100 protein-coding genes and 2 pseudogenes are annotated in these 113424 nt (G+C 44.6%); 68 read left to right on the forward strand and 34 right to left on the reverse strand.

The window, feature by feature from the left end:
* Positions 1-333, forward strand: a pseudogene (locus ACQEXP_RS13470) (hypothetical protein); the annotation flags it as partial.
* Between the two features lie 121 nt (positions 334-454).
* Here the strand turns inward: ACQEXP_RS13470 and cydC are convergent.
* The 3 genes from cydC to trxB all read right to left on the reverse strand — a co-directional run bounded on the left by cydC (position 455) and on the right by trxB (position 5031).
* Positions 455-2176 carry a heme ABC transporter ATP-binding protein/permease CydC gene (gene cydC, locus ACQEXP_RS13475; RefSeq protein ID WP_269376251.1) on the reverse strand — a complete coding sequence of 574 codons (1722 nt, stop codon included), beginning with the start codon at positions 2174-2176 and terminating at the stop codon, positions 455-457.
* Positions 2169-3956: a heme ABC transporter permease/ATP-binding protein CydD gene (gene cydD / locus ACQEXP_RS13480; protein WP_269376252.1), complete on the reverse strand. Its 1788-nt coding sequence runs from the start codon at positions 3954-3956 to the stop codon at positions 2169-2171. Before cydD ends, cydC begins: the two co-directional genes overlap by 8 nt.
* 112 nt (positions 3957-4068) lie before the next feature.
* Positions 4069-5031, reverse strand: a complete 963-nt coding sequence (trxB, locus tag ACQEXP_RS13485) for a thioredoxin-disulfide reductase (protein WP_426970416.1) — start codon at positions 5029-5031, stop codon at positions 4069-4071.
* A 402-nt stretch (positions 5032-5433) separates the two neighbouring features.
* Between trxB and ACQEXP_RS13490 the strand changes: the two genes are divergently transcribed.
* Together ACQEXP_RS13490 and ACQEXP_RS13495 are read left to right on the forward strand one after the other, a co-directional pair.
* On the forward strand, positions 5434-6090 hold the full coding sequence (locus tag ACQEXP_RS13490; protein ID WP_269376484.1) for a 2OG-Fe dioxygenase family protein: 657 nt from the start codon (positions 5434-5436) through the stop codon (positions 6088-6090).
* Positions 6074-7309, forward strand: a complete 1236-nt coding sequence (locus ACQEXP_RS13495; protein WP_426970418.1) for a cysteine desulfurase-like protein — start codon at positions 6074-6076, stop codon at positions 7307-7309. The genes ACQEXP_RS13490 and ACQEXP_RS13495 overlap by 17 nt, the downstream gene beginning before the upstream one ends.
* 43 nt (positions 7310-7352) lie before the next feature.
* Here the strand turns inward: ACQEXP_RS13495 and ACQEXP_RS13500 are convergent, their stop codons facing one another.
* Positions 7353-8177 (reverse strand): DUF2797 domain-containing protein, encoded by an 825-nt coding sequence (locus ACQEXP_RS13500; protein ID WP_426970420.1) that lies wholly within the window; start codon positions 8175-8177, stop codon positions 7353-7355.
* A gap of 262 nt (positions 8178-8439) precedes the next feature.
* Between ACQEXP_RS13500 and ACQEXP_RS13505 the strand changes: the two genes are divergently transcribed.
* Positions 8440-9741: a GGDEF domain-containing protein gene (locus tag ACQEXP_RS13505; protein WP_269376256.1), complete on the forward strand. Its 1302-nt coding sequence runs from the start codon at positions 8440-8442 to the stop codon at positions 9739-9741.
* Here the strand turns inward: ACQEXP_RS13505 and ACQEXP_RS13510 are convergent.
* The 3 genes from ACQEXP_RS13510 to ACQEXP_RS13520 form a co-directional block, all read right to left on the reverse strand.
* Positions 9731-10486: a SanA/YdcF family protein gene (locus tag ACQEXP_RS13510; protein ID WP_426970422.1), complete on the reverse strand. Its 756-nt coding sequence runs from the start codon at positions 10484-10486 to the stop codon at positions 9731-9733. The genes ACQEXP_RS13505 and ACQEXP_RS13510 overlap by 11 nt on opposite strands.
* Positions 10486-10806: a DUF3392 domain-containing protein gene (locus ACQEXP_RS13515; RefSeq protein ID WP_269376258.1), complete on the reverse strand. Its 321-nt coding sequence runs from the start codon at positions 10804-10806 to the stop codon at positions 10486-10488. Before ACQEXP_RS13515 ends, ACQEXP_RS13510 begins: the two co-directional genes overlap by 1 nt.
* A gap of 134 nt (positions 10807-10940) precedes the next feature.
* Positions 10941-12629, reverse strand: a complete 1689-nt coding sequence (locus ACQEXP_RS13520; protein ID WP_269376259.1) for an NAD-dependent malic enzyme — start codon at positions 12627-12629, stop codon at positions 10941-10943.
* A 158-nt stretch (positions 12630-12787) separates the two neighbouring features.
* Here ACQEXP_RS13520 and ACQEXP_RS13525 point away from each other — a divergent pair, with 158 nt between their 5' ends.
* The 3 genes from ACQEXP_RS13525 (at position 12788) to ACQEXP_RS13535 (ending at position 16634) form a co-directional block, all read left to right on the forward strand.
* Positions 12788-15133, forward strand: coding sequence for a helicase-related protein (locus ACQEXP_RS13525; RefSeq protein ID WP_426970526.1), 2346 nt, complete (start codon positions 12788-12790; stop codon positions 15131-15133).
* A 215-nt stretch (positions 15134-15348) separates the two neighbouring features.
* Positions 15349-15726, forward strand: coding sequence for a transporter (locus ACQEXP_RS13530; protein WP_138971174.1), 378 nt, complete (start codon positions 15349-15351; stop codon positions 15724-15726).
* 254 nt (positions 15727-15980) lie between these two features.
* A complete protein-coding gene (locus ACQEXP_RS13535; protein ID WP_269376260.1) occupies positions 15981-16634 on the forward strand; it encodes an outer membrane beta-barrel protein in 654 nt (217 codons plus the stop codon).
* A 61-nt stretch (positions 16635-16695) separates the two neighbouring features.
* On the opposite strand, the gene ACQEXP_RS13540 is transcribed toward ACQEXP_RS13535, so the two are convergent.
* The 3 genes from ACQEXP_RS13540 to ACQEXP_RS13550 form a co-directional block, all read right to left on the reverse strand.
* Positions 16696-17886: an amino acid aminotransferase gene (locus tag ACQEXP_RS13540; protein WP_269376261.1), complete on the reverse strand. Its 1191-nt coding sequence runs from the start codon at positions 17884-17886 to the stop codon at positions 16696-16698.
* 216 nt (positions 17887-18102) lie between these two features.
* Positions 18103-19593, reverse strand: coding sequence for an HD-GYP domain-containing protein (locus ACQEXP_RS13545; protein ID WP_426970425.1), 1491 nt, complete (start codon positions 19591-19593; stop codon positions 18103-18105).
* Between the two features lie 216 nt (positions 19594-19809).
* A complete protein-coding gene (locus tag ACQEXP_RS13550) occupies positions 19810-20109 on the reverse strand; it encodes a hypothetical protein (RefSeq protein WP_269376263.1) in 300 nt (99 codons plus the stop codon).
* 185 nt (positions 20110-20294) lie between these two features.
* Here ACQEXP_RS13550 and ACQEXP_RS13555 point away from each other — a divergent pair, with 185 nt between their 5' ends.
* Together ACQEXP_RS13555 and ACQEXP_RS13560 are read left to right on the forward strand one after the other, a co-directional pair.
* Entirely contained in the window at positions 20295-21695 is a 1401-nt protein-coding gene (locus ACQEXP_RS13555; RefSeq protein ID WP_426970427.1) for a PLP-dependent aminotransferase family protein, read from the forward strand.
* A gap of 85 nt (positions 21696-21780) precedes the next feature.
* The gene (locus ACQEXP_RS13560; RefSeq protein ID WP_269376265.1) at positions 21781-21984 is read left to right on the forward strand and encodes a hypothetical protein; all 204 of its coding nucleotides are present in this window, start codon (positions 21781-21783) and stop codon (positions 21982-21984) included.
* Positions 21985-22040: 56 nt separating this feature from the next.
* Here the strand turns inward: ACQEXP_RS13560 and ACQEXP_RS13565 are convergent, their stop codons facing one another.
* The 3 genes from ACQEXP_RS13565 to ACQEXP_RS13575 form a co-directional block, all read right to left on the reverse strand.
* Positions 22041-22280 (reverse strand): hypothetical protein, encoded by a 240-nt coding sequence (locus tag ACQEXP_RS13565; RefSeq protein ID WP_269376266.1) that lies wholly within the window; start codon positions 22278-22280, stop codon positions 22041-22043.
* 170 nt (positions 22281-22450) lie between these two features.
* Complete coding sequence (asnS, locus tag ACQEXP_RS13570) at positions 22451-23851, reverse strand: asparagine--tRNA ligase (RefSeq protein WP_426970429.1); 1401 nt, start codon at positions 23849-23851, stop codon at positions 22451-22453.
* Between the two features lie 180 nt (positions 23852-24031).
* The gene (locus tag ACQEXP_RS13575; protein ID WP_426970431.1) at positions 24032-25645 is read right to left on the reverse strand and encodes a methyl-accepting chemotaxis protein; all 1614 of its coding nucleotides are present in this window, start codon (positions 25643-25645) and stop codon (positions 24032-24034) included.
* Between the two features lie 289 nt (positions 25646-25934).
* Here ACQEXP_RS13575 and queD point away from each other — a divergent pair, with 289 nt between their 5' ends.
* From queD to ACQEXP_RS13590, 3 genes are all read left to right on the forward strand, one after another.
* On the forward strand, positions 25935-26297 hold the full coding sequence (gene queD, locus ACQEXP_RS13580) for a 6-carboxytetrahydropterin synthase QueD (RefSeq protein WP_171052143.1): 363 nt from the start codon (positions 25935-25937) through the stop codon (positions 26295-26297).
* Positions 26298-26396: 99 nt separating this feature from the next.
* Positions 26397-27038 (forward strand): hypothetical protein, encoded by a 642-nt coding sequence (locus tag ACQEXP_RS13585; RefSeq protein WP_269376269.1) that lies wholly within the window; start codon positions 26397-26399, stop codon positions 27036-27038.
* 400 nt (positions 27039-27438) lie between these two features.
* Positions 27439-28593: an amino acid permease gene (locus ACQEXP_RS13590; protein WP_426970433.1), complete on the forward strand. Its 1155-nt coding sequence runs from the start codon at positions 27439-27441 to the stop codon at positions 28591-28593.
* Positions 28594-28660: 67 nt separating this feature from the next.
* Here the strand turns inward: ACQEXP_RS13590 and ACQEXP_RS13595 are convergent, their stop codons facing one another.
* From ACQEXP_RS13595 to ACQEXP_RS13605, 3 genes are all read right to left on the reverse strand, one after another.
* Positions 28661-30022: an L-serine ammonia-lyase gene (locus ACQEXP_RS13595; protein WP_138971179.1), complete on the reverse strand. Its 1362-nt coding sequence runs from the start codon at positions 30020-30022 to the stop codon at positions 28661-28663.
* 95 nt (positions 30023-30117) lie between these two features.
* Entirely contained in the window at positions 30118-31371 is a 1254-nt protein-coding gene (locus ACQEXP_RS13600) for an aromatic amino acid transport family protein (protein WP_426970434.1), read from the reverse strand.
* 289 nt (positions 31372-31660) lie between these two features.
* Positions 31661-32269, reverse strand: a complete 609-nt coding sequence (locus tag ACQEXP_RS13605; protein ID WP_426952722.1) for a CoA pyrophosphatase — start codon at positions 32267-32269, stop codon at positions 31661-31663.
* An 84-nt stretch (positions 32270-32353) separates the two neighbouring features.
* Here ACQEXP_RS13605 and ACQEXP_RS13610 point away from each other — a divergent pair, with 84 nt between their 5' ends.
* Together ACQEXP_RS13610 and ACQEXP_RS13615 are read left to right on the forward strand one after the other, a co-directional pair.
* A complete protein-coding gene (locus ACQEXP_RS13610) occupies positions 32354-32902 on the forward strand; it encodes a heme NO-binding domain-containing protein (RefSeq protein ID WP_426970436.1) in 549 nt (182 codons plus the stop codon).
* A complete protein-coding gene (locus ACQEXP_RS13615) occupies positions 32889-34598 on the forward strand; it encodes an ATP-binding protein (protein ID WP_426970437.1) in 1710 nt (569 codons plus the stop codon). Before ACQEXP_RS13610 ends, ACQEXP_RS13615 begins: the two co-directional genes overlap by 14 nt.
* An 11-nt stretch (positions 34599-34609) precedes the next feature.
* On the opposite strand, the gene pabB is transcribed toward ACQEXP_RS13615, so the two are convergent.
* Positions 34610-35977, reverse strand: coding sequence for an aminodeoxychorismate synthase component 1 (gene pabB / locus ACQEXP_RS13620; protein ID WP_426970439.1), 1368 nt, complete (start codon positions 35975-35977; stop codon positions 34610-34612).
* 168 nt (positions 35978-36145) lie between these two features.
* Between pabB and ACQEXP_RS13625 the strand changes: the two genes are divergently transcribed.
* The 18 genes from ACQEXP_RS13625 to ACQEXP_RS13710 all read left to right on the forward strand — a co-directional run bounded on the left by ACQEXP_RS13625 (position 36146) and on the right by ACQEXP_RS13710 (position 54252).
* Entirely contained in the window at positions 36146-37669 is a 1524-nt protein-coding gene (locus tag ACQEXP_RS13625) for a fumarate hydratase (RefSeq protein WP_138971185.1), read from the forward strand.
* 126 nt (positions 37670-37795) lie between these two features.
* Positions 37796-37981 carry a hypothetical protein gene (locus ACQEXP_RS13630; RefSeq protein ID WP_138971186.1) on the forward strand — a complete coding sequence of 62 codons (186 nt, stop codon included), beginning with the start codon at positions 37796-37798 and terminating at the stop codon, positions 37979-37981.
* A 119-nt stretch (positions 37982-38100) separates the two neighbouring features.
* Entirely contained in the window at positions 38101-39477 is a 1377-nt protein-coding gene (locus tag ACQEXP_RS13635; RefSeq protein ID WP_426970441.1) for a YcjX family protein, read from the forward strand.
* The gene (locus ACQEXP_RS13640) at positions 39474-40523 is read left to right on the forward strand and encodes a YcjF family protein (RefSeq protein ID WP_426970443.1); all 1050 of its coding nucleotides are present in this window, start codon (positions 39474-39476) and stop codon (positions 40521-40523) included. The genes ACQEXP_RS13635 and ACQEXP_RS13640 overlap by 4 nt, the downstream gene beginning before the upstream one ends.
* A 100-nt stretch (positions 40524-40623) precedes the next feature.
* Positions 40624-42168, forward strand: coding sequence for a transcriptional regulator TyrR (gene tyrR / locus ACQEXP_RS13645; RefSeq protein WP_426970445.1), 1545 nt, complete (start codon positions 40624-40626; stop codon positions 42166-42168).
* Positions 42169-42747 (forward strand): ribosomal protein S5-alanine N-acetyltransferase, encoded by a 579-nt coding sequence (gene rimJ, locus ACQEXP_RS13650; RefSeq protein WP_426970447.1) that lies wholly within the window; start codon positions 42169-42171, stop codon positions 42745-42747.
* Positions 42744-43337 (forward strand): HD domain-containing protein, encoded by a 594-nt coding sequence (locus ACQEXP_RS13655; RefSeq protein WP_426970449.1) that lies wholly within the window; start codon positions 42744-42746, stop codon positions 43335-43337. Before rimJ ends, ACQEXP_RS13655 begins: the two co-directional genes overlap by 4 nt.
* Positions 43338-43356: 19 nt before the next feature.
* Positions 43357-43830, forward strand: a complete 474-nt coding sequence (locus ACQEXP_RS13660) for a DUF2947 domain-containing protein (protein WP_269376282.1) — start codon at positions 43357-43359, stop codon at positions 43828-43830.
* 102 nt (positions 43831-43932) lie between these two features.
* Positions 43933-44892, forward strand: coding sequence for a GGDEF domain-containing protein (locus tag ACQEXP_RS13665; protein ID WP_426970452.1), 960 nt, complete (start codon positions 43933-43935; stop codon positions 44890-44892).
* Positions 44893-45078: 186 nt separating this feature from the next.
* On the forward strand, positions 45079-45246 hold the full coding sequence (locus ACQEXP_RS13670; RefSeq protein ID WP_171052144.1) for a hypothetical protein: 168 nt from the start codon (positions 45079-45081) through the stop codon (positions 45244-45246).
* A gap of 170 nt (positions 45247-45416) precedes the next feature.
* A complete protein-coding gene (locus ACQEXP_RS13675; RefSeq protein WP_269376285.1) occupies positions 45417-46064 on the forward strand; it encodes a GTP cyclohydrolase II in 648 nt (215 codons plus the stop codon).
* 169 nt (positions 46065-46233) lie between these two features.
* Positions 46234-47496 (forward strand): imelysin family protein, encoded by a 1263-nt coding sequence (locus tag ACQEXP_RS13680; RefSeq protein ID WP_426970454.1) that lies wholly within the window; start codon positions 46234-46236, stop codon positions 47494-47496.
* Positions 47497-47618: 122 nt separating this feature from the next.
* Positions 47619-49013, forward strand: a complete 1395-nt coding sequence (locus ACQEXP_RS13685) for a di-heme oxidoredictase family protein (protein WP_426970455.1) — start codon at positions 47619-47621, stop codon at positions 49011-49013.
* 9 nt (positions 49014-49022) lie between these two features.
* On the forward strand, positions 49023-50054 hold the full coding sequence (locus ACQEXP_RS13690; RefSeq protein WP_426970456.1) for an imelysin family protein: 1032 nt from the start codon (positions 49023-49025) through the stop codon (positions 50052-50054).
* Positions 50044-51123, forward strand: a complete 1080-nt coding sequence (locus ACQEXP_RS13695) for a DUF1513 domain-containing protein (protein ID WP_426970457.1) — start codon at positions 50044-50046, stop codon at positions 51121-51123. Before ACQEXP_RS13690 ends, ACQEXP_RS13695 begins: the two co-directional genes overlap by 11 nt.
* 102 nt (positions 51124-51225) lie before the next feature.
* Entirely contained in the window at positions 51226-52779 is a 1554-nt protein-coding gene (locus tag ACQEXP_RS13700; RefSeq protein WP_426970458.1) for a L,D-transpeptidase family protein, read from the forward strand.
* 184 nt (positions 52780-52963) lie between these two features.
* On the forward strand, positions 52964-53506 hold the full coding sequence (locus ACQEXP_RS13705; protein ID WP_269376291.1) for a DUF882 domain-containing protein: 543 nt from the start codon (positions 52964-52966) through the stop codon (positions 53504-53506).
* A gap of 89 nt (positions 53507-53595) precedes the next feature.
* Entirely contained in the window at positions 53596-54252 is a 657-nt protein-coding gene (locus ACQEXP_RS13710) for an MBL fold metallo-hydrolase (RefSeq protein WP_426970459.1), read from the forward strand.
* 70 nt (positions 54253-54322) lie between these two features.
* Here ACQEXP_RS13710 and ACQEXP_RS13715 read toward each other — a convergent pair whose 3' ends face one another.
* On the reverse strand, positions 54323-54991 hold the full coding sequence (locus ACQEXP_RS13715) for a DUF2982 domain-containing protein (protein WP_426970461.1): 669 nt from the start codon (positions 54989-54991) through the stop codon (positions 54323-54325).
* 219 nt (positions 54992-55210) lie between these two features.
* Between ACQEXP_RS13715 and ACQEXP_RS13720 the strand changes: the two genes are divergently transcribed.
* The 8 genes from ACQEXP_RS13720 (at position 55211) to ACQEXP_RS13755 (ending at position 62230) form a co-directional block, all read left to right on the forward strand.
* Entirely contained in the window at positions 55211-55588 is a 378-nt protein-coding gene (locus ACQEXP_RS13720; RefSeq protein ID WP_138971333.1) for a MarR family transcriptional regulator, read from the forward strand.
* A gap of 397 nt (positions 55589-55985) precedes the next feature.
* Complete coding sequence (locus tag ACQEXP_RS13725) at positions 55986-57074, forward strand: TRAP transporter substrate-binding protein (protein WP_269376295.1); 1089 nt, start codon at positions 55986-55988, stop codon at positions 57072-57074.
* Positions 57075-57189: 115 nt separating this feature from the next.
* Positions 57190-57723: a TRAP transporter small permease subunit gene (locus tag ACQEXP_RS13730; RefSeq protein WP_426970463.1), complete on the forward strand. Its 534-nt coding sequence runs from the start codon at positions 57190-57192 to the stop codon at positions 57721-57723.
* 12 nt (positions 57724-57735) lie between these two features.
* Positions 57736-59019 (forward strand): TRAP transporter large permease, encoded by a 1284-nt coding sequence (locus tag ACQEXP_RS13735; RefSeq protein ID WP_269376297.1) that lies wholly within the window; start codon positions 57736-57738, stop codon positions 59017-59019.
* Between the two features lie 92 nt (positions 59020-59111).
* Entirely contained in the window at positions 59112-60473 is a 1362-nt protein-coding gene (locus tag ACQEXP_RS13740; RefSeq protein ID WP_269376298.1) for a cache domain-containing protein, read from the forward strand.
* Positions 60466-61104 carry a response regulator gene (locus ACQEXP_RS13745; protein WP_269376299.1) on the forward strand — a complete coding sequence of 213 codons (639 nt, stop codon included), beginning with the start codon at positions 60466-60468 and terminating at the stop codon, positions 61102-61104. The genes ACQEXP_RS13740 and ACQEXP_RS13745 overlap by 8 nt, the downstream gene beginning before the upstream one ends.
* A gap of 81 nt (positions 61105-61185) precedes the next feature.
* Positions 61186-61536, forward strand: coding sequence for a DOPA 4,5-dioxygenase family protein (locus ACQEXP_RS13750; protein WP_426970466.1), 351 nt, complete (start codon positions 61186-61188; stop codon positions 61534-61536).
* 91 nt (positions 61537-61627) lie between these two features.
* A complete protein-coding gene (locus tag ACQEXP_RS13755; protein WP_426970468.1) occupies positions 61628-62230 on the forward strand; it encodes a 2OG-Fe(II) oxygenase in 603 nt (200 codons plus the stop codon).
* 4 nt (positions 62231-62234) lie between these two features.
* Here the strand turns inward: ACQEXP_RS13755 and ACQEXP_RS13760 are convergent, their stop codons facing one another.
* Positions 62235-63101, reverse strand: coding sequence for a patatin-like phospholipase family protein (locus ACQEXP_RS13760; protein ID WP_426970469.1), 867 nt, complete (start codon positions 63099-63101; stop codon positions 62235-62237).
* A gap of 219 nt (positions 63102-63320) precedes the next feature.
* Between ACQEXP_RS13760 and ACQEXP_RS13765 the strand changes: the two genes are divergently transcribed.
* Complete coding sequence (locus tag ACQEXP_RS13765) at positions 63321-63545, forward strand: hypothetical protein (RefSeq protein ID WP_426970471.1); 225 nt, start codon at positions 63321-63323, stop codon at positions 63543-63545.
* A 472-nt stretch (positions 63546-64017) separates the two neighbouring features.
* Positions 64018-65436 (forward strand): basic amino acid/polyamine antiporter, encoded by a 1419-nt coding sequence (locus ACQEXP_RS13770; protein ID WP_269376304.1) that lies wholly within the window; start codon positions 64018-64020, stop codon positions 65434-65436.
* Positions 65437-65467: 31 nt separating this feature from the next.
* On the opposite strand, the gene rarD is transcribed toward ACQEXP_RS13770, so the two are convergent.
* The gene (gene rarD, locus ACQEXP_RS13775) at positions 65468-66358 is read right to left on the reverse strand and encodes an EamA family transporter RarD (RefSeq protein WP_426970473.1); all 891 of its coding nucleotides are present in this window, start codon (positions 66356-66358) and stop codon (positions 65468-65470) included.
* Positions 66359-66704: 346 nt separating this feature from the next.
* Here rarD and ACQEXP_RS13780 point away from each other — a divergent pair, with 346 nt between their 5' ends.
* Positions 66705-67061 (forward strand): PilZ domain-containing protein, encoded by a 357-nt coding sequence (locus ACQEXP_RS13780; RefSeq protein WP_269376306.1) that lies wholly within the window; start codon positions 66705-66707, stop codon positions 67059-67061.
* A gap of 136 nt (positions 67062-67197) precedes the next feature.
* On the opposite strand, the gene ACQEXP_RS13785 is transcribed toward ACQEXP_RS13780, so the two are convergent.
* On the reverse strand, positions 67198-67404 hold the full coding sequence (locus ACQEXP_RS13785) for a helix-turn-helix domain-containing protein (RefSeq protein WP_419723645.1): 207 nt from the start codon (positions 67402-67404) through the stop codon (positions 67198-67200).
* A 625-nt stretch (positions 67405-68029) separates the two neighbouring features.
* Between ACQEXP_RS13785 and ACQEXP_RS13790 the strand changes: the two genes are divergently transcribed.
* The 6 genes from ACQEXP_RS13790 to ACQEXP_RS13815 all read left to right on the forward strand — a co-directional run bounded on the left by ACQEXP_RS13790 (position 68030) and on the right by ACQEXP_RS13815 (position 76485).
* Positions 68030-69544 carry a methyl-accepting chemotaxis protein gene (locus tag ACQEXP_RS13790; RefSeq protein ID WP_426970476.1) on the forward strand — a complete coding sequence of 505 codons (1515 nt, stop codon included), beginning with the start codon at positions 68030-68032 and terminating at the stop codon, positions 69542-69544.
* Between the two features lie 343 nt (positions 69545-69887).
* Positions 69888-70583, forward strand: a complete 696-nt coding sequence (locus ACQEXP_RS13795) for a response regulator transcription factor (protein ID WP_426970478.1) — start codon at positions 69888-69890, stop codon at positions 70581-70583.
* 16 nt (positions 70584-70599) lie between these two features.
* Positions 70600-70953 carry a hypothetical protein gene (locus tag ACQEXP_RS13800; RefSeq protein ID WP_426970480.1) on the forward strand — a complete coding sequence of 118 codons (354 nt, stop codon included), beginning with the start codon at positions 70600-70602 and terminating at the stop codon, positions 70951-70953.
* 18 nt (positions 70954-70971) lie between these two features.
* Entirely contained in the window at positions 70972-71340 is a 369-nt protein-coding gene (locus ACQEXP_RS13805; protein WP_426970482.1) for a response regulator, read from the forward strand.
* A gap of 265 nt (positions 71341-71605) precedes the next feature.
* Positions 71606-75337: an ATP-binding protein gene (locus ACQEXP_RS13810; protein ID WP_426970484.1), complete on the forward strand. Its 3732-nt coding sequence runs from the start codon at positions 71606-71608 to the stop codon at positions 75335-75337.
* Positions 75334-76485: an EAL domain-containing response regulator gene (locus tag ACQEXP_RS13815; RefSeq protein ID WP_426970486.1), complete on the forward strand. Its 1152-nt coding sequence runs from the start codon at positions 75334-75336 to the stop codon at positions 76483-76485. Before ACQEXP_RS13810 ends, ACQEXP_RS13815 begins: the two co-directional genes overlap by 4 nt.
* Before the next feature lie 154 nt (positions 76486-76639).
* Here ACQEXP_RS13815 and ACQEXP_RS13820 read toward each other — a convergent pair whose 3' ends face one another.
* Positions 76640-77230 (reverse strand): LuxR C-terminal-related transcriptional regulator, encoded by a 591-nt coding sequence (locus tag ACQEXP_RS13820; RefSeq protein ID WP_426970488.1) that lies wholly within the window; start codon positions 77228-77230, stop codon positions 76640-76642.
* A gap of 297 nt (positions 77231-77527) precedes the next feature.
* On the opposite strand from ACQEXP_RS13820, the gene ACQEXP_RS13825 reads away from it, so the two are divergent.
* The gene (locus tag ACQEXP_RS13825) at positions 77528-78298 is read left to right on the forward strand and encodes a PhzF family phenazine biosynthesis protein (RefSeq protein ID WP_426970490.1); all 771 of its coding nucleotides are present in this window, start codon (positions 77528-77530) and stop codon (positions 78296-78298) included.
* Between the two features lie 65 nt (positions 78299-78363).
* On the opposite strand, the gene ACQEXP_RS13830 is transcribed toward ACQEXP_RS13825, so the two are convergent.
* Together ACQEXP_RS13830 and ACQEXP_RS13835 are read right to left on the reverse strand one after the other, a co-directional pair.
* Positions 78364-79239, reverse strand: coding sequence for an EAL domain-containing protein (locus tag ACQEXP_RS13830; RefSeq protein ID WP_426970491.1), 876 nt, complete (start codon positions 79237-79239; stop codon positions 78364-78366).
* 532 nt (positions 79240-79771) lie between these two features.
* Positions 79772-80734, reverse strand: coding sequence for a transposase (locus ACQEXP_RS13835; protein ID WP_426970493.1), 963 nt, complete (start codon positions 80732-80734; stop codon positions 79772-79774).
* A gap of 292 nt (positions 80735-81026) precedes the next feature.
* Here ACQEXP_RS13835 and ACQEXP_RS13840 point away from each other — a divergent pair, with 292 nt between their 5' ends.
* Positions 81027-82277, forward strand: coding sequence for a DEAD/DEAH box helicase (locus ACQEXP_RS13840; protein ID WP_426970495.1), 1251 nt, complete (start codon positions 81027-81029; stop codon positions 82275-82277).
* A gap of 109 nt (positions 82278-82386) precedes the next feature.
* Here the strand turns inward: ACQEXP_RS13840 and ACQEXP_RS13845 are convergent, their stop codons facing one another.
* On the reverse strand, positions 82387-82800 hold the full coding sequence (locus ACQEXP_RS13845; RefSeq protein WP_171052154.1) for a VF530 family DNA-binding protein: 414 nt from the start codon (positions 82798-82800) through the stop codon (positions 82387-82389).
* Between the two features lie 155 nt (positions 82801-82955).
* Between ACQEXP_RS13845 and ACQEXP_RS13850 the strand changes: the two are divergent.
* Positions 82956-83111, forward strand: a pseudogene (locus tag ACQEXP_RS13850) (integrase); the annotation flags it as partial.
* 121 nt (positions 83112-83232) lie between these two features.
* Here ACQEXP_RS13850 and ACQEXP_RS13855 read toward each other — a convergent pair.
* Together ACQEXP_RS13855 and rplY are read right to left on the reverse strand one after the other, a co-directional pair.
* Positions 83233-85056, reverse strand: a complete 1824-nt coding sequence (locus ACQEXP_RS13855) for a hypothetical protein (protein WP_426970497.1) — start codon at positions 85054-85056, stop codon at positions 83233-83235.
* A gap of 439 nt (positions 85057-85495) precedes the next feature.
* Positions 85496-85774, reverse strand: a complete 279-nt coding sequence (gene rplY, locus ACQEXP_RS13860) for a 50S ribosomal protein L25 (RefSeq protein WP_138973354.1) — start codon at positions 85772-85774, stop codon at positions 85496-85498.
* A 346-nt stretch (positions 85775-86120) separates the two neighbouring features.
* Between rplY and ACQEXP_RS13865 the strand changes: the two genes are divergently transcribed.
* The 7 genes from ACQEXP_RS13865 (at position 86121) to ACQEXP_RS13895 (ending at position 93668) form a co-directional block, all read left to right on the forward strand.
* Positions 86121-86849, forward strand: coding sequence for a glycosyltransferase family 2 protein (locus ACQEXP_RS13865; RefSeq protein ID WP_426970498.1), 729 nt, complete (start codon positions 86121-86123; stop codon positions 86847-86849).
* A gap of 16 nt (positions 86850-86865) precedes the next feature.
* Positions 86866-88194 (forward strand): LssY C-terminal domain-containing protein, encoded by a 1329-nt coding sequence (locus tag ACQEXP_RS13870; protein ID WP_426970500.1) that lies wholly within the window; start codon positions 86866-86868, stop codon positions 88192-88194.
* A gap of 339 nt (positions 88195-88533) precedes the next feature.
* The gene (locus tag ACQEXP_RS13875; RefSeq protein ID WP_426970502.1) at positions 88534-89313 is read left to right on the forward strand and encodes a DUF4123 domain-containing protein; all 780 of its coding nucleotides are present in this window, start codon (positions 88534-88536) and stop codon (positions 89311-89313) included.
* Positions 89310-91391 (forward strand): T6SS phospholipase effector Tle1-like catalytic domain-containing protein, encoded by a 2082-nt coding sequence (locus tag ACQEXP_RS13880; protein WP_426970504.1) that lies wholly within the window; start codon positions 89310-89312, stop codon positions 91389-91391. The genes ACQEXP_RS13875 and ACQEXP_RS13880 overlap by 4 nt, the downstream gene beginning before the upstream one ends.
* Position 91392: 1 nt before the next feature.
* Entirely contained in the window at positions 91393-92127 is a 735-nt protein-coding gene (locus ACQEXP_RS13885; protein ID WP_426970505.1) for a DUF2931 family protein, read from the forward strand.
* Positions 92128-92164: 37 nt separating this feature from the next.
* Positions 92165-92899, forward strand: coding sequence for a DUF2931 family protein (locus ACQEXP_RS13890; RefSeq protein ID WP_426970507.1), 735 nt, complete (start codon positions 92165-92167; stop codon positions 92897-92899).
* A 37-nt stretch (positions 92900-92936) separates the two neighbouring features.
* Positions 92937-93668: a DUF2931 family protein gene (locus ACQEXP_RS13895; RefSeq protein ID WP_426970508.1), complete on the forward strand. Its 732-nt coding sequence runs from the start codon at positions 92937-92939 to the stop codon at positions 93666-93668.
* Between the two features lie 80 nt (positions 93669-93748).
* On the opposite strand, the gene ACQEXP_RS13900 is transcribed toward ACQEXP_RS13895, so the two are convergent.
* From ACQEXP_RS13900 to ACQEXP_RS13915, 4 genes are all read right to left on the reverse strand, one after another.
* On the reverse strand, positions 93749-95086 hold the full coding sequence (locus ACQEXP_RS13900; RefSeq protein WP_269376330.1) for an ATP-binding protein: 1338 nt from the start codon (positions 95084-95086) through the stop codon (positions 93749-93751).
* A complete protein-coding gene (locus tag ACQEXP_RS13905; protein WP_138972005.1) occupies positions 95076-95735 on the reverse strand; it encodes a response regulator transcription factor in 660 nt (219 codons plus the stop codon). The genes ACQEXP_RS13900 and ACQEXP_RS13905 overlap by 11 nt, the downstream gene beginning before the upstream one ends.
* A gap of 12 nt (positions 95736-95747) precedes the next feature.
* Positions 95748-96146, reverse strand: a complete 399-nt coding sequence (locus ACQEXP_RS13910; protein WP_269376332.1) for a PepSY domain-containing protein — start codon at positions 96144-96146, stop codon at positions 95748-95750.
* Positions 96147-96215: 69 nt separating this feature from the next.
* Positions 96216-97955, reverse strand: a complete 1740-nt coding sequence (locus ACQEXP_RS13915; protein WP_426970510.1) for a DEAD/DEAH box helicase — start codon at positions 97953-97955, stop codon at positions 96216-96218.
* Between the two features lie 73 nt (positions 97956-98028).
* Here ACQEXP_RS13915 and rsuA point away from each other — a divergent pair, with 73 nt between their 5' ends.
* The 3 genes from rsuA to ACQEXP_RS13930 all read left to right on the forward strand — a co-directional run bounded on the left by rsuA (position 98029) and on the right by ACQEXP_RS13930 (position 100751).
* Positions 98029-98730, forward strand: a complete 702-nt coding sequence (gene rsuA / locus ACQEXP_RS13920; RefSeq protein WP_426970512.1) for a 16S rRNA pseudouridine(516) synthase RsuA — start codon at positions 98029-98031, stop codon at positions 98728-98730.
* A gap of 156 nt (positions 98731-98886) precedes the next feature.
* Positions 98887-100092 carry a Bcr/CflA family multidrug efflux MFS transporter gene (locus ACQEXP_RS13925; protein WP_426953219.1) on the forward strand — a complete coding sequence of 402 codons (1206 nt, stop codon included), beginning with the start codon at positions 98887-98889 and terminating at the stop codon, positions 100090-100092.
* The gene (locus ACQEXP_RS13930; protein WP_269376336.1) at positions 100092-100751 is read left to right on the forward strand and encodes a DUF2913 family protein; all 660 of its coding nucleotides are present in this window, start codon (positions 100092-100094) and stop codon (positions 100749-100751) included. The genes ACQEXP_RS13925 and ACQEXP_RS13930 overlap by 1 nt, the downstream gene beginning before the upstream one ends.
* Positions 100752-100778: 27 nt before the next feature.
* On the opposite strand, the gene ACQEXP_RS13935 is transcribed toward ACQEXP_RS13930, so the two are convergent.
* Positions 100779-102218, reverse strand: coding sequence for a DUF2867 domain-containing protein (locus tag ACQEXP_RS13935; RefSeq protein ID WP_426970514.1), 1440 nt, complete (start codon positions 102216-102218; stop codon positions 100779-100781).
* Positions 102219-102320: 102 nt separating this feature from the next.
* Here ACQEXP_RS13935 and ACQEXP_RS13940 point away from each other — a divergent pair, with 102 nt between their 5' ends.
* The 5 genes from ACQEXP_RS13940 to nhaA all read left to right on the forward strand — a co-directional run bounded on the left by ACQEXP_RS13940 (position 102321) and on the right by nhaA (position 109503).
* Entirely contained in the window at positions 102321-103697 is a 1377-nt protein-coding gene (locus ACQEXP_RS13940) for an MATE family efflux transporter (RefSeq protein ID WP_426970515.1), read from the forward strand.
* Between the two features lie 123 nt (positions 103698-103820).
* Complete coding sequence (locus ACQEXP_RS13945; RefSeq protein WP_269376340.1) at positions 103821-104492, forward strand: ABC transporter ATP-binding protein; 672 nt, start codon at positions 103821-103823, stop codon at positions 104490-104492.
* Positions 104473-106926, forward strand: a complete 2454-nt coding sequence (locus tag ACQEXP_RS13950; protein ID WP_426970516.1) for an ABC transporter permease — start codon at positions 104473-104475, stop codon at positions 106924-106926. The genes ACQEXP_RS13945 and ACQEXP_RS13950 overlap by 20 nt, the downstream gene beginning before the upstream one ends.
* Complete coding sequence (locus tag ACQEXP_RS13955) at positions 106927-108045, forward strand: lipocalin-like domain-containing protein (protein WP_426970518.1); 1119 nt, start codon at positions 106927-106929, stop codon at positions 108043-108045.
* Positions 108046-108318: 273 nt separating this feature from the next.
* Entirely contained in the window at positions 108319-109503 is a 1185-nt protein-coding gene (gene nhaA / locus ACQEXP_RS13960; protein ID WP_426970520.1) for a Na+/H+ antiporter NhaA, read from the forward strand.
* A gap of 74 nt (positions 109504-109577) precedes the next feature.
* Here nhaA and ACQEXP_RS13965 read toward each other — a convergent pair whose 3' ends face one another.
* Complete coding sequence (locus tag ACQEXP_RS13965; RefSeq protein WP_426970522.1) at positions 109578-110192, reverse strand: OmpA family protein; 615 nt, start codon at positions 110190-110192, stop codon at positions 109578-109580.
* Between the two features lie 2 nt (positions 110193-110194).
* Entirely contained in the window at positions 110195-111508 is a 1314-nt protein-coding gene (locus ACQEXP_RS13970; protein WP_269376345.1) for a TolC family outer membrane protein, read from the reverse strand.
* Positions 111509-111796: 288 nt separating this feature from the next.
* Between ACQEXP_RS13970 and ACQEXP_RS13975 the strand changes: the two genes are divergently transcribed.
* Positions 111797-113424: cadherin domain-containing protein (locus ACQEXP_RS13975; RefSeq protein WP_426970525.1), on the forward strand; the 1628-nt coding region annotated here is incomplete at its 3' end.

Here is a 113424-nt window from a genome sequence, read left to right on the forward strand (position 1 = left end):
ACTGGTCAACGCCATCAATGTCTCAGCCTGCTGCACAATATGGGCAGTCACGCCCCTATGTATGGTTATTGGGAGTACGTTCGCCGTTATATGGCAGACGAACAGCCACTATGGTACCAAATCAGTAAAGAACCACGTGTTCCGGGCATCAACACAGACAAAGCTAGAGAGCAAGGATACAGCAATTTTGTCGCATTGATTCGCTTTATCTTGGCTTTGCCAATTTTGTTTCTACTTCGTCCTGCCCTTTTCTCGCTCTGGTGTAACCCCCTAAGACATAAATGGCCGGAACAGGTCCATGAGTGGACCGGTAAACGATGCAATTGGCATTAAGCCCATTGGAAAAACCTATCATGGGCTAACACCGAACAGTTAAGAAAATGATTCGCTGACGAGTTTGTGGTTGGTGGAAAATACCGTCAAACATTGATGTTTGACGGTATAGGGTATGCGACTACAGAGTTTGACTGAGTTGATAATAGCGGCCTTGTTGTTCGAGGAGTTCCCTGTGGCTACCATGTTCAACAATTTCACCTTGTTCAATCAGACAAATACTGTCCATCTTGTCTAAATCAACTAAGCGGTGAGTAATAAATACGACTGTTTTATCAACGAAGTGTTGCTCAAAGAGCTGCATGATCTGCTGCTCGGTTTGCTTATCCAAACCTTCAGTTGGTTCGTCAAGCAGTAAAATAGGGGCGTTATGTAGTAATGCGCGAGCAATACCCACTCGACGTTTTTCTCCACCCGATAACTGACGACCGCCATCACCAAGCCAAGTATCTAACCCGGTATCATTGAGCAGCTTGGCTAATCCGACCTGAGTTAATGCTTGTGCCAGTTCATCATCATTCGCTTGTGGTTTAGCCATGATGAGGTTATCTCGTAAAGAGCCGTTAAGGATGTCGACCCGCTGGCTGACCACACTGATTGCCTGACGAAGGTCGCTTTCGCTCCACTTCTGAATTGGCATTCCTGCGATTTTAATCTCACCCTGCTGTACATCCCAATAACGGTTTAGCAATTGAAGCAGAGTAGACTTGCCCGAACCCGTCTGACCAACGACAGCAATACGATGTTTGGGCGGTATGTTAAGGCTAATCTTTTTAAGCACTTCGCTTTCAGTATCTGGGTAGCTGAATGAGACACTCTGATACTCAATGGAAAAGGCTTGGTTATGACTATCGCTATGCTCAGGGAATTGGACATCTGGTTCAGAGAGAATGATGTCGTTCAATCTTCGAGCAGAGGTAAGAGTCTGACCTAAATGCTGGAATGCGCCAGCGATAGGCATGAGTAACTCGACACTAGCCATTGTTGCGAAGGCAACTAAGGCGATCATTGGATCGGGTGTATTTCCGCCGACGCCATCAGCAGCGAGCCAAAGCATCAAGACAATTGTCCAACCATTAGCAAGTAGCAGTAGAGCCTGTGCAAGGCCAGAGAAATGGGCGTTAAAGAACTGATTCTTCAACAGCTTTTCTTGAGTGTTTAAGATAGCCTCACGGTAACGTTGCTCTGCACCGAATAGGGTTAGCTCACTGTAACCTTGAAGCCAGTCTAAGGTCGCAATACGAAGCGCAGCTTTATTGTGCGTTAGCTCGCTACCATTACGTTTGCCCAACTTATAAAAAAGTACCGGCCAAGTAAGTAGTAGGGCAAAAAGAATCGCCCCTAATGTCATACCAAGTTCGGCGTCAAACCAACTTACTAGCGCGGTAAGGCCCAATATACCAAGCGTGCCGACAATCATTGGACTAACCAGTCTCAGGTAGACATGGTCCATTGCGTCGATGTCGGCAACCAAACGGTTAAGTAGGTCAGCGTCACGTAGGTTTGATACGCGGCCCGGAATGAGTGGAGCAAGTTTGGAAAAGAAGAAAATACGTAAGTCGGTCAGGAGCTTAAAGGTCGCGTTGTGACTCACTACACGTTCACCCCAGCGTCCTGCGGTTCTGCCCATAGCAAAACCACGAACGAAGGCGCCCGGCAACATGTAGTTGAAGGTCTCGCGTGCAATCGTTAATCCCGCGATTGCGGCGGCGGATAAAAACCAACCAGACAAGGTCAATAAGCCGATAGAAGCAGCAAGCGTTAGGAACGCAAGCAACATCCCAAGTGATAGACCGAACCAATGCTTCTTATACAGTTTTAGGTAGGGAAGGAGTTCACGCATCTAGATTCCCCTTATTCGCTTGGTTAAGTGCCTGATTAGCACTTAGCATTTCTTGGAAAAGCCCTTGTTCTTGAGCCAACTGAGCAAAGCTACCGCTTTGAACAATTAGACCATCACGCATCACAAGGATTTGTTCTACATTCTGAAGTGGCGTCAGTTGATGTGTCACCATTAGAGCTGTTTTGTTTTCTATTTGGTTTTGTAAACCTTGCATGACTAAACGTTCACTTCTTGCATCTAAGCTCGCTGTAGGCTCATCAAGTAACCAAAACTGACCGTTTTGAATCATGGCACGTGCAAGTGCTAGGCGTTGAGCCTGACCGACTGACAAGCCGCCTGAACGATCGGAAACCGCATAATCTAAACCGTGTTGGTTAACAAATTCAGCCGAGAAGGACTCTTCCAGTGCACTCTGAACGCTTTCTTCACTGACATTGGATTTGCCCAACGTGATGTTGTCACGAATGGTACCGTGCAATAATAGTGGGTTTTGTCCGACCCAACTGATGTTTTGACGCCAGTTAGCGAGATCAATCTCGGTACGTTCAATGTTATTGATGGTCAACGAACCACTGTAAGGCAAGAAGCCTAAGATAGCGTTGATTAGCGACGTTTTACCTGCACCGCTAGGCCCAACTAACGCCGTCGTTTGACATGCCGTGAGTTCAAAGCTGACAGGACCTAATAGTTTCGTCCCTTCAGGAGAGAAGACTTCAAGATCTGTTGCGCGAATAGTGATAGCGTCATTTTCACAGAGCGTCTGACTACCAGAACGGACAGTCTCTACGTCAGTTTCAATAAATTCAACAATGCTCTCTGCAGCGCCTACTGCTTGCTGTTTAGCGTGGTAGAAAGTGCCTAGATCACGAAGAGGCTGATAAAACTCAGGTGCGAGGATCAGAATAAATAGTCCAGCAAACAGAGTGACACCCGTGCCGTAATCGCCAAAGTTCAACTCACCGATAAAGGCGAAGCCAAAGTAAACGGCTGTCAGTGCGATTGAGATCGAGGTGAAAAACTCAAGCACAGCAGATGAGAGAAAGGCAATTCTGAGTACGTCCATGGTTCGGGTACGAAACACTTCTGACGCACCGCGCATCACTTCTGTTTCTGCCTTAGTTCTATCAAATAAACGGATGGTCGTCATTGATTGAAGACGGTCGTAAAAGTGCCCAGATAAACGTTGCAATGCTTTAAAGTTTTTACGGTTTGCGTCAGCGGCTTTCATACCGACCAAAGCCATAAACAATGGTACTAGCGGTGCGGTAATTAGAAAAATGAGTCCGGCAGCCCAGTTAACGGGGAAGACGACGATCAAAATGACGAACGGAATCAAGACTGACAACGACATCTGCGGTAAATAGCGCGCAAAGAAGTCATGCATATCTTCTACTTGTTCTAAGAGTAGCGTTGCCCATGCGCCCGCTGGTTTACCTTTGATATAAGCTGGCCCCAGCTCGCGTAATTTGTCTAAGATGAGTTGGCGAATATAGATACGAATTTGTTCACCACAACGGTATCCCGCAATCTCACGTCCCCATGAGCAGAGGGCACGTATGGCTACGATAGCGGCGAGACCGAAAAAGTGAGGCACTAACGTGTACTTATCGACATGCTCGATAATCAACTGATGCAGTATGGTTGCAAGCAGGGCGGCTTGAGCCAATAGAAAAATGCTTGAAAGAACGCCAAGACCCACAGCGACCATAAGCCAGCGTTTGGCGAGCTTACTTTGCTGCTTGAGCCATTGATTCAAGCTGCGTTGTTTCTTTTTATCCATTGTGAAGGCTTAATGAGAATTATTATTAGCAATTAGAACTGCGCATTATACAAAAGAAAGCCCCGCGGTAACACCGCAGGGCTTTAAGGATTTGAGCCAAAAGTGAAAAATATTATTTACTATCTGCCAACGCATCCAAATAGCGTTCTGCATCAAGAGCGGCCATACAACCCGTACCCGCAGAGGTGATGGCTTGACGATAGTTGTGATCCATTACATCTCCAGCGGCAAAAACGCCGGCAATGCTGGTTTGTGTTGCATTGCCTTCCAAACCAGACTGAACAACAATATAGCCGTCTTTCATCTCAAGTTGGCCTTCAAAAATGGCTGTGTTTGGCTGGTGGCCGATCGCAATGAAGGCACCCATTACGTCGATCTGCTCAACAGACTCTGACTGAGTATCTTTGATACGTACACCCGTTACGCCCATGTCATCACCAACCACTTCTTCTAGAGTTCGATCAGTGTGTAAAACGATGTTGCCGTTTGCGACTTTATCCATCAGACGATTGATCAGAATCTTTTCTGCTCTGAAAGTATCACGGCGATGAATCAGGTGAACCGCTGAAGCGATATTTGATAGGTAGAGCGCTTCTTCAACAGCGGTGTTACCACCACCAACCACTGCCACTTTCTGGTTGCGATAGAAGAACCCATCGCAGGTCGCACAAGCGGAAACCCCACGTCCTTTAAATGCTTCTTCTGACTCTAGGCCAAGATATTTAGCCGAAGCACCGGTGGAAATGATCAGAGCGTCACAAGTGTATTCACCGTTGTCGCCGATAAGACGGAAAGGGCGTTGGCTGAGATCAACTTGATTAATGTGGTCAAACAAAATCTCGGTTTCAAAACGCTCTGCGTGTTCTTTCATGCGTTCCATAAGGTTTGGCCCAGTCAGCCCCTCAGGATCACCAGGCCAGTTTTCTACCTCAGTGGTTGTGGTTAACTGACCACCTTGCTGCATGCCGGTAATCAAAACTGGTTTTAGGTTTGCACGCGCAGCATAAACGGCTGCAGTGTAGCCAGCAGGACCAGAGCCAAGAATAAGAAGATTGCTATGTTTGACGTCGCTCATTTGTGCTCCATTAGCGGTGACGCTTTCTATGTAGTTTGTCTCGATTGTATGGAATATATGGGGTCTTTGAAAGAGTTAGCAAGCGTGAAAACAGGAATAATTGGTTATAGGTTAGAACGCAATCGTTACATTTTGTGTGGCGAGTGGTTGATATAACCTGTTGAAGTTTAAAAGGTATTCCTAGTGTGATAGTGAAGTCGTCTAATATTTTCAATTCTTGCTTTTTAAATCTGGTTTGATTATCTAATATTTTTAACTTTTATGGACTAAAGTTCTTTATATGCATTTATGTTGGATTGAAATGCTAAAAAAAGTTGATCTCACAATACAAGTGCGCAAATAATAAATGTGAACAAGATGTTAATCATATTATAGGTATGTACATTCATTAAGGAGATGATGATGTTACATCAGCGTGAAACTACCCTTCAACTCACCAAACTTAGCGATACGGCGATTGCTCAGCTTGCACCATCGTTTACTCAGCTTCCGCACACAGAACATGCCGATGGTAAATTCCGCTTAAGACGTTATTCCGTTGTCTCTTTTAGAGATGGCGAAGTAGTCGATTTGGGCAAAAATGAATTTATGCAAACGGACGACATCAACCGTTTCCAAGGCAACGTTGTCAGACAGTTTGAACCTATTGAAGAGAGCACTCTAAACAGTGATGGTATGCGCGAGATGTGTCAGCTCTTTGTCTCTTCAAACAATCTGACTAACGGGCATGAGATTGAAATTCATCAGATCCGTATTTCAGCTATTTACGATGAGACACAAGTCGCTCCTGAAGGTGTTCACCAAGATGGATTTGAGCATATCGCGCTTATTGGCATGGGGCGTCACAATATCGAAGGTGGCGATATCATGCTTTACAACAGCTTCAATGAAGCGCCATTTTTCCGCAAGGTTTTACAAAGTGGTGAAGTAGCAATGCTCGCTGACGACAAGTTATGGCATAACGCTCAGCCAATCCGCTCCGTAATCGAAGGCCAAGAAGGCTATATGGATGTATTTGTTCTAACCGCGAAGGATGCAGTGAATGAGCTTCACTCCTAATTTAGTAAGAGCGCAGTTTAGCGCTCTTAATCAAACTCATAATGACTTACCAGTACTATTTCTTGATGGCCCAGGTGGCTCTCAAGTACCTCAATCAGTACTGGATGCGATGACTGCTTATCTTGGATTCTTCAATTCCAACTTGGGTGGACACTATTTCTCTAGCCGCAATACTACCGACTTAATGAAGCAAGCTCGCGAGCATGCTCAGGCTTTGGTCAATGCTGAATCGAGCGATAATATTGTCTTTGGTGCCAATATGACGTCACTCACGTTCCAATTGAGTCGTGCTATAAGCCGCGATTGGAAGGCCGGGGATGAAGTGGTTGTTACCGCATTAGATCATTACTCGAATGTATCCAGCTGGCAGCAAGCAGCAGAAGACAAAGGGGTTGTTGTTCGACAAGCTCGTGTTGAAGAGTCGGACGGTAGCCTAGATATCGATCATCTTATCTCTCTTATTAATGATAAGACGACCTTGGTAGCTTTAACTTTCGCGTCAAATACGACGGGTTCAATCGTCGATATGCAGCGTGTCATTGAAGCGGCACATGCTGTGGATGCGATGGTCTATGTTGATGCGGTACATTATGCACCCCATCATTTGGTTGATGTCCAACAACTTGGTTGTGATTTTCTTGCTTGCTCAGCGTACAAGTTTTTTGGGCCGCACGTTGGGATTGCCTATGTCGCGCCTAAATGGCTACATACGTTGAAACCATACAAAGTTGAACCAGCAACGAATGTGGGTCCAGGTCGTTTTGAGACAGGTACGCAAAGTTTTGAAGGTCTAGCCGGAGTGGTTGCGGCGGTGAGATACCTAGCCCAATGGGGTAAGGACGGCGACTCGCTGAGAAATCGCTTGATTGACTCCTACAAGCAGTACAATCAACACGAGTCTGCTATCAACGAACGGGTTCTGGCTAGGTTGTCAGAATTAGATGGCGTCACCTTGCTAGGGCGCAATGAGGCAGATAGCCAAAAGAGAACACCGACTTTCGCGTTGACCTTCGATCAACATACGCCTGAAGAGGTAGCGAAGAAGCTTGGTGAGCGTAACATTTGTGTCTGGAATGGGCATTTCTACGCACTCGGATTAGTTAGGCAGTTAGGTCTCGAGTCGACAGGTGGGGTAGTACGAATTGGCTTTATGCACTACAACACATTAGAAGAAGTAGACATTCTGTTTGATGAACTGAAAGCAATTCTTACGCACTAATCGACCCAAATTAAAAAGACCTCCGGTTGGAGGTCTTTTCTGTTTAAGCCGTAACTTCAACTTCGTATGAGGTGAATTTACGAATGTTAATCACGCCAGTATCGAAAATCATATATTGGCCTTTGATCCCTTGTAAAACGCCGCTGACTTCGGGGTTTTTATCAAAGTTATGCGAAGTTATCTTGCTGGGGTGTTTCTCCACTGGATAGCTAATAGTGGTGATATCACTGCTAAGCACTTCAATAGCGTCGTCACCAAACTGTTGTTTTATCTCAGTAATCTTATCCTCGGCCAGAGGCAACAGCTCTAAAAAACGTTGCTCTAGGGCCATAGGTTCGCCATCACCCTTTAGCAGAGTTCGCCAGTTGGTTTTATCGGCGATGTGCTTCGCCAACTCTACCTCGATCAGTCCCGAAATATGGCGTGTTTTCACTTTAAAGATAGGTAGGCCCTGAGTCGCACCTTGGTCAATCCAACGAGTTGGAATTTGAGTATGGCGCGTAATACCGACTTTCAGACTTGATGTGTTTGACAAGTAAACATAGTGGTCGACCATACAGTTCTCTTCACCCCACTGAGGTTCACGACATGTGCCTTGGTCGTAGTGGCAGGTTTCTGGCTTCATGATGCACATATCGCAGCTTGCGAGTTTCTTCATACATACAAAGCAGTGACCTTGTGAGTAGCTCTTCTTGGTCTTCTTACCGCAAGAACAGCAGAAGATGTTTCCTGTGTGCGTCAGGGTCAGTGTTTGGCCGATAAAAGGCGTTAAGTCGACGAGCTCTTCGCCGACAGGCAGTCGATAACTAACGGTATTTTCTAGAGAGGCACGCATTTTACTCAGCGTACCTTTGGCGATTAAAGACATGACAGTGCTCTTCATTATTCGAGGTTGAATCCTCGTTGTTTTTAGCGTTTGAGTGTAACACTTTTTTAGCCAAATGACTTCGGTTCAAACGTCGGACGATGTTTAGAAATTGGGGCTGTGACGCGATCACTTTAAGAGGCATATCTAATATTTTGCCGCTAAGTGACATTTAAAATGAGGTAAAATGGAAGCAAGATCTTATTATTAATTGAGTGTTGTGTCATTTAATGGGTCGAGTTAACTGCCAAAACGGATTGTTCTATTGAAAGTAATACATAAAGCTATCTTCACCTTGGTTGCTATAACCTTACTTGTCGTTCAATTATTTTGGATGCATGGTGATGGGCGCGTCGTTAAGATAACTCCCGCACAGTTTACCTTCGCTGCAACCAACGACCAGCTACAGGGTGGGGTATCGACCTCTTCACTCAACATTGAGAATGAGAAAGCCTTGCTAGAGTGCCATTTGGAAAAAGGCGATTTATATCCTTGGCCCTATTGTGGCATATCGATTACCGTTGGTGACTCCATAGCCAGTGGTATGGACTTAGAAGGCTTCCATACCATAAAACTTGATGTTGATTTCGAGCAACTTGATGCTGACAAGTCCCCATCGCTACGGATCTACCTCAGAAACTACAATCCCGCTTATTCGACAGCAGACAATGAGTATTCATTCAAATACAACGGGCTGGAATACACTCCAGGAATCAAGGGCGGCCCGATAGAGATTCCAATTGCCAACTTACAGGTTTTAACGTGGTGGTTGAGTGACAATCAAATTCCAATCGCGCATTCAGCTCCTGAATTCTCAAATGTGGTCAAAGTGGAGTTTGCTACTGGCTCTGGACACTCTCAAGGTGATTACAGGCTACAGGTTAATAGTATTGAGTTTGTCGGTAACTACATTGCTGGCGAAGAATTGTTGCTTGGATTGCTGGTCTTTTGGGTTGCGCTGGCATTGGTTTATAGCATGCTTGAAATCAAACGTGGCCGCCAGATCATCCAGCAATCCCAGTATCGCCAAGAGCACCTTCGCAAGTTAAACCGCCACCTAAAGGAGCAGAATGTTCACTTTGCTGAGTTAGCTAACCGTGATGCTCTGACTGGAGCAATGAATAGACATTCGATTCGTGACTGGTTAGAAAGCAACTATGTAAAGAATCGTGTCGATGGAAAACGCCTTTCTGCGCTTTATTTGGATATAGACCACTTCAAAGCGGTGAATGATAAGTACGGACACGCAATGGGCGACGATATATTAAGAGAGTTCACCATGGTCGTTCTTAGCGCATTGAGCGCAAGTGAAAGGTTAGTGCGTTGGGGCGGGGAAGAATTTGTGGTTTTTTGCCCAGGGCTTTGTTCAAAAGAGGCCACTGAATTGGCTGAGAAGATACGCCATAGAGTCGAGTCGCATCTTTGGGTGCATGGCGATCCCTTGACCGCCAGTATTGGCGTCGCTTCGCTTGGTGATGAACGACCAAATGAAATGTTAACGCGAGCCGATGAAGCCCTTTATATGGCGAAACGACAAGGTCGAAACAAGGTGGTTTTTAATCAGTAAGCTGTTGGTTTGTATCCTGTCCATCGATCATTTCGTTCTCATCTAGGTCTGCTTGAGTCGATTTTATAATCGGCTCTTTAGGGCCTAAAAATTTAGGTTGAGCGTGAATGATGTAGATGTCCAAAAATGCTTTTGTTCGGGCAAAGACTTCTCGCACTCGCACCTGAAATCCCGAATGTCGAGACGGCCCAGCGACAGCAAAACATTTCGCATTAATATCGTGAGAGTTAGCGATAAACAAGGCGCGTTCACAGTGGAACTTCTGCGAGATAATCAGAAAATTATCCGTGTCAAAAATCTCTTTGGCGCGCACTACTGAGTCTAGTGTTCGAAAACCGGCATAATCTAAAAAGATCCGATCCTCAGGGATGCCCGCTCTGAGCAAATCGCGTTTCATCGTCCATGGTTCATTGTATGAGCGATGCGCATTGTCACCACTTAGTAAAAAGTGGCTAACTTTTCCTTGTTGATACAACTCAATCGCCGCGTTGATACGGTTGGTGTAATACTCATTAAGCACCTTACCCAAATACTTGCTGGTGCCTAGAACCACCGCGACATCAAACTGTTCGATTTGCTGTGGTTGAGTAAAGACTTGGTGTCTCGCCTGATATGACACCCATCGGTCGACCACAAACAGCGCCGCAGACACGGCGACAAAAACGACCGGAAGCCAAGCGATGAGTTTGAGAATTCGACTTAACCAAGTTTTAGCTGGCTTGTCACGATGGAAGAGTTTACGCACTAAATTTGTCGGTTCCTTTGCGCCCATAGACCAATAATTGTGAAGCAAAACAAAACGATGGTAAACATGATGCCAGCATCGAGCCCACGTAATGTCCGAGAGAGGTAAGGGGTTGCCTTAACAATGATTAAGCCGTAACCAAATGCGTTAATCAAGACAAAAGCGACCGTTCTCAGCGCGAAGTTGTAGTTTCTTAATAGACGTCTCAACAGTGCATTAATCTCGCCACCTGCCATAACCAAAGTACAGGCGATGAGCGCCGTTGAAATTTCGCTGAGGTAGGGGCTAAGGTACCCCCCAAACATATTCAAGTATTCCATTTAAGTACGTTAGATAATAGTGATTTAGCGAGAATAGCACGAAGTAATGTGAGGATGTCCAGCGTGGTTGAGCTGAGAGTTCACTTTTGTGGCAGGAATAAAAAAACCCAGCGTAGCTGGGCTTTTAAATTCGTTTAGAACGCAGTGCGTTTGTAGCGACGGTAAACGGGCTGCCAGAAAGAGGCGTCGATCGCTTCTTCTAGTGCTTCGTCTGGGATCTCTAATGCAACGCCTTGCTCGATGGCTTTCTTTGCCACCGCAAAAGCAATCTTCTTCGATACCGAGTGAATCGCTTCAAGAGGTGGTAAAAGTGCACCTTGGCCGTTAATCGCGAGAGGTGAACAGGTCGCAAGCGCACGGCTTGATTCCATAAGCATCTCATCAGTGACACGCTTAGCTTGTACCGCTAACACACCTAAACCGATACCAGGGAAGATGTAGCTATTGTTACACTGAGCAATCGGGTAAGTTTTACCTTCATGAACCACAGGATCAAATGGGCTACCTGTTGCGACTAGCGCTTCACCGTTCGTCCAGCGAATAATGTCACTAGGAGTGGCTTCCACTCGACTTGTCGGGTTTGAAAGTGGGAAGACGATAGGACGAGCACAGTGTTTGTGCATCTCTTTAATCACTTCTTCACTAAATAGACCAGGCGCACCTGAAACACCAACAAGAACTGTTGGCTTAGCATTACGCATAACGTCCAACAAAGAATATCCGTTGCTGTCAGTTTGCCAATCAGCCGTGTTGACGTGCTTTTGAACAAGACGTTGCTGGAAGTCGAGTAGATTTGGCATGCCTTCTTGTAGCAGACCCCAACGGTCGACCATAAATACTTGTGAACGAGCTTGCTCGTCGCTGATCCCTTCAGAAACCATCTGCGCGATGATAGCTTCAGCGATACCACAACCTGCTGAACCCGCACCTAAGAAGGTAATGCGCTGTTCTGAAAGCTGACTTCCCGCCGCTTTACAAGCTGCCAGTAGCGAACCGACAGTAACCGCTGCGGTGCCTTGAATATCGTCATTGAAGCAGCAAACGCGATTTTTGTAGCGCTCCAAAAGCGGCATGGCATTTTTTTGTGCGAAGTCTTCAAACTGGATTAGTGCTTCTGGCCAACGGCGTTGGACGGCTTGCATGAACTCTTCAACAAATGCATCATATTCAGCCCCAGTAATACGAGGATGACGCCAGCCCATGTACATTGGATCGGCAAGTCTTTGCGGGTTGTTAGTGCCCACATCGAGTACGATTGGAAGCGTGTAAGCAGGGCTGATACCACCACACGCGGTATATAGAGCCAGCTTACCAATTGGAATCCCCATACCACCGATACCTTGGTCACCTAGACCAAGAATACGTTCTCCATCAGTCACAACGATAACCTTAACATTGTGGTTAGAAGCGTTGTTAAGGATGTCGTCAATGCGATCGCGGTTTGCGTAAGACACAAACAGACCACGTCCACGGCGATAGATATTTGAGAAGTTTTCACACGCAGCACCAACGGTTGGTGTGTAGATGATCGGCATCATCTCTGTAATGTGATTTTGAACCAGTCGGTAGAAAAGAGTTTCGTTCGTGTCTTGAATGTTACGCAGGTAGATGTGCTTATCCATATCGCTTTCAAAGCTGCAATATTGTTGATACGCACGCTCTACTTGTTCTTGAATCGTTTCAGTATTTTCAGGCAATAAACCTTCAAGGTTAAAAGATCTTCTTTCCTGTGCGCTAAAAGCACTGCCTTTGTTTAGCAACGGTGTACTAAGCAGAGCAGGGCCAGCATAAGGAATGTATAAAGGGCGTTTATCGTTATTCATCACTTGCCTTAAGTAGGGTGGAGGGGTCTCTAGACCTTTGGAACTCGGAACCTAAAAATGATAGGGATTCGTTGTCTTATTGTAAACTGAATATTCCTGCATTCTGGTAAAGTTTGCGTATATAATTTTGGGTTTTAATGCCAAATGTTCAGCGAAGTATGTTCAGCTTACCGATAGATACCCTTAAATCCGAATTCTTAGAAGAGATATCGGCACATCATCTGATTGTAGAGGCTGAAACTGGCTCAGGAAAATCGACTCGTTTGCCCTTGTGGGCGGCTGAAAATGGACGAGTATTGGTGATTGAACCACGTAGAATTGCCTGTACCTCGTTAGCTCAGTTTCTTGCTGAACAAAAGCAACAGCCGATTGGTCAGTCTGTAGGATACGCGATCAAGTTGGAGACGCGTTGTGACGACGAGACTCAAATTGTATTTGTTACTCCAGGTGTCGCACTGCGTTGGTATAGTGAGAATCAACTGGCAGGCTTTACCACTATTATTGTCGATGAATTTCATGAGCGGCGATGGGATACCGATTTACTGGTTGCTCTACTCAGAGAGGCACAACGTCATCGTTTAGTGATCACGTCAGCGACTATTGAAGGCGAAAAACTGGCGCGTTATGTCGGAGCAAAGCGACTGCAAGCGAAAGGTCGTAACTTTGATGTTGCCATCGGTCATCGTGCTGGCGACTCTCGCCAGTTGCCTGACGCTCGTCAATTGGATGAAAGAGTCAAACAAGAAGTGATGGCACTTCTGGATGTGGATGGGGACATTCTGGTTTTTTTACCCGGTCGTAAAGAGATTACTCAATGTCAAAGTAAGTTATCCTCCATTGAAGGGGTTGTTGCGCTCCCTTTGCACGCTTCGGTGACTGACCAGCAAAGAGATCTCGCACTCAATCCTCAGTCTTACAAAAAGGTCGTACTGGCGACCAATGTGGCCGAAACGTCTCTGACCATTCCAAACATTGCTGCGGTGATAGACTCGGGTCTGGAAAGACGAACCGAACAGCGTAATGGTCGTACCGCATTAAGCTTAAAACACATTTCTAAAGCGAGTGCCAAACAGCGTAGTGGTCGAGCAGGTCGTGTTATGGATGGTCTCTGTATTCGCTTATATGGTGAACATGCCGCATTAGCAGAAGTGACGCCACCAGAAATGCATCGAGAATCTTTGACCGAAGCTATGCTGGCCTCCGCAAGTTGTGGTCGAGCATTAACGGCACTGACATTTATTGAACCTCTACCCGAGAAGTCCGTTGCGCAGGCACACTCAACCCTAGAACAAATGGGAGCGATAGACAGCCAAGGTCTGGCGACTGATCACGGCCAACGTATCTATCCTCTTCCTATTGATGCTTTGTACGCAGATCTTGTTACCCGCATGCCGACTAGAGCCTTGCAAGAAGCGATGGTTGACTTGACTTCAGTCGTCGCTACCCCCGCGACGTTATACCGTTTATCAAACGATGAAGAACAACTTGAGCAACTTCTTCAACAAGAGCCTCTAGGGTGTGATGCTCAGCTGGCGATTGGTTTGCTGAGAGGCAATCGCTACCCAGCCATTAAGGTTGATCAAGATGTAATCAAAGAGGCGGTTATGTTGTCAGAGCAGATGCGAGCTGCATTTGAATTACCGCAACTTGACGTCGCATCACGCTATTCTCATCAGGATTTGGTCGAAGCGATTGCGCGATTGCATCCCGAGTTGGTGTTTGTGCGTCGAATGAAAAGAACAGAAGCGCTAGGAAATGGCTCAATGGAAGTGATTCTTGGACGAGAAAGCCGTTTTCAAGATAAACACCAAGCCGCGTTGGTGCTGGATACCCACAGCTTGCCGGGAAGAGGGGTAAAACAGACGCTCAATTTAGCGACCTTTACTATGCCGATAGCGTTAAAGACTCTGGAATCGATGGATTTAGGAGATTGGCAGCAAGGAGAAGTCACCGAGCTAAGCGACGCACCAATGATTGAGATGCAACTTGTCTATGCAGGGCGAGTGATCGCAACCCGCTATGAGCCTGCGACGGGAGAGTTTGCCATTAAGCCAATGTTGCAAGCCGTGAAAAGTGACCAATACTTGGTAGGTTTGGCAAAACAGCGGCACAAAGAGATAGAACATTGGAAATTGTATGTTTCGCTCGGCTTATCGGAGCAAAAGGTGGATATAAGTGCGCTGGACTTCGACCACTGGTTTACTGAGCAACTGACTCTACTAGAGCTTTCTGACATTTCTGAGTTGGAGTTATTTACTGCGGAGGATTTTGTCTTTGAAGGCATTCCTTACTGGGAATATCAGGATTTCGCTGATGCCTATCCGTTTGAGTTGTCGTTGGGTGATTTAAACCTAGATGTTGAATATCTGGTCGACAAAAAGCTGGTTTACGTGATTTACCGTGATGGGCTACGCAAAGGGTATCCAAAGCGTTGGGAACTGCCGAAATGGAAGGGCTGGAGAATCCAGTACAAAAAGGCGAGTAAGATAGTGGACGTCAAATAGTGCTGAAACCACAGGATATTATTTGGTATCCGAAATATTAAGCAACCGGTCCCTTATATCTCTGGATTGTACACATTTTGTTACCGTATTGGTTTTTATATAGCTTTTTCAAACAAATTTAGGGCATAAAAGACTATTGTTTTATATCCTATTGCTATATAAGGAGCGATCTAGGATATTTAGTACACTGTGTTGCCGATATTACGGGGGATGATATGGAACATCTGGGCAAGACAAGTGTTGTATTCGACTATACCTCTTTTCTCGGTGCTTCGTGCAGTAAAAAATGGACCTTTCTCGAAGCGATGAGCACGTTTGCTCCGATATTCAGCCTAGCGTGGAAGGATACGATTAAAGAGACGTTATCGGTCGAAGATCGCTTGTGGGATCAAGCCATGAAGTCGCTGTCTGCTAACCGCAGTGACGAGTCAAATATTATCACTTTGCTCAAACTGGCTAAACTTGAGGGAGTCGAAGAACTCAAGCTCGTTATGCCATATGAGCTCGATAATGAACAAATCGAACGGCTACGCGTTAAGTCTCACGCTGAAATCGTCAGTTTGTCACAAGATGAATTAATGGTTAAGTTTTAAACAAAAAAGATCTCACATGAGATCTTTTTTACTATCTGCTCAATAATGCGCGTGACGGATCATAATTCTCACAATTCATTCAGTAACTTGCCAGTGAACTGTTCTATATTTTACTTACAATATTTGCCAACAACCATTGTAAGGCAATCGCCCAATATCTCCATTTTTGTTCAGTCAGTGCAGACCTTAGACTTAGCGATTCGGTCTCCCTGAACGATTGAATGTGAGTTGTAAATGGACTTAAAGAGGTCGTAATGGAAGTAAAGTACAGTTGGATACTCGCTCCTTTGCTGCTTGCCACATCGGCACATGTATCAGCAAATGACAGCACGAATCAGATTAACTACGACTATGCGTATGCTGATCTTAGTGCCGGTTCTTTGAATGAAAATCTAGGCGTCAACAATAACGTCACTGCTTTAGCCGTAGGCGGGAATTATTTATGGACGGAGAACATTCTGTTCACCCTAGACTACACGGCACGTTTTATTCACCCAGAAGATTTTACTACGGAGTTATACACTCTATTACCGGGTGTCGCTTATCGCTACCCAGTTCTCGACAAGTTAGACTTAGTTGCTAAAGCTAAAATCGGTTATTTGTGGGCAAAGCAATCGCAAGATTCCACCAATGCTAAGTTGTTTAGCGATAGTGATTTGGTATTAGGTGCTGGAGTTGAGTTGAAGTATGCACTGACTGATGATTGGGAATTGGCCGCAGGGGCTGAGTTCAATTACACCGACTTCCTTGAAGAAGAGATTTATCAACTGCGAGCGGATTATCGTATTTCACCGCGAATTACCTTAGGTGGATTTTATACTCACCGCAGTGGTGATTTCGAAACCGTTAAGATCAGCGGTAGCGCGACGACGAACGAGGGCGGGATCTCTTTGCGTTTCTTGTTCTAACGGTTTAACCATCAATAAAAAAGCCAGCGATATGCTGGCTTTTTTAGTTGTTTGACAGCGATTAAAGAACCGCAGCGATACCTTTACAAAGAGGTAACATGTTTGAACGAGTCATACCTGCAACACTGATGCGGCCAGAACCTACGATGTAGATAGCGAACTCATCTTTTAGGCGGTCAACTTGCTCTTTGCTCAAGCCAGAGAAGGAGAACATGCCGTTTTGACGTTCGATAAAGCTAAAGTCTGCATCCACACCTTGCTCTTTGAGTGTTGCAACGAATAGTTCACGCATTTGTTGAATACGGTCACGCATCTCTTTCACTTCTTGCTCCCATTCCGCACGAAGTTCTGGGTTGTTCAGAATGTGAGTAACAACCGCACTGCCGTGTGCTGGTGGGTTTGAGTAGATAGAGCGGATAATCGCTTTAACTTGTGAGAATGCTGTTGTCGCGACTTCTTCAGATGCCGCTACGATTGTGAATGCACCGACACGCTCGTTGTACAGACCAAAGTTTTTAGAGAACGAGCTAGCAACCAGAATCTCTTGGTTGTACTGAGCAAAAATACGTAGGCCTTGAGCGTCTTCTTCTACGCCTTTTGCAAAACCTTGGTAAGCGAAGTCGAACAGAGGTAGAAGCTTTTTATCCGCAACCAATTTCGCCAGTTCTTCCCACTCTGCTTCCGTTGGATCGATACCCGTTGGGTTGTGACAGCAGCCGTGCAGTAGAACAACATCGCCTTCAGCCGCTTTTTCTAGGTCGGCTAGCATTGCTGCAAAGTCTTTGTCTTTCGTTTCTGCGTTGTAGTAGCTGTATTGAGCTGTTTCAAGACCAGCAGCAGTGAATACACCGTTGTGGTTCGCCCAAGTTGGGTTACTGATCCAGATTTTAGCGCCGTCTAGTTGGCGTTTAATAAACTCACCTGCAACGCGAAGTGCACCTGTACCACCTGGTGCTTGCGCCGTTTTTGCCAGTTTGTTAGCAACAATCGCAGAATCAGCACCGAAAAGAAGTTTTTGAACTGCCAGTGCGTACTCAGCCGTGCCTTCGATAGTTAAGTACGATTTGGTTTTCTCTGTCTCGACAAGCGCTTTTTCCGCTTTCTTAACAGTTGCAAGAACAGGGGTTTCACCTTGTTCAGTCTTGTAGATACCAACGCCAAGGTTAATCTTTTCAGCACGGGGATCTTTTTTAAATTCTTCAGTAAGGCCAAGAATAGGGTCTGCGGGAGCAGCAACTACTTTTTCAAACATAATCATCGTCCATGTTTATCGAAGGGAGGATATAAGTAACTCGGTTATTTATACCTTTCAAAACGGAGTGAGACAACAACCAATGTAAATAAAATTTCAAAAACAATGCGATTTTGTTGTATTGGCTAATCAAATATATATTTCTATATAAAAAGTCCCTTTAATCAAACGATAAAAGGGACATAAGTCTAGCAAAATAGAACCACTATCAGGGGATTAGGCGTGCATCAGTTTTTCGAGTTCGTTTTCCTTTGCTTCCATACTGCGATACTTATCTGCTATCGCAACGAATTCGTCTTCAATCGCAAGAAAAGCCTCAACAATCTCGGGATCAAAATGAGAGCCATTTCCTTCAAGGATAATCGATTTTGCTTTTTCATGGCTGAAGGCTTTTTTGTATACACGTTCAGAGATAAGTGCGTCATAAACGTCCGCTAGTGCCATTAATCGACCTGAAATAGGGATTTCTTGCTCTTTAAGCCCATTTGGATAGCCGCTACCGTTCCACTTTTCGTGGTGAGTGAGCGAAATTTCTTTAGCCAGTTTTAGAAACGAATTACTGCCGAGTTGCTTTTCTGCCATTGATAACGCTTTAGCGCCAATCTCTGGGTGGCCCTTCATGACCTCGAACTCTTCATCGGTCAGTTTTCCGGGTTTGAGCAGGATGTTATCTGGGATACCCACTTTACCCACATCATGGAGCGGTGCGGATTTATAAAGCAGTTCAATATAGTTATCGGTCAACAGCGCTTGATGGTGTTCAAACTGTGCCAGATGGTTAGCCAGCGCTCGAACATATTCCTGAGTTCTTAGAATATGTGCGCCTGTTTCGTTGTCACGCGATTCTGCCAAAGCTGACAAACTGACAATCGCGACATCACGAGTGGTTTTCACTTCATCTTGAGAGGACTCTAAACTATCAAGCATTTGGTTGGTCAGTGAGGCCATAGAACCAAGCTCATCATGCTCGAAGATAGGAACGCGGGCAGAAGTGTTGCCTTCAGTCACCGCCAGCAATGAGCATTCCTGAGCACTGAGTACACGACGCATTAACTTACTCCACTGCACCATGATGGCAATGGTGTAGGCACCCAATACCACAGAGATATAGATAAATTCCTTAATTACGCTGATTTTGCCTGTGCCATCCAACACACGTTGTGGGTTATGTTCAAGCCAGAAAATATCTTTAACAGCGACCATTGCCAGCATGGTTGTCAAAGTGAAGATGAGTAAGCTGATAAGGCCAATCATTTGTTTGACGATCGATTGTCTCTTACCGCTCAATTCAAAATCGAATCGTTCAGTTCGGTTTAACATGTCTAAGCTGGTGATTTTCGCATCGAGTTGCAGCAACAATCCGGTGAAAAAGCCAAACAAGGTCATCCCAAACAGAACTTTCAAATTACTGTCGATAGTGAAGTCGTAGTAAGTGTTATAGAAGGTAGCGAGAATAAGGCTGCCAATTAGCATTAAAGTGCTATCGAGTTGCGCGAATCGCTGCTCTTTAACCATCGGGTGATTTTGCAGCAGAAAATGTCGCACTAAATAGACGCTACCAAAAGTGATAGAGACATGTAAGAACAGTTCACCAAAGGTTAGTGTTTCCAACATTGGGCAGACTCGTCCACCATAAAGTCCGAAGACGACAGCAGCAAGCACGTAGAGCTTTAGGGTTAAAGGGGCGTTGTAATGTGAGTTAACCATGTTAAGCCTTAATTACGTTATCAATGTGACTAAAACTAGTCGAACAACAGCAAGTTGACTAAAGTATGCATTTGCCTAGTCAATAAAAGACCGAGCATATTATCGATTTGTTTCGATTATTGATACAGTTTTACAACTTTAGCATCAGATTGAGTGAAAGGCTGAGAGCGGTGGGAAAGTAAAACGCACCCATCTGGGTGCGTTAAAAGGAGAGAGTTACTTTTTAAGGTTTAGCTGCGACTCAACCGCGTTAGCCTCGATGTCTGGGCTTTTGCTGAGTTTGTCAGCCGCCCATTTATTGAGATGGGATAGAATTGCTTTGACGGCATGCTGCTGCGTGGCTTCTTCTCCTTTTGGTAACTCAAGGTCTTGTTTAGGGTGTGAGCCAGTCGCATCTTCAGCAATGTGGAGCCAATCTGGGTGCCAGTAATATGGCTGACCACTTGGTGTTATCCAGCTATGAACGCCATTGCTTTCGCCTTTGTATTCAATGTGTGAAGAATTGTACTTTGTCATTATTATCATCCCTTGTAAGGTTATTTGGATCACTTTAACCTGATAAATGTAACAGACTTATTGATATTTAATGTGATGAATCTCTACAAACAGAATGCGCTAAAACGAATCTTTGTTAGTGAGATGTGGGTAAGCTCATCGATAGAGCTGCTGTGGTATCTTTGCCGCTCACATAAGAGGGTAATATGCATCGCTATCAACAATTAGCAAGTCAACTCAAGCAACAAATTGAAGCGAATACATGGCGTTCGGGAGAGAAAATTCCATCATTAAGAGCGACGAGTAAAAGTTTTTCGGTCAGTTCTGCAACGGTTCTTCAGGCTTATCAAATCCTCGAATCTGAAGGATGGATTAAGGCTCGCCCCCAATCTGGTTATTATGTTACTTCACGCCTTGGTATAGAGACTCCCCAACGTGAAGAGGCATCGATTCGCCCTGAATACCACGATGAGTTGTATGCGTTTTTAAAAAATAATACACAGGCAGAAACGGCTTTAGGGTCTGCGTTTCCCTCACCGAATCTGTTTCCTATTGCTGATCTTAATCGTCATTTAGCCGCTGCCGGTCGTAAGTTGCCTGCTGAAGCTATTATTCACAATATGCCTCCAGGTAATGAAGCTCTGCGTCGCTTGATTGCCCAGCGGTACATTACCGAAGGGATCGATGTATCGCACCAAGACATAGTGTTGACGTCCGGGGCAATGGAAGCTCTGAACTTGAGTCTCGAAGCGGTGTGTGAACCGGGTGATACGGTAATCATTGAGTCGCCAGCTTTTTATGGTGCACTCCAAGCTATTGAGCGTCTAAAACTGAAAGCGATTGAAGTGGTCGTCGATCCCGAAACTGGGCTTTGTATTGAATCTCTGGAGAAAGCATTAGTCGAGAATGATGTGAAGGCTTGCTGGCTGATGGCAAACTTTCAGAATCCAACCGGAGTCTCTCTTTGTGACGAGAAAAAGCGCAAAGTCGTAGAGTTGGCTGAACAGCACCACGTCTATATCGTAGAAGACGATGTCTATTCAGAGCTTTACTTTGGTGACGACAAACCTTCACCGATTAAACTGTGGGATCGCAATGATAACGTCTTGCTATGTGGTTCATTTTCTAAGTCTCTCTGTCCCGGATATCGCATAGGTTGGGTCGTGAATAGGGCACTCAATGAAAAGCTGCAAAAGCAACAGATGATTTCCACGCTAGCGGGTAGCGCACCGATTCAGCAGGGGGTTGCTCACTATCTCCAATATGAAAGTTACGACAACCATTTACGTAAACTGCGTAAGCAGCTCAGCCATCGACTGGCGACTTTCATCACGTCAATTCAGCAAGAATTCCCAGCGGATACGGTGATTTATGAACCTAAAGGTGGGTATTTTGTGTGGTTACAGTTTGCTCAGCATATTGATACCCATAAAATTTACCAGCAGTTATGTCAGTCAGGTATCTCTATCGGTTACGGTCAGTTGTTCAGTTCAAAACAGCAGTATCAAAACTGTATGCGCCTAAACATTTCATTTAAGCACAGCGAGACGTTGTCGCAGGCGATAAGGCAGCTTGGCAAACTGTTAGTGGAGCAGAGCAACAACTGATAGGGTGTTTTTGTTTGAAACTGTAGTGCTGCCAAAAAGTGAAGATGTGTTGCAATTGTCCCAATCGTCAAACAAGGGATAAGTTATGGAAAAACAACACTATCGGCATGAGTCTCGGCTACTTATCGTCGCTGTAGTATGCGCGGCGCTGCTCGTATTTGGGCATGTTATTCTGGCCAAGTCTTTTGCGCAGTTGGCGTGGACAGAATACACCGCGGCGGCGATTCCGTTTGTTATGCTGGGGTTGTGTCTGTTTGGCATCTACTACGCCGCTAAAGCTCGCGATTGAATATACAGCCAAAGAGACATCTTAGGCCGCCCGCAAAATGGGGGGCCTAACTTAACTTAGTCGTTATTCTTTTTATTGAGGTGATCGACAATTGCTTGTTTGGCATGTTGCTCGTTCGCCGTTTCCCCGTCTTTCAAATCTAACGGCTGTCTACCGTGTAACCCAGTAATGTCTTCGGCAACGTGTAACCAATCTGGGTGCCAGTAGTAGGGTTGCTCGCCCTGTGGATGGTCCCAGCTATGAACGCCTTCTTTTACGCCATTGTAAGAGAGGTCTTCAATTTTAAATAGTTTCATAATCATCACTCTACTGCGTTGAAGATACTTTTACATTAGCTCGTTTGGTGGTGCTTTTCTAATACCAGCTATGATAAGTAAGTGTTCAAATTTCTATACTTGAATTGTAACTGGCATAAAAAAACCTCCGCGTTGGCGGAGGTTTTTATAGATTGAGTTAACTTCGATGATTAGAAGTTTGCAGAGCGTGGTGTACGTGGGAATGGGATCACGTCACGAACGTTGCCCATACCTGTTACGTAAGACACAAGACGCTCAAAACCTAGACCAAAACCAGCGTGCGGCACAGTGCCGTAGCGACGTAGGTCACGGTACCAGCTCATGTGCTCAGGATCGATTCCCATTTCACGCATACGTGCATCTAGAACATCTAGACGCTCTTCACGCTGAGAGCCACCAATGATTTCACCGATACCCGGAGCTAGGACATCCATCGCTGCAACTGTTTTGCCGTCGTTGTTAAGACGCATGTAGAACGCTTTAATGTCTTTCGGGTAGTTCTTAACGATTACTGGCGCTTTGAAGTGTTCTTCTGCTAGGTAACGCTCATGCTCAGAAGACATGTCGATACCCCATTCAACAGGGAACTCAAACTCGCGACCAGAATCCAGAAGGATTTGAATTGCGTCAGTGTAGTCTACCTGTGCGAAGTCTGAAGATACAAACTGCTCAAGGCGAGTAATAGCTTGTTTGTCGATACGTTGTGCAAAGAACTCTAGGTCATCACGGCGCTCTTCTAGTACCGCTTTGAATACGTACTTCAGCATGTCTTCAGCAAGCTTCGCTACGTCGTCTAGTTCTGCAAATGCCACTTCAGGCTCTACCATCCAGAACTCCGCTAGGTGGCGGCTGGTGTTAGAGTTTTCAGCGCGGAACGTTGGGCCGAAAGTGTAAACTTTGCTTAGTGCACAAGCGTAAGCTTCTGCGTTTAGCTGACCTGATACAGTCAGGAAAGTCTCTTTACCGAAGAAGTCTTCGTTGTAGTCAACTTTACCTGCGTCAGTGCGAGGTAGGTTTTCCATGTCTAGCGTAGATACGCGGAACATTTCACCTGCGCCTTCAGCATCTGAAGCCGTGATCAGTGGTGCTGATACCCAGAAGTAACCTTGTTCGTGGTAGAAACGGTGGATCGCTTGAGAAAGACAGTTACGAACACGTGCAACTGCACCGATTACGTTAGTGCGAGGGCGTAGATGCGCTACTTCGCGTAAGTATTCGATAGAGTGACGAGTTTTTGCCATTGGGTAAGTTTCAGCATCTTCAACCCAACCAACGACTTTAACAGCAGTCGCTGCAAGCTCAAAGTCTTGACCACTTGCTGGAGATTCAACAATCTTACCTGTTACTTCGACAGAGCAGCCTGTTGTTAGCTTTAGTACTTCGTCGTTGTAATTATTAAGATTATTAGGGACCACGGCCTGAATCGGGTCGAAACAAGAGCCGTCATAAATGGCAAGGAAAGAGATTCCAGCTTTGGAATCACGACGTGAACGGATCCAGCCACGAACAGTCACTTCACTGTCTACTGCTAGCTGACCTTTCAAAACGTCTGATACAGGCGCGTAAGTCATGTTTGAAATATTCTCCATTGAGGTAAAAATTCAACCCAATGCGTGATACTCAGTAGAATAAATAATGAGCAAACATTGGGTTGGATAGAATTCTATAGATTCAATGGAACATATTACCTTTCAAATATTATGCTTCAACCTTTATTGTCACTTAGTCGAACAAAAAATCCCATAATTCGCCTATTTCTTGCCAGAAAGTGTGAATTGATCGAGTAGAGTCTCAAGATGTTCAGAAAGTTGCTCAAGATTCATACTGATATCATGGGTCTTAGCCGCTGACTCTGATGTCTGATTGGCATGTCGGGTAATGACTTGTACTTTGTTTTGGACTTGGTGGCTCAGTTCGGCCGTATTGCTGGATTGTTGCTGGATGCTATTGGCATGAGCGAGAGCTTGTTTCATCTCTTGAACGACTTCAGACATCGCATGGGATAATGCTTCGATCTCTGTTGAACGTTCGTGAGCGGTTCCACAGACCGTGTCGACGGAAGCCAGCGAAGCCTCACTGTCTTGCTGGAACTGAGAAATAATTGCTTCGATACTGCCGGTAGCTTCAGCGGTGCGGCTTGCTAGATTACGAACTTCCTCGGCAACCACAGCAAAACCACGACCTTGTTCGCCCGCTCGAGCGGCCTCGATAGCGGCATTAAGCGCCAACAAATTGGTTTGTTCCGCGACACCTTTAATGACTTCGAGAATGCTAGAGACTTCCGCAGTCTGATTATTGAGTTCGACAATGCTATCTTTGACTTGTTCTATATCAGTCACTAGCCCCTTGATCTCATGGCTGGCACCATGTGCTTTCTCAGCACTTTGCTCCGCGACACGCGTTGTGTGCTTGATCAACGATGAGGCGTCTTCGGTCGCTTGTTCAACCTGAACCTGCTGAGACTGCATCTGTTCAATGTTGTATTGCACCTCAGCGGTTTCTGTTTGCTGATTGGTCGCCGCACTGTCTGTCACTTGGGCAACTTGGGTCAGTTCAGATGCGCTGCTTGCGACTTTATGCGATGTGGATTGAACCTGAACTAGGCTATCGTTGACTGTGTCCATAAACGAGTTAATCGCACCAGATAGCTGGCCGATCTCGTCATTTTGCTGACTATCAAGACGCTGAGAGAGATCTTTGGTTTCGCTGAGGCTTTGCATAAAGCCTGAGGTTTTCTGAATCGGTCTAACGATGATTTTACGGATGAGCCCAAGAGTGATCAGAAAGCCGACAAAACCGAACGCTGACATGATGGCTAGAGCGATCAGCGCGCGGTCTTTAATGAGGTCGTTAACATGAGAGAGATTGTATTCAAGACGAATTGCACCTAGAACTTCACCTTCTGGTGCCATATGACAGGCAACACAGTTGGTGCCGCGATAGTTTTCGCTTGCTTTCATTGGTAAGGCAACAACGATGCCTTTGCCCCAATCAGCAGAGAAAGGTTCTATAACCAACTCACCGTTAAGAGCACGCTGGTCGATATCATCGACAGGTTTCTGATTCTCTTGACCAGGGCCGTATAACTTACTGACGGCTTCACCACGCAAAACCTTAACTTGCTCAATACCGTCTTGCGCTAATGCTTTTTGTCGTAAAGTCTCTTTTTGCGCCATTGTGCCCGTCAACATCATCATGTTCAGGCTGTCGAAATAGTTGCTTGCTTTGTCGTGTAGTTGTTCACTCAACACCGAGTTTATTAACTCTCGCTGCTGTAAATATTGGTAGGTGGTAGATGCAACAAGTACTAAGCCGAAGACCGTAACCAGTGTGATGAGCAATTTATTTGTTATGGATATGCGCATTATCAGAAATAGTATTAATAATTGGAATGGACATCAAAAAGTTTCCCTTATCTATCGACGGAAGGGAAGACGGTAAATTTTATACTGTGACCTTACTCTCTGTGAGGCTTTTGTAAATGTGATGTAAGGGGGCTGTAAACAAATAATTGACGTGCGACGTTATTTCGACGTGCTAGAGGTGTTTTTCTGCGGGCAAGCGATTTCCTTATTGCAATCTGACCTGCAAAGCTTGTCACTACTATACTTATTCCTTAGTATTGCGTCTCTTTCGAAAAGCCTGAGAATCAAAATGAAAACTGAATTATACAAAGAGTTTATGTTTGAAGCGGCACACCACCTTCCACACGTTCCAGAAGGTCATAAGTGTGGGCGCTTGCACGGTCACTCTTTCTTAGTTCGCCTCTATGTTGAAGGTGAAGTTGACCCACATACAGGCTGGGTTGTCGACTTCGCTGAAATCAAAGCTGCGTTTAAGCCTATTTACGATCGACTAGACCACTACTATCTAAATGATATCGAAGGGTTAGAGAACCCGACCAGTGAAGTGCTGGCAAAGTGGATCTGGAACGAGCTTAAGCCGAGTCTTCCGCTTCTCAGCAAAGTAGAAATCAAAGAAACCTGTACCGCGGGATGTATTTACAAGGGTGAATAATCCCCTGATGTAGAGTGAAAAAAGCGAAGTTATCTTCGCTTTTTTTGTGCCTGATTTGGGCTATGATTGGCAATGTTCAGTGACCTGTAAGGGATATATATGGCAGCGAAAATTGGTTCGGCAATTCAATTGCTCCTCGCTATCTCGATTTTTTATCTGGGATATTCCATCCATGCAATGACGACAAAAATCACGCATGTTGTTGATACTTATCCTAAGATGCTTGAAGACGTGAAGGGATTGTCTGAGAGCTTACAAGTCGCAGAGTGGTTAGAGATGGCTGATACCTTAGAGTCGTTAATGCCAAGCGTGATAAAAAGCGTGGATGGAGTGACGGCTGCGGTGATCGAGACCAATAAGACGGCAGCGTCTGTTGATCAGAAAATCCCAAGCATTCTCGAAGAGCTTAGCCAATATCGCCACAACGTCGTTCCTCCCTTAGTGGGTGAGGTTGAACGCTACCGTACCGATGTTCTACCCAAGGTGCTGATTGAAAGTCAGGGATACCGTCAAACAACCGTTCCACAGTTGATCAATGAGTCACAAGCATTGCGTCAAGATATCCCACCCATTTTGGTTAAGGCGGATGCGCTGGCAGTGAAAACCGAACAAATCATGGATAAGAGTCAAGAGATCGCCAAGCAGGCGACACAGGGAGCGGTGAAAGGGGTCATCCTCTCTCCGATAGATCTAATAAGAGAAGCGGGCAATGAGATCAAAGGGCGAGTAGTGAGCGAATAGTAACGCTGTCACTTTGAATTGCTGGTGGTTCTTTGACCACTTGGTAGTTAGGCCATTGCAATTGACGTCTTAGTCTATAAGATGGATTTATCTCACTTTGAGATAACGTAACTCAGGAAGGGTTACGCGTTTCCAATGGATTGTCTGTTGTATTAGGACATCTAAATGATTTTCAAGATTACTACACCTATTTTGGAGCCCACTGAAGGGTCGCCCCATAAAGCGGTATCGTCGCGCATCTCTCTCTCTTCTTTTTTTGCTTTTCCCCCTCTTAGCAATTCCTTATTGCAGCCATATTCGTTTTCTCGATTTTATTTTTCGTATTGATTCCTGATTAGGGCCATTACGTCTGTGCATCTGCACGTCTCAATAAATTTAAATAATTACGGTTTTACAGAAAATGAATACAAAACTTATCGGCAGCGCTTTAATTATCGCTGGCACAGCGCTTGGCGCCGGCATGCTTGCAATTCCAATGGTACTTGCTCAATTTGGTCTACTTTACGGCACTGTGTTGATGGTGCTTATCTGGTTTGGAACCACATACTCCGCCTTACTATTACTAGAAGCAACCATCAAATCAGGTGGCGGATTGGGGCTAAACTCAATTGCACGTAAGACGCTAGGAAAGGGGGGACAACTGTTAACGAATGCTTTGCTATACGCACTGCTTATCTGTCTGTTGATGGCCTATATTCTTGGCGCCGCAGATCTGCTCGTTCAGGCGATGAAAGCGGTTGGCGTTGAGCTCAGTTTTATGCATAGCCAAATCGTTTTCACTCTTACGACAGGCTTAATTGTTGCTTGCGGTACAGGCGTGATAGACAAGCTAAACCGTCTGCTATTCCTTGTGATGGTTGCCAGTCTATTGATGACATTAGCCATATTACTTCCTGAGTTTTCATTTGCCAATTTGAGCCAAGTGAACAATCAAGATCATCTGGGCTTAATTCAAACTAGCGCAGTACTGTTTACGAGCTTCGGCTTTATGGTGGTGATTCCGAGTCTGGTGTCCTACAACAATGAAGCAACAGATAAACAGTTACGCAATATGGTGATAATCGGTTCGGTCATTCCATTGGTGTGTTACTTGTGTTGGTTGTTTGCGGTGGTTGGTAATTTGCCGTCAGACCAATTAAAACAGTTTGCGAGTGTTTCTGAATTGATGGCTGGATTTGAGCATCAGGCTCCGTGGGTGGGTGGATTCCTTTCTGTGTTCACTGGTTTGGCGTTATTGACCTCATTCTTTGGCGTGGCGATGTCGCTATTCCATCAAAACAGCGATACGTTCAACCAGAATAGAGTGGTGACTTACGTTTTGACTTTTGTATTGCCATTAGTTGGTGCCGTATGGGCTGCTGACCAGTTCTTATCTGTATTGGCTTACGCGGGTATTATCCTCGTATTCCTTGCGGTATTTGTTCCGCTGGCGATGGTTTACAAACTACGTTTAGCTAAGACGTTAGATGAGAGATACACGGCTGAAGGTGGAGATATGATGATGATCTTTGGTTTGGTCTTTGGTGGTTTCTTACTGGTATCGCAAGTTATCTAAGGGTACTTAACGTCGAGATAATAAAAAGCCCGAGCAAAGATGCTCGGGCTTTTTTAATCGGTACAGTTTAGCAAATAACTTTAATTGCTAGGCCACCTTGAGATGTTTCACGGTACTTAGCGTTCATGTCTTTACCTGTCTCTAGCATGGTTTCGATAACTTTATCTAGAGAAACGGTTGGAGCCGACGAGCGACGCAGCGCCATACGCGTAGAGTTAATGGCTTTAACCGCAGCGATGCCGTTACGTTCAATACATGGTACCTGAACCTGACCTGCTACTGGGTCACACGTTAGGCCTAGGTTATGTTCCATCGCAATTTCAGCTGCCATACAAACTTGTTCTGGGCTACCACCCATCAGTTCGGCTAGACCAGCTGCTGCCATTGAACAGGCAACACCGACTTCGCCTTGACAACCTACTTCAGCGCCTGAGATTGAAGCGTTACGCTTATAAAGACCGCCGATTGCGCCAGAAGCAGCGAAATAACGGATGTAGTCTTTTTCAGTTACAGTCTGAATGAACTTATCGTAGTAAGCCAATACCGCAGGAATGATGCCACAAGCACCGTTAGTTGGGGCTGTTACAACACGACCACCCGCTGCGTTTTCTTCGTTAACGGCAAACGCAAACATGTTTACCCAGTCAACAACAGACATTGGGTCGTTAGTGGTTTTTTCAGAAGTCAGCAATTGTTGACGTAGTGCCGCTGCACGACGTGGCACACGTAGTGGACCAGGTAGGATACCTTCTGTATTCATACCGCGATCCATACAGTCACGCATTGTCTTCCAAATATTGGCGAAGTAAGTACGTGACTCTTCATCTGAGTGCAGAACTGCTTGGTTTTTCATCACTAGTGTACTGATAGATAAACCGTGTTCTTTACACTGATTCACAAGCTCTTCAGCGGTTGTGAATTCGTAAGGTGTTTTAATCGGGTTTTCTTCTTCTTTGCCGAAGTTTTCTTCATCAACAATGAAGCCACCACCGATAGAGTAGTAAGTCTTCGAGTACACTTTCTCGTCACCGATCCAAGCGTGGATCTGCATGCCGTTTTCATGTAGCTCTAGGTTGGTCGTATGGAAGTTCATACCACCTTCTTTCGGGAACGATACTGTATGACAGTGCATGCCAACAGGAAGGCGCTCAGTTTCTTCTACGCGTGCAATAAAGCCCGGAATAGAATCGATATCCACTTTCTCAGGGGTGTTGCCTGCAAGACCCATGATGATGGCGATATCTGTATGGTGACCTTTCCCTGTCAGTGATAGTGATCCATAAACGTCCACGGTGATTTTAGTGATGTCGCGCAATTTTCCCATTGAGCGTAAGTCATCAATAAACTCTTTACCCGCTTTCATTGGTCCCACTGTATGTGAGCTTGAAGGACCAACGCCGATCTTATAGATGTCAAAAACACTAATCATATCGATTACCTCAAAAGTAAGCCTCCCAGGGGGAGAGGGAGGCTTTTTATTATCGTTATATTCTTGGATTAATCAGACTAAATTTAGTCTTTAGATTAAAGAGCGCCGTAGATTACAGAACTAATTGCCGCAAGACCACAGATAGTTGTGAAAATCTGTACTGGAGTACTAGTTTTGTACTTAGCCATTGCAGGAACTTTCTGCATAGCGAATACAGGCATTAGGAACAAGATAGCTGCAATCATTGGAGCACCCATTGTTTCAATCATGCCTAGGATGCTCGGGTTAACGATAGCAACGATCCAAGTAGTGATAACGATGAACAGCAGAGAACCTTTTTCGATCTTGCTTACAGGCGATTTAGCGCGAGACTTGATTAGACCAACTAGACCTTCATGTGCCCCTAGGAAGTGACCGAAGTAGCTAGAAGTAATCGCTGCAAATGCAACTAGAGGACCCATGTAAGAAATCAGTGGAGATTCATGCACGTTCGCTAGGTAAGAAAGAACAGAGATGTTTTGCTCTTTAGCCAACGCTAGCTGCTCTGGAGATAGAGAAAGTACTACAGAGAACACGAAGAACATTACGAAGCCCATAAGCATCATCGCAGCACCACCAGTGATAGAGTCAGTTTTCTTAACTGCATCTTCACCGTACTGTAGGCGTTGTTCTTTAGAGAACTGAGAAATGATAGGACTGTGGTTGAAAGAGAACACGATGATAGGAATTGCTAGCCATACAACTGATGGCATTGCGCTCCAGTCTGGTGCTACTTCAATCATCGACGTGTTCCAATCAGGGATAAGGTAGAAAGAAAGAGCAAGAAGGATTGCAACAAGTGGGTAAACCATTGCTGAAGTCGCTTTTAGCATCAATTCTTTACCAAATACCACACCCGCAGTCATTGCTGCGATAAGTGCGCCTGATAGTAACCAACGAGGAATGGATTCCATACCCATTTGGTTTACTAGGAATGAATCGACCGTGTTCGTAATACCAACACCGTAAATTAGAACGATTGGGTAGATAGCGAAGAAGTAAGCAAAAGTAATAAGGTTTGCGCCAGTCTTACCAAAATGTTCTTCAACAGTGTCTGTAATGTCAGCTTCTGGGTTTTTTGCTGATAGTACAAAACGTGCTAGAGATTTATGAGCGAACCAAGTCATTGGTGCCGCGATTAGAGCAAGGATAACTAATGGCCAAAAACCACCAGCACCCGCTTTAATAGGTAGGAAAAGTACGCCAGCACCTACCGCAGTACCGAAAAGCGACAGACACCAAGTGAAGTCTTTGTAAGTAAACTTACTAGACGATTGTGCGGTTGAAGCCGCAGAAGTTGTAGTATTCATTTTGTGATACTCATTTTTGGGAACAGGAAATAAGTCGGGGGCAATTTTGCATAAAAATCTTGCAGGAAAACTAGATCTAAATCATGAATTGATGCGAGCTATGTAATGATATGTCAAAAACAGGTTTTTGCTCACGAAAATGATGTGCTACTAGTGATTTATGCTAATGCGTGATATTAGAAAAACTAATGTTGTTATTATTTTGTTTTATCTTTGTCGCAAGAAAACGGTTGCCTTATTGATAGTTAATTTAACTAATGTGAACAGAATATGTTGTTGTATGAGTAAATTAGTATTGATGCATTATATGATTCTGCATGGCGTGAATGATTTGCGCGGTCATTCCCCATATAAAGTGGTGTTGATACGACAAACCAAAGACACGATGTGAAAAATTATTAACCTTAAATTTCTGACTATGGAGGTGATTTTTATCCAGAATGATGGAGGCAGGGACTTCAAACAGCTCGTCGACCTCATTCGCATCGATCTGGATTTCGTAGTCAGGCGAGATAAACGCTAAAAAAGGTGTGACCGTAAACTTACTAATCGTCACCAGTTCAGGCATTTGCCCAAAGATCTCTATTTTATTTCTATCTATACCGACCTCTTCAAAGGTTTCTCTTAACGCTGTCTCTGCTAAGTTCGAATCGGAAGCTTCGTATTTACCGCCAGGAAAACTGATTTGACCAGGGTGGTGTTTGAGGTGCCGTGCTCGGCGCGTAAAAATGATGTTTAATCCGTGCTCGCGTTCAACGAACCCAATCAGAACTGATGCTTTACGAAGATGGCTCTGTTTTAGGTGCGCGACTCGTTTTAATGCTTCTTGGTTATAATCGACAGTCTGCAGCAACTGAAAGCGTTGAATAATGTGGTTTTTGTTTAGTTCTGACAACACGTTAGCTCCTTCATATATTTGAAAAAGGCGTAAATATGACTCATGCTTTCTACTATACTCAAACAAGCAAGGATAGCGCCAAATATGAAAGGGATTATCTTCACTGAGTTTATGGATCTGGTGGAGCAAAAGTTTGGTTTAGATGAGTTGGATAGCTTACTTTTAGCAGCGGAAGATAGCGGTGTGTACACCACAGTCGGTAGCTATGATCATCGCAAACTTGTTCGACTCATTGTACATCTCAGCAAACGCACAGGAATATCACCAGAAGAACTGCAGCGTGTATTCGGACAATCCGTTTTTAAGAACCTGTATAACAGTCTACCTCCTAATTGTAGCCTAGAAGATTGTAAATCGTCTTTTCAATTCATTAAGTTAGTCGAGGACTACATTCATACTGAGGTCAAAAAACTCTACCCAGAGGCTAACCCGCCAAGATTTGACTTTATTAGCGAATCCAGCACGAAATTGGTTTTTGACTATGTGAGTGTTCGTTGCATGTCTCATGTCTGCTTTGGTCTTATTGAAGGATGCGCTCAGTTTTACAATGATGAACTGGCAATCTCTATGGATAAGGTTTCAAGTGATGGCAGCCAAGTTAGATTTAAGGTGGAGCTGATTGGACAAGTATAATCAAAGTGGCTCGCCGTTGGAGCGTAAACTGCAGCGTGCGATAGAAGCGCGCAAGCAAGCCGAACAGTTGCTCGAAAGTAAGAGTTTGGAGCTATACCAAGCCAACCAACAATTAGAGTTAGTGTTGACGCAGCTTAAACATCAGACGCGCAGTGACCTCGATAAATTAGAGTTTGAGCAGCAGATCAATGAAGTGCTAATTCACTACGGTCGCGCCTTCCTTAGACGTACCTTAGATGATGGTATGATTGCCAGCCTATTAGAGCGATTATCCTCAACTAAAGCCATTGAACGTGCGGCACTTTTTATTGAATCCAATTTAATTTCGACCATCGAGGGAACTGAGTTTGGTCCGGTGTCTGCGCGTGAGATTAGTGCGGTAAAACCCTACTCAGTTTGGCAAGGCGATGTATTGTGTTTGCCGATCGAAATTGATCATAAAACGGCTGGTGAGCTATCTGTGCGTGTGAGCGGCACTGACATTGACCGGGATTTTATCACCAGTCAGATTATGCTCATTGGCGAACTGCTGTGTAGTGCGATTAGTCGACAGATTATTGTAACCCGTCATCAAGAAGCACGTGCTCGGGCAGAGGAGTCTGAGCGTTCAACCAAAGAGTTTGTCGCGATGATAAATCATGAGCTACGAACCCCTCTGAATGGCTTACTTGGTAGTGCTGAACTGCTTGCCAGCACACCTCTCGATGAAGAGCAGCAAACCCTACTTTCTAATCTCAGTCACTCAGGCGATCTGCTGCGCCACATTATCAACGATATTCTCGATTTCAGTAAAATGAATGCCGGAATGATGGAGCTCATTCCTTCACAGTTTACGTGGCAAGATCTGCACGACATGATTAGCGGAATTTTCCAGCCAAAAGCTCAGGAGAAGGGGGTCGGATTTAAAATTGAACGAGCAACGGAGATGCCTGCGGCGTTTATCGGTGACTTCGAGCGAATAGGACAGATTTTGGTGAACCTTGTTGGCAATGCGATTAAGTTTACCGCTCAGGGGGAAGTCAAGTTAGTTGCCAAGTGGCAAGCGGGTAGCTTATGTGTTGCCATTATTGACAGTGGCGTTGGTATCAGTAAGGAATTACACAACAAGCTTTTTACCCCTTTTGTTCAGGTCGATAGGTCGGCAAAACGAAATTTTGAAGGGACAGGCCTTGGACTGGCGATCTGCAAAAACCTAGTTGAACTGATGACGGGTGAGATCTCTTTGACTAGCGAACTGGGGCAGGGAAGTTGTTTTGAAGTCAAGATCCCGCTTAAAGTGACACAAGCCGAGCCTCATAAAGAGGCGATTAAGGAGGCGGGACTGAGTATTAAATCGTTCGACAATTTATCGATATTGGTTGTCGACGATATTCGCATGAATCAAGTCATTATCAATCAGATGTTGAAAAAACTGTCTATTACCCCAGACATTGCCACGAATGGTATTGAAGCGATCAAAGCGGTCGCTATGGGTCATTACGATATCGTCTTCATGGACTGCCGAATGCCTGAGATGGATGGCTTTGAAGCAACGACCTATCTTCGTCAACAGGAGTGTACCTTGCCTATTATCGCGCTGACGGCAGGGACGACGTTAGAAGAGCGCGAAAAATGCATCCAGTGTGGGATGGATGACATCTTAACCAAACCCTATACCGCCAAAGACTTGAAACTGATGCTCGAAAAGTGGACTTGAGATCTGTCCACTCACTCAGTAAGGACTGGAAGTATCCGGCTCAGTTTGTCGAGCGTTTCTTGATATTCGCTATCACACTGACTGTCAGCGACTAGACCACCACCGGCCCAGACATGCAATTGCCCTTGTTCAGCGACCAGTGTTCGTATTGTGATGCTGGTATCCATGTGTCCATGACGACTGATGTAACCAATACTGCCACAGTAGGCGTTACGACGATGAGGTTCCAGTTCTTCGATGATTTCCATTGCACGGACTTTGGGTGCGCCTGTGATAGAGCCTCCCGGAAAGGACGCGCGCAGTAAATCAGCGGCGCTATATTGGTCATCAAGTTGAGCGCGAATAGTGCTCACTAAGTGGTGAACGGCGGGAAAACTTTCAATGTCGAACAATTTAGGGACATGTACAGTGCCAGGTTTGGCTACTCGCCCGACATCATTGCGCAGTAAGTCGACAATCATGAGATTCTCAGCTTGATCTTTTTCAGCATTGGCTAAGTCGTTTGCAGCTTGCTGATCAATGATAGGGTCATCGCTACGTGGGCGAGTTCCTTTGATTGGTTTGGTCTCGATAAGACGCGCTTTGACTTGAAGGAAACGTTCGGGAGAAACACTTATTATCGCGCCATGTTCGGTACGAATAAATGCCGAGAAAGGCCCTTGATTGACCTGCTCAAGTTTTTGATAAGCCTGCCACTCACTCCCTTGATAAGGGGCTTTAAATCGCTGCGCCAAATTGATCTGATAGCAATCTCCTGAACGAAGATACTCCTGAACTTGTTCAAATTTGCCACGGTAGTCCTCTTTGGTCATATTAGAGCACCAAGGACCAACGAGTGCGAACGGGTCACTTTTTTCTGCTGCGTGTTGGTTCAACCATTGCCAGTGTTTATCTACGTTTTGTCCGACAATACTTGCGCTCTGAAGTTTATGATCGACGATCAGCGCCCAGTCATATAATCCGACCGCCATATCGGGTGTTTTCAGATCATGCTCTGCCAACTCAGGCATGCGTTCGACCCGACGCCCTAAGTCATACGCAAAATACCCCAAAGCACCACCAATAAAAGGAAGCTCTCCATCGTACTCAATATCGGGCAACACACGTGTCTGAACGTGTTTGATTAGCTCAAACGGGTTGGTGTCCGAGACTTCACTCTTATCAGCCATTTCTACGGTACTTCTCTCGCCCGTAGTGATGATTTTAGCGATGGGTTGTGCGACCAATATATCAAAACGACTATCAACATGAGTGGTTGAAGGTGAACGAAGCAACATTGCCCAAGGCAAAGATTCGATGTGATTAAACAGCGAAACCGCAAGGTCATTTTTATAAGGGATCGGTTTGATTTCTAAGCGATTTGGCTTGATGTTATTCATTTGTTTAATTTGTGACAAAGAGATCGTTGATTACGTGGCGTGTTGAGAAAAGCAAGAGTATCATAATGGCATCAAAGGTCGCTACACCAGTGTTTCGCAAATATAAAATCAATAAGCAAACGCTTGTGTACGGCGAGAAAAGGAAGCACAAAAATAACGAGGCATGCAATGACCGTAATTCGTCAACAGGATGTGATCAGCAGTGTAGCTGATGCGCTCCAGTACATTTCTTATTACCACCCATTAGACTTTGTCCAAGCCCTAGAAAAAGCCTATCAACGTGAAGAGAGCCAAGCGGCGAAAGACGCCATTGCTCAGATTCTGATTAACTCTCGTATGTCTGCAGAAGGGCATCGCCCAATCTGTCAAGATACTGGTATCGTCACTTGTTTCGTCAATATCGGTATGGCTGTGCAATGGGATTCGACGGATCTGACGGTACAACAGATGGTCGATGAAGGCGTTCGTCAGGCTTACACTAATCCAGATAACCCACTTCGTGCGTCGGTCCTCATGGATCCAGCGGGTAAACGTATTAACACCAAAGACAATACACCTGCGGTTGTTCATATCAACATGGTACCGGGCGACAAAGTAGAGATTCAAATCGCGGCAAAAGGCGGCGGTAGTGAAAACAAAACCAAGATGGTTATGCTAAACCCATCAGATGACATTGCTGAATGGGTTGAAAAAACATTGCCAACCATGGGTGCAGGCTGGTGTCCACCGGGTATGCTTGGTATCGGTATCGGCGGTACTGCTGAAAAAGCGGCGGTGCTGGCAAAAGAATCACTGATGGAGCACATCGATATTCAAGAGCTTATCGACCGTGGGCCACAAAATGCAGAAGAAGAGCTTCGTCTTGATATCTTCAACCGCGTGAACAAGTTGGGTATTGGTGCACAAGGTCTTGGCGGCTTAACCACAGTGGTTGACGTAAAAATTAAAACAGCACCCACTCATGCGGCATCTAAACCAGTATGTTTGATCCCTAACTGTGCGGCGACTCGTCACGTGCATTTCACTCTAGACGGTTCTGGTCCAGCTGATCTGACGCCACCGAAATTGGAAGAGTGGCCAGATATTACTTGGGAAGCGGGAGCGAACACGCGCCGTGTTAATCTCGACGAAGTAACACAGGCTGATGTTGAACAGTGGAAAACGGGTGAAACGGTACTGCTTTCAGGCAAGATACTCACTGGTCGTGATGCTGCGCATAAACGTATTCAAACGATGCTTGCAAACGGAGAAGGTCTACCAGAAGGTGTCGACTTCAAAGGCAAGTTTATCTACTACGTAGGCCCAGTTGACGCGGTCGGCGACGAAGCCGTCGGTCCAGCCGGTCCGACAACGTCGACGCGTATGGATAAGTTCACGGACATGATGCTGGAAGAAACGGGCATCATGGGTATGATTGGTAAAGCTGAGCGTGGCCCAGCAACGGTTGAGTCAATCAAGAAACACAAAGCGGTTTACTTGATGGCGGTTGGCGGCGCGGCTTACTTGGTTGCTAAGGCGATTAAGAAAGCGCGTGTTGTTGCGTTTGAAGACTTAGGTATGGAAGCGATCTACGAGTTTGAAGTGGAAGATATGCCTGTCACCGTTGCGGTTGATTCTAACGGCGCAAACGCTCACCAAATCGGCCCTGATACGTGGAAGGTGAAGATTCAGGAAATGGAATCTCAATCTTAATCACGTTTGTTAAGTTTGTGAGAAATCACAGATTTAATTGGCAGATATTTGACAAAGGTGGAGCAAAAGCTGCACCTTTTGTCTATATACTCTAATTTATTCTTATTCTAAACGTCAGGAGAGCACATGCCTCGCTTTATTCAAATTCTTCAGATAATCATTGCTGTGGTTATCGGCGCATTCGTCGGATATGACCTCATTCTTCATGGCATCAGTATCTTTGATGAAAAATACGTGACTATCACTTGTGCTTTGTTTGTGTTGCTTGAAATCGCACTGTTTGTTGTTTACAAGTTGATTGAAGACGATTAGTGCTCAACCTTAGTGTTACAACGTTAAGCCTCTGATTTTTATCAGAGGCTTTTTTGTTCATCTAGGATTAAGGTTACAATCAGTAAGCTAGTCGTCAGTGTGTATAAAAGAGATAGTGAATGAAGCATATTACTCAAGAAGTGAATGATTTAATCAGCAGAAGCGTCGATTCCCATGTTCGTATTGCAGTAACGGGTTTATCTCGAGCAGGTAAAACGGCGTTTATCAGTTCGCTAGTCAACCAACTTCTTCATACTTCCACTCACGATAACTTACCTCTGTTAAGTGCTGCTCGTGACAAGCGTTTGATTGGCGCAAAGCGTGAACCGCAAACCAATATGCTCGTTCCTCGTTTTGGTTATGATGAGGCGATGGATCATGTCCTTGCTTCACCACCGCAATGGCCTGAGCCAACGCGCGACGTCAGTGAGATACGTTTGGCGCTCAAGTATAAGCCAACCAAGAAAACTAAGAAGCTGTTTGGCAGTACGGCAAAGTTACATATCGACATTATTGATTATCCGGGCGAATGGCTTCTGGATTTACCTCTGTTGGATATGAACTTTCATCAATGGTCTCAAAAGCAATTTGAGGCGTTAAAGGGTGTACGTAAAGATCTGGCTGAGGTTTGGTTAGCGCAATTAGATAAGCTGGATCTTTCAGCGCCATTGAACGAAAAAGAACTCGCTCTCATCTCTCAGAGCTATACGGAGTTTCTTTTCTCATGCAAAGAACAAGGATTACACTGGGTACAACCGGGGCGATTTGTGTTACCCGGCGAACTGGAAGGGGCGCCTGTGTTGCAGTTTTTCCCTTGCTCCTTTGATGACAATGCCAAGGTGCCGAAAGGCTCAAACTTGGCCATGTTGAAGGCTCGCTATCAGGAGTATCAGCAAAAAGTGGTTAAGGCGTTTTATAAGCACCACTTTTCAACGTTCGATCGTCAAATTGTGCTGGTGGACTGTTTGCAACCGCTTAACGCGGGTTATGAGTCCTTTCACGATATGCGCCAAGCGTTAGAGCAAATCATGCATAGTTTCCGTTATGGTCGTAGCAGCATGCTCAAGCGCCTGTTTGCTCCGCGTATCGATAAAGTATTGTTTGCCGCAACAAAAGCAGACCATGTGACACCAGAACAGCATCCACATCTCGTCTCGCTATTACAACAAATGGTGCATCCTGCATGGCAAACCGCCTCTTATGAAAACATCGAGATGAATTGCATGACGATGGCGTCAATACAGGCGACGGAGACGGGGTATATCAGTCAGGGTGAACAGTCTTGCCCTGCCATTCGTGGAACGACGCTTGATGGAGAGGCTATGACGGTGTTTCCTGGTGAGGTGCCGAAAAAGCTTCCTGCAGCGGATTATTGGCAGAACCAAGGGTTTGAGTTCACATCATTTAGACCGAGAGAGTGGGGTGGAGATGACCCGCTACCGCATATCCGAATGGACAAGGCACTAGAGTATTTGATTGGGGATAAGCTGAGATGAGTACGTCAGATAAAACGCAACTAAAACAGAAACACGTCTTTGACCAGACGTTTGGGGATGAGTCGTCCCCCCTTCAACAAGAACTGACCTCACAGAAGCACTTTGAGCCGCAAGAAAAATTTGTACCCGCTGAAATTGAAGTTGAACATCAAGATGACCAGACAGAGCAAAATCTAGAGCAAATTATTCGGCCCCAAAAGGGTTCAAAGTGGTTTGCAACAGGGTTGCTAACTGCATTTTCAGGCTTGGTCGGGTGGCAAGCGATAGATAGCGTTGTCACTGCTATTCAAAGCGCAGATTGGCTCTCATTGGGGTGGTCAGGGTTTATCGCGACCATCGCGATGTTTGGAATTGGTTCCATTGGACGCGAACTATATAAGCTGCGTAAGCTACGCCATCACTTTAGTGTACAAGAGCAAAGTGAGGCGTTGCTTGCGGCCAATAGTGTTGGCCAAGGGAAAGCCTTTTGTCAGTCAGTAGCGAAACAGTCAGGTATTCGTACTGAATCACCAAGTTATGACCGTTGGATCAATAGCATCAATGGTTCGCACAGTGATAGCGAAGTGCTTGAAATGTATGACGCCATGGTGGTGGCGGAGCAAGATAAAATCGCCACTAAGATAGTCTCACAGCATGCGACGGAATCGGCGGCTTTGGTGGCGATTAGTCCACTTGCCATTGCTGATATGTTGCTTGTCGCGTGGCGGAACTTCAAAATGATCGACAATCTCGCAGACGTTTATGGAGTAGAGCTGGGTTACTGGTCTAGACTCAAATTGTTCAAAGCTACTCTAGTCAATATGGCTGCTGCTGGAGCGAGTGAATTGGCGGTTGATGCAGGAATGGATCTGATGTCGATGGATCTCGCCGGAAGAGTCTCTGCCAGAGCGGGTCAAGGACTGGGTGTTGGCATTCTGACCGCCAGATTGGGGCTCAAAGCGATGGCTTTACTTAGACCTTTACCGTGGAACAAAGAGCGCCAAGTTAGGTTAGGGGCGATCCGCAAGCAAATCGTTGAAAAAGTCGCCGCTATTACAATCAAATAGTGCGAATGTGAAGCAAGTAATATCAGTTTGCTTGACGAGGATCTAGGCTTAGTAGAAACTACTGTCAACTTTTCGTGACACCTTAGTTAGGAACTCATCCGTGCGTCTAGAAGTTTTTTGTGAAGACAGACTTGGTCTGACTCGTGAATTGCTCGATATTCTTGCTTCGAAAAACATTGATCTTCGCGGTATCGAAATCGATGTGAGCGGTATTATCTACCTCAACTGTCCGGATATCGACTTTGATACCTTTAGTGAGCTTATGGCTGAAATTCGCCGTATCTCAGGTGTTAATGACGTTCGAAAAATCCAATTCATGCCAATTGAACGCCACAATAATGAGCTAATTTCTCTGCTCAACAATCTGCCAGAACCGGTATTGGCTATCGATTTAAAAGGCAATGTGGATATGGCAAACCACGCCGCGTTGACCCTATTTAGTCGTGAAGAAGCGGAAATCATTGGTCATCAGATCACCTCGTTGTTGCCTAACTTCAATTTCGCTAAGTGGGTTGAAGGTAAGATAACTCGATTGAGAGAAAATATTGTCATCGGTGGTTTGGATTACATGATGGAAATCATGCCTGTCTATATCAGTGATGAGTCAAATGAGTCTGTGCTGGCGAGTACGGTGATGATCATCCGTTCCGTACAGGAAAAAGCGATATTTGATGACTCTTTGCCACTACACAATAATCTTGGGTTTGAGCATTTTGTCGGGGTGTCAAATAGACATAAGGCGCTGATTAGCCAAGCTAAGAAGCTGTCAATGCTAGATCAACCGCTGCTCATTCAAGGTGAAACGGGAACTGGCAAAGAGATGCTAGCTCGTGCATGTCATAACCGTTCAAATCGAGCTTCTAAACCGTTCTTGGTTTTGAGCTGCGCTTCGATGCCTGACGATGTTGCCGAAACTGAATTATTTGGTCACGCACCGGGTTCATTCAACCATCAGCAAGGCCATAAAGGTATATTTGAGCAAGCGAATGGCGGTACGGTTTTCCTTGATGAAATAGGGGAGATGAGCCCGCATCTGCAAATCAAATTACTGCGATTGCTACAAGATGGCACGTTTAGACGTGTCGGAGAAGAGCATGAAGTTCATGTCGATGTTAGGGTGATTGCTTCAACCAGACATCAACTGGCTGATTTAGCCGAGTCAGGCGTGTTCCGTGAAGATCTTTTTTATCGTCTCAACGTGCTTACACTCCTTATTCCACCGTTAAGGGAACGCTCAAACGATATTGCACCGCTGCTTGAGTTGTTTGTTGCTAAGTACGTAAAACAACTAGGCATATCGAAGCCGAACATCGCAGATGATTTGGCTGACCAGTTAGTGACGTATCAATGGCCAGGTAACATGCGCCAGCTTGAAAACATGGTGCTTCGCGCTTTGACCGAGCTTGAAACGGACGACTTGACGGCGGATCTTTTCCATCTTCCTCAGCTCGAAACGCCGACATCAAATGGGCCGATATTGAGTTTGGATGGTTCACTTGATGAGATCATGAAAGAGTACGAATCTCAGGTGCTAGAACGCTTATATCACTCATTCCCGTCTAGTCGTAAACTCGCCAAGAGACTCAATGTTTCTCACACCTCAGTGGCAAACAAGTTACGTGAATACGGAATAAGAAAAAATTAAATGGAAAGAGTGAGTACCCCTACTCAAGTCTTTGAGTGGGATGAGGACATCGTCGTTCGTAGTGCGGAGCCTATGGATGGAAAACTGATCTCTGATTACTTTATTGCTAACAGAGAGCATTTGAAACCGTGGGAACCCAAGCGAGACGAAGCCTTTTTTGAAGAATCCGGGTGGACTCAGCGACTCATCAAACTCGCTGAGCTTCATCGAATGGGGCTGGGCTACTATTTGCTGATCCTTGACCGTTCGACAAATGAAATGTTAGGCACAATCTCGTTTAGCAATATCTCTCGGTTCCCATTCCATGCGTGTAATGTCGGTTACTCCCTAGCACACGGTGCACAGGGAAGAGGCGCGATGACACGAGGATTAAAATTAGCGGTCAATTACATGTTCAACATTCAGAACATGCATCGCATTATGGCGAGTTATATGCCGCGCAATGTTCGCAGTGAAGCGGTATTGGAAAGGGTAGGATTTCAAAAAGAAGGCTTTGCGAAAGACTACTTGCTCATTGATGGGCAATGGGAAGATCATTGTTTAACGTCATTAGTTAATCCGAATTGGACACAAGTATGAGCACTTCGAGATTAGAACAACAGTTGGCTCTGCTCATGGAGCTTGACCAGCTTAAATCCGTACTGAGACGCACCCGAGTCAAAAGCGCGCAAGGAAGGCTAGAAAATAGTGCTGAACACAGTTGGCATGTCGCTTTGATGGCGATCTTAATGGAAGAACATGCCAATCAACCAGTAGATATTTCTCGCGTGGTGAAAATGTTGCTTCTCCACGATGTGGTAGAAATTGATGCAGGTGATACCTTTGTCTATGATGTTGCAGCGTCGGCACAGCAAGAGCAGAAAGAGCTTGAAGCCGCCCAACGTTTGTTTGGTATGCTGCCAAGTGACCAAGGTCAGTCTTTGCTAGAACTCTGGCTAGAGTTTGAATCTGCGACGACAGCAGATGCTAAATTTGCCAAAGCATTGGACAGGATTATTCCAATGCTTTTGAATTACCATAATCAGGGGCAAAGCTGGCAAGAGCATGGTGTTACACGACAACAAGCGCTAACAGTAAATCAAAAAATAGAGTACGGCTCTGAGGCTCTATGGGAAAAAGCGCAGCAAATTATTAATGATGCGACTCTCAATGGCTGGCTAAAAGCATAACGCTTTAAGAGGAATATTAATGTCATACCTAACTTTGGACGAATACCAAAGAAAATGGATTTTTACTCACCAATCTATGCCAGTTCCCGAGGCTGACTTAGAATCAATCAAACCGATGTCGCAAGCACGAGCGTCTCAGTTGTGGAAAGAAAACATCAGTGCTCAAAGTCCTGACTCAGAGCGTTTTAGCTCTAGTGACTGGCCGATGAAAGAGTCTAACTGGAAAGAGACGGTGGACTGGATGTCTGCTTGGGAGTCCGATGATGAAGCGTTACCTGCGGAAGTTGACGCTTTTATTGACTGGCAAGACGACGTTACGGTGTACTTTTGCTATGAGAAGTACAATATCATTGAGACCAAATGGTCGGTGTTTAAGAAGCATTGGAAGAATTTTCTTTTTTACGATGATGGCCCAATTTTAATAGGCCGTCGCCGTGGCGAAGCGCTTTGGTTTGATACCAAAGGCAATGTCAAAATGGGATTTCGAAAATAAAAAGAGCAGCCAATGGCTGCTCTTTTTATATGCTACATGTGTCACAGTCTCGGAGTCGGGTCTATACTCATGCTAATCGCAAGTTGATGAGTTGAGGCCATAATGGAAGATCAGATCATACGCTCGATCATCGAAATTACAGGACAAAGGAATTCTGTCTCGCTTGGTCACTGTCTTGTCGCCACCCTAACTGAAATGATGCCAATCACATCCGTTGAGTTGAATCACTACGTCAACAACACATCGATTGTGGTTGCAAAGGTCTGCAAAGACCCTATCAGTGGAGAGTTGGAATGGCAGTATGACCTTCCAGCCCAAGAATCTGAGCGTCATGATCATCAACGAGATACGGTGACCAATGAACAAGTCGGCAAAAGGGAGTTTGTCTGTATCTATCCGATCCCAATCTGTGATGACAGCTCAGCCGAGTTAAAGGTTACTCTTTCGCGTAATCCGGATAAATATGATTTGTTGATCAATGGGCTTGCGAAAATCTACCGTAATTATCTGGTCATCTTACACGAAAGTGAACGAGACAAACTCACGGGTTTATTGAATCGAAAAACGCTGGAAGAACGACTTAGTTATTGCTTCCAAGCAGCGCATCAACCGCAAGGAGAGATCAATGCTTGGGTCGCTATTATTGACTTGGACCATTTTAAAAATATTAACGATACCTACGGTCACATGATTGGTGATGAGGTATTGCTAATGTTCGCACAGCAAATGCAGCACTTTTTTACCGAGCAGGAACAGTTGTTTCGCTTTGGTGGAGAGGAGTTTGTCGTGCTACTTCCTCAGATGGATAAGCAGGCATGCTTTAACCGTCTTGATAGCTTTCGTCGACATATCGCATCCTTTCGATTCCCACAGGTTGCAAGTATGACCTTTAGTTGCGGAGTGTGTGGCATTACTCGAACCGAATATTTACCGACGATTCTTGATCATGCCGATAGCGCTCTATACAACGCTAAAGAGCAAGGGCGTAATCAAATATGTTGCTATGAAGGGGATTATTCCAATCGAAATGGTAACTCAGATGACGATGTGGAACTGTTTTAAAAGATCATTACTGGATCTAATAAGTGCCGGAAAAGTAAAGAGTTTGATCAATAAAATGATGTGATTTATATCCCAATAATGAACCTATATTTTGCGTGGATTTGGTATTTTGGTATCATTTTTTAGACAAATTAATTCAATGAGTAGTTTCTACAAACCATAGAGTCTTAGGGAAAAGCAGTGGCCATGAACATATCTAAATTACGCGAAGATTTTTATGCTCATATAAGTGCAATTCAAGCTTATGCGCTTCCACAATCCAAGCCGACCTTGTCGCTTCTGACTGATGAAGAGGTGCGAGAGTTAGAAGCATGTTGGATTGAACTTTCTGTGTGGAAAAACCAACAAGATTAAACACGTCTGCCCCTGTAGTCATACCATTGAATATTGATAACCTCGCGATTTCTGATCGTCGAGGTTTTTTATTGCCATAAATATCAAGTGTTATATTATAACAATTGTGATCTAATCGTTGAATTCTAGAGTAAGAGTCCCCATAGTTATCTTCAAGTGGAGCATTTTCAATGAATGCAGCGACAGAATTAAAATATCAAGAAACCCAAGTGAGTAAAAATATGGCGGAAGTAAGAGCCAGAGTCGACTTCAAAGTCGGTGCTAACAGCAGTATCGATGCAGAACTTCTTTCTTTCCATGGATTGAAAACCGAAAAAGAGCATGTTGCTGTCATTTTTAAACATGCCGATCAAACTCAGCAAACCCCGCTGGTTCGCATGCATTCTGAATGTCTTACAGGCGATGTATTCCATTCATCCCGCTGCGATTGCGGCGAGCAACTTGATGAGACGATTAATCGAATGGCGGAATCTGGCGGTATTATCCTTTACTTGAGACAAGAAGGTCGCGGTATTGGTCTATACAACAAGATCGACGCGTACAAGCTGCAAAGCGAAGGCATGAACACCTACGAAGCGAACAATCACCTTGGTTTTGGTGACGATTTGCGTGATTTTACCGAAGCCGCACAGATGCTAAAGGCACTCGGCATTGATAAAATTCGCTTAGTGACTAATAACCCTAAGAAAGTAAACGATCTCAAGCAATTCGGCATTGAGATCGAACAGGTTGTCAATACTTCTGCTCATGTTAAAGATGGTAACGAAGGTTACTTGAAAGCAAAGATGTCTCACGGTAAACATAACCTAGACTTGTAATCCCACGAATCACCTATGTTGATAAAAGCCTCACTTCTGTGAGGCTTTTTTTGTTTGCTACTTGCAAAAAAGTTGTAACTTTGTATTATTCGCATCTAGTAGTGCAAATGATAATAATTAGCACTAGCAATGAAGAATAATTATTAAGCTCAACAAGGATGCTTTTCAAATGAATGTAAAATCTCTATTGGCTCAATCAGTCGCAGCGTCGTTACTGATGGCAAGTGGCTCAGTATTCGCAGCAAATGTAACCAAAGAACAAGTTGTTGAGCACTATGCTGACGTTGCTCATGCTGTGTTTGCCGATTCACTGACTACAGCGCAATCGCTAGAGAAGTCGGTCGAAGCCTTTCTGGCGAACCCAACTGCCGAAAAATTCCAGCAAGTTAAACAAGCTTGGCTTGAGTCTCGCGTTCCTTACCAACAGTCTGAAGTTTTCCGTTTTGGTAACGCTGTTGTCGATGACTGGGAAGGTCAGCTAAATGCATGGCCGCTGGATGAGGGCCTCATTGACTACGTATCATCTGAATACCAATACGAACTGGGTAATGAAGGCGCAAATGCCAACATCGTTGCCAATAAGCAGCTAACGATCGGTGCAACAACACTAGATGTAGCGAAAATTACACCAGAGCTGATTGCTGAGCTAAACGAAGTCGGTGGTTCAGAAGCGAACGTAGCATCTGGTTACCATGCGATTGAGTTCCTTCTTTGGGGACAAGATTTAAATGGCACTAATGCAGGAGCAGGAGCGCGTGCATACACCGATTTTGTGGTCGGTGAAAACTGTACCAACGGCAACTGTGACCGTCGTGGTGACTATCTAAAAGCCGCCGCTGAGTTGTTAGTTCAGGACTTAGAGTGGATGGAGAAGCAGTGGTCAGCGGATGTTAAAGGCAACTACCGTGAGGAGTTGATCAACGATTCCGCAGATAAAGGGTTGCGTAAAATGTTGTTTGGTATGGGGTCACTTTCTCTTGGCGAACTGGCTGGTGAGCGTATGAAAGTTGCTCTAGAAGCCAACTCAACGGAAGATGAGCACGACTGTTTCTCGGACAATACGCACAATTCACACTACTACAATGAGCAAGGCATCTACAACGTCTACACGGGCACATATCAGCGTCAAGACGGTACATTGTTATCAGGTCCTAGTATTCACGAACTTGTTGCTCAGCAAGACAAACAAGCAGCCAAAGAGATTCAAAAGCAATTTGATGTCACTCGTGCACAAGTTGGTCAGTTAGTGACTTCTGCTGAAAAGAACAACCAGTTCTTTGACCAGTTGATTGCTGCCGGTAACACGCAAGGTAACGCATTGGTGAATGAAACCATCATGTCGCTAGTGGCGCAGACAGCTCAAATTGAACGAGCGGCAAAAATTGTCGGTATCACGAGTTTGAATCCAGACACCGCCGATCACGAGTTTTAATCGCTCGATGACTTAAACCGAAGGGCTCAATAGAGCCCTTTTGCCGTTTTTTATTCAATGTGTTTTTGAGAATCATTCCCATTTAAACTGTGCGGTTATAGCGCCTTGTGAGAGCCATCAGAATGAAGTTGTACTTGAAACCCGTCTTAACCTGTTTGCTAATGCTTAGCACCTCCATTTCATCCTTTGCTTATGACGTCACGTCGGGAGGCAAAACAACGGTCGATAAAGAAGGCCCCAATGCTTTCTCGCTGCCAGCGGGCAATTTGCCTATGTCAAAACGTCTGGACTTTAGTGTCGGCAACAGTTTTTTCCGTAACCCTTGGGTTCAGGCGCCAGCGTCTACCGATGCACGTGATGGGTTAGGGCCGCTGTTTAATACAAATGGTTGCCAAAACTGTCACATTAAAGATGGGCGAGGTCATCCACCAGAGGCCAATGATCTTCACGCGGTCTCGATGTTGGTGCGATTAAGTATTCCGCCAATGACTGCTGAGCAGAAAAAGGCGTATATCAAAGATGGCACTATTCCTGAGCCAACTTATGGTGGTCAACTACAAGATTTTGCTCTGCAAGATCAAAAGGCGGAAGGCCAAGTAAAAATTACCTACCAAGAAGTTCCGGTGACTTTTGCTGACGGAACCCGTGTGTCATTGCGTAAACCGAACTTATCGATTGTTGAGTTGGGTTACGGCGAGATGCACCCGCAAACGCAAATGTCTGCTCGTGTTGCGCCACCAATGATAGGTCTTGGATTGCTAGAAAGTATTCCTGATGCAACACTAAAAGCATGGGCAGATGAGCAAGACAAGGATGGAGATGGTATCTCAGGGAAACTGAATATCGTCTGGGACGTTCGTGGCAATGATTTTGCTATCGGTCGATTTGGCTGGAAAGCGGGACAACCGAACTTAATGCAGCAGAATGCTGCGGCTTTTAACGGCGACGTAGGTCTAACTAGCACGCTATTTCCAAATGAGAACTGTACTGCTAAGCAGACACTTTGTAGCGAGTTACCTAACGGTGGTTCACCTGAGGTCAGTGATAACATTCTTGATTTCGTAGAGTTCTATTCACAGCACTTAGCGGTTCCAGCGAGACGAAATGTCGAAAAGCCGGAAGTGAAATTAGGGCAACAATTGTTTGCAAAAGCGGGTTGTGAAAGCTGTCATAAAACCAACGTAAAGACGGCAATACGCGAAGAACTGCCATCCTTGTCTAACCAAACCATTCACCCATATACCGACATGCTGCTGCATGATATGGGGCCAGGGCTTGCTGACAATCGCCCAGAATATCTGGCGAATGGGCAGGAGTGGAGAACACAGCCATTATGGGGTATTGGCTATACCAAAGAAGTTAATGGCCACACTTATTTTCTGCATGACGGACGCGCACGTAACCTGATGGAAGCGGTACTGTGGCATGGCGGAGAAGCTGAAGCCGCAAAACAGAAGGTGTTGCAGTTTAATAAGACAGAACGAGATGCACTGATTGCATTTCTTAACTCGCTATAGGAATTACAGATGAACTATACCAAGCTTGTTCTAGCCTCATCATTTTCGTTGTCAGTCTTGGGTTGCCAAAGTATTGGAAATGATGCAAATCAGCCTCAACTGACGGATCACTATAGTCAGGCCGTTTATCAAGTCGAGTTTATGTCTGCGCAGAAGTTTAGAACAGAGGCAGATAAGCTCACCGACTCAATATCAAGCTATTGTGCTTCGACCACAGATATTGAAGCAGTCAAATCTCAATGGCATCAGACTATGCTGAGTTGGATGGCGCTCCAAGGACAAGAGCGCGGCCCAGAAGCTGCTTTGGCACAAAGTTGGAACGTCCAGTTTTGGCCCGACAAAAAAAATACCACTGGGCTTAAAATGAGTGCATTGATCAAGCAGCCTAATGCTTGGTCGGCGCAAGCTATTGCGCTTCAGAGTGTCACCGTTCAGGGACTAGGTTCAGTTGAATGGTTGCTGTTTGATCAAGCCTCTGATTTGACGGGCAATCCTCGAACTTGTCAGACCGCAACGTCGATCGCAGAAAATCTTCAAAGTAATGCCAATAAAATTGCTGACGCATGGACGTTGAACCCTTGGGTTGAGCTTAACAAACAGCAATGGCAATCAGAGTATATTGCGCTGCTGTCTAACCAGCTCGAATACAGCATGAAAAAAATGAGCCGCCCGCTGGCGAATTTTGGTAAACCTCGCCCATATTTTTCAGAGTCTTGGCGCTCTAAAACGTCGATGCAAAACCTTCGTGCCAATATAGTTGCGATAGAAAAACTCTATTTTGCCGAGGGCAATGGACTGGATGCGATACTGCGTGAGCAAGGCAAATCGGATCTTGCTGATCGAGTGGTTAATCAGTTTGCAATGACCATTGAGACTTGGCCAACGGACATGAGCTTGTTCGATATGTTGCAAACCAAGCAAGGCTACCAAAACGCGTACTCTCAATACAATAAACTAGAGCAATTGAAATATCTGATTCATGAAGAAGTCGCGATTGAGCTAGGCGTAATTATAGGATTTAACGCAACTGATGGTGACTAATAATACTCGTCGTAAATTGCTAAAGGCGGCTCTATTTGGAGCGGCTTATCCTCTTGTTGGATGTGTCTCTACCAAACCGAAAATGAAGCAACCCGCTCTGGTTGGATGCGCTATTGCAGGTCGAGATCGCTACAGTGCAGTGGTTGCAGACTCGTATGGTATGCCAATCCACTCAGTACCTCTTCCGCAAAGAGGACATGGCGTCGCTACTTTAGCAAAACTGAATCACGCCGTGGCCTTTGGACGTCGGCCGGGGACCTACTTTCAGGTGTTTGACTTTCAGACGGGGGATGCGATTAAACTGAGAGCCGCGGACAGCAACCGTCATTATTACGGACATGGTGTCTACTCGAATGACGGACAGTGGTTATATGCCACTGAAGGTGAGCGTGGAACCAGCCGAGGCATTATTGGTGTTTATGATGTTGCTGCAGGTTACGAAAAAGTCGCTGAGTTTAGCGGGTTTGGTGTCGGCCCTCATGAAGTGATCGTGATGCCAAATGATACCTTGGTTATCGGTGTCGGCGGGGTGCATACCAATGGGCGTGAGCCGCTCAACTTGGCTACAATGATGCCGAGTCTGAGTTACTTAAATAACAATGGCGAACTTATCGAGCAAGTGGGACTGAGCGATCACAAACTCAGTATCCGACATTTGGCCCACGATGGTTCAGACACGGTACTTTGTGGGCAGCAGTACCGAGGTGAGCCGGATGAATATCCTTCGCTGTTGGCTATGCATAAAGCGGGAGGAGAGCTTGTGCCGTTACAAGCAGAGCCTGAGCAATGGGCTCGCTTTGATCACTACATTGCAAGTATAGCGGCAACGCAAGAGTGGATTTTAGCGACTTCTCCTCGCGGAAACTGCTACGGTATTTGGTCGAAAGAGACGCACCAGCTTGTTGAGTTGGCTCCACTGCCTGATGCCTCTGGAGTCGTCGTTGAAAGTGATCAGTTTAAAGTTAGTTCAGGTAGCGGTGGTGTTATTAGCCAGTCAGCGCCAGGCGCTAAGGAGATCGTTCAATCTGGCGTGCAGTGGGATAATCATTGGGCGAGACTGAGCGGCTAATTTCTTCAAAACTAAGACACTCCCGTCAGTCTTAAAAACAAGTCATACCGAGCGCTTTCATCTCTGCCATACTTTACTTAAACGTATGGCAGGGATGTGACAATGCGAAGATGGGCTTATTGGTTGATATTATTGTGTCTGACTCCTTCAGCGGTGCTATCTGCCCCTTATTTTAATCAGATAGGATGGTTGAAGTCGGACAGTCTACTGCATCGATTGCTGCAATACCCTGCTGTGGTTGAAGATATTTACCGCAATAACAACAATCAGATGATCTGGTTCGATCTGCAACAAAGTAGCAAGTTAGAGTTTCAGCTTGAAGTCATCGATCACGCTGGTTTTAGCGCGTTATTTTCCCGTCAACTAAGCTATTTGCAGTTTTACCGCAAGAGTAATCGCTGGTACGAGTATGACTTACTTGCAACCGATACCTTACTGCTCTACATGAGCTATGCCGAAGTGGCGAAGACTCGCGGACAAGACTGGTTCTTTGAACGCAAAATGACGCAATCTCTTCCTCTTCCTCCCAACAGTGCATTAATTGCCACCCACAGAGCGATTGTGCAGCAGCAACTGGGTGAGCTGATTGAAGCGTATACTCCTGACTCTTCTGGCTATCAGGATCTCGTTGATACCTACCTGCATATGGTCAAATACCAAAAAATCGATACACCAGTGTATCGACAGTCAGGTTTGGTTAAGGTTGGAGATAAGCTGGACAATCGGGAGGTACTGCTTCAAAGGCTAGAAATAGTCGACGTTAACCTATTGGATGTACGCAAAGACGTCAGTTGGTATGACAGTTCACTAGAAAACGCAGTGAAAGAGTTTCAGCGACTACATGGCTTAAAGGCCGATGGCATAATTGGCCCAGAAACCATTAAGTGGATTAACTTACCCATCGAGAAGCGGCTAGCCATTTTAGCGATTAACGCTGAGCGCATTCGTTACTGGCCAGCAGAGCGCGACACGATTATCGTGGTTAATGTTCCGAGCTTCCAAATGAAATACTGGAATTCGGGACAAACGGTATTCGAATCAAAAGTTGTGGTGGGTAAAAAGGCTCGTCCAACACCATTAATGATGACGAAATTAGACTCATTGATTCTCAATCCCACTTGGAATGTCCCTTGGAAAATCATGGTGGAAGATATTATCCCGAAAGTGCAGCAGGATAGGGATTATCTCGTCAATCACAATATCCAGATTATTCCCAAGTGGGGCTCACAAGAAGTGATAGACCCTAACGATATTGACTGGAAAAACCTCAAGCCAGAACAGTTTCCTTATCGTATGACGCAGCTTTCAGGGCGCGCTAATGCGTTAGGCCTTTATAAATTTAATACGCCTAATCGACGAGCGATTTATCTGCACGATACACCAAGTAAAAACTTGTTTGCTGAAACACAACGAGCGTTTAGTTCCGGATGTATTCGAGTTGAGCATGCAGATGTGTTTGCGGATACCTTACTGCAAACTCAGGGTTTAGTGATGGATGAAGAAGCTCAACAGACACCGACCCCCAATCAGTCGATCCCTCTCAAAAATCGTATTCCAGTCCATATCATTTACCAAACGGCATGGTATGAGGAAGGCAATGTCCACTACAGGGAAGACATTTACCGCCTCGACAGATTTAGTTACACAAAGGGATAAAATTGACCAAACCTTCACCGTGGTCGCCCAAAACTATTTTTATCAATAGGTTCAACAATTAAGCAAAAAGACCGTGCTCAAGTGCCACCTTGAGCACGTTTTATGCATTTGCACTTCACAACAGAGTTAGGTAGTGTCACCAGTCGACACGTTTGAGCAACAATTATTGTGAAGGTATTTTAAAGTGGCATTATCCCGACGAGATTTTATTAAACTGGCCGGAAGTGGTTTGGTAGTAGCGAGTTGTATTCCTAGTGTCGCATTGGCGAAATACCCAGACCAACCTCGAACGCTTGCACTGACAAACCTCCATACGCGAGAAGCGCTTGAAACATGTTACTTTGATGGTACCCGCTACGTTTCACGAGAACTTAACCGACTGAATCACCTTTGCCGCGATTTTAGACGTGACGAAGTTTATCCAATGGATAAGAAACTGTTCGATCATATTAGCTTGATTCAGAAAGCGCTAAGTGTCGAAGCCGAAGTTCAGATTATCTCAGGCTACCGCTCTCCAGCGACGAACGAATCATTGCGCGGTAAGTCAAAAGGCGTGGCAAAGAAGAGCTACCATATGCTTGGTCAAGCGATAGATTTTCGTCTAGATGGTGTCAGTCTCAAGCGCGTGCGAGACGTTTCTAGAGAGCTACAACTTGGTGGCGTGGGTTACTATCCAAGTAGTAATTTTGTCCATATTGATACAGGTCCAGTTCGTTATTGGTCATAGCTTTATCACTAGGGCGTGGGTCGAGTGTTGTCAAAGCGCTTGGCAAATGTCATAGTTCAGCGAGTTAAGATGTTTATCAAGGTTTATTTATGTCACTTAAGTATCAAGTCGTTCCTGTCACTTCGTTTTCTCAAAACTGCTCCATTGTTTGGTGTGACCAAACCATGGAAGGTATCGTTGTTGACCCAGGCGGCGACGTGAAACAGCTCGCGATGCTAATCAAAGAACTTGGTGTCAAAGTGATTAACCTTGTTTTGACCCACGGTCACTTAGATCATGTTGGCGGTACAGAACCGTTGGCTGATGAGTTAGGTGGTGTAGAAATCATTGGTCCGCATAAAGATGATAACTTTTGGCTACAAGGCCTTGAAGGCCAGAGCCAAATGTTTGGTTTCCCTTTGACTCAAGCGTTTGAGCCAAATCAATGGCTTAATGACGGTGATAAGATTGTGTTTGGTCAACAGGTTATGGATGTCATTCATACTCCAGGACACACTCCGGGCCATGTTGTACTTTACAGCGAAGAAGCGAAACTGGCTTTTGTTGGCGATGTACTGTTCAATGGTTCTGTAGGGCGCACCGATTTCCCGAAAGGGGATTTTGATACCCTGATTCACTCGATTAAGAGCAAGCTTTGGCCATTAGGTAACGATGTGCGCTTTGTCCCTGGTCATGGGCCAGAGTCAACGTTTGGTCGTGAACGCGCTTCGAATCCATTCGTTGCGGATGAAATGCCTCTTTATTAGTGGCATAGACAGAAAAGGTCGCTTATGCGACCTTTTTTAATGGGCAGGACATTGCCGACAAGTCATTCCATCAGTCCTCAGGATCGGCAGCGGCTAAATAACGTCGCGCAAGACCGACAAAGTCTTCGGCATCTCTATCGAGGTCATTTGCTGAGATAAAAATATCGTAATCGAAATACTCACGCTGATATCTCATTCGATTCGCTAACATCGCTTGCAATCCCTTAAATTCCTTACCACTTGAGTTTCGATAAGACTGTGAGTCTAAAACGATCTCTTCAAATCGTTCACTTTGATGATGCTGACGAGCGCCCAGATAGAGCAGGGCGCGTTGACTGAGCAGAATTTCAGTTGCTATCCGTGGGCATATGCTCTCTAAATAAGGGGAGTAGTTTTTAATCTTGATTCCAATCCAAGGAAGAGGCTGTTGCCACCCCTCCTGATCATAATGGCAGATACCTATCTTTTGGATGTTGTTCCATTTGAGTACCCATCCACCTTTAAACAGGTGTTGCTGAAAGTGACTGGCTGTCAGGGTAAATTGAACGGTACTTTTTAGTATTAACAAGTAGCCGAATCCGAGCAGACAAAGAATCGCAATCACGGTCAAAACGGCTTGTTGCCATCCTGGCGCATAGAGCATAAGAAACAGGCAGCCGATTAAAAAAAATCCGACTAACCAGCGACTCGTAATCGATGAAATGAGGAAAGGCTGATTGGTTAAGTGTACCGTTTGCATATTCCACAACCCGTAAGTGTAATACCTCTGTTTATATACTCAGTAGTGACGAATTTGATCACTGGAGAGACTGATTAAATTGTAGTCTGATCCAAGCATATCGCGCATTTTTGTGGCATAAAACCACCCGTGCTCTGTAAATGGGTGCAAAATTTTGGTATAAATCGCGCTTCAAATTTTCACCACTGCTCCGTATGCAGTGAAATGGAGACATACTCGATGAGACTTGCTCACAAGCGCAAAGTGCAGGCAAAACTGCAAAAACGCATCAAAGCGACAGTTGCAAATGTACAAGCAACAAAGAAAGCTAAGCCTGCAGTTGAGAAGAAAGTAGCTGTAAAACCAGCAGCGGAGAAAGTAGTCGTTGCTGCAACAGCAACAACTGACGTTGCGCTTACTCCAAAGCAGCAACAAGTTCTAGAAATCGTTGTTAGCAACGCAGAAGGCATCAACCCTAAAGGTATCGGTCTGGCAGCAGGTCAAGACGACGCGAAAGCAGCATCTTGGGCAACGGGCGCACTGAAGAAACTATTAGAAGAAAATCTAGTAGTCAAAGAGCAACTAGCGGGCAACAAAGTTATCTATAAAGCAGTTTAATTGCCGCTGGACAAATCACTGCAAGCCTAAGTGCTTTGCTGATTAATGTGTATTAGCCTCGACTTATGTCGGGGCTTTTTCATATCTAGTGGTAATTTTATCTGTCCAAGTCACACTTTTTATCAATATATTTGTCTTCTATCGCGTACGACTTACTAAGTATATTTTCACACTACTGAGTTTTCCGCCTATGTTTAATACTTTGTTTTTATGGATTTTTATTTATGAATGGTCTTTCGTCTACGTATTAATACGTAATTCTTTAGTCGAATTTTACGTGTCGCTGTTAAATTTTATCAGTGTTCTCGCTGATTTTATCTTGTTAATAGATGACTCAATCTATAAGTGAAACAAAAGGTACCTAGATGGGTATGACCGTTAAACAAAGGACGTGAACATGAGTCTTATTAAACAATCTCTAAAAAGAGTATTAAAAGTGACGGCGATGGCAGCAGCTCTCGCGGTTATGTCGACTTCAGTATCCGCAGCTGAAAAAGTTTATCGCTTAAAGCTTGCTGAAACTTGGGGACCAAATTTCCCAGTGTTTGGTGACGCCACAAAGAACATGGCGGCAATGGCTGAGAAAATGTCTAATGGCCGTTTGCAAATTCGTATCGACTCAGCGAACAAGCACAAAGCGCCGTTAGGTATTTTCGATATGGTTAAGTCTGGCCAATATGACATGGGTCACTCAGGCTCTTACTACTGGAAAGGCAAAGTACCTAACACTCTTTACTTCACTTCTATGCCTTTCGGTATGACACCAGCAGAGCAGTACGCGTGGTTCTACCATGGTGGTGGTATGGAACTGATGGATAAAGTCTATACACCTCACAACTTATTGTCGTTCCCTGGTGGTAACACTGATATTCAGATGGGCGGCTGGTTCCAGAAAGAGATCAATTCAGTCGAAGATTTGCAAGGTCTTAAAATGCGAATCCCAGGTTTTGCTGGTGAAATCTTAGCGGAATTGGGCGCAAAACCAACCAACATCGCACCTGGTGAACTGTACACGTCGCTTGAACGTCGTACGATTGATGCGTTGGAATGGGTTGGACCTTCACTAGACCTACGTATGGGCTTCCACAAAATTGCACCTTACTACTACACGGGTTGGCATGAGCCAGGTTCAGAACTTCAATTCCTAGTGAACAAACGTGTTTGGGAAGGACTACCAGAAGATCTACAAGAAATCCTACGTGTGGCAATGCGTACAGCGGCTTACGATATGTACACGCAAGCAACGCACGAAAGCGGCAAAAACTGGGTTTCTATCAAGTCTGAATACCCTGATGTTCAGGTTAAAGACTTCCCACCTGAGGTAATGAATGCACTGCGTGAAGCAAATGACCGTCTACTGGCTAAGCATGCTGAGTCAGACGATCTTGCGAAAGAGATTCAGAAGTCTCAAGCAGATTACCTAAAACAAGTTCGTTCGTGGACAGATATTTCACACCGTGCTTATCTGAACAGCCAAGCACAATAATAATTAAAATTACCATGCGTGACATTGTCACGCATGGCAAAAAGCCCAAGAAAACCTTCTAATAAACGCCATGCCAATTAGCATGGCGTACATTCAAAATTCCATGGAGTAGGGAATGAGAAGCCTAATTTATATCGAGCGAGTATTTAATCGCTTTGGTGACTTCCTCGGATGGTTATCAAGTATATTGTTCATTTTGTTATTGGCTAACGTCGTGTATGACGTAGTAATGCGCTATGCCTTTAATGATGTTTCAATTGCCTTTCAGGAAATGGAATGGCATCTATTCTCAGCGGTTTTCCTACTCGGCATTCCTTATGCCATTAAAGCGGGTGGCCATGTTCGAGTAGACCTGTTCTATGAGCGCTTGTCTCATAAAGCTCAGTCAATCATCGATATGCTTGGAACACTCTTTTTCTTACTACCATTTTGTCTCCTTGTTACTTATTACGGTATCGACTTCGCCAAAGAGAGTTACGCACTGGGCGAAACATCGGGCGATCCGGGTGGCTTACCTTACCGCTGGATTATCAAAGCTATGATTCCATTGTCTTTCTTGTTTATGGCTATTAGCGGTATCGGTCTATTTCTTCATTCATTAAACAAGATCGTTAACCCGCATCTAATCTACGCAGAAAAACAGAAGTAAGGAGACAGGAAAATGGTTGGTATTGTAATGTTTTTTGTTGCCTTGTTTGCTCTGCTACTTGGCTTCCCTGTCGCGTTTACCTTTGGTGGTATCGCTCTTATCTTTGGTGTTTGGGCTGAAGGCTGGGATATGTTTGCCTTCATGCCTTACCGTGTTCAGTCGATAATGGAAAACACGGTTCTAATGGCCGTTCCGCTGTTTGTTTTTATGGGCTTGGTGCTGCAAAAAACACGTCTCGCGGAACAGTTACTTGAGTCTATGGGCAAACTGTTCGGTGGGGTACGTGGAGGTATCGCGATTTCTACCGTTTTGGTTGGTGCCTTACTTGCTGCATCTACTGGTGTGGTGGGTGCTTCTGTGGTCGCAATGGGCTTAATCTCTCTCCCTGTTATGCTCAAGTACAATTACGACAAAGGGTTAGCATGCGGCACCATCTGTGCGTCTGGTACTTTAGGGCAAATCATTCCGCCATCTATCGTATTGATTCTATTGGGTGATGTGCTCGGTGTCCCCGTGGGCGACTTGTTTCAAGCCGCGGTTTGGCCTGGTCTCGTCCTCGTTGGTGCGTACGTGGTCTACATCTTGATTTACGCCAAGTTAAATCCAGAAGCGGCTCAACCGATCCCGAGTGACGGCGATATCAGCCGCAAAGAGGAAGTCATTAAAGCATTGAAAGCGGTTGTTCCGCCGCTCGCGCTAATCGTCGTCGTGTTAGGTTCTATTTTTGCTGGTATCGCTACACCAACTGAGTCTGCGGCGCTAGGTGGTGCGGGTGCTATCGTACTGGCTTTACTATACCGCCAGTTCAGTTGGTCTATGGTCTACGAAGCGTCAAAAGAGACGGTGAAAGTGACGGCGATGGTATTTGCGATCTTGTTGGGCGCAACTGCATTCTCTATGGCATTTACTTACACTGGCGGTGACTATTTAGTCGAAGAGTGGATGCTGCAAATACCTGGTGAGAAGTGGGGCTTCCTCATCATTACCATGTTGGTTATTCTGATCCTCGGCTTCTTTATCGACTTCGTAGAAATCTGTTTCATTATCGTACCGATTCTTGCGCCGGTTGCCGAAATCCTTGGCATCAACATGACTTGGTTTGCGATTCTGATTGCGATGAACTTACAGACATCCTTCTTGACGCCACCATTTGGTTTCAGTCTATTTTATCTCAAAGGTGTTGCGCCAAAAGGAGTGACGACAAGAGACATCTATCGCGGTGTAATGCCATTCATCGGCATACAAATCGCGGTATTGATAACCCTCCTTGTCTTCCCACAATTTTACGGAATGTGATCATTTAATTACAGTTAGTCTACAACTCCTGTTAAAGTTAGGTTGCTTGCCCACTAGGGTAAGCAACCTATGTTGTTTTAAAGGGGAAGGGAATGCCTCTACAAGCCAAGCTGATTGTACTCAGCTTATTGCCACTACTCCTAGTTACGGCTTTGACCAGTTGGATCTCCATTCATCAAGCAAAAACATTGGGTGAGAAAGAGATCCAAATATTTGAAGATGGACTGATCCGTTCAAAAGAAACGGCACTTAAAGACAAAGTGGACTTGGCGTTTGACGCGATTTCGCACATCTACAATGATGAAGAGTTACCAGAAGAAGTAGCGAAACAACAGGTCAAAGAAGTCTTGACTAAGCTTCGCTACGGCAAAGATAAAGACGGTTATTTCTTTGCCTACGACGAAAACGGTACCAATCTTGTCCATCCTGTTATGCCAGACCTCGTTGGACAAAATCTACTGCATATTCGAGATAAGAATGGCGACTACCTGATTAAAGCGTTGTTGGCTGAAGCTCAGAATGGTGGCGGCTTTCATCAATATTTGTGGCAAAAACCTTCAACAGGGGAAAATGTCACCAAGTTAAGTTATGCCGCATGGTTAGATAAATGGAATTGGATGGTCGGCACTGGGCTTTATATCGAAGATATCACCTATGAAGTCGCCAATCTGAAATCTGAAGTTAACCGCAATATAGAGACGACCTTTTTCTCTGTAATTGTGATTGTGGTGGTTACCGTGGGTGTTATTGTCGTGATCACCTTGGCGGTTAATCTGCATGAACACAAACTGGCTGATAGAAGCTTAAAACAGCTAGCGCACCAGACAGTGATGTTCCAAGAGGATGAGAAGAAGCATTTAGCTCGGGAGTTGCATGATGGCATCAATCAACTTCTGGTGTCGAGCAAATGCCATTTGGAGTTGCTGGCGAGCAAAATTGACGATGCCGCATTGCAGCAACATCTTCAAAAGTCTCAGCAGTCGCTGACCACAGCAATTAATGAAGTTCGCCACATTTCGCACAACTTGCGGCCTAGCGCCCTTGATGATATTGGTTTGGAAGCCGCACTTAATAGTTTATTGCTCGATTTTAAATCCCACTCTGGCGTCGAAATTGAAGCGTCACTATCGACTCAGCCTGGTAAGTTGCAATCCGATGCTGCGACGACCTTATACCGTGTGGCGCAGGAATCACTGACTAATATAGAAAAACATTCACATGCAAATAATGTCAGTGTGATACTGCAGCAAATGGGCAATATGCTGCAACTGATTATCCGTGATGATGGCGTTGGCTTTGATGTCGGAAGCGCCCTTAGGAAAAGCGGTATCGGGCTGAGAAATATGCGCGAAAGGGTTGAATTTATTGGCGGTGACTTCGAAGTAGAAAGTGAACCGGGGTTCGGAACGGAAATAACCGTGTTACTGGAATTGGACGGATTAGTTTATGGATAAACCGATAAAAGTGGTGATTGTCGATGATCACCAAGTTGTTTTAGATGGATTTATCGCTCGTTTAGAAACTGAAGATGATATTGAGGTGGTTGGTTCTGCCAGCAACGGTGTGGAAGCGATAGAAGTGGTCAAAGCTCTAATGCCCGACGTAGTATTGATGGACGTGAGTATGCCATTGATGAATGGGATTGATGCGACCGCTCTAATCAAAGAAGAGATGCCTGATGTAAAGGTGTTAATGCTCACAATGCATGACAATCGTGAGTACATTATGAAAGTGATGCAGGTGGGAGCTGTCGGTTATATGCTCAAGGAAATCTGTGCGCGTCGAATGGTTCAAGCGATTAAAACAGTCTACCAAGGGTCGACCTACTTTTGTGAATCAGTAACTCAGACCTTGTTCTCTCAAGAAGTCATTCCGAGTAGTAAGAAACCCAATCCACTTAGCCGACGTGAAGAGGCGATTTTGAAGCTGGTGGCGGAAGGCAAGAGTAGTAAGGAAATTGCCTCCTTGTTGAACATTAGTTATCGAACAGTGGAAACCCATCGTCAGAATATCAAGCATAAGCTTGACCTGCACAGTACGGCGGAGCTGGCTAAGTACGCGCTTGAGAAAGGTATTGTTGCCTGATTTGTAATGAACGTAAGTATGCGCGACTCTGCTGAAGTGCAGTGTTAAGGTAAATGTCGATTTTTTCTTAGCAGTACATGTATGTCTCAAATAATAAATGCTCATCAACACTACCACGCTCATGTCTATTTCGATGAAACAACTCGCGAGTTTGCTCGTCAGCTACGTGAAAAGGTTAAAAATACCTATACGCTGCCGGTAGGACGCTTCAATGAAAGGCTAGTCGGGCCTCATACAATGTGGAGTTTTTCGGTAAGTTTTACCGATAAAGACTTCGGCAACCTCATTCCTTGGTTAGATCAAGAACGCAACGGTCACTCAATCTTAATACATGGTGTGACGGGCGATGACTTAAAAGATCACACCGATTATGCCGACTGGCTAGGCGACGCGATTGATCTGAATCTAACGATTTTTGCTCTCGACAAATAGGGCTTGTCCACTCGGTAAATAACCTGAGTTGTTCCAATGGCGCCGCTTGTGTAAAAGCGTTCACTTATTTCATCAGTGGGCAGAATTGGCAATGGAGCAACTCATCGATGCGTTATTTACGCACGGTTACTATGTATGGGACGATTTTTTAAATGAAGATGAAGTTGCACAGTTAAGAGAATGTATTCCAGCAGATTGGAAAAAAGCTCGAATTGGACGTAACGAAGAAAGGGTACTCGAACGTCAGATTCGTAGCGACAAAATTCAGTGGTTACAGCCTACAATGGGATTTCCAGTCGAGTGTTTCCTTGCGAAAATGGAGCAGATTCGGCAGGAAGCAAATCGCCACTTCTTCTTAGGTCTTTTCGAATATGAAGCACATTTCGCGAAATACGAAAAAGGCGATTTCTATCAAAAGCACTTAGACTGTTTCAACGGCAATGAGAACCGTCGACTAACGACGGTTTTTTACATGAATGAATCTTGGAACGAACAAGACGCAGGTGAGTTGGTGGTGTACGATCTGGATGATAATAAGCTCGCTCAGATATCGCCAAAGTCAGGACGCTTGCTGGTCTTTTTCTCTGAACAGTTTCCGCATGAAGTGTTGCCTACAAACGCGGATCGATACAGTATTGCTGGATGGTTCCGCGTTAACGGGGTTAAAGACAACCTGCTCGATATTGCCCGTTAATCCTCTAAAAACAGAAGTGGCAATTGTCTGCTGTTAACCCATGAACACCTTGTCGACTCGCAAGGTGTTCTTCACCTTGTTGCCGTCCCATCGTATAACCCTCATCAAGCAATCTCTTGTTCATAGTCAGACGTTTAACTGAAAATGTCTCAGGTGGCGCAATGACGCGGACTGTCACATTTTGTGGTGGATTGCGAATGAACGCTAGTGACTGATTGTATCGACTCGCTCTGTTCGCCATTGCCTTGCCAATCATGGGATAGCGATGCAGCAATGCTGAAACAAGCCAAGAGCTTTTGCTATTCGGCATTTGGTAACTTAGTGGGTGGGATAAGATGACCGTGATTTCTGTTGCACCTCTGCGATATGCCTCGATAACAGGTATGGAGTCAGCCACACCACCATCTGTGTAGCAGCCACCCGAAAAGCAAGGCGTCTGTTTGTACGCGATCGGTAGTGCGCTGGTTGCTTCCAATACGGTGTACAAGTTTTGCTGGGTAACTTGGTAATAGTCAGCCTCACCGGTGTTGATGTTGGTTGCTGTCGCTAGCATAGGTAAGCTTGAAAATAACGCTTCGAGATCAAGTGGGTAGCGTCGTTGAGATTCAGATACCAGCCACTCAACATCAACTAAGTGTCCCCCTTTGAGAAAGCGTGCAGGGTCAAAGAACTGCCTGTGAGTGGCAAGCTGGGTAATCACATCATAACTACGACCTTGCTGCTTTGATAAATAACCGACGAGATTAGAAGCGCCCGCTGATACACCAACAGCAAAATCAAAAGGGTAGTAATCATGTTCAATAAAATGGTCTAACACTCCTGCCGCGAAGATACCTCTCATCGCACCACCTTCAACAACAATTGCTCTCATAGTGTCCTCAACTCAAAACGATCGATAACTGGAGTCTAACCAGCTGTAGCGCAGGAGGATAATGGATGGTCTATATCGTTGTGATAGCTTCAATCTATCAAGGTGTAGCAATGCATTATGCGATTTTCAAGTGATACCTGTTTTTTTACACAGTGTTTTCTTGACGTCGTGAATTGAGTACCTATACTGTTTATAAATACAGTTGTATAGGAGGCTAGTATGTTGTTAGACACCATCGAACGCGTTAACCGCCTACGTCAACAGGCTTTGTGTGATCCAAAATTTATTCAATCAGCCAAAGCACATGAAAAGGCGCTCAAAGCTCAAGAGCAGCAGAATAGTGCTGCGAAAAAACTCAAATCTAAAGTGAGAAGAGACAAGAGTCTCGCTGAGATCTATCATCAAGCTGAGTTTGGTCAACGCTCTGATAGCTCGACACACTAACTAAACGCTGAAGCAGCCTAACTGGCTGCTTTTTTGTGCAAAAAAATGGCCGCTTTTCAGCGACCGCACAAACAGGAAGTAATGGATATCATAGGTTAGCAATGTGCACTCAGCCATTGATACCTTTATTGAGTCTAGTCCATGATCCTAGTTTGGCGAGTTGTCGTTCTATAAATTAGATCAATTTCTGATTGGGGAATGGATTTCTTTTATGAATTCCGATGTTTCCAATACTGCATTTCCTACATTTGCTAGGTTATATGTCTGCGGTGTAGTTATTAATCCGACGATTATTATTATTAAGTTGCATTTATTTGGACTAATTCACTACTATTAATTCCAACCATTGATCGATGACAATGAAAGGTGAGATTTGTTTGCTATGTATGCGATATGCCTCACATCAGGTCTGCCTATTCAAAGTTAATCGTCGTAAAATCCCTTCCTTCTGATTGCGTCCCGTGGAAACAACATGGATAACAAACTTGGCTTGAGCTCCCTGACAGCCATCGTCATCGGTTCGATGATTGGAGCTGGTGTGTTTAGCTTGCCACAAAATATGGCTTCGGTAGCGAGTCCTGCCGCTGTGATGATTGGCTGGACAATCACTGGCGTGGGTATGATCTTTCTTGCGCTCTCTTTCCAAACGCTTGCCTCACATCGACCAAATGTCGACAGCGGTGTTTTTGGCTACGCAAAAGCGGGATTTGGGGATTTTGTTGGTTTTTGCTCTGCATGGGGCTACTGGCTAAGCGCAATGTTGGCCAACGTCTCTTATCTGGTTATCGTATTCAGCACACTTGGGATGCTATTTGATACACCGGATAACGTTATATTTGGTCAAGGTAACACGGTAATTTCGATTATTGGTGCATCTTGCTTACTGTGGATGGTGCATGCGCTTGTGTTACGTGGTGTTCAAACTGCCGCGTTGATTAATATGGTGACAACGTACGCAAAGCTGGTCCCGCTAATGGCGTTTATTGTCTGCGCGATGCTCGCCTTTAGCTGGAACACTTTCACTCTTGACTTTACCGGCGTTCATTTTGGTGAGGAGCACAGTCTGTGGTCGCAAGTGAAGAGTACGATGCTAGTGACGGTATGGGTGTTTATCGGCATTGAGGGCGCTGTTGTTGTCTCTGGTAGAGCTCGAAACCGAAAAGACATCGGGCGGGCAACGATTCTGGGGCTGCTTACTGCGTTAGCAATCTATGTATTTGTCACCTTACTTTCAATGGGGGTGGTAAAACCGGTTGAACTGGCTCAATACCAAAACCCATCTATGGCGCGAGTATTGACGGTCATTTTAGGTCCATGGGGACAATACATCATCAGTATTGGGTTACTTATCTCCGTGTGTGGCGCATTTCTTAGCTGGACAGTTCTTGCGTCTGAAGCGCCTTATCTATGTGCTAAGGAGAAGATGTTTCCTAAAAGTTATGCGCGACTGAACGAAGCGGGGAGTCCGGTTAAACCGCTGACCTTAACAAATATCTGGATTCAGGTTTCCCTAATCTTTGTCATGTTCGCTGGTAGTACTTACGACACCTTGCTGATTATCGCTTCAGAGATGATTTTGGTACCGTATTTCTTAGTCGGAGCGTTTGTCCTAAAAATAGCGATTGAAGAGAAGAATCGAGGCAGCTTACTTTTTATTGGTCTCGGTGCATCTGTATACGGACTATGGCTGTTATACGCGTCTGGTCTCAACTATTTATTGTTGTCCGCAATACTTTATCTGCCTGGACTGTATTTCTACATCAAGGCGAAAAGTGAACAAGGCGTGAATCCATTCGCGGGAAAGGAAAAGCTTGGAGCAAGTATGCTTGGAGTAACAGCGCTCTTCTCGATGGCTCTGCTGTGGCAAGGCAGCCTTAGTATCGGATTTTGACACTTCCCCCGCGTTATTGCGGGGGATTTTTTTATCGGCTCCTGGCTGTATAGCGGTATCGTGCGCTTTCCAGCACAGTGAATGCTAAACCCACCCAAATAAGCCCAAAACTGATGAGTTTTACTTCATCGAAGAGTTCACCAAATAGATAAACGGCTAGAAGAAACTGGATAGAAGGTTCGATATATTGCATCAAGCCAATTGTTGTCAGAGAGGTCAGCCGTATTGCGATCGAATAGAAGACCAAGGGAAGCAGTGTTGCTGGAGCGGAACCAAGATACAGCATAAGAGTCGTCGTATCTGAGTGAAGGGATACCGCACCAAAAGTTACCTCTTTAACCAGCATGTAGATCGTTGCAATAGGAAGTAAAACCAAGGCCTCGACAAACAGACTCGTAGCCCAATCGTAACCGATTTGTTTTTTCAACCAGCCGTAGAGTGAGAAAAACACAGCGATCGAAATGGCGACAAGGGGGATCTCACCATAATGGATGATTTGATAAGTAAGCCCAATGCATGCCAACACGAGCGCGACTTTTTTGCCTAGTGACAGGTATTCGCTAAGCAAAATCACCCCAAGCGCCATGGTTACAATCGGACTGATGAAAAAGCCAAGACTTGATTCCATGACTCTTTCATTAGTTAACGCCCAAGTGAACGCCAGCCACGAAAAAGACATAACAATAGCGGCAGCAAAGGTATATAGGAGAGAGCGTTTATCTAACCAGATAGCGGTTAAATTAGGTAAGTGTTTGGTAGACATGAGGACGATGAGCACGCCGAGAGGAACAGAGGCGATCAACCGTATCGCCAATAGCTCATCGCTCGCAGCGTTGGGAAGGTATTGATAGTACAAAGGCAACAACCCCCATACTACGAAAGAAAAGGCTGCCATTCCGTTGCCTAGACGATGGTCAGACATAATGACCTCATGTAAATAAATCGTTAGAAAAATCTATTACTTGCAACCTAAAGTGTAAAGAAATTAGTCGCACACTGAATAATGTTTGGAGCATTGTTCTGTACTCATACATGGCTGGTAGAATAATAAGTAACAAAAATGTTAAATTTCAGGGGTGTGGTCAACTCGACAACTCGCCCGCCGAATGAGAAACGGGGATTCGCTCTCAGTAGAGAGAGAACAACGGCAATAGGTCTGTAGATGTAAGTCCTTGTATGTTAGATTGTTATCACCTTAAGTACTGACTAAATAGGAAGTACTATAATTAATGTATATAGCTGGATGCTGAGTTGTAGGGAGCAAGAGCATGAAGGACTTTGATCAGAAACGGAAATATTACCGTCTTAAATACCCAAAGCGAGCAAGGCCGTTTGTAAAGTTCGCAGATGAAATGTTTCAAGTCACTGAGGTGTCCGAGGGTGGGATAAGAATGGTAATGAACAACTTCACGTCTATGTACAAGGGCCTAGTCGTCAAAGGTGTTCTGAACCTTCATGATGAAAACTCTGTGGACATTGAGGGAGCGGTACTGCGTTTTGACAACGATGAAGTGATAATTCAACTTCGTGTTGGCCCAACCTTCAAAATTATGGTTGATGAACAGCGCCATATTAAAAACAAATATCCAGTCTTCTTCGCACGTTTAAGAGAACGAGTTGCGTAACATTCGTGGCATGACTTTTCATTCTTTTAAGAGATCACACTCAGTCTAATCATCAATCCAGCCATACTGAACTTTGCAACAAACGTTCTCCTGCTCAAACCGACCGTCTATAGTTCAAGGCGTTAACAAGATAGAGTTATCTGTTCTCGCAGCGAATCGTCATAGAGATCAATAGCGTGTCATATATTTTAATTAAGGTGCTCAACTTGGGACTGGATTGCCCGTTTTCAATTCTACAAATATGAGAAGGGGAAGTATTACACAGTTGAGCCAAGTCATCTTGAGTCATTCCAAGGAGCTGTCTCTTATTTCTTATAGTACTAATTAGTTCTTGTTCATTCATAAATTATCAAACTATGTATCGAGTTGCTCAATATCGATATGCTGAGTGATCTTGCCTTTTTTCTCAACAATAGTCTCAAACTAGACAATGGAAACTGAGATTCTTAGCCCACTAGTCACTGCTGATTCCTATTTGAAACACAATTAATTATTTTGATAAATATCACTTTATTATTTTAGTTTGAACAAACTAACAATTTAGATGCTTGATTTTCCAATCTGAGCTTTACGATATTTCTGAATGGATTGGAATAATCCGATAATTTTCTAATAAAATCAATTGAATTTTACTCAATGTTTTGAATGTTAATTTGGCTTGAACTCTGCGCAATGTATGGGGTGTTCATCACTGATTGCGTCTAATCTGATTTTATGGAATGTATATTAAATTCAATGACTTGGTTTGATTTTCGTATGCCTGTGCAGGGTAGTCTAATTGTTGTGATTTTGTTGTTACTGTGTTGATACATAATAACGGGGATTTTGTAATATTGTGTCAAAATTACCTAATACGATAAGACGACCCTATGAAACTAAACTTTCGAAATCTCTCCATTAAAACACAGCTAATTAGTCTGTTTTCACTAGTATTTCTGACCATCTCATTAATATTTTCCATGTTTGTAATGTCAGTATTTAGTGAGTTCGAAGAAAGCAATGCTAATAGTCAGCATTCACTTGATTCGATTGAAAAAATATATGGTAAGGATGTTATCGCAACATACAATATCAGATTGATGTTCTTGAAAGCTTCTGCGAGGGATATCGATGAAGCGGACTATACAGATAGAATAGACCGATGGTATGCAAGTAGTCTGAAAAATCTTGCTGACACTGCTGAAAATAGAGACACCGAATTACGAAAAGAAAGTCTTGAACGCTATTATCAGCATGTGCGTAAGCTACCTCAGATCAAAAAGCAGTATACGAGAGAGAGTGAAGAGTTTAAGCAGTATCAATCAAATGCTGACCAACACGCAACTCGACTTATTGGAGCCTTGGAACAATTTAGCGAAGAAGAAATTAATCACTTTGAAGCACGATTAGAAAAAGCGACCACAGAAGTTCACGAATTAATGCACAGCAGCGCGATCAAAATCGTATTTATTTCGATCATTTCTGTGCTTTTGTTTTGGTTCGTTGCGAGACAAATCTCTGATCCATTAAATGACATCGCAATGAAGTTAAAACAAATGGCTGATGGCGATTTTACGGTAAGAAGCAACATTGAAGGGAGCAATGAAATCGGCAGTTTAGCAAACTCTATCAATACCCTTGGTAAGTCAGTCGGTGACACACTTAACCGCATACTTGAAAATGGTGAAAATGTTGCGTCGGCCGCGACAGAGTTGTCTTCGACAATGTTGGAATCACGTGAGCATTCAAACCAAGAAAAAGAGCAGTTCAACCTCATTAGTGTTTCTGTAACCGAACTGTCTTGCACCGCACAAGAAGTCAATAACAACGCGAATCATGCGCAAAAAGCGTCTGATGATGCGAAAAGCCAAGTCGTCATTGGTCAGGCTTGTATTGATAGATCAAGAGAGATCACTAATATGATTTCTTTATCAATCAACAAAGCGGCAGAACTGGTTTTGGAGCTAAAGAATAGCTCTTGCAATATTAGCCAGGTCATCGAAGTGATTAATAACATCTCGGAGCAAACAAATTTATTAGCGCTCAATGCGGCAATCGAAGCGGCAAGAGCGGGTGAGCAAGGACGTGGATTTGCAGTGGTTGCGGACGAAGTCAGAAGTCTTGCAGTCAGAACGCAGGCTTCTACCGCTGAAATAAGAGAAGTGGTCGAAGGGCTACAAAGCCAATCTGAGAATGTGCACCGAATCATGAATGAAAACGTCGATTTGATAAATGAAAATCAGGAGAATGCGCAAGAAGTAATGAACGCTTTCAGTCAAATCTCTGATGCTGTTAATCAGATCTTAGAACAGACGATGAGTGTTTCTTCCGCCTCATCTGAGCAAGCAAATGTGACCCACTCGGTATCCGAAAATATCTCAATGGTCTCGCAAATTGTCGATAGAAATAGCTTAGGAATTAATCAATGCTTTGAAGCTTCAGAAGAATTGGCATCAATGGCCGAGGACCAGAAGGAGTTAATTAGCAGATTTAAAACGAATTAAATGTCACTCTTCTCCTTAATATATGCAACGCGAGTAATGAAACTACATATATCTTAGGTAAGATAAGTCTGAAAATTATCTGTTACTGATACACAATTGTACGACTTTGTTACAATAAAGATATTAAAAGGTAAGCGGGTATTTTGTCAGAAAATACTTAACTAAATTGTTGCCTAAGAGTTTATGTTGAATAGTTGAATCTTTGTTTAGTCAAAGTTGTAAACATTCAATAGCCGATAATTCTGATTGATGGTTTATAGATAACGTTTTGATTAGATAGATCTAAGGCCTCTTAGCAAAATTATGGTAGTGGTGCTACTTGCGTTTCGATAGGGGAAGAGTCTTGAAACGAATCCTATTATTAGAAGATGACCTTTTTACTTCTAGGCTATTAAAAGGAGCATTGGAAAAGGTTGGATTTATAGTCGTACAATCATTTGATGTTTCCTCTGCGTTTCATGCGGCGGTGGGTAATCATTTTGATCTTGCTATTTTTGATGTCCAGTTGCCTTCTGGGTCAAGTTTGGATTCATTTTCTCGGTTAAAGAAAATACTCGATTGTCCGGTAATCGTCTATACCGCTAAACAAAGTACCAGAATCGAATTAAAAAGCTTTGAGATGGGGGCCTCTGATTTTTTATTAAAGCAGAGAGGAGTAGATATCCTGATAAGTCGAGTTAATCGACTAGTCAATATGGAAGAGACTGAGCAATTTAAGGTTTTCCACGAAGAGGTCGATACTCCTTGTTTTGAAATTAATAAAGATCAGCGTACGTTCGAATATAACGGTACTGTGTTGGAGTTGACAAAAAATGAAGCCAATATTTTGTTCTTTATTTTGTCACAGGATAACTTCTTTGCTGATCGGGAAGAATTAAGCTATTCGACAAAAGGGCATGGCTATGATGGTTGGAGTCGGGCGCTCGATCTCGCGATTAGTCGCCTGAGAAGGAAAATCAGTCAACAGACCTGCGGTAAAGTCGAACTACAGTCAGTCAGAGGCAAGGGATACAAAGTGAATTTCAGAAGATCGAAATAAATAGTGAAAAGGCCCAATGAAATACCGATGTGAGGAGCTAACCTACTTAATTGATAACGTCTGTTTTGGTGATAAAGCGGACGCAATGACACTCATTCAAAGTTTAAGAGAAGAGATTTTAAAGTTGGGGCGATGCTGCTCGTTTGGTAACTCATCATTTATTCTCATTGATGACATGAGCCGTAGTAAACATAAGTTGGTGGGTAGTTCAGGTTTGTTGGGATTGTACTCACTTTCCAATCATCTAAGACAGTTGGTCTTTATCAACGAAAAATATGAATACAACTATCTGATAATAATGAGTTCGTTGAGATTTTCAATCTATTATCTGGATGAGCTTATTTTCTATCTTCGCCGAGAGACCATCTAAATGCACTTGTAAACTATCGTGAATTTTCAAGATATAAATGTCCTTATTGCGGAGGATTATCCTCTCAATGCGATTGTGCTAATGAAGATGTTGACACAACTTGGCACGAAATTTATGCATTTTGAGGATGGAGAAAACCTCGTATTGCATTATCGAAATAATCGTAACTACGATCTTATTTTTATGGATCTAGAAATGCCTTATCTCAATGGGTTTGAAGCCTGCGAGTTGATTAGAGAGTTTGATGTCGATATTCCTATCATCGCATGCAGTGCACATTGTTACGATGATATGGAAAATGAGCTCGATAATAGTCAAGTGAATGGTTACTTGAAGAAACCTTATACCATCAAAGAATTGATTAACGTCATTGTTAGGTTTTGTTGATTACTTATAGATAGGTATTAAATTCGAACTGAATTATTTTGGATTTTTTTAACATTCGACATGAAGTGTTTTTATCAAATTAATGGAATGGTTGTTGGTGTTTAATATGAATATATTGCAATTATGATACACATCTCCAATTTTGATTCCTATATGTTACATGAATGATACCTTGGTAGGTTAATGGTATGTGAATATCATTAAATAAACGGCCTGGTTATTTAAATGGAAATTACTCACTTATATCAGTTTCAAGGTTTTATCGATGTCTCAATTGTTAAACGTATTTTTTCTACTAGGTAGTGTGTTATCAATTAATACCGTTTATGCCGCCTCGATTGACTCAATGTCACAGGAGGATTATCAGTACATAGAAAGCCTAGGAGATGTGAATATCGCTGTGCTGTCCGAAAAAGGGCGGCCAGTTTATCCTACATCTGGACGCGGTGAGTTTTATAACCTTAACGTGACCTATCTGAAAAAAATTGCCAATGAACTCGGTCTGAAGATCGAGTTTGTCGAGTTTGAAAATACCGCACAAGTGATGTCTGCTCTGTATGCAAACGAAGCGGACTTGATACTCGATTTTAACGAGAAGGCGATTAAAGATAAGCAAGGATTGTTCTACTCAGCACCTATATTTAAAAGCACAGTTGCGTATTGGAGCAATAGTTCTGTCGACCAAGATAACTTAGAAAAGCGACCATGGGTGTGCGTTTCTGGAACCGTGTACTGTAATATTTTGGATAGCCGAGGAATAGAGAATGTGACTCGTGTGGCTAACTTTAGAGAGGGTACGGAAAGCGTTATCAAGAGTGACAATAAGATATTTATTGATAGCTACATTAGCTTTGCCGAGTATCTGAACGCGACAGATAATGTCTCTAGCTCTATTTCAACGCCCCCTTGGGGAGGGTTCGTTTACGCGCAGATCGTGTCGCTTGATGAACACAAGCGTTTAGTCGAGATCATTAATAAGATTATCAAGCGTTCGATTGAAAGCGATCACCTCATCAACAGCATCAGTCCTTATTATTTTTCGGACATGATCAATAGAGCATTTCGCAATAGCAATTACAGCAATCTCATCAAGTACTCATTTGATGACGATTCGTTTCCACTACTTTTTAGGAATCAAGATGGAAGCCTTTCTGGCTATCTCAAGGATGTTCTAGACCTGATATCTTCAAGGACGACGCTTGAATTTGAGTATGTACCCATGAGTCAGTCGGTGTCAGCTTACGATATGCTGGCATCAAATGAGATTGATCTCGTCCCTTATTCATCGATAACCGTGGGTTCCAACGAGAGTATCGAGTTTACCGACGCCTTCATGTCGTTTACTTATTACACTGTTAGCCTTGCACATTCGGCTGAACAAAAACAAGAGTCGAAAGGTGTTCTGTTATCTGAAAGCAAAAAGCATGTTGACGTGAAAAATCAGTTATTTGGCGAGAACACCAAAGTGTTTAGGGATTCTAAAAAAATCCTAAGGGCGTTAGAAACGGGTGAGATCGACATCGCTTACATACGTGAAGATATCATTGAGATGATTATATCGTCTCATGCTGACGACGAGTACTTTGTCGACCGTACCAAACCGATTGTTGTGAATCTGGCCATGGCCGTCTCGTCAGATAAGCTTTCCCTCATTAATGTGCTGAACAGCATTTTCAGAACCTGGGATCAAAACGAATTAAACAAAATTAAAAACTCCTATGACCCGTTTAATGTCGTCTATGGTTATGAAGAAAAATACCTCTATCAGGTGACGTTTGGTTTTGTGTTTGTCTTTCTGTTTAGCGTCGTGATTTTCTACTTGTTGCAGAAGAATATGAAGCTCAACGTTATCATCAAGGAGAAAGATGCCGCTGCAACGAGAATCGAAAATGAGTTTTTAAACTCCGTTATTCGTCAGATCCCTTCAATTGTTTTTATCTATGACGACAGATCCAATGTCCGCTACACAAACTGCAGTAAATATTTGAGTAATCAGTGTAATGCTTGCCACATTTCCGAAAGCGGTATGGGCTACAAAAATAAGAAAGTATTTGACGACATGTTCCACAATGATCTGACGATCAATGATGTTTGCCGCACATATAACTGTCCGCTAGACATGGAAATGATGGAGTATGTCTGCAAGAAAATTACGCTCAATGACAAGGAATATATCCTAACGGTCATTAATGATATTACCGAGAAAAACCAACGAGAAAACGATCTGAAGAATGCCAAGAAAAAGGCGGAATCCGCGATTCAGGCACGCGATAAGTTTCTCGCCTCGATGACGCATGAGCTAAGAACGCCAATTGCCGGCATGGTTGGGTTGATTGAAATGCTCGGGGCCAAAATCGAAGATGAAGAGGAAACTTTACTTATTAACAACATCTCGTCGTCAGCAAGGCAACTGAATGTTCTAGTGAATGATATTCTGGATTTCTCGAAGCTAGAGGCTGACCAACTCAAGCTTTCCCCTTTTGATTGTGACGTATTGCGAGAGACCAGTGAGGTTTTGCGCGTCCACAAAATTGCCGCAGATAAGAAAGGCATCCGCCTACACTATGACTTTAAGCCTACTAACGTCAGGTTGGTCTCTATTGATGGCCTCAGGTATTCGCAAATACTTAATAATCTCCTGTCCAATGCGATTAAATTTACCGACATAGGCACGGTGACATTAGAAGTGGAACTCAGCGATGCATCAATCAACTTTTTGGTGACGGATACGGGCTGTGGTATGTCGACAAAAGTTCTCGCCACTGTGTTTAGTCCATTTGTTCAAGCGGATAGCTCAATTGCACGGAAGTACGGAGGCACTGGGTTAGGTTTGTCCATTGTTTCTGAGCTGGTTGAGCTCATGAATGGGCAACTCAATGTAGAGAGTATTGAAAATCTTGGTACTAAGATGTCGGTTTCGCTCCCGCATCAGCTCGTTAGCACCTACAAAGGACAGCTCAGCAGCTTAGATATTCAGTTTGGTGACGTGAATGACAATATCAAAGAGTGGGTTGCTATCTGGTCGACGCTAACCGGTTGTCGAGAGTTGGAAATTCCAGATAAGGGACACAGCATTCTGATCACTTCTGACTACAACAATACCGACAGCGAGATACCTTTCGAAAGGCGTATTGTCTTCAAGGATGGTGTTGAGGGATTTAAGCAAGTGGAACAACAACAGATTGTTTTGTCTAATTCGCCGATATTTCCTGACTTACTATTTGAATGCTTGTATCAGCATACAGACAAAGCCTCGACATTAACGCCCCTAAGATTCGAGCAATTGCAAGGAACGGTACTCGTTGCGGAAGATAACCCTATCAACCAACTTGTGATTCGTAAGCAGTTAGAGCAGTTAGGGCTTACGGTCAATATGGTTGACGATGGTGAAGCCGCTTACCACGCGATCATGGAACATCCTGATGGCTTTGATCTACTTATTACGGATTGCCATATGCCCAATATGGATGGGTTTGAACTCTCTAGCAAACTGCGCAATGAAGCCAATCTCGATAAGCACCTAACCATTATTGGCTGTACTGCAGAGGATTCGAGCATTGTTCGAAGTAAGTCTAATGAATCAGGGTTCGATCATATTTTGTTCAAACCTTATGGAATAGAGAAACTAAGGAATCTATTGGAGGCATGCTTGTTAGATAATGGAACTAAAATCGCCCCTATCACGCACTGGTTAGACAAATATAGTGAAGAGGAGGTTGAGCAATTAAGGAAGATTTCGGTAGCGTGTCTATCAAGCGATCTCAAGTTATTAGCAGAGCAGCAAGAGGATTTACCCGCGCTCCAGAAAACGGTACACAAGATTAAAGGTGGTGCGTTAAGCCTAGGCATCGATGATCTTGCCAAGATTATTTACAAGGTAGAACGCTCGATTAAAGGAGGGAAAAAAGTCGAGCTTAAGTCACAGCTAGAGATTCTGGCCGAAGTGATGCAGACAAACATTGCGCTTATCGAGAACTATCAAAGGTCAAAGAAATGAACATACTTATCCTTGACGATAGTCCGCTTGAGCTTATCTTACTTGGCTACAAACTGAAAAATATTGGCTGCAAAAATGTCCACTCTGCGACTTCGGTAGAGAAGGCAATGTCGCTATTAAGCAGGATCCAATTCGACTTAATCATTAGTGACCTCGACTTGCCTGGTAAAGACGGACTGATGTTTTTATCTGAGCTAAAGAAAAGCCATTATAACAATGCTGTGTGTATCTCTAGCTGTGTTGATGAAGGCATTATCGCTTTAGCGAGCAAGATGGCGACAACTCTCGGCCTTAACGTGGTCGGAACCTTAGTTAAACCTGTCTATGAAGATAGCCTTTGTAATCTTATACAGATGACCAGCGAGTTATTGTCTTGCGCACCAGTGAAAAAGGACCTCGATTTCTCTATAAATGAAGTCTTATATGGTTTAGATAACGAACAATTTCACAATGTTTATCAGCCGCAAGTTTGCTTTAAGACCAACAAGCTTATTGGATTTGAAGTGTTGGTGCGCTGGCAGCATCCCCTTAAAGGGACACTGACCCCCAACTACTTTATCCCGCTACTAGAAACTAACCGATACACGGACTTGCTTCTTGATACCGTGATGAATCGACTCAAAGTGGATTTTGTCTATATTCCGGATGGTATGAAAATATCCATCAACCTGACCGCAGACAACTTTATGGCCCCCGACCTCGTCGACAAATTGGTTAGCATGGCTGATGAAGTTGGCATGGATATGTCTCTATTGACCCTTGAAATTACGGAAAGCCAAATTTTTCAGCCATCGACAACAATGCTAAGTAACATCGCTCGGCTGAGGATGCTCGGTGTAAAAATCTCCATCGATGACTTTGGCACTGGTTACTCCAGCTTCGGTAATCTCGTGGACATCCCGTTCACTGAACTCAAGATCGATCGCCAATTTACTAAGCGTTACTTTTCGGACTTGAAGTCGAGGCATATCGTCGACTTAACGACAGAACTGTGCCGAAGAACTAAAATAAAAGTTGTCGCGGAAGGGGTAGAAACAAAAGAAGAATTTGAAGCACTGCGTATGCTAGGCGTGGATGTCTGCCAAGGCTTTTACATTGGCAAGCCATTAGCGATTGAAAAACTCAAATCGTTTAAAGTTCTTAGCTAAGTCTATCTAAGGTACGTTTGATTCTCGTTGCTCGATATGTCTGACGGCGAGAATCAACCCATCACGTCGTTATCCTGCCATTTGAAAATGCATGCTTATATAACTCAACCAATGGCTGAGCTATATAGCTCCTTAATTAGGTGGAGGGGAGTTATTAAGAAATGGAACCTTGGAAGGAGATTATTTCGATAATGGAGTTGGCATTGTATTTATTTAAAATTCTAGACTTGTAAGTACTTACCGTTTTATTGCTCAAAGAGAGAAGTTCAGATATTTTTTTATTGGAGTATCCTTTCGCCAAATAGGACAACACTAACGCTTCTCGGGCAGATAGGTTCGACGTTTTTTGGACAGGTATTTCCACATTGGATTCGAACGCGTCTTTCCCCTGACTGACGAGTGATATCGCAGCTCGAATTGTCTCTATATCTTGCGTTTTGTACACCAATCCATTGGCTCGGTTGGTACGGGCGATCTGCGAGTACATCTTTGAATTACATGAAGATATGAACAGGATTGCACCTTCAAATCCCAGTGAACGTAATCTTTTGGCATAGTCGATGCCGCTACCGTTGCTGATTTCAGTATCCAAAATCACAGTGTCGATACGTTTGTTGCGTATGACCTGGCTTGATTTCGCTGCGCAGCTCTCTCTATATACAATGCAGTTTGGGTAGATAGTCCTAATTAAACTTTCTAACGCTTTTTGAAATAATGGTTGAGCATCTATTAATAGAAAATTCATTTTGCAAAAAATCCTTATTCACTATTATTGTTATAAAAAAAATAGCTCGCCTAGCAGGGAGGCTTTTAGCGAGCTTAAAACGTGAAAGCTATTGGGTACTTTCACAAACTGAATATCTTTTTAGATACTAGTAAGAACGTGATAGGCTTATGTAACAATAGTGAATCAATAGCGCTTTTATTAAGCCTTATATGAATAAGTGTTAATATTGCTTTATCAACTTCGCTACATTCCATTTTGGTGTTTTGTATAAAAAGAGAGTGACGTTGATGAAACAAGCGATTACCGAGGTGCTTTTTGGACAGTAACGAAGCGTATAAGAAGTTCGTTTATGACGTATTTATTGGTGAGAACGCGCAAGGGAATCCGTGCGGTGTAGTGGTATTAACGCACTGGCTTGCTGACGCAGAGCTTCTCGCAATAACGCAAGATATAGACCAACCGGTGACGTCCTTTATTGTCGAAAAGGATGGGCAGTTCTTTCTTCGCTGGTTTTCTAAGACAGGTGAAATCAACTTATGCGGTCATGGTAGCCTTGGTGCTGGGGCCGTTGTACTGTCGCACTACAAGCTAGACAGCGTTGTATTTGATACAAAACATGGTCAGCTTACCATCTCATTGACGAATGGACTCTATCGTATCGAGTTGCCAAGCTGGTCTGGTAACACAGTCACTTTGCCTGATTGTCTCTCGGAACTAAACGCTAATGCTGTAGAGACATTCGCGACAAGGGATCTTGTTGTGGTCTTGGCGTCACCGAATGACGTAGCCAACTTCAAACCAAACATCGAAAAAATATCCATGTTGTCTGATTACCACGCTTTGATTGTGACAGCGAGATCATCCGATCAAGGTTATGTGCTTAGGTATTTTGCTCCTAGTATTGGCATTGACGAAGACAGTGCAACAGGCTCTGCTCAGTGCTCGCTCGCACCGTATTGGTTTAGCAAGTTAGGCGCTGAGTCGTTATACGTAAAGCAGCTATCTGAAGCTGGTGGCTATTTTGAAGTAGAAAAGTGTCGGAGTTCTTCAGTCGCTGTCTTAGCGAAGGTCAAGGTTCGAAGATAACTAAAGCCAATGATATAGCGTATGTCGGCCCAGTACATCTAGTCCGCTCTCTATATCAATTCGTACTATTGCTGACTTCTCAAGTAACTAGAGTGGCTAAGCGCTTCATCTTTCCATTCTAGGTCAGAGAAGTAACTTTCGACCTGAGTATTCTCGTCAAGCAATTTGGGTTTAGCCAGATAAAAGCCTTGGTATAGATGCGTTTCAAGGGCAAACATGGATAAGAGTTGATCGCGCGTTTCGATCCCTTCTACTACCACCATACAGTTGAGCTGCTTTGCCAGTTCCAATCCTCGAAGCAAGCTCATTGACTGCCCCGCGGAATATTCTAATAGCAGGTTTCTATCAATTTTAAGTAGATCTGGGTGCAAGCTCTGGACGCGAAAATCATCGGAGCCATCAGACCCATAGTCATCCACCGCTACTCGCAAGCCATTGTGCCTACATTCGATAATTGCCTTTCGCAGTTCAACAATCTCTTGCGCGTTGTCGACTTCATGTTCAAGAATTTCATTCACGATTTGTTCGGTCTTGATCCCGAGCTGTTTTAGCCTATTGAGCACCAAAGTTTGACCGTGAGATTTTAAATTGGATAGGGCAGTTGCAGGCAACAGATTCACGAACAGATTGATAGGAAGGTGCAACAGCGAGAAGTTTCGAAAGTGCAGAACACGAGCCAATCTGTCGAGATTGACTTGGTGATAGTACTCATCCGTACCAAAACTCTTTTTGGAGAACAGTTCACCAGGGTTGATCCAATGTCCTGCGTCATCCTTAACCCTCAGAAGTGCCTCAAGACCAAATATGTTGAGGTCCCTGTCGTAAAGGGGATGATAGGCTGTCCACAAATAGAGATCGCCATAGTGAGCACAAGTCACGCCATTACTACAAGTTCGTAGATGCGATTCAAAATCCGCTTGTGACGTTAATACATTGACCACTCATCGCCCCCAAACTTGTAGGTTATGCATCTATAAATTATATATGCCGTCCCTAGATTGGCAATTTGGTTATTTTTTGGAAGGACAGGCACTCTTATCAGAGCATATCAGAGTATCAGAGGACAGGCACCACTAAATTACGTTTGCATATGCCGTTTGTAAGAGCAAAACTCGGCATTGAGTTGAGATTTTATTAGACGAATGAAAGCTCGCGTAAGATAAATCTTATGACTTCTTGTAGGACTTGAGTGCGTAAAGAACTTAGACGCATAGCTGAATTTTTGGAAGGACAGGCACTCTTATCAGAGGACTATCAGAGGACAGGCACCACTAAATTACGTTTGCACATGCCGCTTGTAAGAGCAAAACTCGGCATTGAGTTGGGATTTTATTAGACGAATGAAAGCTCACGTAAGGTAAATCTTACGATTTCTTGTAGGGTGAGAGTGCGTAAAGAACTTAGATGCATAGCGATTTACCAAGCGCGCTTTACGTTTGGTGGGTGTTTGTAAATTGATTATCTAGTGATGAGTCAGCTATCCAAGCGAAGGAGATTGAACCTCTTTTTCCTAAACAGCTTTTTGGCGTGAATACCATTCTGGATACAACCCACAGCGGTAATTCGTTGTCGTTCTAAATTCGTGCAAGCCTCAAGCCAGTTTAATTGGATGATATTAAGGCGTTGTAATATCGGTGGCGTGTTTTCGGCTAAGCTGGCTTTACCTTCTCGATACAGACGAGCGCTCCAATCGACTAACTCGATATAGTCTATAAGACGAAATGGAATCCCATCGACTAGTTGATTCGTTGGAGAACCAATGAATGGATGGAGGCATGGAGCTGTTTCTTGCTGCTCTTTTAATGCTTCTAGCCGTGTTTGAATGGATGTGTAGTCAGAGGTTTCTGGGGTTTTGGCTTCACCAGCTCTTAATGGATTTAAATCTACGTAGGCCATAGCGGCCAGCAGCGCTTTTTCATCAAGTAAAGCCTGACTCTTAAAACGACTCTCCCAAAAGTGACCTTTGCATTGATCCTCCTTGTTAGCTTGGCAAGCGATGTCAAAGTTGAGCTCTTTCATAAACCAACTCAGGCTCCACAGCCGTTGACGCCAAGATTCTATAATCGTGGAGCACACGTCCATTTCTGGTTTGCTGGTGATTTGACCATTAAGCCAGCGCGATACTATCGGCGGCAGCTTGTGTTCTTGCTGCCAACGTTCAACGACTTCGTGATCAGAGAGTGTCTGGGCTTTAGAACGATTGATATGAACCACCAAATGATAGTGATTACTCATGATAGCGTAGGCACAAATATCAATGCAGTATATTTGCGAGAGGGCTGTCATCTTGCGCTCAACCCAAGCTCGTCGGTGCTTATAGCTTTTGTTGGTTAGCGGATCTTCACCGCAAAGAAAGCTGCGCCTTACACAACGAGAGACGCAGTGGTAATAAGGCGTTGCTTCTACACATACTTGTCGCTTTCTTGCTGTTGTCATCTCAAATCCCTTGGTGAATCGATATTTATCCAAGTTAAGAAAGTCACGACAACACGGCAACTCATCCTGTTGCGATCTTTGGTAGAGGTATCAACCTCTCATCCGAAATTCATTCTTTGAGGTGACTGTCCCTATAAAAAAGGGTCAAAAAAAGGTGTCTGTCCCTATAAAAATAAGCTCGGAAACTCTTTTATGCGCCGCGAGTATTGTGGTTGATTCAATATAGCTAACACCCTCGCGCCAAATAGCATAAGATACACGGCCTTTAGCCAGTATTGAGCCACTCATTGTAATGACAGATACAACACAGCAAACGACTTTTGCCGACCTTGGCCTGACTTCAACCCTAGTCGAGCGACTAGATGAATTAGAATATCACCAACCAACTCCCATCCAATTGCATGCCATTCCTCATGTGCTTAATGGAAGAGATATCATTGGTGGTGCCAACACGGGGTCTGGAAAAACTGCCGCGTTTTCGTTGCCAATTCTGCAAAAGATTCTTGAGCAAGATCCCTCAAATACTCGTCGTGGTAATTATGTTTCTCACCTGATTCTAGTTCCAACCCGTGAGTTGGCTTCTCAGGTGGCCTATAACGTAAAATCATACTCATATCATCTTAGAGACAAGGTCAAAACAGTTGCTGTATTTGGTGGTGTATCAGTAAACCCACAAATGCTCGCACTTCGTGGTGGCAGTGACATTATTGTCGCGACTCCTGGTCGACTACTTGATCTGATCTCGAGTAACGCTATCAAGCTAGACCAAGTAAAAACGCTCGTTCTTGACGAAGCCGATCGTATGTTGAGCCTTGGATTTACCGACGAGCTGAATAAGATTCTTGAACTGCTGCCAAAGAACAAACAGACCTTGCTCTTCTCTGCGACTTTTCCTGAAAAAGTAACGACTTTGGCTCAGCACTTGCTCAGTGACCCAATTGAAATTCAACTTCAAAGCGCTGAAGCGAGTACTTTGGTGCAGCGTGTATCTAGCGTGAACAAAGGTCAAAAGACAGCAGTACTTGCACACCTCATTAAACAGCACCAGTGGCGACAGACATTGATTTTTGTCAATGCTAAAAATGCTTGTAACCATCTGGCTCAAAAGTTATCGAAACGTGGCATCACCGCCGAGGTTTTCCATGGTGACAAAGGTCAAGGAGCGCGTACGCGTGTTCTTGAAGGCTTTAAGTCTGGCGAGATTCAAGTACTTATCGCTACCGATATTGCTGCGCGTGGTCTTGATATAGAAAAGCTACCAGTGGTTATCAACTTTGATCTTCCGCGTAGTCCTGCCGATTATATGCATCGAATTGGACGTAGTGGTCGTGCAGGTGAAGTCGGTTTAGGCTTATCTCTGATTGATTACGATGATTATCACCACTTTAAAGTGATCGAAAAGAAGAATAAGTTCCAGCTTGAACGTGAACAGGTAGAAGGTTTTGAGGTGGAAGACGACCAGAGTGAAGCGTATTTTCAACCGATGAAACCACGTGCAAAGCCAGCCGGAATGGGAAAAAAGAGCAAAAAGCGTAATCAGTAACTAGTAGGTAAGTGGATAAGAGGGCAACTAGCTGGCGTATCCACTTGCAATTTTTTAGAGCCTCATTTGAAAGATCAAATGGGGCTCTATTGCCATTTCACGCGTTGTATTATCGGCGAGAAGGACGTCCTCTAGGGGAACGCTGTTTAAATGCAGAGGCTGCTTTGGCCTGTGATTTAAGAATAGAATCAACCGTTAGCTGCATTGGCTCTTTAGGCTCAAGCCCATGAGGAAAAGTACGAGCTCTTGGCGGTAGATCATATTCCTCTGCACTCGCTCGTGGCATACGCTTAAAACGATATAGGTAAAAGTTCTCTAACTTTTCTCTCGCCCACTCAGTCTTCTTTAAATACTTTACGCTACTCGCAATTGAAGGCTTGGTGTTGAAGCAGTTAAAGCGCATTGCTGCATCTAGAATGTCCCATCCATAAAAATCCACCAACTCCTGCAACATAGTTTCTAGCTTTAGCCCGTGCAGTGGGTTGTTTTGTTGCAGTTCGATTCTTTCTTCGTCAGTCATCATTTAATTTTTGGGTCTCATTCTTTAAAGGGCGAAGTTTAGCAAAGTATCTAGCGCAGAGATATCTATAGAAAAATATTTTCAATAGAAGGACAGGCACCAGTAAATCATCCACCTTGATTTCATTCCTTGGGGTGACTGTCCTCTATACCAAAGGTAGATACGAACGAGCATGTATCAAGATGGGGCTCGAGCGTGCACATGGCCTGAGACATGCGTATGCGCACCAGCGATACCTTGAGTTGATGGGTAATAGCGCTCCTGCTGCGGGAGGGCCGTCAACGAAAGGATTGAGTGGTGCAGACAAGAAGCGGCAATAGAAGGACAGGCACCAGTAAATCATTCACCTAGATTTCATTCTTTGGGGTGACTGTCCTCTATACCTTGGTCCTCTATACCGGTCCTTGCTAATTGTTGTGCACTTCAAACTTGATACTAAGTTTTTTTGTCGGCTAAGCCAATAATATGGAAATCTGCTCCTGAGGACCTAATTGCATTTTCGGCACTAACCAATAACACATCTAGCTGAGTTTTTATCTTGCTACCTGAACTATTTTGGTAAACGCTTTTCTGGGTGTGAGGCTGGATGACTACAACACGAGTCTTAACATGTTTGTTGTCTTTTAACCCCAATAGAACAGTAAAGAAATCTTCAGCTTTAGCTTCTTTTCCATTGTGCCAACATCCTTTATGAGCCGCACTATCATGCCTTACTTTCAGATCTTCGACGAGGGTTTTCCTAGCAGTAAATCTTAGGTTCTTAACCGCTTGATTAAGTACAACATCATGTGCACCTACAGATATTCTTCGAGACGCATCACTAGATTTTGACGCTTTGACGTGGATTAACGATATTAGATGCAGTGAACCATGCTGAACATAATGAATGAAATCGGCTTTTTCTCCAGCGCCATCATCACAGTATAACCAACCCTGTGGTTTTTCTGTTGTATTAAATTCATCTGATGTTAGCCAATTTCCACTCCAACATTTTTGTACCCAACAGAATAATGATTTTTCTTTACCTATATCTTTTAATGATGGTTTTTGAGCATTCGTCCCAGGCTTTTCTTTTTTAATGTCGTATTTTTCAAAGTCAGCCCACAAGAACTTGTCATACTCTACATCTCGATAGCCAGTTCTGAATACCATGCCATTTACTACAGCGTGCCCTGACTCAAACCAACACTTAACAAGTTCAGGATACAAAAACACTCGCTTGAATAAATCGAAGTGTTTTTTACTTTTGGTTACAGGTGTTTCACTTTTTACTTTAAAGGTAACTTTATAGTCGTCAACTTCAACTTCTACACATATATTTCCCACCTTCTTACCTGTGTGGAAGATATCGAGTGAAATATCACTTTCAATAAAACTGTTTACCAATTCAACATGAAAGTCATACTGTAGTTTTTTCAACAACTCTTTACGATGCTGTCCGTCCTCCTCTGGCAGAAAGTCGTAATCTACAAGAGAAAAATCATATGGTTTTTTTAAGTCATCAGGTTTAGATATTGGATAAGACAATATCCCGATAGGGCTCTCTGACTCAATACTGTTAACTGACAGTCTATCTAATATTTCTAGTACTCTATTCTCAAAAGTACTCCAATCTTTACAAGGTCCGCGCCAAATTGACGACTTAAATGGATTAATGCCCACGGAGCTTTTTGATTTTGTCCCCCAAACTTCAGTTCGTACTGCCGACATCATATACGACTGATCAATCAGAGGGTCGAGGGTATCAGCAACACTATTACCGCCTAAAACTTTTGAGTCTGCTTTAAAGTTATCTCTACCATGTATTCCCGATAGCCACAGCATTTTGATTTCGTCTTCATTAATGAAATTACCATTCAGCTTGCTTATTGGAATTGGAAATAGATTTGGTAAGCGCTTTTTCCCAAAAAACTCTCGGATAGTGTCTTTTTTACCTTTCTCGGAGAAATAAAAAGCGAGGTGATCTCTAACGTTAAAGCTAACGAATACGTGGTGCTCTAAGTCTTTAAGATCCAAACCTTTAGCCCAGCTAGGTTCCTTTGAAATTGTATACGATGTGATTTTTACTGTTCCTAGTTCTCCAACCTCATCATTGACCGTCGAGCCTACTTTCATTTCATCAGAGGACTCTTCTTTCAATAATTGGAGTATTACTTCATGCACTGAACATGATTCTTCTTTTGTTGATTTAGCACCCAATAGAACAGATAAGTATGGTGCGACATTTTGTTTCTCAACAGTGATAGTATTGCTTTCCACCTAGCCTCCTTATCACAACGGCATACAGCGCGGTGCAATAGAGAATTATTATGTATTTGGCTAATACATTTACCACAAAGACCACTTTATGGTTAGGGTAATTATGCGATGCGCTCAAAGATATGAATCAAGTCACACTTATCCCACCGAGTCTGAAGAAAATATAACTATTGTTAGCTGTCGCTTCCCCTACTGTATAAGTCCACTATTCGTCCACACTTAATACGCCCAAAAATTATGTGGTTATTGTGGGTTTAGGTAAAGTGGCTAAGTTTCAGTAAGTTGAAGATAATTGAGAGCGTTTTTGAGGGCTCAAAAACGGTGAAACCCCGATGTTGGTAGCATCGGGGTTTCGAATTTTTAGATTTCTCGGATGGTAAGGCCGATTATCTTATATGCAAAAGGCTGGATTTAATCCAACTAATTCCTTGGTAGGGAATTAGATACGGATGAAGTCCATGTGCTCAACTTTTGGCTTGAAAGCGTGACGTTGAACGTCTTGTGGCTTAACTTTAACTTCAGCACCGTCGATTACTAGAACGATACCTTCGTAGAACTCAGGCTTGTCCATTTGGTTAACGATGTCATCGTGGTTAAGAACGATAGATACAGCTGCTTCTTCACCGCCGTATACAACTGCAGGGAATTTACCAGCGTGACGTAGGCGGCGGCTCGCACCTTTACCTAGTTCAGTACGTACTACTGCTTCAAATTTCATAGTATAACTCTCAAAAATTTAAGATATTCATAATCACACTAACAATGCGACCTTGTTATGTGTGCTAACCGCTCAAGAGAAATTGGTAGTAACTCTGTAAGCGAGCGCGGATACTATCACTCTATCTGATTTCTAGCAACTGATAATCACTGAATTGGGCCATTTCAAACGTCAATGATAATCAACTGGTTAAGTTTGATTCATTAGGTACGTTCTCTTCACTTAAACATCGCTTTTTTTCAAATGAACCGAATCTGAATATAACTCTCATTCGCGGTTAACACGCCGCCCTTTACGATGGCAACTAAGTTACCAAATCAACGTTATCTATCAGTGAGGGAAGAATATGGAACCAGTAAGCATTGTAGTCATTACACTAAATGAAGAGAAACGAATTGGTCGTCTGATGGAAGACCTTAGCAAGCAAACTCACAAAGAATTTGAAGTCATTGTGGTTGATTCAAACAGTGACGATTCAACGTGTGACGTTGCATCCGCTTACGAATCGTCATTGCCATCATTGCGCATTCACAAGATGGACAACCGAGGGGTGAGTCTAGGTCGAAATACGGGAGCAGGATTGGCAAAACATGATCGACTGCTGTTTTTAGATGCCGATGTGCGTTTGGCACCGACATTCTTGACCGAGGCACTCAGCCAGCTTGAGAGCATGCAGTTGGAGATCGCTGGTGTCTATATGGGGGCAAAAGAGCTCCCCTTAGTACACAAGCTCGGCTATGGACTGTTTAACTTAGGTCTGTTTGTTACGCAGTTTGTATTTCCTACTGCGGTTGGCGCATGTATTTTTTCAACCAAACAAGTTCACCAGAAGATCAATGGTTTTGATGAACAAATCGTCTTGTGTGAAGACTGTGACTATGTAAAGCGAGCGAGTAAAACATGGCGTTTTAGACTGCTTAACCTAACGTTTGGCTTTGATCCTCGTCGGTTAGATCAAGATGGCCTTTTTAAAATGGGATGGCTCTATTTAAAAGCCAATGCCAGACGTTTTTTGTTCGGTGAGATGCGAAACAACGAAATGGAATACAAGTTTGGTCATTACAACCAACAATAGATAAAGAGTGGTTGAAATGATTGAGGGAGTCAGCCTATTTGTTGGGGCTTTGTTGGATGCGTTAATTGGCCCCAACTTATTTGTGCCCGGCGAGCCATTTATGCTCGCCGCTGGTTATCAGTTGCACCAAGGCATTGTCTCTGGCGTGATAGCCGTTCTATTAGGCGGCTTTATCGGAGACCAATTGAGCTTTGCAATCGGTAAGCGTCTGGGAGGAAGGGCACAAAGAAAGCTAGTAAATTGGCGCCCATCATTGCGTCGTTCCGTTGCTAAATGTCGATACCTTATGTCGCGTCGCGGAAACTACGTTCTGGTATTTGCACGTTTGCTAGGGCCCGTTGCCTGGGTTGTCCCTTTCATCGCGGGCTCTCAAAACATCGCTTGGCGTCGTTTTACTTTTTTCTCAGCCATTGGATTACTGCTTGGTGTGGGGCAGTTTGTGACATGGGGTTACTTAGCCGCCGTGGGCATAGACCAATTCCCGATCATGACCGATATCAAACAGTTTGTGTTCGAGCACCAACTGAGCCTTTTCGCCATCCTTGCCAGTGTGATGTTTTATCTGATTGGTCGAAAGCTAAAGTGGCGCTTTATGTTCACTAAATTGTCGCTGTTTTTTATCGTGTCGGCACTTTATGCGAACTACGCGCATTTCTTCTTTCGTGCCGACGATAACCAAGAGCTTTATCAAGAGAAGGCGAAAATCGTGGCGGCGACTGAGGTACTCCCCGATGACCTACAGCTCAAAGTATATCCAGGGAAATCGGCAGTGTTTGATGCACAGGCGGTTAACGTGATCTACCTTGGTGATAGCCCTAAACCGTTAATGCAACAACTAGGTTGGATCGAAAACAAAACCTTCTCCATGCATGAGCTTGAAATAGCGGACTACCTACAGCTACTAAAGCAAAAAACGCCGCCAGTGTCAGACCTGTTTTGGAACAATATGCCACAAGAGCTCGCTTTTCAGTTACCGGGCAGCTTACTTAAACGTAGTCATATTCGCTGGTGGCAGGCTGGGATAGATGCTAATACCAGCCAAAAAATATGGGTCGGCGCATTGAGTTATGACGATGGCTTGTCGCTAACACCCTATTCAGGAATCGTCACGGTTTTACACCGAGTGAACCCGAATGTAGACGACGAGCGAGACAAGTTGGCTCGACAAGTTAAAGCGACAGCACCGAGCAAGCTAGTCGCCTTGAGAAGCTATGGAATGCCAGTGATTCTGGATAACAAACATGACTACTTTACCGATGGTCGTGTCTTGGTTATCGAAGAAAGCCAAGGCGAACAAATTCAGCCTCTCAAACTTGGATACAGGCAAGAAGTAGCGGGAATTTGAGCCGCTTTGCCAAAGACCACTTACTCTCATCAACGTGTCGAGTAATGCGTTGTCGACGCTAGCTGAACCTCGCCGTCATTCGAATCTGGCAGTGAAATCACATTAACGTCATATACCCGGGATATCGGGCAAATTGAATCACAATTGATACTAAACGGGAGGATCGTTTTGTTAAGTTCAATGGCTGTGGCGTATCCCCGCTTGCTGGTCTATTGCTCAATAGTAGACAAATGACATTGGGCAGTTAAGTGCGTTTTCTTTTGGGTTGAAGCCACCATTTACTCAAGCACCTCGTTTTACCATTCAGTCAGGTGCGAATTCTGTAACGGAAGGTGAATAATGCTCAAGGCGTGGCTCAAAGAACAACAACCTAACAGCTTCTGGCTGGTTTGTGCACGGACTCATAATCAAGCACTAACGTCGAATGGATTTGGGTTTAAGGATGCAGTACCGCTGTTTTGGGGGAATACATTTGAAGATGTCATGGCGTTGTCACCATGGCTTATCCCAGTATCTGATGAGGTACTGGCGTTGGATGAAAGCCTGCTTAATCAGGGTTTAGGCATTGCCACAACTTGCTCAGTAACCACGATACAACATTTACGCAGCATGCTGATGTCTGCGCTTGATGGTGAAGAAGTACTATTCCGTTTCTATGACAAGGTGGTGATAGGGCCGATGCTAAAGGCGATGATGCCATCAGAAATACAGCAATTTCTCGGCAATATTGAGCGCCTAGCGTTGGTTGATGACGAGTTAATTAGTTTTACACGCCACGCTCAGAGTCACTTTGAGCTAAAGAAAGAGACGTGGTGGAAACTCCAACCTCACCACCTTGCACCGATTTACAACACTAAGCATCACGCCATTTCATTAGAAAAACGTTGTTGGGAGCTGATCCCTGATATCCTCGAACAACTTGATGAACCGCTGCAAGTGATATCAAGCGCACTAGAGCGAGGGATTGCGTTGGGGTATCCCGTTTCGGAGCTAGAGGCATGTGCGATTGTTGAGTTAGCGCAACGAAGCAGTTCTCATCTATTACAGTTGTTAGAGCCATTAAGACTCACCGAGCAGGAACTAAGTCTACTTAAAGTGATTCAGGAGGGTTGGGTATGAGTATTACCGGCGCAAGCCCATATTGCTTCCCCTGTGACAAGATGACTCACTGGATAGAAATCTATGTTCGCGATGAGTTTAACCGTCCCTTCTCTGGCGTGCGAGGAACTCTCCTTGACTACGGAGGGAATGCATTCCCAATCTATCTTGATGATGATCCAATTTTTGTTGATCGGATGGCGCCTGGCCCCGTAACGATTCTGCTAGAGTGCGATGCCTGGATATCAGCGGCGCAAGGTGACGAGCGCACTCCTAACACCGCAGCAGATAGTGATCCAACAAAAGAGTTTGCCGCCAGTCATCGAGGCCATAAAGGCAGTGCAACACGTTATTTTGAAGTAACCGCCGGTGACCTTACCGAATTGAGTGAAGGGCAATCTCTACCATCTAGGCATCAAAAAGGGCAGGCAGATAAGCTTAAACTAATCACCGATAAAAGCTATGTACTGAAGGTAAGAGGCTTCAACTTTATTACTTTACGCGTAGGGATGTTCTTTGATGGAACGGCGAACAACACCTATAGCGCCCAATGGGGCAAGAACAAGCTCGATAGCTATTACTCCAAATGGTATCCGTTGTATCACCTTTACCAAGATAGGCCTCCCATAGAGTGGCCAGAGGAACTGTTTAAGTTTCCGGAACAGGATAAGTTTCACTTTTTCTGGCAAGAAGATCATGCGGTTAAGAGCAGTGCGGCGAATGAACCAACCAATATTCAAAAGCTATATAACTTGTATCCCGTTAATCTATTTGATGAAAATAAGAAGGTGTTCTCAACCGCGCAATATGTAACAGGTGTAGGCACTGGTAATAGTACTGATTATACAAAACCAGCTGAAGAGTCAGTATTAATTGGCCAAGCTATGGGGTTGGGTAAGTATGGTGTTGAAGCAAAAGCGGATACAGGCATCGATCAAATCTGTACAATATTTAAAGAGTTACGCTTAAATAGAAAATATGATGAATATAATATTGATGGGATTTTGAATTTCAAATTAGACTTATTTGGCTTCAGCAGAGGAGCTGCTGTAGCGAGGCATTTTGCTAACCTGGTTATTGATGGAGAACAGGGAGCAGTTGCGCAGAAGATCATTAACGCATGTAAAAACAATAAAATCGAATTAAAAGCGAACTTTGATTGGAATAGTGACAAAGCAATATCAATCAATTTTGTTGGTCTATTTGATACTGTTGCGGCGATAGTTGACCTTACAAAGCAAGACTTTTCACCGCACAACAATAACAATGGTGGTGTAAGACTGTGGCTCGACCCAGACAGAGTCAAACGGGTTGTCCATCTCACTGCCCACAAAAAAACTGAATACCGACGCAACTTCAGTTTAAACCGCATCAATTCTGCCGAACACTTTCATGAGTATGTGGTACCTGGTGCCCATTCTGATATCGGTGGTGGCTATCACTCACTTAACGCCTACACAACATTATCTCGTCAACGCAGGTTAACCATACCTTATTTATTGCCTTTATTAGAGAACAAGCCAATCAAGCGGGTCATCAAGCCGGTCGGATATTGGAACGGTGATGAAGTTAAACGGAGAATAGCGGACAAACTTCAGCCAATTATTGAGCAAGAGGTGGCGCTAGGTTGGAATAGGGACGACTACCATATTGACTATCAGATACTTAGAACTGGCAATAAAGAGCGAACACGCTTACAAGGGACGCTCTATCAAAAAAGAGTAGTAAGTGGCGATTTATCCAGACTTTACCTGCGGGTTATGTTTGGACTAGCACATCATTACGGTGTGCCATTGAGTGATATTGGTGGAAAAATTTGGTATAGCACAGAAGATAGTTATTATTCGGTGCCGACCAATATTGGAAAATATCGCTTTGCTGATTTTTGCGACAAGGCACTGGCGACGGCGAAGAGTGGAGAGGTATTGGAAGAATTAAATGTAAGCAACGTCGCAGAGATTGAAGATAGCCCAATTATAAACAAGCTATTTGATGCGAATTTAATCCATCATTCTTCTGATAACACCATTGCCAATAAGCCTAACAGAGTGGGCGAGGGTTATCAGCGTGAAACCTATCCGTGCATGAAGGAATCGTGAGATGAAGTGGTTTATTGCACTACTGGGGCTTATCGCTTTTACAAATACTCATGCATTTAGCCGAGTGCCGAGCGTACCAGAAGATATGCCGGCATGGCGTATAGGCTATGCTATGTCGACCTTGTATCCGGCGAAAGTAACTCAAACCTATGGTGTTAATGACAGCCGAGATTGGACTTCTTTTATTCATAATGATGTGCTTTTTTTTGGAAGAACTGAGCTAATGACGATTAGAAAGTACTATCCGAACTACGATGGTTACAGTATTGCATTAGGTATCCCCGTCGTCATCAAAAGACAGGTTATGCCGACGAATGTTCTTCCCGATAGTGTTTATCTTTACTGGGTTTCAATCACCAATCAAAGGTTTTTTCTGACGCAATTCAATATAACTCAAAAACTGAAGCGCGAGATGATGGTCAAAAGGAAGTTTTTAACATGGGATGGAGTTGAGTTGGATTGTTATGAGAAAGACATTATTTTTGGTTTTCTACCCAATGGGAATACAAAAGTGTGGTTAGATGGTTGTGGCGAGTACAAGTTTGTCACAGAGCTTGAGCCTATTAAGGAGTTCGATATGGACACCTTTGGCAATGATGCGGAAATTATTCGAGACAATTACAGCGAGGATATGGCAGAAAGAGCCAAACAGCTTGGTGCGACGCTCGATCCGATTCCGTGGGATAAGGTTAACAAAGTCCAAACCAACGAGGAAATTACTAAGCTCGAACTATAACGCATTTTTATCTTTTTCAAGATAAGTGGAGGGCAAGATGCTGCGAGTTGTCTTGATATTACTTGCAGGAGTGTTAACCACATACTGTTCATTTAACCGTGGCTCCAGCGTACCCGAAGATATGCCGGCATGGCGTATCGGTTATGCTATGTCGACCTTGTACCCTGCCGAAGTGACTCAGGCATATGGTGTTAATGACAGCCGAGATTGGACCTCTTTTATTCATAATGATGTGCTTTTTTTTGGCAGAACTGAGCCACAGAAGGTTATTAAGTACTACCCGAATTACGATGGCTACAGTATCGCATTAGGTATCCCCGTCACCACCAAAAGCCAGATTATGCCGACGAATGTTCTTCCCGATAGTGTTTATCTTTACTGGGCTTCAGTCACCAATCAAAGGTTCTTTGCGACCAAATTTGATCTCACACCTAAGATGAAAAAGGTAATGAGCACTAAAGAACCTTTCACACGCTTTGACGGCTTTAAAACTCACTGTTACCGAAGCGATATTATTTTTGGTTTTTTACCTAATGGGAATACAAAAGTGTGGCTAGATGGTTGTGGTGAGTACAAATTTGTCACAGAGCTTGAACCTATTAAGGAACTCGATATGGATACCTTTGGCAATGTTGCCGAAGCTTATCAAGCAGACTATGGCGAGAGTATGATAGAAAGAGCCAAACAACTTGGTGCGACGCTCGACCCGATTCCGTGGGATAAGGTTAACAAGGTCTATTCCACTGAAAAAATTACTAAGCTCGAACTATGATGTGTTTTGACCTTTTCCAAGATAAGTGGAGGGCAAGATGCTGCGAGTTGTCTTGATATTACTTGCAGGAGTGTTAACCACATACTGTTCATTTAACCGTAGTTCCAGTGTGCCCGAAGATATGCCTAAATGGCGTGTAGGGTACGCAATGTCAACGTTATACCCTGTTAAAGTAACCAAAGCTTATGGAGAAAATAAGCAGAGAGGTTGGATTTCCTTTGTACATAATTATCTACAGTATTTTTATAGAACTGAATATGACTATATACAGAAATCGTATCCATCGTATGATGGGTATGGCATCGCTCTTGGTGCACCAATTGGTTACTCAAGCCAAGTCGCAGGTACAAATAACTTACCCGATAGCGTTACCATTTACTGGACGTCAATAAGCAACGCAAAGTCGTTTGTCACTCAATTTGAGTTACCTGACCGACTAAAAGATCAAATGGTCATTAAAGATAAATACATAACATGGGATGGGGTCGAACTTGAATGTTATCGAAATGATATTGTATTTGGGTTCATACCCAACGGAAAAACCAAAATATGGATACGTGGCTGTGCCGAGTACAAGTTTGTCACAGAACTTGCGCCTGCTGAAGAGCTAGACGCTGACACCTTTGGCAACGATGCAGAAATCTATCGAATTAATTATGGCGAGCGGATGGCAGAAAGAGCCAAACAACTTGGTGCGACGCTCGATCCGATTCCGTGGGATAAGGTTAACAAGGTCTATTCCAAGGATGAGATTACTCAGCTGGAATGATGGGTGATTTCGCTCTTTTGCAGATCAGTAAGATTAAAAAAACGCCTGCAATAGGCGTTTTTATATGGTCGTTTGGCTAATTATGAAAGCTTTAATGTTAATACTGCTCTCAATCCACCCATGGAACTGCGTGACAGGGTGAGTTTCCCTCGGTAGCTGTGTGCCATTTCACTTACGATATTTAAGCCCAAACCGGTGCCTGGTGTTGTCTCATCAAGGCGCACACCACGCTCAATTGCCTGTTTGAGTTTTTCATCGGGTATCCCGGGGCCATCGTCCTCAATGATGATGGCGATGTCATCAGCTGCCAAGGTCTCAGAATGCACACGGATGATGCTTTCTGACCATTTGTACGCATTTTCGAGCAAGTTACCGACCATTTCATCTAAGTCTGTCTTATCAACCGCCACTTGAATATCTGAATCAAGTTCGTTGATAAGCGTCACGCCACGCTCTGCATAGACTTTATCGAACGCCATTGAAATCGCATCAACTCTTTGGGAAGGATTCGCTCGAACCGAAAGAATATTTTTTGAGCCAGCCATACGAGCTCGGCCAAGGTGGTAGTCAATTTGGCTTTGAATCTGTTCGACGGGTGGTTGTAGGTAGCGCTGTGTTTCTTTATCAAGCGCCGCGATTTCGTTTTTTAACACCGACAAAGGCGTTTTTAACGCATGAGATAGATTTCCAGCATGGTGTCGAGCGCGTTCAAGTAGCTCTTGATAGTGGAATACCAGCGCATTGAGGTCAGACACAACCGGAGCGACTTCTTTGGGGTAGTCTTGATCGAGCTGAGTTTTTTCACCAGAACGTAACTGAGAGAGTTCTTTGTGCATTTTCGTTAACGGGCTGAGTGACCATTGAACCTGCAAGAAAATGACTGCCAGAACGCCAAAATAGAGCAGGGCAAGAATAATCCACAATTGGCTCATAAGGCTGCCGACGGTATCTTCGATAGGTTGTTCATCGATGCCGATAATCACTTCGATTGGACCGTCATAGTCTGGGTAGTAAAGGGTGGTTTTTATGTAAATGAGCTTCTCGTTTCGTGCACCAAAATACTCTTTTTCTTTCTTTTCTGATGTGATTTTTTTATCCCACAGAGAGCGTGAACGAAGCAGTTCCTTGTCTGTTTTAGCTGACCAGTAAAGTCCACTATAGGGACGATTAAATCGTGGATCTGAGAGTGTGCTCGTGAGGGTAAGGTTGCCGGTTTTATCGGCTTCAAGCGATGCTGAGATCTCATCCATATAGATGGTGAGCTGTGATTTGGTGTCATCAACCATGTAGTTGAATACCTGATTGGGTACGCTGACACCAACTGCAATAATCATCGCTGTTAGCCAGACTATGGCCGCAAGGACGAGGCGGCTTTTAAGACTCAGTCGTTTAAGCAGCGTTCGTTTGTTACTCGGCATTGAGTTGATACCCTAAGCCACGAACGGTCTTAATCACTTTTGGTGCGATTTTTTTGCGGATACGGCCAATGAAAACTTCAATGGTGTTTGAATCACGGTCAAAGTCTTGTTTGTAGATATGTTCAACCAGTTCGGTGCGCGAGATAACCTTTTCGGGATTATGCATAAAGTAGGCGACGACTTTATATTCCAGCGCAGTGAGGCTAATCGCTTGACCTTGCCACATGACTTTGGATGTACGCGTATCGAGGCTGAGGTTACCGATTTGCATCACAGGAGATGCGTTGCCTGAAGCGCGGCGCAACTGCGCACGAATGCGAGCGGTCAGCTCGACCATTTCAAAGGGTTTAGTCAGGTAGTCGTCGGCTCCGGCATTGAGTCCTTCTACGCGTTGAGTCAAGGTGTCACGCGCGCTAAGAATCACTACTGGCGTGTTGATGTTCTCGTCTCGAATGCCTTTCAAAACGGTTAGACCATCTAATTTAGGTAAACCAAGGTCAAGCACGATGACATCCCACTCTTCAGAGGTCGCGCGATAGAGGGCATCGATACCATCTTGTGAAAGTTCAGGCACCCAGCCTGTTTTCTCTAATGACTCTACAATTTGTTCACCAAGGCGTGGCTCATCTTCAACAACAAGAATTTTCATATTCAGTTCTTCTTAGTTTTTTAGTGCTTGTTTAATGTTTCTGCCTTTGATTTGCAGCATTTCCAAAGTTTTGGCGTTGTACTCGACTTTAATTATATTATTGTCGTGGTTTAATTTGAGTTCGTAGACCCAGATATCGTCGTCTTCTTCGAGTTCAACGTGAATGATTCGTCCGTTTAAGTCACGTTCAACGGCCGCGTAGAGTTCTGAAAAAGGGCGAATGTCGCCATTTTTGACCGCTTCATAGACTTCATCCTGATCCTCTTCGAACTCAATTCGAGTTCCCGGCTTATGTACGTCTTGAACCAAAGCATGACCATCTTGCTCGTCATGTTTTTTAGCCATTGTTGGAAATGAGAATAGCACACAGGCAACGATGGCAGACGTCGTAACTATCGGACTTTTAAACATAATCATACCTTCTCGCATTTTCTATCGCTCAGTATACGGACTTGTTTATGAACACCAAGTGAATGGCATTTAGTTAGTTAACTCGTCAGCAAAAATCTTATCGCGCATCTTCCAGAAGCGTCCGGATTTTCTGGCAATAACAAACTGAGGAGGGCGGAATCTATGTTGATTGTTGACCACTTTGGTCGGTGAAGACTCATCAAAGGGGCGATGTTTATCTGCCAAATGTGGGCGAACAAATTGATCGAGAAAACGCTGCTTTTGCGGTTTGGTAGAGAGTGACCAGAACTCGCTAACTTGCGCTTGGTTGTCGCCGATATAAGCGACCTTGAGACTGTTTTTACCTTTATCATCTTTGTGGACAGAGAGGGTCATTTCACGGCATTCGAAGACTAAGGCATCTTTTAGGTTTAACGCTTCTTTTAGCTTCTTATCTGGGTCAACCAGAGTGGCGTCACATTCATGGCAAATTCGGGCTGCGATATCATTGTCTGCGCCGCATTCACCACAGTATTTGGCGCGAAAACGATAGTTGCAGTGTTCACGCTCGCCCGTGTCATCATCTTCAAAATAGCCTTGGCACTTACGGCCAAAGTGTTCGATCAAAAATCCATTGTTGTCGAGTTTGCCCCAAAAGTTATTATTAAAACCACAGGCAGGGCAAGGGATGGTAATGATTTCACTGTCTGAGTCGGGCTTGGGATCGCCAACTTCTGGCTGATAAAGGTCGTAACTATTGCCGGCGTAATCCAGTACCAGACATTCATCTTTCCCCGCAGATAAGCGTAATCCGCGACCAACGATTTGCTGATAGAGGCTGATCGATTCTGTGGGGCGTAAGATAGCAATAAGGTCAACATGCGGTGCGTCAAAGCCCGTCGTCAATACTGATACGTTGACCAAGTACTTAATTTTTCGCTGCTTGAAGGCGCTGATAATGGCGTCACGTTCAGGTGTCGGGGTATCGCCAATGACGATGGCGGCTTCCCCTTGAGGAAGTAAGCCAAATATTTCTTGAGCATGGCGAACCGTAGCGGCAAATATCATGATGCCTTGTTTCTGGCTAGACATGTGAATGATTTGGTCGACAATTTGCGGGGTGGCTCGCTTGGCTTTGTCGATGACCATATCCATTTCCGACTCTTTGTAACGACCTGTACTGGCAGGTTTAAGCTGCGAGAAATCGTAACTCAGCACTGGTGCGTCCATCATTCTCGCCGGAGTGAGGAACTTTTCATCAAGCAAGTAACGAATGGGCAGTTCGAAAATGCAGTCGCGGAAGAAACGTGGCTCTTCACTTCGCACCAAACCACGAGAGTGATACTGATAGATCCAGCCCATTCCAAGTCGGTAGGGTGTTGCGGTCAACCCCAGAACCTTAATGCCTGGGTTGAGGTCTCGCAGATGGGTAATGACTTTTTGATAGCTGGTGTTCTTATCGTCGGGTACTCGGTGGCACTCGTCGATGACCAAGAGTGAAAATTGATTTTCAAACTGATCGAGATTGCGCACCACAGATTGAACCGATGCGAAGACCACTTGTTGGTCTGTCTCTTTACGCCCTAAACCTGCTGAATAGATTGAGCCTTTGAGTCCGTATCCTTCGTACTTCTCGTGGTTTTGTTCGACCAACTCTTTCACATGGGCAAGGACCAAAACCCTGCCTTTTGCCAGCCTCGCTAATTCAGCGATAACTAAGCTTTTTCCAGCACCGGTAGGCAGTACCAAAACAGCCGGTGTTGAGTGTTGACGAAAGTGATGGATTACGGCTTTTACCGAATCAGACTGGTAAGGGCGGAGTGTATACATAAAATGTGTGAAATAGCTCAACTATTTAGTTTAGTCGCACTATAATACCCCACCTGACTGAGATGAGGTATTCATGCGTTTAGATAAATATCTATGTGATGCATTAGGTGCAACACGTAAAGAAGCAACAAAAATCATTAAAAGTGGCGATGTAACAGTGAACGACGTCGTGCAAAAAAGTGGTGCGGTTAAGATCACTGAAGATTGTACGGTTGAGTGGCAGGGTAGAGAAATACATAAACCCGGCCCACGTTATATCATGCTGTTCAAACCTGATGGTTTTGTCTGCTCGCATGAAGATGGATTCAATCAAACAGCTTTTGCGTTGCTAGACGAAGTGAAAATTGAAGACCTTCACTTTGCAGGTCGCCTCGATGTGGATACGACAGGTCTAGTGTTGATTACTGATGATGGTCAGTGGTCGCACCGTATTACGTCTCCAAAGCATAAGTGCGCGAAAACCTACCGTGTATGGTTGGCAGATCCTGTTCAAGAGGACTACGCAGACAAGTTTGTGGCCGGTATTCAGTTGCGCAATGAGAAAGAACTGACGCTTCCTGCCAGCCTAGAAGTGGTGAATGCGGAAGAAAATGAAGTGTTACTGACGATCACCGAAGGCAAGTATCACCAAGTTAAGCGTATGTTTGCCGCTCTGGGAAATAAAGTTGAACATCTGCACCGCGAACGCATTGGTGAAATTGAGTTGTGTGACACCTTAGAACCGGGTGAATATCGTTATCTGACTCAAGAAGAAATTGATTCTGTCTGGAATTAATAGATAGTTTAGGAAATGCTTTGTTTCCGAATTGGAACTAGTCTTTTATCCGGATTTGATTGAGGATAGATCGGATCACGACATCGTAGATGTTTATACATACTGTTTGGTTGCAGCACGGAGGCTGCATCTTATACGCCGCCGAGTAGGAGACTTATGTCTGAAAAATCCTTAGCGCAATCCAATACTCCACATATCAGTTTTCTACTATTTTTAGTGCTGGGTGCGATTGGTGCTCTGACCCCTTTAGCTATTGATATGTACTTGCCTGCTATGCCAACCATCGCCCGCGATCTTGGTGTTAGTGAGGGTTCAGTACAAGTTACCTTGACTGCCTATACCGCAGGCTTCGCCATTGGTCAGTTAATTCATGGTCCATTAGCAGACAGCTATGGACGCAGACCAGTCTTGCTACTGGGTGTGCTGTTTTTCGGTTTAGCATCGGTAGTCAGTGCAACAACCCATGGCATTGATGCCTTGACTTGGGTTCGCGCCGCTCAAGGTTTTGCTGGTGCAGCGGCCGCCGTGATTATCCAAGCGGTTGTTCGAGATATGTTTGACCGAGAAGATTTCACTCGAGCGATGTCATTTGTCACATTGGTTATGACGGTTGCTCCGCTGATTGCGCCTATGATTGGCGGATATGTTGCGGTTTGGTTCGGTTGGAGAGCGATTTTCTGGATTCTTGCGGCATTTTCCTTGGTTGTTATCGCCCTTGTATTGTGGAAGATTCCTGAAACTTTAAGTGCAGAAAACAAGCAACCGCTGCGGATCAGAAATACACTTCGCAACTATTTACGTTTGTTTCAAAATCCTGTGGCGATGGGTCTCATCTTCTCGGGCGCGTTTTCTTTTGCAGGCATGTTTGCATTTTTGACCGCGGGTTCGTTTGTCTATATTGATATTTATGGAGTGAGACCGGATCAGTTTGGTTATCTGTTTGCGCTTAATATCGTTGCAATGATCATTATGACCAGCATTAACGGCAGATTAGTTAAAAAGGTCGGCTCGCACAATATGTTGCGCTTTGGCTTACTGGTTCAACTTATCGCGGGTATTGGTCTATTTGTTACATGGTTGCTCGACGCAGGTCTATGGGGCACGGTGGTGTTTGTGGTGATGTTCATCGGCACATTGTCGACCATCGGCAGTAACACCATGGGACTATTATTGAGTGGTTATCCAACGATGGCAGGCACTGCTTCTTCGTTGGCAGGGACTCTACGTTTTGGTACTGGGTCTATTATTGGTGCTGTTGTGGCATTTTTGCCCGGCGGCGTAACCTGGCCGATGATAACGGTGATGAGCTTGTGCTCGGTGATCTCGGCTACCTGTTATTGGGTATTTGGAAGAAAGGCGTAATGTCTGAATATACGGTAGAAATACAAAAATTAGTGAACGCGGCATTGGATGACATTGCTCGAGAGCACAAAGCGGGTAAGCTGGTGAATGGACCAGTCGCAAACAATCTTTATTTGGTTCGTTGGGTGACCAAAGCGCTAAAATCGCAGCAGTACCCACGTATTGTGGTCGATGACCTGACTCGTTGGCAAAAAAGCGGTCGTTCGAAAGGTAATCAAGCGAGTTTGATGCAGACTTTCCAGCGAATCTCTAAGTTTTATGCGCAGTTTTTCCCACAAGGTGAAGATGAACGCGTGATTAAAGACAAAGAGATTGATGCGTTTCTTGATGCAATGGAGCAGCAAGGATGGGAGATCTCGACCTCAGAACCATTAGTTAATTGCGGTAAAGTTCAGATCTTCACTGAAGGTCCAAACTCACTGGCGCTCTGTTCCGATCAGTGTGATAACTGTTTTGATGGCGAAGAGCTAGTGAAACCAATGAGTTGGTTTGTTCGTGGTCATCATGCGGATTTTGTTGAGAAAGCATCCGCAGCAGGCTTTATGGTACACAAAGTTACCGACTATAAATCAAACGTGAAATACCACGGTGAATATTTGATTTTCCCAGCCAATAGAGGCAATCAGCTTGCAGAAATACCTCTGAGTTTGACGGTATAGTTATCGAGCAGTAATCGAAAAGAGCTTCTACGAGAGTGGAAGCTCTTTTGCTTTTCGAACAATGGCTTTGACCATTCCTTTAAAAATAAACATGTGCGCTGGCATCATCGCAAACCAGTAAAGAAGCCCTCTAAAGCCTTGGGGGTGCCACCATGCCGTTACGGTTAAACGCCTGAACTGACCTACATCCTCAATCACAAATTCTAATCGACCAAGCCCAGGCCCTTTCATACCAAACAGTAAAGAGATGAACTGCTGTTCTTCACAGCGGATGACCTTCCATGAATCAATAAAGTCGCCTACTTGCAATTGTGGCCCCGGCGGGGAGCGTCTGATAGGGCGGCCACCACCGAAAAAAATATCAAGCCATTCTCGCGTGCGCCACAAACTGTTGGCGAAAAAGTACCCTTGTTGCCTGCTACCAATCTGTTTGACCAGTTGCCAAAGTTGCTCAGAACTTAGCTCGGTCTCAATACTGGCTCCGGTCTGTTTAGGGTAATAACCAAATCCGGGTTGCCAACGTGAGAGAGCCGCAGGGTCAAATCCCCAAACATTACTACGAACGAAAGTCCCTTCACGCTCTATGCTGTTTTTGACCATGTCAGAAAAGCTCACGAGTTGCTGAGGGTAGCGCTGCCTAATAGCTGTTGAGTCAGCAATAAAATCATGTTTTAACCCAGACAGCAGTGCTGCACCGATGCTTGAAGGGACAGACGTGATTATGCCAAGCCAATGTGATGCCATTTTTGGCGTCAACAGAGAGGTTGACCATATCGATATTGGTTTGTGGATTGTCTGTGCTATGACTTTAAACTGGTCGCGATAACTGAGAGTGTCGGGCCCGCCGACTTCGAACAACTGATGTTCGGTTGGTGACTCTAACGCGACAGCTAACAGATAGTGATTCAGATTTTCTAGTGCAATGGGGTTCGCTCGTGAATCGACCCACTTAGGGGTGATCAACAGCGGCATGTTGTAGACAAAATCTCGCATAATCTCAAAAGCAGCAGAACCTGGGCCAATGATCACTCCAGCGCGTAACTCAGTGATAGGAACGCCAGAGGAACGGATAATATCCCCCGTCATTCGCCGCGCTTGCAGATGTTTTGAATTGCCAGTCTGAGGTTGAATCGCACTCAGATAGATGACGTGCTGAACATTACTGTGGGCTAGGGCGGCTTTAAAGTTCTCCGCCAGCGAGATTTCGTAATCAAGGAAATCATGGCCGTGAGCCATACCGTGGACTAGAAAATAGACAAGATCAAAGTGAGGCACAAGCTCCATGGTTGCCGCTTGGTCGGCAAGATCAAGATAGCGCAGGGTTAGATTGGGATGAGGTGCCACGCGCGCACGAAGGTACTCGATTTGTCGAGCCGCTGCTGTAACTTGATAACCACGTTGGCAGAGCTGTTCAAGGAGTTGAGAACCCACGTATCCTGACGCCCCCAATACCAGCACTTTCTTCATTTATCGTCCTTGATATTTTTATGGTTTCATATTTAAGCCGATCATATAATAACCAAGTATTTTTTTCTCTATTTTCATGCTGTTGCAGCTCAAGGTGGGCGTTTGTCTATGCATTCTCAAATCATGCACCATACCCGTGGTGACTTTATCCGCCGTCTGATTGCTATCGCTCTACCTATCACGCTGCAAAGTATCATGTTCTCCAGCCGTAGTTTGGTCGATGTTCTGATGTTAGGCCAACTAGGCGAAGCAGAAATCGCGGCGGTCGGTGTCGCGGCTAGGGCAACGTTTGTTACCACCATCATGTTAGTCGGTGTGACCACGGGTGGAGCCTTGCTGACGGCGCAATATTGGGGGGCTGGTGATCGACAAGGGGTGCGTGAAAGTACCGCTTTAACTTGGTTGGTTTGTACGCTATTTGCTGCGCTGACTGCTCTGCTATTTATTCTTTTCCCTAGCCAGATTATGGGGCTAGCAACCAATGATCCAGAGGTCAATCAACTTGGTAGCGACTATCTGGTCATCACCTCAGTCACCATGTTCGCAGTCGCCTGTGTTGCGAGTATGTCGGTGGGCTTGCGAGCGATGCATAAGCCGGGTATCAGCACCTTTTTTAGTGGCATCGGTATTGTGTCGAACATCTTTCTCAACTGGGTACTGATTTTTGGTAAATTTGGTGTGCCTGCAATGGGGATCAAAGGGGCGGCGATAGCCACGGTGATGAGCGGCGCGATAGAGGTACTAACGCTATTTGGCTATCTGCATGTTAAGCAGCATTTACTGGCGTTTGGAGTTGATGATATTCGACGAGTCATTGAGTGGAATAGAGTCATCAAGTTCTTAAAACTGTCCCTGCCAACCACATTTAACTTCTTGGCCTGGGCTGGTGGATTGTTTGCTTATCACGCCATTATGGGGCAATCCGGAGTTCAAGGTTTGGCTGCGCTATCAGTGATGACGCCTGTTGAGTCTATCGCCTTAGCATTGCTAATAGGAATGTCGAATGCCGCCGCGGTGTTGGTGGGTAATCAGATTGGCGCTAAGAACTATGATGCGGTTTATTATCAAGCGATTGGTGTCACGCTACTCAGCTTACTTGTTGGTGTTGTGGTTGCGATCTTGCTGTTCTTTGTCCAAAGCTCTGTGCTTGATGGTTTTAGTGCGTTGTCGGCCGAAACCCGCGCTTTGGCGGAAAAGTTTATGGTTGTATTGAGCGTTGGTATCGTACTTCGCTCTGTGCCGATGATGACCATCGTTGGCGTGTTGCGTGCAGGTGGTGACGTTAAGTTTTGCCTCTACCAAGATCTGGTTGCTCAATGGCTAATTGGTATTCCTCTTGCGGCGTTTGCGGCGATTGTCTTAGGTTGGCCGCCAGAGTGGATCTATTTGCTGTTTTTGACCGAAGAACTGATTAAATGGTTTGGTTCGCTGTTTAGGATGAATACACGCAAATGGATACGCAATTTGATCGAAAATTAGACATTGAGCGTCTATTTGATGTGTATAGGTGCATATCTTGTGATCTAGTATCCAAATTACTTCCTAGATGGGTCGATTTAGTGTAGATTCACATTCCTATTTGTAAGGTTAACGAGAGAATCGATGTTACAACTGACAGACCTATGTAAGGGCTACTTAGACGGTGGTGAATTTCACCCTGTTTTACAAGGTGCTGAGTTGTCATTGAAACAAGGGGAGCAGGTTGCTCTGATGGGCGAAAGTGGTTCTGGAAAGAGCACTTTACTCAACCTGATTGCAGGCCTTGATACCGTTGATTCTGGTGAAGTTCTTTTCCCCAATTTTGCGATGAACTCTGTCGCAGAGACCAAGCGAACCGCTTACCGTCGTAATAATATTGGCCTTATTTTTCAGCAATTTAACCTTCTTCCTACTTTGAATGTCGCGGATAACATCCGTTTCTGTCGCCAGTTAAAAGGCTTGCCTGAAGATCAGGGTCTATGGCGTCAAATTCTCTCTGCTTTGGATTTAATGCCACTATTAGGCCGCTATCCTGAAGAAGTGTCAGGTGGTCAGCAGCAGCGTGCTGCGATTGCTCGTGCGTTATATATGGAACCTAAGATTCTTCTTGCTGATGAACCTACGGGAAGTCTTGATGAGCGAAATGCAGAAGCGGTGATGCGTCTGTTAACGAGCTTAACCAGACAGCTTGACTGTACTTTATTGTTGGTGACGCACAGTGAGCGCGTTGCGGAGCATATGGAAGGCAGGATAAGGCTCCAAGGAGGGCAGTTGCATGTTATGGCCCGTAGTTAAAGCACTACTTGGCCACTACAGGCGTTATCCTTTTCAAATCCTTCTCGTCTGGCTCGGTCTTACTCTTGGTGTATCACTCTTAGTTGGCGTGACCGCGATTAATAGCCATGCTCGTCAAAGTTATGAGCATGGTGAAAAGCTATTTTCTAACCCTCTTCCATATCGTGTTCGTCCTAAGCATGCCACAAGCAAGATCCCGCAAGGATTTTACATCCAGCTGCGTCGTGATGGATTCCATCAATGTGCTCCGTTTGAAAGTTTAAGAGTTGATACCGCGAGCGGTGTCGATTTGATGCTGATTGGTATCGACCCTGTCGCAATGCTGCGTTTTCAACCTGGCGTATTGCTCGAAGACCAGTCAACACTCGCTTTGATGCGTCCCCCTTATCCAATCCTTGTCAGTTCGGATCTGGCTGCTCGAATGAAGTGGCAAGACAGCGATGTTATTCAGTTAGATAACGGTAGTACGCTTGGTCCAATTATGGTCGACCAAGAAGGGAAGCTAAATGGGACTCGTATTCTCGCCGATATTTCGCTACTGAGAACATTAGCGCGCAGCTCTGGTATCTCCGTGATTGCGTGTGGCGATATGCCACCTGAAAAACTGGCTAAGCTAAAATCTATTCTACCTAATGGTATGGAGTTGAACCGCAGTTCGCGTGCAGAGCTAGAATCGCTGACTCAAGCGTTCCACATGAATTTGAGTGCGATGGGGATGTTGGCTTTCTTAGTCGGTCTGTTTATCTTCTATCAGGCGATGTCGCTATCTCTAACTCAACGTCAACGACTAGTGGGTATCTTGCGCCAGACTGGCGTATCAGGCTGGCAACTTGCGCAGGCCTTGTTGCTTGAGCTGCTTGCATTGGTTTTGGTGAGTTGGTTATGCGGTAACTTGCTGGGCATGTTGTTAGCAAACCAGCTGATTCCAACAGTGTCAGCAAGTTTAAGCGATCTTTACGATGCTAACGTTGGTTTAGCGATTAGCTGGAACTGGCAATCGAGTCTTTACAGTTTGTATCTCTCTGCCGGTGGAGCCATTGTTGCCTGTGCGTGGCCTTTGGTGCGCTTACTGCGTTCTCAGCCTGTTCGTCTTACCACGCGATTGTCACTGGTTCGCTTTACGGGGGCTGAGTTCACGATTCAAGCATTGCTGGCATGTGCGTTCTGTGTGGCTGCGATTGCGATTTATCAGGCTCCTCAGACACAAGAGTCGGGCTTTGCGATTATTGCTTTGATGCTGTTAAGTGTCGCGCTGTTCACGCCTTACATTATTTGGCGAGTATTCGAAAGCCTTTCATATTCACTTCGCTGGGTAAAAGTGCGTTGGTTCTTCGCTGATGCGGCTGCAAGTATGAGCTATCGAGGTGTCGCAACAATGGCCTTTATGCTCGCGATGGCGGCCAATATCGGTATTGAAACTATGGTCGGCAGTTTTAGGGATACCACGGATAAATGGCTAAGTCAGCGTTTAGCGGCAGATCTCTACATCTATCCAAATACCAGTACCGCGGCTCGTATGAGTGGTTGGTTAGCTAAGCAGCCAGAGGTTGAGTCGGTTTGGTGGCGATGGGAAAAAGAGGTCTCTACCTCCTATGGTGCACTGCAAGTGGTGAGTACCGGATCGTCTGAAGGGGAGTTAGGCGCTCTGACGGTCAAGCTTGGTATTCCTGACTATTGGTATCATCTCCATCACTCCAAGGGTGTTATGGTGAGTGAATCGATGGCACTTAAGCTTGGGATTCGCCCCGGAGATTACATCGATCTTGATGGAAAGCTTGGGCAAGGTTGGCAAGTTGTTGGGGTTTACTATGACTATGGCAACCCGTATAACCAAGTGCTCTTGTCCCATCGAAATTGGCTTTACGCGTTTGCCGGAAGCGGTATGGTCGCTTTGGGCACAGTGCTCAAGGAAGATGTCAATCCGATTGGTTTGAAACGACGTCTTGAGGCGGTGTTTAGGCTTGATTCTGAGCGAGTGTTCGATAACAGTGATATTCACAAACATGCGCTGCGCGTGTTCGACCGTACTTTCTCCATTGCGGATACGCTGGGCAATATTACGTTAGTCATAGCGGTGTTTGGTATTTTCTTCGCAACAGTCGCGGGGGAGGTTTCTCGTCAGAAACATATCGCTTTGCTTCGTTGTGTCGGTATGTCTGGGCGAGAGCTGATCTTAATGGGCAGTTTGCAGCTGTTTGTTTTCGGTGCGATTTCGATGTTGATTGCCATGCCGTTGGGGCTTGCTTTGGCACGCCTTGTGGTGGATATCATCATTAAACAGTCATTTGGTTGGACTCTGGAATTACAATTCATACCAACCGAATATCTTCAGACTGCGTCGCTAGCTATGCTCTCTTTGATGTTGGCTGGGGCGTTGCCTGTTCTACGGATGGTGAGAAATACGCCGATGAAGTCATTAAGGGATGCGTTGTAAATGAAGAGCTCGAAAGTCACTCTCGTGATCATAGCAATTATCGCTATTGCGGCAGGTTTATTTTCAGCACTTTATTTTAATCACTCGAACCAACCCGACAGCGTCGACAACCACAATGGAATGAATGCGATGTTCCGCTCTCAAGCGGATAAAGTGTTTGAACCAGTACTGCCTGACAATCCTGTGGTGTTGCCTGAAGACTTCGCGTTTCACAATCAATATCAGCATGGCTGGTGGCACTTCTTTGCTAATGTCGTTGATAAAAGAGGCAACCAATACGGTGTCCAATGGAGTTACTTCCGTATCGCGAACAGCGACAGTAACTTATCAGGTTGGCAAAGCCCTCAACTCTATATTTCTCATGTTGTTATTTCTGATAAGCACCGTGTCTGGCGTGAGCAGCGAGTCGCAAGGGGTGGGATCGGACAAGCCGGCATGACGGTCAAACCATTCAAATTATGGATTGATAACTGGTTCTGGCGTTCGTTGGGACAGACACCTTTCCCTGGGCTATTGGAAGCTCAGACGGACACTTTTGGTCTTCGCCTCACCACGTCGACGCGCGGGCCTTTTGTCATTCCCGGTGAACGTGGTTACGTTGTTAAACACGATTTGTTGCCCATCGCCTCTCACAATATAACGGCGCCATTTTTGAACGTTAAAGGCCTGTTGGATCTTGGCGGAAACAAGGTTGTGGCAGTAGAAGGCAAAGGCTGGATGAGCAAAGAGTGGGGAAGCGGTTTGCTAGCCGAAGGGCAACAAGGCTGGGATTGGTTTGTGTTCCAGCTTGATGATGAGACAACCTTATCGGTTAGTCGCTATCGTCATGATCAGCAGCTGCCTTATTTGTTCGGCACGCTATCAACCAATGATGGTAAAGTCGTTACGCTCACCAATGATCAAATTGATATCACGCCTGTGCTGTCTACCGACTTCAGTAATGGAAGCTCGATTCCTATGCAATGGGCAATCAATATCCCTGATTATGGAATCCGATTGAATACCCAAGTGTTGAACTCCAACTTGTGGCTTCCTTTTGTGTTGCCATATTGGGAAGGGCCAATTACCACCACGGGAAGTCACAAAGCCAAGGGGTTCATGCAACTTACCGGTTACTAATCTCGATTTTGATGCTAGTACAAACTGTCGAGTTTCCATCTTACTAGAGCCACTTCTCTTGCAATGTGAAGTGGCTTTTTCGTTTTTATATGGAAAAACTTTGACTTTGCCTATAATTAACTAAGGAAAATAAATGGCATTCGAATAGTTTTTATCGGAAAAACCGAATTATTTACTCTAAAGAAGCGATTTTTACTGTGTTGGCGAACTCTATAAACTCGACTGTATTCTTTGTTAATCGCTTATTAACATAATAAATATAAGGGCAATATAATGAATGACATGATTCGCGATTTCTTCAAAATGGAGTCTGCCGGGGGCATTCTGCTGGTAATTGCGGCTGCAGTTGCTATGACAATCGCAAATACATCGTTGAATGATGCATACCAAGGTTTTCTTCATACCTACGTATTTGGTATGTCTGTGTCGCATTGGATCAACGATGGCTTGATGGCTGTCTTTTTCTTGCTAATCGGTTTAGAAGTAAAACGAGAGCTACTTGAAGGCGCTCTTAAATCTAAAGAAACAGCTATCTTTCCAGCAATCGCAGCCGTTGGCGGTATGCTGGCTCCAGCTTTGGTTTACATTCTGTTTAACTATAATGATGCACAAGCTGTTCAAGGCTGGGCGATTCCAGCAGCCACAGATATTGCGTTTGCTTTAGGTATCATGGCGCTGCTCGGCAAGCGTGTACCAGTGAGTCTGAAAGTGTTCTTGCTTGCGCTGGCTATTATTGATGACCTTGGTGTTGTTGTGATCATCGCTCTGTTTTACACGGGTGATCTCTCTACTTCAGCGCTGGCGGTTGGCTTCGCAATGACAGCGGCACTGTTTATCTTGAACTCTAAGAAAGTGACTAAGCTAACTCCTTATATGATTGTGGGTGCTATCTTGTGGTTCGCGGTGTTGAAGTCAGGTGTCCACGCGACGCTTGCAGGTGTTGTGATCGGTTTTGCGATTCCTCTCCAAGGTAAGAAAGGGGAGCACTCGCCACTGAAACATATGGAACATGCGCTTCACCCATACGTTGCGTTTGGTATCCTGCCACTGTTTGCTTTTGCAAACGCAGGCATCTCGTTGGAAGGTGTGTCGTTAGACGGTCTAACATCCATGCTTCCTCTGGGTATCGCGCTTGGTCTATTGATTGGTAAACCTCTAGGTATCTTCTCGTTCAGCTGGTTAGCAGTGAAATCAGGCATTGCGAAACTGCCTGAAGGTATCAGCTTTGTGCATATCTTCGCTGTGTCTGTGTTGTGTGGTATCGGTTTCACCATGTCGATCTTCATCTCTTCACTGGCATTTGGTTCTGTCAACGCTGAGTTTGATACCTACGCTCGTTTGGGTATCCTAATGGGCTCAACGACAGCCGCTGTATTGGGCTACTTCCTACTACACGTGTCGTTACCAAAGAAGGTCGCTAGTGTTGAGGGTAGTGAGCAAGTGAACTCTCAGCACTAATTAAAAAAGACAGCATTAGTATTAGAAACGCCCCGTAAAGACGGGGCGTTTTTTTACCTATGGATTTTTTTGGGCTACTTTTCGATGATGGTGAAAATAGTCCACTCTTCAACAACTTCTTCTTTCAGGCCTACCACCGTTGCGGTTACGCGACGATTTAAAGCATGAGAGGTTTCGTCATCGCCTTCTGATTCCAGACGCGACTCACCGTAACCTACGATGGTGACGCGCTTTGGATCCACTTCATACGAAAGTAGTTCGTCTTCAACGGCGTGAGCCCGTTTTTTTGATAGCTCAAGGTTATAGTCGGGATCACCCACTTTACTGGCATAGCCTTGAATCTGAATTGACGCAGATTGATACCTATCAAGAAATTCCGCCATAGTCTGGATCTGATCGGAGAAGATTGGGTTGATTTCATAAGAGTCGTTGGCGAACAAGATTCTGAGTTGTCGCTGTTCTTGTTCGACAATCGCTGCGCCACAACCATCATTATCTACCATGGCGCCAACCGGTGTGCCAGGGCATATATCACGTGCATTCACCACACCATCTTTATCTTCATCAGTCAGGTCTGATATTTGATTGGCGGTAGGCGTTTCGATGTAGTCATATTCGTCCTCTACATTGGCTGCACTGAATGGAACGATAAACAGTAAAGTGAGAGGGATTAGGTGTTTGTTCATCATACTTAGTACTCCACTCGCTTAGTCCAAGCCTCAGGGGTATCGACCAATAACGCATCTAACAGATTGCCAGTTGCGTTCATAACGCGGTACTTGGCGTATTGTTCAGCATAGTGTGCATCAAGGTAGTCCTTACGCGCTTCAAACAGTTCATTTTCAGTGTTGAGTAGGTCAAGTAAGGTACGTTGGCCAATCTGATATTGCTTTTGATAGGCAATGACTGTCTCAGATGCAGAATCAACGTGGTCGGCTAAGAAGTTTTTCTGTTGCAGTGTTAAATCTAGTGCACTCCAAGATAGGCGAAGGCTTTCCTCAACTTGGCGATATGCATTATCGCGCAAATCTTTAGCTTGGTTGAGTTGGAACGCTGCTCGTTCCGACAAATCACTGTCAGATCCGCCGTTATAAAGGTTGTAACGCATACGGAGCATCGCAAGTGTTTCATCACTGCTGCCTCTATCACCGCCGGCATCGTCTCGCCATGTTTGGCTTGCTTCAATCGAAAGTGTGGGGAAGTAGTTACCTTTAGACTGCTTGTATTGGAAACGAGCAGAATCGACGTCGACTTGAGACACTTTAATAACTGGATGTTTATCAAAGGCTTCGACAAGAGCGTCCGTTAACGACAATGGCAGCTTGGATTCATCAGCTCGCGGGTAAATCAGACCTAATGGCTCTTGTCCTACTAAGCGACGGAATTGAGTGTGTGTGTCGATGAGGTTGTTTTGTGCTGCCAATAGATTGCCGTGTGCTTTGGCGATCCGAGCTTCTACTTGTGAAACATCAGCTGTTGAACCGATACCTGAACTCGCGCGACGTGATATGTCACGATAAATCTCTTTATGAACCGCAAGGTTACTTTCGGATAGGGCAAGCACCTCTGTCGCCTTTACTGCATCCAGATAAACTTGTGTCACCCGAAGTGCTATGTCGGAAGCATCAGCAATAAGTTGATAGCGGATAGATTCAGCGTCTGCTGCGGTTCTATCCATATCATTTAAAGTTGCATTACCGTCCCACAGCAATTGGGTCAGACTAATACTTGCTTCTTTTCTTGTCAGATCGGTGTCCGATCGTCCGGTCGACTCAGCGGGATTAATGCCTTCATAACCAATACCAGCGTCCAAATCTAAGCTTGGCAGATAGGCACCTGTTGATGCATCTGCTTGCTTGACTGCACTTTGGAACTCGTTGAAGGTGCTTTTTATTTCAGGGTTGGTTGCAAGAGTAATTGCGACCGCTTGCTCAAGTGTCTGTGCTTGTACCGATAGGCAAGCTAGCAGTACACCACTTGCAATGAGTGACTTTTTCCAGTTCAAGGTAGCCTCCTTAATCAGTGCTATGTTTCCAGCACTTTTTAAGCGTGTGTTTAGCCTGTGGCGAGTATCAAAAGCTTAGTTGACATATCTGTAATTTGAGAATTTTTGTGTCACAAAAGTGAGACCTAATATTAATGACTTAGTAACTTTCGTTAGCACTTTGTTGCTATTAACTAGATTGTCAGTAGCTTCGGGGCTAGTTTTTAAGGTGTAGAGGTATGCGTAATTTGTATCTTCACACTGGTGGAGAGGGGGGGAGCGCATACCGTTTGTATGGGGAACCTGCTTATGAATGCGAAGAGCTTAGCGCCGTTTATGCTTGCCAGCACAACTGTTGTGATTAACGTAAATGGTGATGTCCGAGAGTTGTTGCCAGGCGAAGTTCCGGCACCCGGTGAAGTGATAGTAGTCTTGGGGCAAGACGCTACAGCCAATGCTGATTCACCGACTGGGATAGAGGCACAGTTAATCGGAGAAGGGGGAAACCTCGATCTCAACCTAGATAATGAAATCGCTTCGATTATTGAGCAGATTGAGCAAGGTGTCGACCCAACACAGAACGATGATTTCGCGACCGCCGCCGGAGGACAGGATGGCTCAAGTCTTACTGGCTCGGGAGATATCGACCGCACTGGTGCAGAAACATTAGCAGAGACTCAATTTGATACTTCGGGTTTGGAGTCTCAAGGTTTGTCGGAAACGCAAAGCCTTGCCTTACTGGATATTGTTGCGGCACAGCTTGTTATTGAACTTGAAGCGCCAGTGTTTGACGCAGAGAGTTACGATTTCTCTTATGATGAAAACTCAGAACCAGGTACGGTAATCGGAACCGTTTCTGCTACGGATCTTGAGGGTGACAGTGTCACCTATTCCTTGGTGTTTGAAGATGGTGATCCACTAGCCGATTACTTTGTCATTGATCCAGATACAGGGGAAATATCACTGACGGAAGCAGGGGCCGCCGCCTTCACCAATGATTTTGAAGATGAAGGTAGCTTAAATAGCCACGACATTGTTGTTCAGGCCAGTGATGGTACAAACATCTCCCAAGTTTTAGTTACTTTAAATGAGTTAGATGTCAATGAAGCACCTGAGTTTGATCAACCTGAAGATGGTTATGCATTCAGCTACAACGAAAATTCTTCTGACGCCTATGTGATAGGTACCGTGACCGCCACCGATGAAGATGCGGGCGATGTGGTGAGCTATAGCATCAGTTCGAATGTTCAGGTTGATGGTGAGGACTTGTTCGAAATCGACAGTGCAACTGGTGAAATCTCCCTCACCGCAGCAGGGGTAGCCGCTTTCACCAACGATTATGAATTGCCAGACAACCAGCACACCATCACGGTCGTGGCATCGGATGGTGAGCTCGAAACGTCAGTGGATGTTGATTTATCCGAGTTGGATCTCAACGAAGCCCCTGAGTTTGATCAACCTGAAGGTGGTTATGCATTCAGCTACAACGAAAATTCCTCTGACGCCTATGTGATAGGTACCGTGACCGCCACCGATGAAGATGCGGGCGATGTGGTGAGCTATAGCATCAGTTCGAATGTTCAGGTTGATGGTGAGGACTTGTTCGAAATCGACAGTGCAACTGGTGAAATCTCCCTCACCGCAGCAGGGGTAGCCGCCTTCACTAACGATTATGAATTGCCAGACAACCAGCACACTATCACGGTCGTGGCATCGGATGGTGAGCTCGAAACGTCAGTGGATGTTGATTTGTCCGAGTTGGATCTCAACGAAGCGCCTGAGTTTGAACAGCCTGACGGTTATTCGTTCACCTACAACGAAAATTCCTCTGACACCTATGTGATCGGTACCGTGACAGCTACCGATGAAGATGCGGGCGATGTAGTGAGCTACAGCATCAGTTCGAATGTTCAGGTTGATGGTGAGGACTTGTTCGA

It is taken from the genome of Vibrio sp. TRT 1302 (assembly GCF_050113875.1).
Classification (GTDB): Bacteria; Pseudomonadota; Gammaproteobacteria; order Enterobacterales; family Vibrionaceae; genus Vibrio.

Excerpts from the sequence above, each read along its gene's own strand:
- cydC (WP_269376251.1), bottom strand. The coding sequence starts at position 2,176 with ATGCGTGAACTCCTTCCCTACCTAAAACTGTATAAGAAGCATTGGTTC.
- cydD (WP_269376252.1), bottom strand. The coding sequence starts at position 3,956 with ATGGATAAAAAGAAACAACGCAGCTTGAATCAATGGCTCAAGCAGCAA.
- trxB (WP_426970416.1), bottom strand. The coding sequence starts at position 5,031 with ATGAGCGACGTCAAACATAGCAATCTTCTTATTCTTGGCTCTGGTCCT.
- ACQEXP_RS13490 (WP_269376484.1), top strand. The coding sequence starts at position 5,434 with ATGTTACATCAGCGTGAAACTACCCTTCAACTCACCAAACTTAGCGAT.
- ACQEXP_RS13495 (WP_426970418.1), top strand. The coding sequence starts at position 6,074 with ATGAGCTTCACTCCTAATTTAGTAAGAGCGCAGTTTAGCGCTCTTAAT.
- ACQEXP_RS13500 (WP_426970420.1), bottom strand. The coding sequence starts at position 8,177 with ATGTCTTTAATCGCCAAAGGTACGCTGAGTAAAATGCGTGCCTCTCTA.
- ACQEXP_RS13515 (WP_269376258.1), bottom strand. The coding sequence starts at position 10,806 with ATGGAATACTTGAATATGTTTGGGGGGTACCTTAGCCCCTACCTCAGC.
- ACQEXP_RS13520 (WP_269376259.1), bottom strand. The coding sequence starts at position 12,629 with ATGAATAACGATAAACGCCCTTTATACATTCCTTATGCTGGCCCTGCT.
- ACQEXP_RS13525 (WP_426970526.1), top strand. The coding sequence starts at position 12,788 with ATGTTCAGCTTACCGATAGATACCCTTAAATCCGAATTCTTAGAAGAG.
- ACQEXP_RS13530 (WP_138971174.1), top strand. The coding sequence starts at position 15,349 with ATGGAACATCTGGGCAAGACAAGTGTTGTATTCGACTATACCTCTTTT.
- ACQEXP_RS13535 (WP_269376260.1), top strand. The coding sequence starts at position 15,981 with ATGGAAGTAAAGTACAGTTGGATACTCGCTCCTTTGCTGCTTGCCACA.
- ACQEXP_RS13540 (WP_269376261.1), bottom strand. The coding sequence starts at position 17,886 with ATGTTTGAAAAAGTAGTTGCTGCTCCCGCAGACCCTATTCTTGGCCTT.
- ACQEXP_RS13545 (WP_426970425.1), bottom strand. The coding sequence starts at position 19,593 with ATGGTTAACTCACATTACAACGCCCCTTTAACCCTAAAGCTCTACGTG.
- ACQEXP_RS13550 (WP_269376263.1), bottom strand. The coding sequence starts at position 20,109 with ATGACAAAGTACAATTCTTCACACATTGAATACAAAGGCGAAAGCAAT.
- ACQEXP_RS13555 (WP_426970427.1), top strand. The coding sequence starts at position 20,295 with ATGCATCGCTATCAACAATTAGCAAGTCAACTCAAGCAACAAATTGAA.
- ACQEXP_RS13560 (WP_269376265.1), top strand. The coding sequence starts at position 21,781 with ATGGAAAAACAACACTATCGGCATGAGTCTCGGCTACTTATCGTCGCT.
- ACQEXP_RS13565 (WP_269376266.1), bottom strand. The coding sequence starts at position 22,280 with ATGAAACTATTTAAAATTGAAGACCTCTCTTACAATGGCGTAAAAGAA.
- asnS (WP_426970429.1), bottom strand. The coding sequence starts at position 23,851 with ATGACTTACGCGCCTGTATCAGACGTTTTGAAAGGTCAGCTAGCAGTA.
- ACQEXP_RS13575 (WP_426970431.1), bottom strand. The coding sequence starts at position 25,645 with ATGCGCATATCCATAACAAATAAATTGCTCATCACACTGGTTACGGTC.
- queD (WP_171052143.1), top strand. The coding sequence starts at position 25,935 with ATGAAAACTGAATTATACAAAGAGTTTATGTTTGAAGCGGCACACCAC.
- ACQEXP_RS13585 (WP_269376269.1), top strand. The coding sequence starts at position 26,397 with ATGGCAGCGAAAATTGGTTCGGCAATTCAATTGCTCCTCGCTATCTCG.
- ACQEXP_RS13590 (WP_426970433.1), top strand. The coding sequence starts at position 27,439 with ATGAATACAAAACTTATCGGCAGCGCTTTAATTATCGCTGGCACAGCG.
- ACQEXP_RS13595 (WP_138971179.1), bottom strand. The coding sequence starts at position 30,022 with ATGATTAGTGTTTTTGACATCTATAAGATCGGCGTTGGTCCTTCAAGC.
- ACQEXP_RS13600 (WP_426970434.1), bottom strand. The coding sequence starts at position 31,371 with ATGAATACTACAACTTCTGCGGCTTCAACCGCACAATCGTCTAGTAAG.
- ACQEXP_RS13610 (WP_426970436.1), top strand. The coding sequence starts at position 32,354 with ATGAAAGGGATTATCTTCACTGAGTTTATGGATCTGGTGGAGCAAAAG.
- pabB (WP_426970439.1), bottom strand. The coding sequence starts at position 35,977 with ATGAATAACATCAAGCCAAATCGCTTAGAAATCAAACCGATCCCTTAT.
- ACQEXP_RS13625 (WP_138971185.1), top strand. The coding sequence starts at position 36,146 with ATGACCGTAATTCGTCAACAGGATGTGATCAGCAGTGTAGCTGATGCG.
- ACQEXP_RS13630 (WP_138971186.1), top strand. The coding sequence starts at position 37,796 with ATGCCTCGCTTTATTCAAATTCTTCAGATAATCATTGCTGTGGTTATC.
- ACQEXP_RS13635 (WP_426970441.1), top strand. The coding sequence starts at position 38,101 with ATGAAGCATATTACTCAAGAAGTGAATGATTTAATCAGCAGAAGCGTC.
- ACQEXP_RS13640 (WP_426970443.1), top strand. The coding sequence starts at position 39,474 with ATGAGTACGTCAGATAAAACGCAACTAAAACAGAAACACGTCTTTGAC.
- rimJ (WP_426970447.1), top strand. The coding sequence starts at position 42,169 with ATGGAAAGAGTGAGTACCCCTACTCAAGTCTTTGAGTGGGATGAGGAC.
- ACQEXP_RS13655 (WP_426970449.1), top strand. The coding sequence starts at position 42,744 with ATGAGCACTTCGAGATTAGAACAACAGTTGGCTCTGCTCATGGAGCTT.
- ACQEXP_RS13660 (WP_269376282.1), top strand. The coding sequence starts at position 43,357 with ATGTCATACCTAACTTTGGACGAATACCAAAGAAAATGGATTTTTACT.
- ACQEXP_RS13665 (WP_426970452.1), top strand. The coding sequence starts at position 43,933 with ATGGAAGATCAGATCATACGCTCGATCATCGAAATTACAGGACAAAGG.
- ACQEXP_RS13670 (WP_171052144.1), top strand. The coding sequence starts at position 45,079 with ATGAACATATCTAAATTACGCGAAGATTTTTATGCTCATATAAGTGCA.
- ACQEXP_RS13675 (WP_269376285.1), top strand. The coding sequence starts at position 45,417 with ATGAATGCAGCGACAGAATTAAAATATCAAGAAACCCAAGTGAGTAAA.
- ACQEXP_RS13680 (WP_426970454.1), top strand. The coding sequence starts at position 46,234 with ATGAATGTAAAATCTCTATTGGCTCAATCAGTCGCAGCGTCGTTACTG.
- ACQEXP_RS13685 (WP_426970455.1), top strand. The coding sequence starts at position 47,619 with ATGAAGTTGTACTTGAAACCCGTCTTAACCTGTTTGCTAATGCTTAGC.
- ACQEXP_RS13690 (WP_426970456.1), top strand. The coding sequence starts at position 49,023 with ATGAACTATACCAAGCTTGTTCTAGCCTCATCATTTTCGTTGTCAGTC.
- ACQEXP_RS13695 (WP_426970457.1), top strand. The coding sequence starts at position 50,044 with ATGGTGACTAATAATACTCGTCGTAAATTGCTAAAGGCGGCTCTATTT.
- ACQEXP_RS13700 (WP_426970458.1), top strand. The coding sequence starts at position 51,226 with ATGCGAAGATGGGCTTATTGGTTGATATTATTGTGTCTGACTCCTTCA.
- ACQEXP_RS13710 (WP_426970459.1), top strand. The coding sequence starts at position 53,596 with ATGTCACTTAAGTATCAAGTCGTTCCTGTCACTTCGTTTTCTCAAAAC.
- ACQEXP_RS13715 (WP_426970461.1), bottom strand. The coding sequence starts at position 54,991 with ATGCAAACGGTACACTTAACCAATCAGCCTTTCCTCATTTCATCGATT.
- ACQEXP_RS13720 (WP_138971333.1), top strand. The coding sequence starts at position 55,211 with ATGAGACTTGCTCACAAGCGCAAAGTGCAGGCAAAACTGCAAAAACGC.
- ACQEXP_RS13725 (WP_269376295.1), top strand. The coding sequence starts at position 55,986 with ATGAGTCTTATTAAACAATCTCTAAAAAGAGTATTAAAAGTGACGGCG.
- ACQEXP_RS13730 (WP_426970463.1), top strand. The coding sequence starts at position 57,190 with ATGAGAAGCCTAATTTATATCGAGCGAGTATTTAATCGCTTTGGTGAC.
- ACQEXP_RS13735 (WP_269376297.1), top strand. The coding sequence starts at position 57,736 with ATGGTTGGTATTGTAATGTTTTTTGTTGCCTTGTTTGCTCTGCTACTT.
- ACQEXP_RS13740 (WP_269376298.1), top strand. The coding sequence starts at position 59,112 with ATGCCTCTACAAGCCAAGCTGATTGTACTCAGCTTATTGCCACTACTC.
- ACQEXP_RS13745 (WP_269376299.1), top strand. The coding sequence starts at position 60,466 with ATGGATAAACCGATAAAAGTGGTGATTGTCGATGATCACCAAGTTGTT.
- ACQEXP_RS13750 (WP_426970466.1), top strand. The coding sequence starts at position 61,186 with ATGTCTCAAATAATAAATGCTCATCAACACTACCACGCTCATGTCTAT.
- ACQEXP_RS13755 (WP_426970468.1), top strand. The coding sequence starts at position 61,628 with ATGGAGCAACTCATCGATGCGTTATTTACGCACGGTTACTATGTATGG.
- ACQEXP_RS13760 (WP_426970469.1), bottom strand. The coding sequence starts at position 63,101 with ATGAGAGCAATTGTTGTTGAAGGTGGTGCGATGAGAGGTATCTTCGCG.
- ACQEXP_RS13765 (WP_426970471.1), top strand. The coding sequence starts at position 63,321 with ATGTTGTTAGACACCATCGAACGCGTTAACCGCCTACGTCAACAGGCT.
- ACQEXP_RS13770 (WP_269376304.1), top strand. The coding sequence starts at position 64,018 with ATGGATAACAAACTTGGCTTGAGCTCCCTGACAGCCATCGTCATCGGT.
- rarD (WP_426970473.1), bottom strand. The coding sequence starts at position 66,358 with ATGTCTGACCATCGTCTAGGCAACGGAATGGCAGCCTTTTCTTTCGTA.
- ACQEXP_RS13780 (WP_269376306.1), top strand. The coding sequence starts at position 66,705 with ATGAAGGACTTTGATCAGAAACGGAAATATTACCGTCTTAAATACCCA.
- ACQEXP_RS13785 (WP_419723645.1), bottom strand. The coding sequence starts at position 67,404 with ATGAATGAACAAGAACTAATTAGTACTATAAGAAATAAGAGACAGCTC.
- ACQEXP_RS13790 (WP_426970476.1), top strand. The coding sequence starts at position 68,030 with ATGTCAGTATTTAGTGAGTTCGAAGAAAGCAATGCTAATAGTCAGCAT.
- ACQEXP_RS13800 (WP_426970480.1), top strand. The coding sequence starts at position 70,600 with ATGAAATACCGATGTGAGGAGCTAACCTACTTAATTGATAACGTCTGT.
- ACQEXP_RS13810 (WP_426970484.1), top strand. The coding sequence starts at position 71,606 with ATGTCTCAATTGTTAAACGTATTTTTTCTACTAGGTAGTGTGTTATCA.
- ACQEXP_RS13815 (WP_426970486.1), top strand. The coding sequence starts at position 75,334 with ATGAACATACTTATCCTTGACGATAGTCCGCTTGAGCTTATCTTACTT.
- ACQEXP_RS13820 (WP_426970488.1), bottom strand. The coding sequence starts at position 77,230 with ATGAATTTTCTATTAATAGATGCTCAACCATTATTTCAAAAAGCGTTA.
- ACQEXP_RS13835 (WP_426970493.1), bottom strand. The coding sequence starts at position 80,734 with ATGACAACAGCAAGAAAGCGACAAGTATGTGTAGAAGCAACGCCTTAT.
- ACQEXP_RS13840 (WP_426970495.1), top strand. The coding sequence starts at position 81,027 with ATGACAGATACAACACAGCAAACGACTTTTGCCGACCTTGGCCTGACT.
- ACQEXP_RS13845 (WP_171052154.1), bottom strand. The coding sequence starts at position 82,800 with ATGATGACTGACGAAGAAAGAATCGAACTGCAACAAAACAACCCACTG.
- rplY (WP_138973354.1), bottom strand. The coding sequence starts at position 85,774 with ATGAAATTTGAAGCAGTAGTACGTACTGAACTAGGTAAAGGTGCGAGC.
- ACQEXP_RS13865 (WP_426970498.1), top strand. The coding sequence starts at position 86,121 with ATGGAACCAGTAAGCATTGTAGTCATTACACTAAATGAAGAGAAACGA.
- ACQEXP_RS13870 (WP_426970500.1), top strand. The coding sequence starts at position 86,866 with ATGATTGAGGGAGTCAGCCTATTTGTTGGGGCTTTGTTGGATGCGTTA.
- ACQEXP_RS13875 (WP_426970502.1), top strand. The coding sequence starts at position 88,534 with ATGCTCAAGGCGTGGCTCAAAGAACAACAACCTAACAGCTTCTGGCTG.
- ACQEXP_RS13880 (WP_426970504.1), top strand. The coding sequence starts at position 89,310 with ATGAGTATTACCGGCGCAAGCCCATATTGCTTCCCCTGTGACAAGATG.
- ACQEXP_RS13885 (WP_426970505.1), top strand. The coding sequence starts at position 91,393 with ATGAAGTGGTTTATTGCACTACTGGGGCTTATCGCTTTTACAAATACT.
- ACQEXP_RS13890 (WP_426970507.1), top strand. The coding sequence starts at position 92,165 with ATGCTGCGAGTTGTCTTGATATTACTTGCAGGAGTGTTAACCACATAC.
- ACQEXP_RS13895 (WP_426970508.1), top strand. The coding sequence starts at position 92,937 with ATGCTGCGAGTTGTCTTGATATTACTTGCAGGAGTGTTAACCACATAC.
- ACQEXP_RS13900 (WP_269376330.1), bottom strand. The coding sequence starts at position 95,086 with ATGCCGAGTAACAAACGAACGCTGCTTAAACGACTGAGTCTTAAAAGC.
- ACQEXP_RS13905 (WP_138972005.1), bottom strand. The coding sequence starts at position 95,735 with ATGAAAATTCTTGTTGTTGAAGATGAGCCACGCCTTGGTGAACAAATT.
- ACQEXP_RS13910 (WP_269376332.1), bottom strand. The coding sequence starts at position 96,146 with ATGTTTAAAAGTCCGATAGTTACGACGTCTGCCATCGTTGCCTGTGTG.
- ACQEXP_RS13915 (WP_426970510.1), bottom strand. The coding sequence starts at position 97,955 with ATGTATACACTCCGCCCTTACCAGTCTGATTCGGTAAAAGCCGTAATC.
- rsuA (WP_426970512.1), top strand. The coding sequence starts at position 98,029 with ATGCGTTTAGATAAATATCTATGTGATGCATTAGGTGCAACACGTAAA.
- ACQEXP_RS13925 (WP_426953219.1), top strand. The coding sequence starts at position 98,887 with ATGTCTGAAAAATCCTTAGCGCAATCCAATACTCCACATATCAGTTTT.
- ACQEXP_RS13930 (WP_269376336.1), top strand. The coding sequence starts at position 100,092 with ATGTCTGAATATACGGTAGAAATACAAAAATTAGTGAACGCGGCATTG.
- ACQEXP_RS13935 (WP_426970514.1), bottom strand. The coding sequence starts at position 102,218 with ATGAAGAAAGTGCTGGTATTGGGGGCGTCAGGATACGTGGGTTCTCAA.
- ACQEXP_RS13945 (WP_269376340.1), top strand. The coding sequence starts at position 103,821 with ATGTTACAACTGACAGACCTATGTAAGGGCTACTTAGACGGTGGTGAA.
- ACQEXP_RS13950 (WP_426970516.1), top strand. The coding sequence starts at position 104,473 with ATGTTATGGCCCGTAGTTAAAGCACTACTTGGCCACTACAGGCGTTAT.
- ACQEXP_RS13955 (WP_426970518.1), top strand. The coding sequence starts at position 106,927 with ATGAAGAGCTCGAAAGTCACTCTCGTGATCATAGCAATTATCGCTATT.
- nhaA (WP_426970520.1), top strand. The coding sequence starts at position 108,319 with ATGAATGACATGATTCGCGATTTCTTCAAAATGGAGTCTGCCGGGGGC.
- ACQEXP_RS13965 (WP_426970522.1), bottom strand. The coding sequence starts at position 110,192 with ATGATGAACAAACACCTAATCCCTCTCACTTTACTGTTTATCGTTCCA.